A 108982-nucleotide genomic window follows, 5' to 3' on the forward strand; every position below is an offset into this window, starting at 1 on the left:
CCCCCCCCCCCCCCCCCCCCCCCCCCCCCCCCCCCCCCCCCCCCCCCCCCCCCCCCCCCCCCCCCCCCCCCCCCCCCCCCCCCCCCCCCGCGCGGGTGGTGCCTGGTGGAGGTCCCCGGTGAACGCGGCCGCGATGCCTCCCGGCGGCCGGGTGCTACCTGCCGCGGGGCTTGCCGCGCTTGGCGCCGCCCTTGCCGCCGGCGCCCTTGGCTCCGCCGGACGCGCCGCGCGGGCTCTTGCCGCCGGCCGGCTTGCCGCCGGACTTGCCCGCCGCCTTGGCGGGCGCGGGCTTGCGCTTGGTCTTCGGCTGCGGAGGGGTCGGCGTACGGCCCCGGGTGCTGTTGACGGTGCGGCCGCGGACGATCCCGATGAACTCCTCCACCAGGTCGGTGGTCTTCTCCTCCGGCCACGACAGCGCGACGCGCGACTCCGGGGCGCCCGAGACCGGCCGGTAGGTCAGGTCCTTGCGGTGGTGCAGGCGCGCGAGGGACTGCGGTACGACGAGGACGCCGATCCCCGCGGCCACCAGTTCGACGGCGTCCTCCGTCGTGGCGGGACGTTCCAGCGCGGGCCGACCCGGCAGCTGCTCCCAGTCGAGGGTGTCGTCGAGGGGGTGCAGCACGATCTCGTCGGCGAGGTCGCCGACGGAGATCTCCTCCACCGCGGCCACGAGGTGGTCCTTGGGGATCACGACGACCGTGGTCTCGGTGTAGAGGGGGATCGCGCTGAGGTCCGTACGGTCGATCGGCAGCCGAACGAATCCCGCGTCCGCACCGCCGGTCCGCAGCGCCTCGGCCGCATCCACGGCGGGCACCTGGACGAGGGTCAGCGGGACGTCGGTCAGCCGCTCGTTCCAGATCCGCACCCACTTGGTGGGCGTCACTCCCGGGACGTACGCGAGCCGGAACGAAGGAGGTACTTCCGAGCCTGTCACTCGGCCAGGTTACCGGTCGTGGTCGGCGGGATCGCACACGCTCGCTACTCTTGACACCATGACGTCGCACCAGACCACCCAGACCATGAAGCCCGCGACCGCGGCGAAGAAGCTGGGTGTGTACCTCGAAGCCACCCCCGCCGAGTTCCAGGAGGGTGTCGTTTCGCGCACCGAGCTGAACGCGCTGCAGGCCGACCCGCCCCAGTGGCTCCAGGACCTGCGGGCCAACGGCCCGCACCCGCGCCCGGTCGTCGCGGCGAAGCTCGGCATCTCCATCGCCGGCCTGGCGCGCGGCGGTGTCACCGACCCGCTCACCACCGAGCAGATCGAGGCGCTGAAGCAGGAAGGCCCCGAGTGGCTCCAGAAGGAGCGCGCCACGCAGGCCGAGGTCCGCAAGGAGACCGTGCGGATCAAGGAGCGCAACGCGGAGCGCGCCGCCCGCACCGACGGCCCGCGCGCCTGACGCACCGCTGAACGCGCCGAACACCAGGAAGCCCCGGACCGCGGTCCGGGGCTTCTTCGCGTCGGACGCGCCCGGGACCCGCCGGCCTTCTCCTCAGCGCGCCGGGACGGGCGGTGACGCGGGGGCGGGGGCGGGAGCGTCGCGGAGTTCGTCCAACCGCCGCAGGCTGAGGCGTCGTTGTACGAGGGACAGGCCGCCCACCCCGGCCCCGAGGGCCAGCCAGCCGGCCGGGCCCGCCGCCATCACCGCGCCCGTCAGCAGGAGCGGCCCGACGGTCTTCTGCACGGACTGAGCCATGCCGGCGACGCCCAGGTACGGGGCCCGCGCCTGCCGGGGCGCGAGGGAGACCGCCAGTTCCCACGAGCTCACCGAGCGCACCAGCTCCGCGCAGGTGACCAGTACCGCCGCGGCGAGCAGTGCGGCCGAGGCGCTCCAGATCCCGCCCCCGGTGGCGGTGGCGAGGAGGACGCAGCACGCGAGCATCGCCAGCCCGTACAGGGAGACCGCCTCGGCGGCCTGGCGGGGCTCGCCGACCTTGGCCGACACCCGCAGTTGCAGGACCACGACGAGCACCGTGTTGATCACGAGGAAGGCCGGGATCAAGGCGTGCGGCGCCGTCGTGTGGTTCACCAGCCACAGCGGCAGCCCGATGTCCAGGATCGAGCAGTCCAGGCTCATCACGATGTCCAGCAGGACGAACCGCAGGTAGCCGCCGTCCCGCCAGGGACTCGGCGCGGCGACCCGCTCCGCCCCGGCCGCGGCGTCCGGCGCGTCCTCGCCCGGCCGTGCGGCCACGAGCCCGCGGCCGCTCGGCTCCCGGGTGCGCCACACCAGCACCGCCGCCAGGAGGAACGACAGCGCGTTCGCCAGGATCAGCGCCTGGTAGGCGCTCCGGGTCCCGAGGGCGAGGCCGACGGCGGCGAGGCCGGCGCCGACGGCGTATCCGGCGTTCGCCGCGCTGCGTGACAGCGCCTGGTAGGTGGAGCGCCGCTCACCGGCGACCCGCGTGGCGAAGAGCATCTCCAGGGTCTTCGCGGCCCGGTCGCCGAGGTAGGTGACGGCGACCACGGGCAGCAGCACGTTGAAGCTGGTGACCACCAGCAGCGCGCAGATGGCACCGAGGCGGAGCAGGTGGCAGCCGATCAGCAGCGAGCGCACCGGGAAGCGGTCGGCGAGGTGGCCCGCCAGCGGGGATCCTGCGATGCCGGCGATTCCGGCCGCGCCGAGCAGCAGGCCCAGCTGCCCGGCGTCGAGTCCGACCACGAAGGTGAAGTACAGGACGCAGGAGGCGGCCCAGACTCCCGTGCCGGTGCGGTCGACCAGTTGGGCGAGCAGCATGGTCCGCGCATCGCGGCCGCCCGGTGGTCGGCGCAATTGCGCCAGCAGGCCGGCCTCGGCGCGCTCGCCGCCCTCCCCACGTCGTACCTTCCGGGTCCCCGTCCCCCACCGCATCCCAGGCCTCCGCATCCCACCGCAAGGTATCTCGATGTCGAGATACCTCGCGGAAGCCTGCCCCAGATAAATCTTGACGTCAAGATATTTCTGCGGGCAGGCGCCCAGGCCCGGCTGCTACACGAGCGCGGCGATCACCTCCCGCGCGGCCCGCTCCCCCTCGGTGGCCCCGCCCTCCATGAAGCCCTGGAAGTCGTAGCTGCAGTGCTCGCCCCCGATGTGGACGTTCCCCTGCGCCGTGCCCTCGTACTTGGCGTACCGGTGGAGGTATCCCACGGGCCAGTACGAGTACGCGCCGTAGGAGTACGGGTTGCGGTGCCAGGCCGACAGCTGCGCTCGCCCGTTCCAGGCCGCCTTGGTGCCCGGGAAGAACGCGTCGATGCCCGTCAGCATCCGGGCCGCGAGCATGCGTACGTACGGATCGGACTCGGTGGCGAAGGGGGTCGCGGGGGTGAGCGCCCCGGCCAGGCTGCCGCCCCCGTACTGGAGCAGGATGCCCCCGTTCCCCGGCTGGACCTTGGTGGTGTCCCAGGTCTGCTGGACCTCGGAGTCGGTGAAGCAGTCGCCGGCCGAGACACCCGGCCAGGGGCCGGCGCTGCCGCGCCAGGGCCGGCTGGTGAACTGCATGTTGAGCTTCGTGCAGTAGCCCATGCGGGCATCGCGCAGCAGGTTCCTCATCAGCGGGTCGAAGCCGGCCGCCGAGAGGTCGATGCGCTGGAGCACGGGCAGCGGCAGGCACAGGACGGTGTGGTCGGCCACGACCGTGCGGACGGCCCCCGAGTCGTTGAAGGTGAGGGTCTGCGTGCCGTCGGAGTTGGCCCTGACGGCGGTGAGTTCGCGCCCCATCAGCACGGAGCCGGCGGGCAGCGCCTGCGCGATGGCGTTCGGGAGCCGGTCGTTGCCGCCGGTGATGTGGTAGCGCTCGTTGGACAGGCCCCAGACGTTGAAGTGGCCGGGGTTGGGCTGGTAGCCCATGAGCAGGACCAGGGCGAGCGCCGACTGATCGACGGTGTCGGCCCCGTACTCGACGTTGTACGCGACGTCGATGAACTGCCCGAGCCGCGAACCGTGTCCGCCGGGGACGCGGGTCTCGATCCATTCGTACAGGGACATCTCGTCGAGAGCGGTGCCGGCGGGCGTGGCCGAGTTCCAGGAGACCTCGCCCGACTCCTGGAGATCGCGGCGCAGCGACTGGTACACGGCCTTGAAGTCCTCGTCGGCCTGGGCCCGGGGGTAGTAGGCGCCCCCGAACCACAGCACTTCCTCCGCGCCGTTGGGGCCGCCGCCCAGGAAGTCCTCGGTGTTCAGGCCGAATCGGCGGCACAGTTCCAGGATCTTCTTGTGGCTGGTGTCGATCAGCTCGGCGCCGATCTCGGAGGTCTGGCCGTACGCCCAGTGGCCGGCCTGCGTCCACATCCGGCCGCCCACCCGCGAGGGGTTGGCCTCGTACACCGTGCAGGCGATGCCGGCGTCCTTGAGGGTGAGTGCGGCGGTCAGGCCCGCGATGCCCGCCCCGACGACGGCGACCCGGGGGTTGCCCACCGGCTTCCTGCCGTCCGGTGCGGGGGCGGCGGCCCGGGCGGGGACGGCGGCGCCGGCCGCCAGGGCGCTGCCGAGGCCGAGGGCCGCGGCGCGTTCCAGCAGTGCGCGGCGGCTGAGGCCCCGCACCTCGGCCACGGGGAGGTGCAGCCGGCGTGCGGCGGCGTGTTCGGCGGCGAACTGCTTGAGTGCGTGCATGACGGACGTACGGGCCATGATGTGGGCTCCTCGGCGGTCGGACGGTCAGACGTTCGCGGCGGACGGGGAAGTCGTCTCGGCGGTGCCCTCATCGCTGTCGCTCCCGCCGCGTTCGGCGGCGTCCTCCAGAACGATCCGGCCGATGATCTCGTAGCGCTCCGGGGCCCTCAGCTTGAGGAAGAGGCCGAGGCCGAGGCCGCCGAGGAAGACCGCACCGACGATCCAGGGGATGAGCTCGAAGACGAGCGAATCGGCGGCGGGTCCGGCCGCGGTCTCCATGTTGAGCACCAGGAGGACGACGACGGCGGTCATCCCGATCCCGCCGAGCAGTGGGGCGGTGAAGGTCTTGAACCAGTGCCGGTCCTCCGAGTGGTTCTTGCGGAAGTAGCCGATCACGGCGAAGGAACAGAGCGTTTGGACGATGAGGATCGCCATCGTGCCGAGGATCGCGAGCAGCGTGTACAGGTGGGTGTACGGGTCCTGGCCGGCGAACCAGAAGCCGGCGACCAGCGCGGCCGCGATCACGGTCTGCACCACGGAGGCGACGTGCGGCGAACCGTGCTTGGCATGGGTGCGCCCGAGCCCCGGGTGCAGGAAGCCCTCGCGGCCGATCGCGTACAGGTATCGGGCGGCGCACTGGTGGAAGGCCATGCCGCAGGCGAAGGACCCGGTGAGGAGCAGCCACTGGAAGGCGTCGACCGCCCAGCCGCCGATGAACTCCCGGGTGGGGGCGAAGAACAGGTCCAGGGGGCTGGCGGAGGCGGACAGCTCGACGGACCCGGCCAGGCCGTTGCCGGAAATGGTCATCCAGGAGACGTAGATGTAGAAGAGGCCGACGCCGACGACCGAGATCAGGGTGGCCTTGGGGATCACCTTCTTGGGGTTGCGGGACTCCTCCCCGTACATGGCGGTCGACTCGAAGCCGACCCAGGACCAGAAGGCGAAGAAGAGACCGAGTCCCGCGGAGGTTCCGGTGAAGGCGTTCTTCGGGTTGACCGGCTCCAGGGGGATGCCGTCCGGGCCGCCGCCCGCGATGAGGACGGCCGTGGCGACGGCGAACAGGACCGCGATCTCACCGACCAGCATCACGCCGAGCGCCTTGGCGGTGAGGTTGATGTCGAAGTGTGCGAGGACCGCGGTCACGGCCAGCATCGCGGCCGCGTAGAGGATCCACGGCAGGTCGACGCCGAGCTGGTCGTGGACGGTGGTCTTGGCGAAGTACGAGAAGACACCGACGATCGAGGCCTCGAAGACGATGTACGCGAGGACCGCGAGCATGCCGGAGGCCATGCCGGCGATCCGCCCGAGGCCGTGGGAGATGTAACCGTAGAAGGCTCCGGCGGCCGTGATCCGCTTGGCCATGGCGACGTAGCCGACGGCGAAGACGGTGAGGACGAGGGTCGCGAAGAGGTATCCGGCCGGGGCGCCCACCCCGTTGCCGAAGCCGACCGCGATCGGCAGGTTGCCGGTCATCGCGGTGATCGGCGCGGCGGTGGCGACGGCCATGAACACCACCCCGACCAGACCTACCGAGTTCGCCTTGAGCCGCTGCACTTCACCGCTGGGGCCGCGGGAGTCGCCTGAACTGATGGAGCCGCTGGATCTGTTGGACATGGAAGTCCTCTCACGCTCGCGCCCGCACCTGATGGGAAGGCGGCCACTCTCTTACCGCGTGACGCAGACCACAATCGACATCAGGGCCGCTAATCACCCCGCGCACAGGACGAGTTGTCGGGCCATCGGGGGCCTCGGCGCCATTCGTGACCTTCCGGTGACGTACGCGAAACCCCCCGCGGGCGAGGTCAGCGCGCGGACGTGCGGCGGCGTCCCGTGACGCGCAGGAACGCGCAGGCGGCCAGGGCCAGCCAGGCGGTGGCGAAGAGCCAGCCGCCGACCACGTCGGTGAACCAGTGCACCCCGAGGTAGATACGGGTCAGGCCCACGGTCGCGGCCCAGGCGGCGATCAGCACCACCGAGGTCCGGGGCACCGGGGAGCCGCGCAGGTACAGCGCGGCGATCAGCAGCCCGGCCGTCATCGCGGCGGTGGCCGTGTGGCCGGAGGGGAAGGACCAGCGCGCGGCGTCGGCGGCCCAGTAGACGGCGTCGGGGCGCGGCCGGGCGATCAGCTTCATGGCCCCGAACCGCAGGGCCTGGCCCGCGGCGAGGCAGAGGGCGAGGCCGACGGCCGCGGTGGCGCGCCGGCGGAAGGTGCGGCCCGCGAACAGGCCCGCCATGACGACCAGGGCGTAGGGGATGACTCCGGTCCCGCTGTCGGTGACCGCGCGCGCCAGGGCCGCGGCGACGTCCGGCCGGTGTCCGACGGACCAGTGGTGGAGCGCCGCATCACCGGGCAGCAGCCGTCCCGGCGCCCGGACCACCCACAGGGCGAGCACGGCGAAGAGCACCGCGGCGACCGCTGCGACGGCGCCGAGGGTCCGGTACTGCCGGTCCTCGCGGGCGGCGGGTTTCAGCGGCAAGCGGCTCCGTTCCTGGGCGGTCCACGCACTCTAGACCCCGGCCGGCCGGAACCCGGTAATGACCGAACCTGGGCAAACGCGGCCGCCCGCGGTGGAACGGATCTTGCTCCAGGCCTCTCTACCCGGTTACGCACCCGGGCGCGGTGCCGCCGGGCCCGATGCCCGGGCCGAGACACGACAGAGAGCCTTCCCGATCCATGAGTCTGACGAGTGCCACGCTCCTTGTGTTCACCCTGACCTGCACGGCCCTGCTGTTCGCGGCCGCCGTGTGGCTGTGGCCGCGGCTGGCACGGCGCGGGTGGAGACCGGTGCTCGGCCGGGTCGCGCTGGTGCTCGCCGTGCAGGCGCTGGTGTTCTCCTCGATCGGGCTCGGGGTGAACCGGAGCATGCTGGTCTACGGCACCTGGGACGACCTGCTCGGCACGGCGAGCCCGCACGAACTCATCGCCCAGGACTCGGGCGGGGGGTCGCTGGTGAAGGTCCTCGGCCGCCGGCAGCCGGACGTCCCCGGCGGGGTGACACCACAGATCGGCGGCGAGATCCAGAAGGTCATGGTGCAGGGCAGCCAGTCCAAGGTCGCCACTCCCGCCTACGTCTACCTGCCTCCGGAGTACTTCCAGAAGGGGAACGAGCAGCGGACCTTCCCCGCCGCCGTCGTCCTCACCGGCTTTCCGGGGGCCGCGGAGAACCTGCTCAAGCCCCTGCCCTACCCCAAGACGGCCTGGTCACTGGCCAAGCAGAAGAAGATGCCGCCGATGATCCTGATCCTGATGCGGCCCACCACCGGTCCGCGCAACACCCAGTGCATCGACGTCCCGGGCGGCCCGGCCAGCGAGACCTTCTTCGGCTCCGATCTCCCGCAGGCGATATCCAGCGCCTACCGGGTCCCCTCCTCGGCGGCCGCCTGGGGCATCGTGGGCGATTCCACTGGCGGCTACTGCGCGCTCAAGGTCGCCATGCAGCATCCCGAGCACTACGCGGCCGGCGTGGGCCTGTCGGCGGACTACAAGCCGGAGATCGACGGGGACTCGGGCGATCTCTTCCACGGCAACAAGGACGAGGAGAAACGATCCGACCTGCTGTGGAGCCTGGACAACCTGCCCCAGGGCAAGACCTCCTACCTGGTGACCACCTCCCTCCAGGGCGAGAGCAACCTCGGCCCGACACGGAAGTTCATCGAGAAGGTGAAGGACCCCGCGCGCGTCTCGTCCATCACCCTCGACCGCGGCGGCCACAACTTCAACACCTGGAAGCGGGAGATCCCGCCGTCCCTGGAATGGCTCGGCGCCCGCCTCACGGTCCAGTGACCGCAGGCCGTGCGCGATCGTGGCCGGCGATCTCGCGCGGACCTGCTCGCGGTGGCGACCGGCCCCGGAACTCCCCACCGGGTCGGCGCTGACAGCGATGCGCCTTCTCCCCGGGTTCGCCAGGTGGTTCGGTCCGTGACCGTTGCACCGCCGATGCGGGTGTTGCCATGGCTCCGGATCCGGGGGGCAGGCCGCTGAAGAGCGGAAACTGGCGTTGCGCCGGTGACCCCGTGGTGCCAGATGTCCGCCAACGTTGCCGATGTCCCGGTTACCCGGGCGCAACGGTCCGTTCACGTTCCATGCTGTGACTCTCTCCTTCGGCCTCTGCCGGAAGAGCTGCGGAGCGCCCGGCCCCGGTCCGGCGCGGAGTTGATGAAGAGGGACGTGATGGACCGTTCACTGCTGTCGCTGCGGTCGACTTTGGTGCTCTTGCTCGCTGTCTTGGCGGGGGCCGTTGCCGGTGTGCTGACCGCCCTCGCCGGCGAAGGGACCGCCCGCAGCGTGCTGTACGGCTTGGCGGCCACCGGCCTCGCCGTGCCCTTCTTCAATCGGCTGATCGCTACTGACCCCGGTGGCGGCCGGCAGGGCCAGGAGAACGCCGGATCGGGCACTCGCAATGGGTGAACTGCGCCCGCTCGGCCATGGTCTGACGCAGGAGTCCAGGGCTCTCGCCCAGGCGTTACGGGAACTCTTCGACGGACTGGAGGTGTCGGTGCGGCGGTACGCGGCTCGGCGGACCCGCGATCCGGGCACGTTCTCGCGCTACCTGAGCGGGACCCGCGTGCCTCCATGGGAGGTGGTGATGGACCTGTTCACCGACCTCGCGGAGCACCGGGGGCTCACCGCGACCCCCGAGGCGATCGAGCTCGTGCGCGGCCTGCACCGCGCCGCCGTCACCACCAGCACCTCGCCGAAGCACGCCATGGAGGTACTGGAACAGCAGCTCGCCGACGCCGACAGGGTCTCGCGCCGCTCCACCGTCCGGGGCGATGTGCTGGGTGACGCCCTGCTGGACCGCCAACACCGCATCGCAGACCTGGAAGTGCGCCTGAACCACCTGGAAGCCGAATGGAGCACCGAGCGGGAGCGGGCGGACCGACTGGCGGCAGCCCACCCCGACGTCTCGGAACTCCTGCGGGAACGCGACACCCTCCAGGACGAAGTGGCCCGGCTCTGCACGGATCTGCTCGTCGCCCAGAAACAGCGCAGCGAAGCCGAAGAGCGCTGCGAGCTCCTGGAGCGCCAGCTGGAAGCCGTCGAACAAGTGCAGCAGACCGCGGTCCCGCTGCCAGGAACGGCGCCGGCGCCGCAGGGCATGCCCAAGGTCCTCGTGGTGGACGACCAGCCGAACAACCTGATCGCCATGATCGCCGTGCTCTCGACCCTCGACCAGGAACTCGTCGCCGTCTCCTCCGGGCGGGAAGCACTCAAGGCGCTCCTGGACCACGACGACTTCGCGGTCATCATCATGGACGTTCAGATGCCGGACATGGACGGCTACGAAACCGCCGCCCACATCAAGCGCCGGCCACGCACCCGTGACGTGCCGATCATCTTCCTCACCGCGATGGGCACGGACCCCGAACACTCCGCCCGCGGCTACGCGGCCGGAGCGGTCGACTACATCGCCAAGCCCTTCGACCCCTGGGTGCTGCGCGCCAAGGTGGCCGTCTTCAGCAGCATCTACCTCGAACGCCACCAGTGACTCCCGTAGCCCGAGGCTCGCACGTGGTGTGCCACGCGCGAGCCCGGGCGGTCCTGGTGGTGGCGCTGCCCGCGACGTGCGTGCCGCGGCCCTGGCAGTCCTGACCGTTCCGGCCGTCGTTGATGGCGTCGAAGCCCAACTTGGCCCGCCCTCCGAACTCTTCGTGCGCGTGGTCGATGCCGGTGTCGAGGACGTAGGCCGTCACCCCGGCTCCGTTGGAGTTGACCGTGAAGGTCTTGTCGAGCGGCAGCTCCTTGGCCGCGGCGGAGGCCGAACCGGCCGCCACCGCTGTCACGGTGAGGAGGGCGGCGGTGGCCAGACGTGCGAGCAGGCGCATGAAAAGAACTCCCTGAGGGGACGGAAGGTCGACATGGATGAGCCGCCCCCGTCACGGCTGGTGCCTGCGCGGGTGCGGCCCTCATCTCCATCGGTGCCACCCATTCGCGGCTTGAACCGGCGCCTCCTCCTGGCCGATCGTCCGGCGCCCGCCGCAACGTGCCCTGTCCCACAAGCTGCAGAAAGGGATATCCCCCCTGCGCCGTCAGGGCCTGTCCCCGGCCCGCGCGGCCCGTGGCCACCCGCCAAGATCACCTGAATGGGCCACCCCCACATCAGGGAGCGCACGGCCCGTGCGCTACCCGTGCCCCCGCCACACCCCCGGACGTCTTTGACGGTCCCCGTCGGGCGTGATGACCTCGCCCCATGCGCAACCGTCTGAGCCGAGCCCTGCCCGTGGCCGTGGCCGTCGCCATGCTCGCCGCCGTCACCGTCCTGCCCGTGGCCACGGCCACGGCCGCCGTACGCGAACCCGTTCCCCGGTCCGCCGTCGCCGCGTACCACGACGCCCCGTACATCGTCACCGTGCGGGAGGACCTCGACCCGGCCGCGGTGGCGCAGCTGGTCGGCGTCACCCCGGTCCACGTCTACGACACCACCCTGCACGGCTTCGCCGCCCGCCTGACCCCCGGCCAGGTCGCGGCCCTGCACGCGATGCCGGGCGTGGAGTCCATCGAAGAGGACGGTCGGACCACCGGCTTCGGCGCCTTCTGAGTGGCGAAGGGGCCCGGCCCGTCGGGTGACGGGCCGGGCCCCTTCGGCCTGTGGCCGGTCAGACGCGGTCGGCCGCGATGAGGACGTACTGGAAGGAGCCGTCCTTGTAGGACTCGATGAACGCCTCTTCGATGCCGGTGACCAGCGAGGACGTGGCCCGCAGCTCCCAGTAGGGCAGGGTCGCGGGGGTCAGGTCGATGACTGCCTGCGGTACGAGGCGGTTGTCGGCCATCGAGCGCAGGTACTCCCGGCGCGAGTGGATGTTGCACTCGAAGTGCGCGTTGATCTGGGAGACCCACTTGGAGGGCTGGCCGTAACGCGGGTTCCAGCAGCCGGTGATGGTCACGTAGCGGCCGCCGACCCGGAGGATGCGGGAGTGCTCGGCGAAGAGGTCGTCCAGGTCGACGTACATGCTCGACTCGTTGTTCCACGAGGCCGCGGCCTGCCCGGTTTCGAAGGGCGTGCTGAGCATGTTGCAGACGCGGGAGCGGACGTGGTCCTCGATCCCGAGCTCGCGGGCGCGCTGGTTGCCGAACTCGGCCTGCTTGGCCGACAGGGTGATGCCCTCGACCTTGCATCCGAAGCGCTGGTGGGCCATGACCATCGAGCCGCCGCGGCCGCAGCCGGCGTCCACGAGGGTGTCGCCCTGCCCGATGGGGCCGAGGTGGTCCAGGAGGAGTTCGGCCTGCGCCGACTCCAGGCGGTGGAGCTCGGCGATCAGCTTCTTCTCGTATGCGCTGTCCTCGGTGTCACCGAGCGCGGCGTGGTCGATGTCGCCGATGCCGTAGTGGTGGTGGTAAAGGCCGTCCACATCTCCGAGGCGCAGGTTCACGGGCCGGGCCTCGTCGTTCCAGTACCGGGCGATGTCCCCCTGGTACGGCGTCGCCGGGGAGGGGATGAGCACGGACGGGGACGTGGTGGTGAGATCAATGCTGGTCATCGATAGGTCCAATCCTTACCAGAAATCGGGCAGGCTGTAGCGATAGGTGTTGGTCTGGTGCCAGTAGTGGTTGCCGTCGACCCATACGGCCACTCCCCGCAGGAAGCGCAGCACGTTGGGGACGGGGCAGGCGAGCGCCAGTTCGGCGGCCGCGGCCTCGAAGTCGCGCATGAGGTCGTTGTGGACCTCCACGGCCTTCAGGTAGCCCTCCTGGTCGGAGCAGTTCTCGCGTTCGGCGATCACCACCGGCAGGTTCAAGTGCCGCCCGGGGCTGGCGAGTTCCTTGGTGTAGGAGTAGAGGTCGTTGACGATGGTGGTGGCGTTCCCGGCGAGTGCGATGACCCGTTGCATGGCGGGCTGCGCATGGAGGTCCGCCGGCAGCTCGTAGCCGCCCACGGAGTCGGTGATGGTGGGACAGGGGCGGAAGTTGTTGAACTGCCGCATGGCCAGGTACTCCCACACCTCGGGGACGTACTCCGTCTGCGCCCAGGCCGCTTCGGCGAGGTACCCCATGTGCAGCCGGGCCATGTCGTGCCGGAACCGGTCGGCCTGGGAGGGACTGGCCCCCTGGACGAAGTACTCCATGGCCGAGCGGTAGGCGCGCCGGGGTGCGTCCGCGTGGAGCGACTGCGCCCACTGCGGGTGGTACTCCGTCGTCGTGTGGACGGGATCGAGGGCTGTGTGCGCCAGCAGGAGCCGCCCGCCGAGGCCGATGGGCGACCCGCCGTGGTCCTCGCAGTAGCAGTCGTCGACCGCGTTCTCGGCGACCATCAGCCGCGTGGCGAGCATCAGGTGGTCGACGGTGGGGGCGTCCGGATGGCAGGCGACCATGTAGCGACCGACGTGGAATCCGTCGAACTCGCCCTCCCAGTCCTCCGGGTACAGCTCGACCTCGTCCAGCGCCCAGTCCTTGATCCTGCGGCTGAGCTCCTCCACCCGCACCGGGTCGGGCTCCGCCACCGGGTGGTAGTAGAGGCCCGGGATGTGCAGGGCGTCCGCCCGCGGCCCGGGGACGGCAGGCGCCTCGGGTACCGCGGGCCCGTCGCTACGGGCCCAGTGCAGGTCCGTGGTGCCCAGACCGCTCGGACCGCGCAGGATCCGGTCCAGGGCGGGGCTCGCCTCCCTCACGGCGGCGGCGCCCCCCACCTCCACGGGCAGGGTCGCGGTGGGGGCGGTGCCGAAGGGCAGGACGGGACGGGTGGGCAGGGCGGGCCGGGTGACGACGGCTTCGCCGCCGGCCTCCGGCGCCGGGGCCTGCCCGTGGGCCAGGGCGGTGGCCAGGACGTGGGCTCCGAAGCGGGCCGCGGCGCCAGGCAGGCTCGACTGCACAGGGGAGAGCCCGGGGTCGGGCATCCGTAACTCCTTGGTGGGGTGGGTGGGCTGTCCCGGGTCCCGGGCACGCTCGGCCGGCCCGGGAAGGTCCGGGCTGTCGCGGCCTTCGGGCAGGTCCGTCAGTCGCGCCGGCGGGCGATCTGTACGTTCTCCAGCACTCCGAGCGCGTCGGGCACCAGGACGGCGGCGGAGAAGTAGGTGGTGACCAGGTAGGAGATGATCGACCGCTCGTCGATGCCCATGAAGCGCACCGACAGACCCGGCTCGTACTCCTCCGGCAGGCCGGTCTGGTGGAGGCCGATGACGCCCTGGTTGTCCTCGCCGGTTCGCATGACGAGGATCGAGCTGGTGTTCTCCTTGCTGATCGGGATCTTGTTGCAGGGCAGGATCGGGACCCCGCGCCAGGCCGGGACCTGCTGTCCGCCGAGGTCGACGTGGTCCGGGTAGAGCCCGCGGGCGTTGAACTCGCGCCCGATCGCCGCGATCGCCCTGGGGTGGGCGAGGAAGAACTTGGACCCGCGGCGGCGGCAGAGCAGCTCGTCGAGGTCGTCCGGGGTGGGCGGGCCGGAGTGGGTCTGGATCCGCTGCTTGAAGGCGGCGTTGTGGAGCAGCCCGAACTCCGGGTTGTTGATGAGCTCGTGCTCCTGGCGCTCGCGCAGCGCCTCGATGGTGAGCCTGAGCTGCTCCTCGGTCTGGTTCATCGGCTCGTTGTAGAGGTCCGCGACCCTCGTGTGCACCCGCAGCACGGTCTGGGCGATGGAGAGTTCGTACTCGCGCGGCTTGAGCTCGTAGTCGACGAAGGTGCCGGGCAGCTCGGCTTCGCCGGTGTGGCCGGCCGACATCGCGATCTCGGCCTCGCCGTGACGATTCTGCCGCTGGAGGGGCAGCGCGCCGAACTCCCGTACGTGCGCCTGGAGGTTCGGCGCCGCGGACAGCACGGCGGCGAAGTCGGCGCGGGACAGGGTGAGCAGGGTGCCGGAGGTCTCGGCGGTGGCGGTGTAGTCCCAGCTGGCATCGGCGTCCAGCAGGGCGTTCTCGCCGAAGCGGTCGCCGTCGGCGAGTACGGCGACGGCGACCTCGTCGCCGTATTTGCCGACGGAGGTCTGGTTGATGCGGCCGTGGGCGATCAGGTGGATCTGCTCGGCGGCGGCGCCGCGCTCCACCAGCACCTCGCCGGCGCGGAAGTCGCGCTGGACGCACCGGTCGGCGAGCGCGATCAGGACGCCCTCGTCGTCGAAGCCCCGCAGCAGGGCCAGTTCACCGAGCTCGCGGGGGATGACCCGGACGACTCCGCCGTCCTGGACGAAGTCGATGCGCCCGTCGCCGACGGTGTAGCTCAGTCGGCGGTTCACCCGGTAGGTGCCGCCCTTGGTCTCCACCCAGGGGAGCACCTTCAGCAGCCAGCGGGAGGTGATCTCCTGCATCTGCGGGGCGGACTTGGTCGTGGTGGCAAGGTTGCGCGCAGCCGCAGTGCCGAGGCTGGACTGCTGGGGCGGATCCAGCTGCGATTCCGGGCTGGTGTCAACGGTCATCGGGGCGAGCTCTCCTTCGTAAGGGTGGTGAACGGCATGCGTGCGCGTCACCGGTGAAAGAGGAAATAAGAGGGCGAAATCATGGAATCCGTCAGATCCGGGGGAACATTAACCGCCCGTGCGCCCATTCGACCCAGGAAAACCGCTGGCAGTCCCTCGATGCAGTGATCTTGCCCCGCCGGGTGTTTGCCCGGGTACCGGCGATATTCGGCCCTGTTCCGGAGCCCGGCAGGGGCGCTGAGCGGCCCTCCGCGCGCGATCGGAGCCGGATCCGGCCACCTCGGCCACCGCGCCGCGCCGACCGGAGTTCAGAATCCACCACCGGCGTAGAGGGCCCGGCGTAGAGGGCCCGGCGTAGAGGGCCCGGAAAACAGCACAGCGCCCGCCGACCGGCACAGGAGTGCGGTCGGCGGGCGCTGCCCGGGCGGGTGTGGCGGTGCGGTCGGCTCCGCTTCGTCAGACGGCGACGGCCGCCTCGAGCGGAGCCCCGTCGAGGAGCGGCTGGAGGCGCTTGCGGCCTTCGAGGAAGCCCAGTTCCATCAGTACGCCGATGGCGACGACTTCCGCGCCGGCGTCGCGGATCAGCCGGATCGACGCCTCAAGCGTGCCGCCCGTCGCCAGGACGTCGTCGATGACGAGGACGCGGCTGCCGGGCTCGAAGGCGTCGCGCTGCACCTCGACCTCGGCGCTGCCGTATTCCAGTTCGTACGACTGCGCCAGCGTCGCGCCGGGGAGCTTGCCGGCCTTGCGTACGGGGACGAATCCCAACCCGGCTCTCAGGGCGACGGGTGCGGCCAGGATGAAGCCCCGGGCTTCCAGGCCGACGACCGTGGTGGCCCCGTGGCGTACGGCGAGGTCGGCGAGCATGTCCACGAGCTGCGAGAAGGCCTCGGCGTCGGACAGCAGCGGGGTGATGTCCTTGAAGGTGACCCCTTGGCGGGGGAAGTCGGGAACATCTCGTATGCGGCCGAGAAGGCGCTGCTGAAGGGAGAGCGTCTCATCAACTGCCATGTCAACGGGATCCACGGACGGAATACTTCCTTGGCTGGGTGGGATTGATACTCGGGTGCGAGGGGGGCGGTCCGGGGCGGTGCAGGCGGGCTCGGACACGCAGCCCGGTCACGTCAGGACGGCGCATCCCCGCTGTTCGAGGGTGGAGATCCATTCGGGCAGCGGATCGATGATGTTCCACCGCAGATCGAGCTTCTCCAGGCGGGGAAGCCCGGCCAGGGCCGGTGGGAGCTCGTCCAGACCGTTGTTGCGCAGGTCCAGGTGGGTCAGCTCGTCGAGCTGTCCGATCGACTCGGGCAGTTTGCGCAGCTCGTTGTTCCGCAGGTCGAGGATCCGCAGCCGGGAGAGCCGGCCGATCGACTCGGGCAGCGCCGTCACGTGGTTGTCCATCAGCCGCAGCTCGCGCAGGTCGCCGAGTTCGCCCGTCTCCTCCGGGAGCCCTGTCAGGGCATTGCCCATGAGGTGCGCCTCCCGCAGGTCACGGAGTCCGCCGATCGACCGGGGCAGTTCCGCGAGGCGGTTGTTGTAGAGGCGGAGCTCGCGCAGGGATACGAGATTCCCGAACTGCTCCGGGAGCGAGGTCAGGAGATTGTCGGTGATGTTCAGATAGCGGAGGCGGTCCAGTCGGCAGAGCGAATCCGGAACCGACGTGAACTTGTTGTCGCTCAGGTAGAGATATTCGGTGAGACCCGACAAGTCACCCAGGGACGGCGGGAGTTCCGTCAGCTCGTTGTGCCCGAGGTCGAGCGTGTGCAGGCGGCTCAGTTCACCGATCTCGGCGGGGACCGACGAGAGGCGGTTGTCGGCGAGATTGAGGACGCGGATCTCACGGAGCTTTCCGAGCCCTGGGGGCACGCTGGAGAGATCGTTCTTGTACAGGCTCAGCACATGGAGCCCGGGGAATTCGAAGACCACGTCCGGCAGACTGCTGAACTTGTTTCCGTCCAGGCGCAGTTCGGTGAGGCCGGAGAGCCTTCCCAGGCCCTCGGGCAGGTCTTCGAGGGAGTTGAAGGAGAGGTCGAGCTTCGACAGCGTCTCCAGATCTGCCAGGTCTTCCGGTACCGCCTCGATCCTCTGCCCGCGTGCGGAAAGGGATACGACATTGCCTGTCGTGTCATCCGTGACGGACGCCCAGGAGTACGGGGACGGAACATTATCGACCACGAGGATCACCCTTCAGAGGGCCATTCGGAATTCCGGTGCGGGACAAGAGCGCGTAAACGGCCGCGACCGCGAAAGCCGCCACACAACCAAGCAGGAGGAAACCCTTCACGAACTGCTGGTCGGGCGACGAGGAACGCAGGACGAGAACGAGAATTGCAAGGCCGACGCTGCCACCGAAGTACTGTACCATCGTGATCAACCCCGAACCCACGCCCTGTTGTTGCTCGGGAATCGACGCGGTGCCCAGTGCAAAGGTCGCGGTGTACGCGATTCCCTGGCCGATACCGCTTACCAGCAGACCCGGCAGGATCGCCCACGCGTACGGGATGTCCGCGGAAGCCGCCATCAGGACGAGCAATCCTGCCCCTCCCCCGCCGAATCCGATGGCGAAAGTGAGCCGTTCGCCCAGGCTGCCCATCAGGCGCCCGGTGACGGCGCTGCCGATGGGGGCCGCGGCGGCCAGGGGTACGAATGCCAGCCCTGCCGCAAGTGGCGTGTATCCCTTGTCCTCTTGGAGCACCAGGGTCAGCAGGTAGAACTCCGCACCGAAGCTCGCCATGAACAGCGCCGCCAGCAGGGTGGCCGTCGAGAAGCGGCGGTTCTGGAGCAGGGCCGACGGGATCAGGCGTACCGCCGCGCGCCGTTCGCGGTGCACGAGAAGCCCGATGCACGCCACCGCCAGCAGGAGCGGCAGGAGGAAGGCGCCGCTCAGCCACCCGCCCTCGGAGGCGCGGGTCATGCCGGTCGCCAGGAACAGCACGCCGAGCGTCACCAGGATCGCCCCTGCCCAGCCGACCGGCCCCCGTACCGGTATCGCGGTGCGTTCGGCCCGGAAGACGAAGTGGGTCAGCAGCACCGCGGACAGCGCCAGGGGAACGGCGGACCAGAACGCCCAGCGCCAGGAGGCGGCGTCGGTGACGACTCCCCCGCCGAGGACGCCCACGGTGAGTCCCGAGGCGCCGGTGGTGCTCCAGACCGCGAGTGCTCGTGTCCGTGCGCGCCCCAGCGGGAAGGTGCTCGTCAGCAGGGCCAGGGTGGACGGGGCGAGTGCCGCGGCCCCCAGGCCCTGCACCCCTCGGGCCACGAGGAGTTGGGCGGCGCTGTCGGCGAGGCCGGCCCCGAGGGAGGACACGGCGATCACCCACAGCGCACCGATCAGCATGCGCCGCGCTCCGAACAGGTCCGCCATACGCCCGCACACGAGCAGGAACCCCGCGAAGGGGACGGCGTAGGCACTGACGACCCATGGAAGCGCGGCGGAACCGAAGCGCAGTTCCTCGTCGATCGAGGGCAGCGCCACATATACGACGGAGTAGTCCAGGGCGATGAGCAACTGCGCGGTCGCCAGGACCACGAGAGCGCCTACCCCGGCAGGTGCGGTGGCGCCTGCCGCGGTCGACGACGCTCCCCGTTGCTCAGCGATACCCATGATCAGCCCCTTGAGATGCCCAACACGTCTGCGCCGCGCTGGTACTTGGATTCCAGGATGGACTCGATGCCGAAGCGTTCCCTGAGCGATTCGGTCAGCGCCTCGATGAGCTGGATGAGCCTCGGATCGTGTGCGACCTCGTCGTCGATGTGCGGATACACCGGCAGTTCGATCTCGCTGTACGTCTTCCTCACCCGCTGCTCCTCGGGCAGGCGCAGGTCGTAGACCGTGACCCTGTCCATCGAGCAGCGTAGGGCGTCCTTCTTGTCCAGCCACACGAAGAAGGGGTGGCGGTACTGCTCCAGGCCGATCGTCGGAGCCAGGTCCTCGCCCGTCACACCGAACTTCTCCCGCAGGTGGACGCCGGGGTGCTCGATGTCCGTGCGGGCGAGCAGCCGCTTGACGGCGGCCACGGCCTCCGGGGACGAGGGGGCGCGCTGGATGTTGGCCTTGTCCTCGCCCTCGAAGACGTACCGGTGGTCGCGCCGTACGGCGTTCTCGTCCTCGGACAGCTTGAACGCGCAGAAGGCGTGGGTCTTGATGTTGCACGTGGTGCGCAGTACGGCGCCGGCCCGCAGCAGGCGGTAGTCCTCGGTGTCGTAGTAGATACCGGTGTTGAGTCTGGGTTCGGTGCGGGCGTAGCTCTTCTCGGCGATCTCCGCCCCGGGCACCAGCTCCCCGATCCGCAGGTGCATCTCGTCGAGCCAGGCGTAGTAGTCCTCGTCCGTGATGGTGTCCGAGAAGGCGAGTTTGACGCCCAGTTGGTTGAAGACCGCGAAGTCTCCGGTCCGGCTGTAGATGGGCTCTTCCGAGGGGATCTGAGGAGTGTGCACGGGGCTCCCGTCAGCGTGGGGGTGGGTGGAGGGGGCGGTCTGCCGGCTCATGCGCGGTCGAGCACGATGCGCAGCTTCTCGGCGAGCTCCGCGGTGGAGAACATCTGGTTCTCCGTCGGGTCGTACTTCACGGAGTTGCTGAACACGCTCGCGTAGTTCTTCTGCCGGGGTCCGCGCAGCACGAGGGTGCAGGTCAGGTCCTCGTGGGGCAGGATCACCCGGTGGATCTGGTCGAAGGTGAGGTCGTAGGAGGTACCCGCCGGGACGCTGGGGCGGTCCGTGGGGAGCAGGGGTGAGTCGCCCACGTTGACGTAGAAGTTGCCCACGGTGGCAACGCTGTTGAGCTTCTCGGGGATGTACTGGAACTCGCCGAAGAGGGTTCCGGTCGCGTCCCGCACGAAGTTCTGCGAGGTGAGGGTGCCGGCCACGACGTGGGACCAGAAGCTGAAGCGGTGGTCGTGGATCTGCTCGTCCTCGGCCTCGGCGTCGGAGTAGGGCGGGTTCCACAGGTGGAGGGTCAGCCGGTAGCCGAGCTGGGTTCCCGAGTCCACCAGGACGATCTTGTCGAAGTGGTTGGTGTGCGGGTACGAGCGCTGCGCGATGGAGGCGAGCAGCTTCTCGTCGCCGAGTATCTCGGTCAGCAGGGCCGAGAGGTTCTCACCCGAGCCGAGGGTGTGTACGAGTTCGAGGTTGGACCGCACGGTGCTCTCGCTGCGGTCGATCGGCAGGTCCGCGAGCTGTCGGCAGACCTCGTCGTAGGTGGGAGGTGTTCCCGTACGTCTCGAAGCGGGCGTGCTCAGGGTGCTCATGGGTGCGGCTCCTTGACTGTTGTGTGCCGTAGGGCCGGAGGTGGCCGGCCCGCCTACCAGGTGGGTGCGGAGGAGACTCCGCCGTCCACGACGAGGTCGTGGCCACTGATCCAGGACGCGAGCGGGGAAGCCAGGAAGACGCAGGCGTCCGCCACGTCCTGCGCCCTGCCGAGCCGCCCCAGAGGCGCGGCCTTCTGCCATCGCCGGACCCCTTCGGGCCATTCCTCCGGGAGTCCCGGCCGGTCGATCAGTCCGGGCGAGACGGTGTTCACCCGGATCCCCAGACGCCCGTATTCGAGTGCGGCGGTACGGGCGTGCATGATGAGGGCGGCTTTGGAAGCGCAGTAGTGGGCATGGTCGAGGGCCGGGTGGCGTCCCTCGATGGAGGCGATGTGGGTGATGCTCCCGCCTCCGTGTTCCGCCAGGACGGGGGCCGCTGCCTGGGTGCAGGTGAAGGCGCCCGCCAGGTTGGTGTCGAGTACCTGTCGCCACTCGGCGGTGGTCATGGCGGCCAGCTCCCGCACCGGCTGGATGCCGGCGCAGTTGACGAGTCCGGTGAGCCGTCCGGACCATGCGGCGCTGTCCGCCACCAGGCGACGGCACGCGGCCTCGTCGGTGAGGTCCGCGGACAGGGCGAGGGCCCGGTGGCCTTGGGCCGTCAGCTCCGCGGCGAGCTGCTCGGCCCGGCCCTTGCCGCTGTGTCCGTGGACGACCACGGCCGCGCCGGCCTGTGCGAAGCGTCGGGCGATGGCACTGCCGATCCCGCCGCTGGCGCCGGTGACCAGGACGCTCTGCCCGGTCAGGTCGGGCAGGCCCGCGCGGTCCATGTCAGTTCTCCCGCGGGGCGGTCGCGGGGGTGCGGGCGGGCCCGCCGATCGCACCCTCGGACCCGGCCGGGTGGCGCAGCGGGACTCCGGGCCGGCACAGTGCCTCGATGAGATCGGCCGCCTCGGGGTACTGGGCGCCGAGCACCTGTGCGTCGCCGCCCTCGTAGTCCGCGGAGCTGAATCCGGGCGCCATGGTGCAGCCGAAGAGTGCCCACTCGCCTCCGGACACGACCCGGCCGCCCATCCACGTACCGGCGGTGACCGTGTACTGGACGTGCTGGCCGCCCAGTACGTCCTGGCCCAGGACGACCACGCGGCTGCCGCCGTCCGGTTCGAGCAGCACCAGTTCGACCGGGTCGCCCAGGTAGAAGTGCCAGACCTCATCGGTGGGGAGCCTGTGCATCGCCGAGAACTGGTTGTCCTCGGGCGAGAGCAGTACGGTGATCGCCGAGCCGGTGGGGCGCCCGTCGGGCTGGGGCGGGCCCGCCCACGTACGCGTGAACAGGCCCCCTTCCAGCGGCATGGGCCGCAGACCGTAGAGGGTGGTGAGGTCTTCGGCCGTGGGCCGGGGTGCTTGCATGGCTTCCTTTCCGGGGGCCGTGGGCCGGGGCCGGTGGCCTGTGGCCGGTGCGGCCGTCAGGTGGTGCGCAGTGCGGGCGGCAGGTGGTCCATGAGGTTGACGTGCACCACCCGCCACCTGCCGTTGGTCCACTCGATCGCGTTGATGCCGCAGTTGTAGAGCTTGAGACAGAAGGCGTCGGACTCCGCGATGGTGCGGAAGACCGTCTTGATCAGCCCGCCGTGCGTCACGGCGAGCACCGGCTGCCCCGTCTCCTCGGCCCGCCGGGTGAGTTCCGCCAGAGCGGTCCGCGCCTGCGCCCGGAAGTCGAGGTAGCGCTCGGAGAGCGGAACCTCGGGCCACGGTGCGAACGGCGCGGCCGCTTTGGGGAGTTCGGAGACGACGTGGAACGCGGCCTCCTTGAGGGTGGGCTGTACGTCCGCGACCAGCCCGAGGGAGTCGCCCAGGTACTCGGCCGTCTCACGGGCCCGCTTCAGCGGGCTGGCCACGAGGCTGCCGACGGCCAGCCGGGTGGTGGCGTCGAGGGCGGCGTCCCCGGCGAACCACTGCCCCAGGTGCTTGGCCTGGTCGTGCCCGAGCGGGCTGAGACTGGTGTCCCAGTCCTCACTGGGGTTGAGCTGCCACTGCGACTGGCCGTGGCGCACGAGATAGATCTTCACTGGTTGTCCTCCACGGCTGCCTGCCCTCTGCCTTCCTCGCGGTCAGCGGCCGCCCATGCCCAGGGCGGTCGCCGAGCGCTGGTACTTGATGTCGGAGGTGACCTTGGTGTCGAAGCGCGCGCACAGGTCCTCGGAGAGCACGTTGAACAGCTCCACCACACGGGGGTCCTGGGCGATCTCCGGCTCGATGCGCGGGTAGATGGCCAGTTCGACCTCGGAGACGGGACGCTCGACGCGCTCGCTCTCGGGCAGTCGCAGGTTGGACACGGTGGCCCGGTCGATGCTGCACCGCAGCGCGTCCCGCTTGTCCAGCCAGACGAAGAAGGTGTAGCGGAGGTCGTCGAGCTTGACGGTCGGGATCAGCTCGGTGCGCGGGATCCCGTACGTCTCCTCCAGGTGCAGACCCGGGTGGTCGATGTCGGTGCGGGCGAGCAGTCGCTGGACGACCGCGACGGCTTCCGGGGAGTCCGGGGCGGCCTGGATGGTGGCCTTCTCCTCGCCGTCGAAGACGTGGCGGTGGTCGCGGCGGACGTGGTTCTCGTCCTGGGCGGCCTTGAAGGCGCAGAAGGCGTGCGTGATCTTGTTGCAGGAGGTGCGCAGCAGCGCGCCGGTCTGCAGGATCCGGTAGTCCTCGGTGTCGTAGTAGATCGCGGTGTTGAGCGGGGGCGCCTGGCGGGCGTTCTCCTTCTCCACGATCTGGGCGCCGGGGACGCGGTCGCCGATGGTGGCGATCATGTCGTCGAGCCAGCGGTAGTAGTCCTCGTTGCTGACCTCGTCCATCTCGATCTTCAGGGCGAGCTGGTTGAAGACCACGGAGTCGCCGCTGCGGCTGTAGACGCTCTCGTTCTCGGGCATCTTGGGGCTGATCATGTGATTGCGCATCCTTCGGTTGGGTGGGCGGCCGGCTGTGGCCGCTCCGACAGGGGGGTGAGGCTGGGGTCGATCGGAGGCCGCTCAGCGGTCGATCGGGGGCCGGGCGTCGAGACCGGCCGTCAGGGCAGTTCGATGCCGGTGTCGACACCGTCGAGGACACGGCTGCACAGGCAGTTCCGCTCGACGGGCAGTGCCTTGAGCGCGTTGGCCAGGACGGGGCGCAGGCGGTCGATGTTCTGGCCGAAGACCTTGAGGACGTCCTCGTGGGTGACGCCCTCGCCGACCTCGACGCCCGCGTCGTGGTCGGTGACGAGCGCGACGGAGGTGTAGCAGAGGCCGAGTTCCCTCGCGAGCGGTGCCTCCGGGAAGCCGGTCATGCCGACGACCGACCAGCCCTGCTCGGAGTACCAGCGGGACTCGGCGCGGGTCGAGAACCGGGGGCCCTGGATGACGACGAGGGTTCCGCCGTCCTGGGCCTCCTCCCAGCCTTCCTCGCGGGCGGCGGTCATCACGACAGCACGGCCCGTGGGGCAGTACGGGTCGGCCGTGGGGGTGTGCACGACCTTCGGGGTCTGGCCGTCGGGGCGCTGGTAGCCGTCGAAGAAGGTCTGGTCACGGCCGTAGGTGCGGTCCACGAACTGGTCGGGCACGACGAGCGTGCCGGGGCCCAGCTCCCTGCGGAGGCTGCCGACCGCGCACGGGGCGATGATCTGGCGGGCGCCGGCCGCCCGCAGGGCCCAGAGGTTGGCCCGGTAGTTGATCCGGTGCGGCGGCACCGAGTGCTCGCGGCCGTGTCGCGGCAGGAACGCCACCTTGCGGCCGGCGAGTTCACCGATCATGAGGGAGTCGCTGGGCTTCCCGTACGGGGTGTCGACGGCCACCTCGGTGATGTCGTCGAGGAACTGGTAGAAGCCGGATCCGCCGATCACGCCGATTTCGACGTCGGACAGCTGGGTCATGTTGTGCCTCTTTCTGGCTACGTGCTCAGTGCTTGGAAACTGTTGCGTGGGGCGCTTCTCGGGAGCCGTGCTCCTGTTCGTCCGCGGGCCTTCCGGGGGCGGGCGGCAGCAGTGCCTTGCCCTGCGCCACGACCCTGCCGAGCCAGTAGCCGGCGATCTGCGAGGAGACGATCGAGAGCAGGACCAGGGCGGTGAAGAAGTTCTCGTTGATGATGTGGGCGCCGAAGGCGACGGACGCGAGGACGATGCCGGGACCGCCGCGTGCGTTCATCGCGACGGCGAGGTTGGTCGCCGCCGGGTGGGACTCCCCTGCCGCCCTGGCCCCGAGCCATACGCTGGAGAACTTGACCGCGCAGGCCAGCAGGAAGAACCAGCAGAAGAACACCGGGTCGAAGTGCCGGACCAGGTCGAGCTTCACGCCGACGATGGCGAAGTAGATCGGGACGAACAGGCCCATCGAGACGTGTCGCAGGGTCTCCTGGGACTCCTTGGCCCGGGCCCCCGTATCGCCCGCGGTGCACATGCCGGCGACCAGGGCGCCGAAGATCGGGTCGATGCCCAGTCCGGTGCAGGCGGCGCACAGCAGGAATACCACGACCAGCCGGAACGCCAGCGGGCTGCGCTGCTCCAGTACGTTGCCCCGGGACCTCGCCAGACCGCTGAAGGAGCGCGGGCCCAGCCACAGCAGCAGGCCGAGGAAGACCAGCGGGACGAGGGTGAAGTAGACGACGGCCACCGGCAGCGAGTCAACGGCGATCCAGGCCCACAGTCCGAAGCCGTCGCCGGCGTGGGCCTGGGCCACGCCGAGGACGATCGCCAGGATGACGTAGAGGAGGATGTCCTCGATCACCGCGACGGCGAGCACGATCCTCGCGAACAGCGACTGGAGGATGCCCAGGTCCATCATGATGCGGGAGATGACGGGCACGCTGGTGACGGCCACCGCCATGCCGAAGATGAGGGCGAGGGTCGTCGGCGAGCCGTTGGGGCCGATGAGGTCGTCGGTCTCCACGACGGAGGCGATGGCCACACCGAACCCGAAGGGCAGGACGAGCCCGGAGACGGTGACGAACCCGATGGTCCGCTGCCCCTTGTTGTGGCGGCTCGCCCGGAGTTCGGTGCCCGTCAGGTAGACGAGCAGCAGCAGACCGATCTGGTAGAAGGCACCCAGCACATGGCCGGTGGCCCCGTCGGTCGGCAGGAGCCAGCGCTGGGCGTCCGGGGCGATCTCGCCCAGCACGGTCGGACCGAGCAGCAGCCCGCCCAGGATCTCCCCGATGACCTGGGGCTGACGCATGCGCGCGAACAGGTAGCCGCCCAGATGCGCCGCGACGAGCAGGGCGACGAGCGCGAGGAGCACATGGGCGATCTCAACGGTCTTAAGAGACAAGGCCTTTCCGCCTTTCCGTTGCTCTGGCTGCCAACACCGCGTCCACCAGAGTCAGAGCGGCGAGTCCGTCGTCGAAGCCGGGCACCAGGCGGACGCCGCTGTCCAGATCGTCGGCGAGGCGGCGGTACGGGTTCATGGGGTGCGCTCCGAAGAGCTTCTGGGCGTCACGTGCCCCGGTGTTCAGGGTGAACAGCCCCGAACCGTCGGCGGTGTTCACCCTGACGTGGAACGTTCCGCGCTCTCCGTGGGCGGTGACGAGGAGCTGCGGCCGGGCCGCGCTCCTGCGTGACACCATGACCCGGGCCCTGGTCGGAGCGCCGATGGTGCGCAGTTCGGCCTGGGCGATGTCGCCGGGGCCCTCGGACGGGGTCCAGGCGGACGACACCTCCCAGAAGCCCGTACCCGTGAGCCACGGGACCAGGTCGAAGGCGTGCGTGCCCAGTCCGGTGAGGGCGCCGTCGCCGCCGTCCGTCCGGGTGTCGTCGTGGAGTTCGACGTCGATGGCGAGGAGTTCACCCACGGCGCCTTCGGCGATGGCCTGCCTGGCGTGTTGCAGTGCCGGGTTCTCCCGCAGCTGGAAGGCCACGAGGGCGCGGGCGCCCTGGGCATGGGCCAGTTCGGCCAGCTTCAGCGCCGACTGCCGGCTGGCGGCCAGCGGGGCTTCGCACATCACGAGGAGCCCGCGGTTGAGCGCCTCGGAAACGAGCTCGTCGCGGCTGTGCGTCGGGGTGGCGATGGCCACGGCGTCGATCCGGCCGCTGCGTATCAAGGACAGGGCGTCCGTGGTCACTTCGGCGTCGGGGTGGTGTGTCCGTACCACTTCGGCGGCGGCTTCGGTGTCCTGGGCACAGGCCACCGCGGTCACGGAGAACTCGGGGCACTGGGCGATCCACCGCGCGTGGACGCCGCCCCGTCCGGTTCCGACAATTGCTATGTCCACGGGCGTTCCTCAACTAGGCGTGCTGTTCGGTGTGATGCGGTTCCCCGCTCGGGCGGGGTGCGGCGCGGCTGCGCCAGCAGGTCCTCCAGCCAGCGGGCCACGCCGTCCTCGTCGTTCGAGAGGGTGGTTTCGTCCGCCGCGGCGAGTACGTCGGGGTGGGCGTTGGCCATGGCCACGGACCGGCCGGCCCAGCGGAGCATGGGCAGGTCGTTGGGCATGTCGCCGAAGGCGATGGCCTGTTCGGCGGACAGCTCCAGCTGGACGGCCAGCATGTCGAGGGTCGTGGCCTTGGTGACGCCGGTGCGGGTGATCTCGCAGAACGCGGGGGTCGACACCGTCACCGTGCACCGGCCGGGCAGGGCGTCGGCCACGGCCCGGTAGTAGTCGTGGGCCGATCCCCCGGTCTGGACGATGAGTTTCGACAGGCCCCGCCCGTCGAGTTCCTCCTCCAGCGACCGGACCCGCCGGGCCTCGCCCGCCAGTGCGGGTTCGAGGTCGAATCCGGGTTCCAGGAGCAGGTCGGGCCATCGCTCGCAGCCCAGCCGGACGCCGGGGAACCGGCGGCGGAGCACCGCGATCACCTCGGCGGACACGTCCTGTGGCATGGGGTGGTGGTTCACGACGGTATCGCGGGCGTAGTCGTAGGAGATGGCGCCGTTGCTGCACACCGCGATGGCCATGTGGCCGAGGGCCTCCGCGATGGGCCGTACGTCGCGGACGGGCCGTGCGCTGGCCATCACGAAGGTGTGGCCCGCCTTCTGCACCGCCTGGACCGCGGCCCGGGTGCGCTCCGAGATCCCGCCCGTGGAGTCGAGCAGCGTGCCGTCGAGATCGGACACGATCATCAGGGGCTTCACAGCGTCGTCGACTCCCTGCTGAGGGGCGCACGGCCGCCGGGCCGGCTCGCGCCGCGCCGGAACAGCTCGGCCGACGCGTAAGCGACCGCTCCGGCCACGCTGAGGACGAGGAAGGAGGCCCAGATTCCGATGTGCTGTTCGGCGGTTCCCGCCGTCGAGGTGCCCAGGGCGTTGCCGGTGAGGACGGCGGTCACCATCCAGGCGAACGCCTCGGTGGCGGTGCCCGGCGGTGCGACCTCGCCGATGATCGAGAACCCGCAGGTCAGCAGCGGGGCGAGGAAGAGGCCTGCGCAGAAGACGAGTACACCGACGATGACCGGGTGCGGGACCAGGACCAGCGGCAGGTAGCACAGGAACATGCCGAGCAGCAGGAGGGTCAACTGCTTCGAGGTGTCGGCCCGCCACTGGCGTGCCCCGTAGTAGAGGCCTCCGACGAGGGCGCCGGCCGCGTTGATGCCGAGCAGGATGCCGGAGAGTCCTTCGTTCCCGACGTGCTCCTGGTAGGCGATGGTCGCGATGTTGAGCGCGCCCAGGCTCACGCCGACGAAGGCCAGGCTGACGAGGAGTTGCCGCAGCCGGACGGAGCGCAGGGCGCCGGCCCAGTCGGGGGTCCGGGGCTCGGCCCGCCAGCGCCGTACGGGCTCGGGGACGATGTAGGCCAGGGTGCCGGCCATCATCGCGGCGGTGGTGACGACGAGCGCGACGGACGGGTCGGCGATCGAGGTCAGCAGGACGACCAGGAGCGGCCCCGTGACGAAGACGACCTCTTGGAGCGAGGCATCGAGCGCGTAGGCGGCGCCGATGGCCCGCTGGTCCTTCAGGACGCTGGGCCACAGCGTCCGCAGGCAGGGTTCCAGGGGCGGCGAGAAGAGCCCGGCGACGACGACGGCCGCCGCGGCCGTGCTCACGCTGCTGTCACCGAACCACACCAGCGCCAGGAAGCCGATGCCCGAGACGACCGCGCTGACGGACAGGACGACGACCTGTCCGAAGCGGTCCACTGCCCGGCCGAGCAGCGGTCCGCCCACGGCCATGGAGAGGCCGTAGAGCGCGGTGACGGTTCCGACCGTGCCGAATCCCAGTCCCTGGGAGCGCAGGAACAGCGCGATGGCCAGGGGGGCCATGCCGTTGGGAAGCCGGCCGAGGAGGTTGGAGGTGAGGAGGTACTTGGCGTGCGGTGGGCTGAGGCAGTCCCGGTAGGCGGTCAGCATGATCAACGACTGTCTCCGGGCGTCGGTGCGGGGGTGGGGAGCAAGGTGAGTTCGACCTCGGCGATCTCGGTGTCGCCGAAGGAGATGCGGACGTGTGCCGTCCCGCCGAGTTGTTGCGCGGGTACGCCGTCCGCGAGGTGGAGCCACAGCTGCGCGGCGTCGACGTCGAGGGCGATCCCGTTCCTGGGCGGCTTCCTGACCGATACGGCGTAGGCGGACAGGGCGTCGGCCACCCGGTCGGGCAGCGCCATGATGTCCACGTCGAGGGCGCTGCCGTTCCCGTCGAGCACGACGGTGGCGGGCAGGGCGATCTCTTCGTGGTGTACGAGGGGTGCGGTGGCTCCGTAGCCGACCAGCAGGCGGCGGCGTGCCGCGTCCCAGTCGACGTGGGGCGTGGAGGTATGGCCCGTCTTGGTCATGCTGACCGCCCGTAGGTGTCGCACCAGATCCAGGCGATCTCCTCGCACTGGTCGGGAGAGAGCTGGCGCACGCCCGACGGGTGCGGCCGGCTCGCCAGTTCCCGGATGCACAGGTACAGCTCGCAGCACAGGAGGTCGTGCAGCCGTCCCACGATCCGCTCGTCGACGTGGCTCGGGGCGAAGCCGGTCATCAGGTACAGCGGTTTGCCCTCGAACCGGCAGACGGTCGTGCCGCCTTCGTACTGTTCCACGCGGGTCAGCGCCCCGAAGGTGCCGTCCGGGTGTGGATCGGACAGGAGGAAGCCCTCGGTGAGCACCACCGTCTCCGGCCTGAGCAGGCGCAGGGCCGCCGGGTCCACCGGCAGGTCCCCGTACAGGTCGATCACCACGTCGGCGCTGCTGAGCAGTTCGGCGCGGTCCGTGACCCGGTAGCCGGCCAGGACCGCGGCGCAGGTGGAGATGGGGTCGGGGTCGCGCACGCTCACTTCGGCGCCGAGCACACGCAGTGCGGCTGCCACGGCGGTGTGCCGCTCCCCGTACCCCAGGATCACCACCGTGCAGTCGGAGAGCGAGCGGGCCAGGTCCCGGCGCAGCCGGGTCTCCAGGGTCTGCGCTATGGCGTACCCCGCGGGGGCGTTGACCAGGGAGTCCAGCGCGCTGCCTGCGGTGGTGAAGACCGGCAGGCGCAGCTGGACGGGATCCTGGGTCTGGCGGGGAATGCCGCACTGCGCGCTCCACACCGCGCCGCGTGCGCCCTGCTCGGCGAGCAGTCCGGCCCCCTCGTCGGAGAGCAGGTGGCCCGGGCCCTGAATCACGACGGGCGCGGAGGCCCGGCGCGTCAGTCTGCCCGTGTACTCGGCGGCGGTGCGCACGAGGTCCCGGGGGTGGTCGGGCGTGAGCACCAGTACGTCGCTGATGTGCGCGGCGGCGGCCATCGACTGCTCGTGGCCGGGTGTGGTGATCACGGCGCTGACGTCGAGGGCGGCGGAGAGCACCTGGAGGTAGGCCACTGTTCCGGGGCCCACTTCACCCGTGACGACCAGGCAGGCCCCGTCGGCCGGGAAGGCCTCGACGACCTTGCTCAGGGCGGGAAGTTGCGGTTGGCGCGTGCCCGTACCGAGGTCCACGGAGGAGCGGGAGCCGACCGGGGTGGCCCGGGCCATCTGCGAGGGCTTCCCCGGGGTGGTGGGGCGTCCTAAGTAGAGGGCTGTCTGGGAAGCCGGCCTTTGAATCACTGTGGTGTCCTTCGTCCTGCACCCGGCTTCCCGGGCGCGTGGTTCGCCTGCGTGGTTCTCACACGTGCTGGAGACGGGCGATTCCGGAGATCTCAGGAACGGGCAGCTGTGCGGGGCGGATCTCGATGTCGCCGATGACCAGGTCGGACGGCTGGTCCTGTACGAGGGCGCCGACGCAGCGGGCGACGGACTCGGTGGCCATCTTGTAGGGGGTTTCGTCCCCGTCCTCGTTGGCGATGGCGCCGGGGCTGACCAGGGTGGCCCGCACTCCGTTCGCCCGTTCCTCCAGCAGCAGCGTCTCGACGAGGGCCTTCAGGGCGCCCTTGGTGGCGCTGTAGGAGGCTCCGCCCTCGAAGAACCGGGTTCCGGCGTGGCTCCCGATGATCACGAAGCTGCCCTGTGCGGCACGGATCGCCGCGAGCGAGGCCCGTACGATGCGGAAGACCGAGGTGAGGTTGACCGCCACGGCCCGGTCCCAGTCCGCCGGGTCCATCTCGGCGAGGGTCGCGAAGGTGCGGTCCACCGCATTGGTGACGCAGACATCGAGCTGTCCGAAGCGGGTGAGCACCTGGCCGACCGCGCCGTCCACCGCGTCCGGGTCGGCGAGGTCGCACTGGATCTCGTAGAGCCAGTCCTCGCCGAGGAGGGTGCGGTTGAGCGCGGCCACCCGGTAGCCGCGGCGGTGCAGTTCCCGGGCGATGGCGAGCCCGGTCCCCCGGTTCGCCCCGCTGACCAGGGCGACCGGGGCACCGGCGGGTTCAGCCGATTTCATCGAGGAGCCTCTGCCATGCGGTGACCAGTTCCTTCGGCGAGGCGCCGTGGCGGAAGAGGTCCTTGTCCAGGGAGGAGCCGTCGGGGTGGCGCAGCCGCATGCAGTCGGGCGACACCTCGGAGATCAGTACCGGCTCGCCCTGCGGGTCGAGCCCGAGGATGAGGCAGAAGTCCCAGACCTCCAGGGGGGCGAGCCAGGTGACGAGGGTGTCGTTGACGGCGAGGGCGATCCGCCGGAACTCCTCGACGGGGAGGTCCAGGGCGCGCAGGTAGTCCTCTCCGATCGGCTGGTCCTCGGGGTCGATCCGGTAGTCGAACTTCACGACCGGCCTGGGCAGGACGGAGTTCGCCGTGAAGAGTCCGGGGTACTTCACCAGCGTGGAGCCGATCGCCCGGTTCTTGACGATCACCTCGAAGGGCGGCGCCTCGTGGAACTCGGACAGGTAGACGGTCGGTGCCAGCCGGCGGACGAATCCGGTCCGGATGCCGTCCTTGGCCAGTCTCGCGGCGGCGCGCTCGTAGAAGTCGAGGCGCAACGGGCCGGTGTCCTCGACGAGTTCGTCGCGGCTGTAGGTGTAGCTGCGCAGGCTCGGGATCAGCTCGACCACGCACAGGCCTCCGGGGAGCAGCCAGATGCGCTTGCTGCGGCCTTCGATGTCCGGCGTGCCCGCGGCGCGGACGGCGAGCAGCTCCGCGTCGCTCAGGGCGAGGGTCGCGGCACGGTCCGCCGCAGACGACGAGTCTTCCATGGAGAGGGCCTTTCGGGGTGATGTTCTACGGGGGCCGGCCGGAGGTCGTCCGGCCGGCCTTTCCCTTGGGATCACTGAGTGCAGAGCCCTTGGTTCTGGGCGTGCAGGAGGAGGAGCAGGGTCTTGGCATCGGCGGCCTCCTCGCGCAGGACCCGCTCCAGTGCCTCGCTCAGGGGAAGTTCGAGGACCTGGATGTCCTCGCCTTCTTCGGGTACGCCGCCGCCCGGGCCGCTGCGGGCCCCGGGGTCGTACTCACCGGTGAAGAGGTGGGTCCGCTCGGTGCTCAGCTGCGGGGACAGGTAGGTCGTGAACGCCTTGCGCAGCTCGGCGACCCGGAACCCGGTCTCCTCCTCGGCCTCGCGCCGAACCGCTTCCTCCGCGCCGGCTTCGTCGAGCAACCCGCCGGGCGCTTCGATCAGTTGGCCGTGCGGGTCGCCGTGGAGGAAGGCCGGCAGGCGGAACTGGCTGGTGAGGACCACGGTTCCGGCGGACGGCGAGTACAGGAGTACGGCTGCCCGGTCGCCTCGGCGAAGGTCGATGCGGGACAGTCGCTGCGTCGGGCCGTCGGTCCGGGTGACGTCGAGAGTGTACTGGCGGAGCGTGTACCAGCCTTCGCTCAGCGTCTCGGAGGCGTGCAACCGGGCCGACGGCCGACGGTGCGAGAGGCTGTCAGCCACCGTTGACGTTCGCCAGGATGCCGTTCAGCTTCCCGACGAGTTCGTCCCGGCTGAACATCACGTTGCCGGACGTGGTGTCGGTGCTGGGGTAATCGGTGTTGTAGACGTTGGAGAAGTTGCGCTCCCGCGGTCCGCGCAGCACCAGGGTGCAGGTCATCGACTCCAGCGGGAGTACGACGCGGTGGATGCGGTGGTACTTGAGGTGGTAGGCGTTGCCCTGGTCCTCGACAGTGTCGCCCGTCACCTCCAGCTCGGTCTCGCCGACGAACTCGTAGAAGTTCGAGGTGGTGGAGACACCCTGCTTCTCCGGGCTGTACCGGTACTGCTGGAAGCCGATGCGCGGATTGTCGGCGGCCGAGCCGTCGCCCCCGGGCAGGGCGAAGTTCTGCGACACCAGGCGTCCGGTCAGGATGGTGGACCAGAAGCTGAACCGGTGGTCGTGGATCAGCTCGTCGTTGAGCTCCTTCTCGCTGTACGGCGGGCACCAGGCGTGCAGCGTCAGCCGGTAGCCGAGCTGGGCTCCCGTGTCGACCAGGACGATCTTGTCGAAGTGGTTGACGTGACGGTACGAACGCCCGGCGATCTCGTCCAGTAAGGCCTCGTCCTCAAGGAAGCGGGTAAGGAGCCCGGAAATGCAAGGGCCTTCTCCGAGACGTCTCACCAGGTTCAGATTGTAGTCACTCTGGCGTTCGCTGACGTCATGCGGAAGGCCGTTGAGCAGGGTTATCAGGTCCTTTGGACCGAGGCCCGTCAGGCTGTCACTCGGTGTGGCAAGAGCAGTCATAGTCCCCCCATTTCTTGTTCTGTTCCATCACGCTCGGCATCTCTTCGGGCAGGTCCCGCCCCGTGTCCGGATGCCGTCTTCCTCCCTGTCTAATCGAGCGCTCGCAAGCAGAGCAAGTACCCTAAAGTGCGCCCGTTTCGAGGTAGCCGATCGAGCACCTCCATCGGCGCGCACTCATGTGCACCTGTTTCGCCGCGCCGTGCCAAGGGAGGGTTGACCAGGAAAAAACCGCCGATGGCCGCCCGTTCACACCGTTGCGATCAAGATCTTCAGCGAACGGGGACCGGGGCCGGACGCCGGCGGTCCGGACGCACTGAAGACATGGGGACGCTCGTCTTGGCTACCGAGATTGAACGAAAATTCGTCGTGGAGGACCTCGGCTCAGTTCCGCAGGCTCCTTATTTGACAGTGCGTCAGGGATACCTGGCGCGCGGCGCCGACGAGGAGGCCCGGGTCCGTCAGATCGGCGACGATTACACCCTCACCGTGAAGAAGGGGACCGGACTTCTGCGGTCCGAGTTCGAGATCCTTCTCAGCGCCCCCCAATTCGACGCGCTCTGGCCTGCGACAGTGGGAAGTCGCATCGCCAAGACCCGGCGTGAGGTGAAGGTTCTGGAGGACCGGATCGCCTATGTCGACGTCTTCGACGGGGACCTCGAAGGGCTGATCACCGTGGAGGTGGAGTTCGACGACACGGACACCGCCCTGGCCTTCACCCCGCCGGAGTGGTTCGGACGTGAGGTCACGCAGGACAGCCGGTACTCGAACAAGGTCCTCAGCACGGAAGGGGCTCCGGAATGAGCTGCGTCGCGGTACTGGGCCTCGGCAACATCGGCCGGGCCGTGGTCGCACGGCTGCTGCTCGCCGGGCACGAGGTGCTGGTGTGGAACCGCGACCCCTCGGCCGTCGACCGGCTGCCGGCCGGGAAGGCGGTAGCGGTCGGGACCCCGGCCGAGGCGGCTCGCCGCGCCGAGGCCGTGGTACTGGTGGTCACCGACGAGACCGCCGTGAAGGACGTGGTCTCGGGACCGGACGGCGTCGCAGCGGGAGCCGCGACCTCGCCCGTGACGCTGATCCAGATGTCCACGGTCGCGCCCCACACCCTGGCCTGGGTCGCCGACGCCCTGCCGGAGGGCTCCGGGGTACTGGACGCCCCCGTCATGGCGGGGCCCGGGAAGCTCGCCGCCGGCAAGGGAACCGTGTACGTCGGCGGGTCCGACGAGCTGGTGGGCCGGTGGACGCCCCTGCTCCAGGACATCGGACAGATCACGCACGTCGGGGAGCTGGGAGCGGCTTCCGCGGCGAAGCTCGTCGCCAACTCGGCGCTGTTCGGCATCGTGGCCCTGCTCGGGGAATCCGTCGCACTCGCCGAAGGCCTCGGGCTGGACCGGCGTACGGCGTTCGAGGTGCTCGCGTCCACTCCGCTCGCCGCGCAGGCCGAACGCCGGCGCCCCTCGCTGGAGGCGGACGAGTTCCCCACCCGGTTCTCGCTGCGGCTCGCCGCCAAGGATGCCGGCCTCATCCGTGAGGCGGCTTCGGACCACGGCGTCGAACTGCGCTTGGGAGCCGCCACGGATTCCTGGATCGCCGAGGCCCAGGCCTCGGGGTACGCGGAGGAGGACTACACGGTCATCCTCCGCGCGGCGACGACCAGTAAGGACACATCGCAGACGGAGGCCTGAGGGGCTGAGAGCCTGAGAGCCTGAGATGGCATCAGGCCCGGTAGGTGGGTCGCAGACCGAGCTGGGCGACTTTCAGGGCGACTTCGGTCCGGTTCGTACTGTCCAGCTTGATCAGCAGGTTCGAGACGTGCCGCTTGACTCCGTGGATGGAGATGTCGAGGGCCCGTGCTATCTGTTGGTTGCTCTGCCCCTGCGCTAACAGCGACAGCACGGCGCGCTCCCGCTGGGTCACCCTGTCCAGGCCCCGCTCCACCGCGGTCCCGGGCAGGTGCGGCGACGGCTCCCCGGTCGCCGGATCCAGGTTCCCGGCGGTCAGCTGCCCGAAGACCTGCTCGAGAACGTGGGAATCGATGCGCTGTTCCTGGAGCCAGGCGTCCGGCCCCTTCACCCCGTCGGCCGCCATCCCGAACGACGGGCGCCGGGCGTGGGGGCTGGTGATGACCAGCTGCGCTCCGGCCTGCCCCACGCTCGAGGCCACGGAGGCCGTGTACGACTGCGACGGCACCACGCATATGTCGAACTGCTCCACCTGGAGCAGTCGGTGGAACCCCTCCACGCTCCGGCAGAGCCGGTAGTGGCGCGCGAGGGAGAGGCGGTCCAAGAGGACCGGAAGTCCGTGGAAGGACACCTCGTCGTGTGCGAGCCACAGGACGCTCGCCCCCGCGCGCCCCTGCCCTTCTGCGTCCTCTGCGCCCTCGGCCTCTCGGACACCCTCTGCTACGAGACCTCCTGATGCACCATCAAATTCCAGAACGGCTGCGGCCCTGTCGCCCACAGTCTTCTCCCCGTCAGGTCACCCCGCTGATGTGCGGGAATTTGTCACCGGTGTAATCAACCTACGCTCAAGTAGGAGGAATTACCCGGGGCGTTCAAGCCAAGATCCCAACCGAACCAGGAGTCCCACGTGCCCCAGATTCCGACCGAAGAGGCAGTCGCCCAGGTGGAGCGCACCCTCGTACTGATCAAGCCGGACGCCCTCCTGCGCGGTCTGGCGGGCCGCGTGCTGACGCGCTTCGAGGAGGCCGCGCTCAAGATCGTGGGAACGAAGATGCGGACGATGGACGACGCGTTCATCCGGAAGCACTACTTCGATTTGGAGGAACGGCTCGGTTCGGTCGTATACGACCGGTCTGCCGCTTTCATGAAGCAGAGTCCGATAGTTGCCTTCGTGTTGGAGGGCTACGACGCGGTGGCCACTGTCCGGAAACTCATCGGTTCGTCCTGCCCGAACGAGGCGGCGCCGGGCACGATACGCGGTGATCTCTCCCATTTCAGCAGCGCGGCGAGCAGTGCCACTGGCAAGGGCATGGCGAACATCGTGCACGCGTCGGCGAACCGGCAGGAGGCCGAGTACGAGGTCCAGCTGTGGTTCACGCCGGAGGAACTCCACACGTACCGCAGCCTCGCCGAGGTGCTGACCCACTGACGGCACCGACCGCATGAGCGCCGGGCTCCGCGGCTGCTGGATCCCCGACACGCCCGCCCGGATGCGGCGGATCGCAGGCCCGGTCGAGGAGGTTCACACTCCGCTCCCAGCGCCGGGCCGGACGGGCCCGTTGCCCTTCCCACCCCGAACACGGTCGGATCCGCAGCCGCCGACCGGGTGGACGTGGGGGCCACCGTCCAGCGCGTCGACGCCGCCGGCAGGGAGCTGGTACTGCGGGTCCGGGTCACCCCGCGCGGGGCCCTCGGCGACCACCTAGTGCAGCGGCCGTCCAGCCCTCTCGCCTGTTACCCGGCGGTAAGGAATGATGGCGGCACCATCACACAGCGGGGGGCTGAGCAGCGGTGACGACTTTCGAGGAACGGGCCATGGTGCACGCCTTCCGGGACGACGCCCTGGGAGAGCACGACGCCGTCGGCCTCGCCGCGACGATCCGGTGCGGCGAGGTCTCCGCCGCCGAGGCCGCCCGGGACGCGCGGGAGCGGGTACGGGCGGTCGAGGAGCGGCTGGGCGCGGTCCAGGCGTACGTCGAGGCCCCCGCGCCCGCTGCCGGGGCGGGCGGCGCCTTCGCCGGGGTGCCGACCTTCGTCAAGGACAACACCGACTACCAGGGGCTGCCCACGGGCCACGGCAGCGCGGCCTTCCGGCCCCGGGCGGCCCGGCGCCACGCACCCTTCGCCCGGCAGTTCCTCAGCAGCGGCGTCACCGTACTGGGCAAGACCCGGCTGCCCGAGTTCGGGTTCAGTCCGACCACCGAGTACGAGGGCGCCGAACCGGTTCGCAACCCGTGGCACACGGGCTACTCCGCCGGCGGTTCCTCGGGCGGCAGCGCGGCGCTCGTCGCCGCCGGGGCGGTGCCGATCGCGCACGCCAACGACGGCGGCGGCTCGATCCGGATACCGGCCGCCTGCTGCGGACTCGTAGGCCTCAAGCCGACCCGCGGCCGGGTCGTGGCGAACGCCCAGAGCCGTCAACTGCCGCTTGACATCGTCTCCGACGGAATCGTGAGCCGGTCCGTGCGGGACGCCGCCGCGTTCCTCGCCTCCGCCGAAACGTATTGGCAGAGCCCCAAGCTGCCGCCACTGGGCCTGGTCGAAGGCCCCTCGGGGCGACGGCTGCGCATCGGGTTCCTGCTGGACTCGCCGAACGGCGTCCGCTCCGACACCGCCACCCGGGCTGCGGTCATGCAGACCGTGGCAACTCTGGAACGCCTCGGCCACACCGTGGAGCCGGTGGAGTTGGCCATGGATCCGAGTTTCACCGACGACTTCCTCACGTACTGGGGGATGCTGTCCTTCCTCATCGGCGCCACCGGCCGGACCCTCGGTCCGGATTTCGACCGGCGCCGCATGGACGGCCTCAGCCGGGGGCTGCGCGAGGAGTACCTGCGGAACTGGCGTCGTACTCCCGGCGTGCTGCGCAGGCTGAGGCGTACGAGGGAGGCGTACGCGGCGGGGTTCCGCGGGCTCGATCTCGTACTGACGCCCGTGCTCGCCCACACCACGCCGCGGATCGGCCACCTCAGCCCGACGGTTCCCTATGCGGCGCTGATCGAGCGGATCCTCGCGTACGTGGCGTTCACGCCGGTCGACAACGTCGTCGGCACCCCGTCGATCTCGGTGCCCACGGCGAGCGCGGCGCCGGACGGGCTGCCCGTCGGCGTGATGTTCTCCGGCCGCCCCGGCGCCGAACGCAAGCTGCTGGAGATCGCGTTCGAGCTGGAGGCGGACCGCCCGTTCCGGCGTATCCAGGACCCGAACCTCTGACAGCCCGGCCGTCCGCCATGTGATTGCGTCCTACACCCAGTCGCCGACTGGCGGAGTGCGGGCGCCCGCACCCGGGGTTACGGTCGAAGTGCGTGCGTTCCGCCCACACCGCTGCGGCTTGGCCCGGCGGCTCCGGCACGGTTCGTGCCCGGGCCCTGCCCCAAGACTCCCGAGCCGATCGAAGCGCTGGGCGCGGCACGATGCGGATTCCTGGAGGTCCCCGAGAACCGCGCCGCCCCCAACGGCCGGACCATCAAGCTGGCCCTGGCCGTCATCAAGTCGGCTACGGCGAAACCCGCCGCGGATCCCCTCGTGTTCATGGCGGGCGGCCCGGGGGCCGACACCTTCGACGACATCCCCTTCCCGGTCGGTTCCGGTCTGAACAAGGACCGCGGACTGATCAGTTCTTCACCCCGCTGGGGCTGAACATGATCCTGTCCCCGGCGGTGGCGACTGGGAGCAGTTCCACAGCACCTTCAAGGTGAGCCCGGACCGGAACACCGCGGTCACGGTGGTGTGCAACGCGGACGCCCCCGACCATTTCCGCGCGGCGAACGAACTGCTGGACATCTGGACCAAGTGACAACCCGGCCGGGGCCGTTCCAGAATGCCGCCATGACCGAAGAAGAGCACGACCGGGCAGACGGCCGCTCGTTCCTGTCGGCCGCCGTCGAGGTGGCCCGGCTGGCGGGCATCGAGGACGCGGCCGACGCACCGGAGGCCGACCGCGCACGGCGCCTGGCCTTTGCCGTGCGCCGGCCCCTGCTGGAACGCCCCCACCTGCCCGAAGAGCTCTTCGCCCCGTTGATGGCCGCCTCCGTCTACGACCCGGACGCGAGCTTCTGCTGCTGGTTCGTCCAACCCGCGCTGTACGCCTTCGGCCGCCGCCGGGTCATGGCGGCGCTGCTCGACTATCTGCGGACGGGCACGGCGGCGGAGCAGGCGGGCGCGGAGCGGGCCTGGTACGGCGCCACCATGCGGCTGACCGCGGACCGGTCTCCTGCCTACGCGCCCGACGGGACTCGCGATCCCGCCCTGGACGAGTGCCGCGATGTGGTGGAGGAGTGGCTGGAGGAGACCCGTCGCCGATCAGCTGCCTGACCGGACCGCATCGCCGCGAGACACCTCCTGGGGAGTGTCGTCAAAGTGGCCGCTCCCCGTGGAGGCGCGCGTTTCGAGCAGCCAGTCGTGGCGGCGAGCCGTGCCGGACGGGGCGCGGCCGGCGAGCACGTCGCCCAGGAGGCCGGCGCAGGCCCTGCCGTACTCTGCCGGGCGGAGGTCGATCGCGGTGATCGGCGGGGCGCTGCTCCGGGCGGCGACGCCGCCCGCGCACGAGGCGAGCAGGAAATCGCGGCCGACGCTCCGGCCGAGCGCGGTAGCGGCCCGCAGCACGCCGGGGGCCGCCCCGTCGGGGGCGCAGATCACCGCGTCCACGGCCGGGTCGGCGGCCAGCAGGGTGCGGGTGCGCTCGCCGGCCTCGGCGGGGGTCGCGGCGAAGGGGACGGTGCGTTCGGCTCCGAGCCCGGCCACCCCGGCTTCGACACCGAGCCGATCTGGCAGCGCGTGATCACCGGCAACGCCGCCGCCAACGCCACCTTCATGGTCGTCCCGAACCGCATCGGCTCCGAGAACGGCCTCACCTTCTACGGCAGTTCCTTCATCGCCGACCCCTACGGCCGGGTCCTGGCCCGAGCCCCGCGCGACGAGGCCGCCGTACTGGTGGCCGACCTCGACCTGGACGCGCGCCGGGACTGACGGAACTGTTCCCGTTCCTCGGCACCCGGCACCCGGCGCCCCGACGCGTACGCACCGCTGACCGCGCCCCGTTGAGGCCCGACGCGGCGCGCACCGCATGTGATCAGGGACTCATCCGCTTGGTCCAGCAGTGCGCGGGCTGTAGCGTCACGGCGACATCGACATATAGCGACGACGGCGAGACGGAAGTCCGGTGTGAATCCGGCATGGTCGCGCCACTGTGTGCTGCGACGGCGCTCCTCCCGGGAGCGCCGGCCGCGGCGAGTCAGACCCGAGGACCGTCGTCCTGTACCACCGTATGGGACGCGTTGTTCCCCGAGGAGGTTCCACCCATGGCCGAGGCCGTCGTTTCCGCTGCCATACCCGCATCCGCCGTCTCGCCCTCAGCTCCGCTGCCCGTCCGGGCGGTCCTGCCCTGGGCGGTCTTCGTCGGCCTGCTGATGCTGGTGGCCCTGTACTTCGTCGGCGCGGAGCAGGGCGCCACCGCCGTGTTCTCCGGCGAGGGCGTGCACGAGTGGGTGCACGACGGACGTCATCTGCTCGGCTTCCCCTGCCACTGAGAGGCTCACGCACCATGTACGCCTCCACTGTCAGAGGTCTCCTGGTCCGCGGCATGCTCGCGGGCCTGATCGCCGGACTGTTCGCCTTCGCCGTCGCCTACGTGGTCGGTGAGCCCCCGGTACGGGGGTCCATCGCCGTCGAAGAGGCCGCGGCCGCCAAGGAAGCCGCTCCCGCGGCCGGCCACGCCGGTCACGGCGGCGAGGCCGCCCCCGCCGCCGAGGAAGAGGAGGAACTCGTCAGCCGGCCCGTGCAGTCCACGGCCGGCCTCGCCACCGGCGTCCTCGTCTACGGGGTCGCGCTGGGCGGCATCGCCTCCCTCGCGTTCTCCTTCGCGCTGGGCCGCGTCGGGCGCTTCAGCCCCCGGGCCACGGCGGCGCTCACCGCGGCGGCCGCCTTCGCCACCGCCTATCTGGTGCCGTTCCTGAAGTACCCGGCCACCCCGCCGGCGGTCGGCAACCCGGACACCATCGGGCAGCGCACCACGCTGTTCTTCCTGATGATCCTGCTCAGCGTCCTGCTCGGCGTCGGCGCGATCATCCTGGGTCGGCGGCTCGCCCCGCGACTGGGCAACTGGAACGCGACGTTGGCCGCCGGGGCGGGCTTCGTCCTCGCCACCGCGCTGGCCTTCCTCGTCCTTCCGGACAACAGCGATGCCGTGAAGCCCGAGTTCCCCGCAGCCCTGCTGTGGGAGTTCCGGGTCGCGTCCATCTCCGTCCAGATGGTGCTGTGGGTCGTGTTCGGGGTCGTCTTCGGCCTCCTCGCGCAGCGACTGCTGGCCCACCGCACCGATGCTGCCGGGACGCAGGCGCCCGAGCCGCGCACGGTGTCGGCCGTCGGCTGACTCCGCGCGACAGCGCAGCCGGTCCGGGGGGGGGGGGGGGGGGGGGGGGGTGGGGCGGGGCAAGCGGCCGTGTGGTGGCGGGGGGGGCGGGGGGGAGGGGCGAAACCCCCCCCCCCCCCCCCCCCCCCCCCCCTCCCCCCCCCCCCCCCCCCCCCCCCCCCCCCCCCCCCCCCCCCCGTCCGCGGGTCAGACGCCGTCGGCCGTGAGGGCGGAGCGGACCTCGCGGGCGGCGGCGACGAGGTTCTCCAGGGAAGCGCGGGTCTCTGCCCAACCACGGGTCTTCAGTCCGCAGTCGGGGTTGACCCACAGCCGCTCGGCCGGAATGGCTTCCAGGCCGGTGCGCAGCAGAGCGGCCGCCTCCTCGGTGCTGGGGACGCGCGGGGAGTGGATGTCCCAGACGCCGGGGCCCGCCTCGCGCGGGTAGCCGTGGGCGGCGAGTTCTCGGGCGACCTGCATGTGCGAGCGGGCGGCTTCCAGGCTGATGACGTCGGCGTCGAGGTCGTCGATGGCCTGGACGATGTCGCCGAACTCGGCGTAGCACATGTGCGTGTGGATCTGGGTGTCCGGCCGGACCCCGCTGGTGGTGAGCCTGAAGGACTCGGTGGCCCATGCCAGGTACTGCGCGTGGTCGGCGCCGCGCAGCGGCAGCGTCTCGCGCAGGGCCGGCTCGTCGACCTGGATCACCCGGGTCCCGGCCGCCTCCAGGTCGCCCACCTCGTCGCGCAGGGCGAGCGCCACCTGGCGGGCGGTCTCGCCGAGCGGCTGGTCGTCGCGTACGAAGGACCAGGCCAGCATGGTGACGGGGCCGGTCAGCATGCCCTTGACCGGCTTGGCCGTCAGGGACTGGGCGTAGGAGGTCCAGCGGACGGTCATCGGCTGGGGGCGGGAGATGTCCCCCGCCAGGACCGGCGGGCGGACGTAGCGGGTGCCGTAGGACTGGACCCAGCCGTGCTGGGTGGCCAGGTAGCCGGTCAGCTGCTCGGCGAAGTACTGCACCATGTCGTTGCGTTCGGGCTCGCCGTGGACGAGGACGTCGATGCCGGTCTTCTCCTGGAAGGAGACCACTTCCTCGATCTCGCCCTTGATGCGTGCCTCGTAGCCCGCCGTGCCGATGCGCCCGGCGCGCAGGTCGGCGCGGGCCGCGCGCAGTTCGTCGGTCTGCGGGAAGGAGCCGATGGTCGTGGTCGGCAGCAGCGGCAGGCCCAGGTGCGCCCGCTGGGCGGCGGCCCGGTCGGCGTACGGCTGGGAGCGGCGGCCGTCGGCGTCGGTGACGGCCGCGGTGCGGGCCCGGACGGCCCGGTCGTGGGTGAGGGCGGATGCGGCGCGGGAGGCCAGGTCGGCCCGGTTCGCGGCGAGTTCGGGCGCGATGGAGTCCGTGCCCCCGGTCAGTCCTCGGGCCAGGACGGAGATCTCCCGGGTCTTCTGCCGGGCGAAGGAGAGCCAGCGGCGGACCTGCGGATCGATGTCCCGCTCGGCGCCGGCGTCGAGCGGAACGTGCAGGAGGGAGCAGGACGCGGCGACGTCCACCCGGTCGGCGAGGCCCAGGAGAGTGCCGAGGGTGGCCAGCGACTTCTCGAAGTCGTTGATCCAGATGTTGCGGCCGTTGACGACACCGGCCACCAGCCGCTTGCCCGGCAGCCCGCCGACCGCTGCGAGGTCCTCCGGGTTGGCGCCGCCCGCCTCGGTGAAGTCGAGCGCCAGGCCCTCGACGGGGGAGGCGGCGAGCACCTGGAGGGCCTGGCCGAGCCGGCCGAAGTACGAGGCGACGAGCAGCTTGGGGCGGTCGGTCAGGGCGCCGAGGTCGCGGTAGGCGCGGGCGGCGGCCTTCAGCTCGGCCGGGGTGCGGTCCTGCACCAGGGCGGGCTCGTCGAGCTGCACCCACTGCGCCCCGGCGGCCCGCAGGGCCGCGAGGACCTCGGCGTAGACGGGGAGCAGCCGGTCCAGCAGCGCCAGCGGTTCGAAGTCCGCCGCCACGCCGGGAGCCGGCTTGGCCAGCAGCAGGTAGGTGATCGGGCCGACGAGCACGGGGCGGGCGGTGTGGCCGAGCGCGAGGGCCTCCTCCAGCTCGGCGACCTGCTTGGCCGGGTCGGCGGTGAAGACGGTGTCGGGGCCGAGCTCGGGGACCAGGTAGTGGTAGTTGGTGTCGAACCACTTGGTCATCTCCAGCGGGGCGGCGTCCCGGGTGCCGCGCGCCATCGCGAAGTAGCCGTCGAGCGCGTCGGCGGCGACGGCCGCGCGGTGCCGCTCGGGGACGGCGCCGACCATGGCACTGGTGTCCAGGACGTGGTCGTAGTACGAGAAGTCGCCGGTCGGGACTTCGGTGATGCCGGCCTCGGCCAGCTGCTGCCAGTTGGAACGGCGCAGTGCGGCCGCGGTCTCCCGGAGGGCGTCGGCGGTGACCCGGCCCTTCCAGTAGCCCTCGACGGCCTTCTTCAGTTCGCGGTTCTGGCCCTGGCGGGGGTAGCCGTACACGGTGGCTCGTGCTGCCGCGGCTGCGGGCTTGGCTGTCACGGAACTCTCCTTCGCGAGATGTGTCCAGGAACGCCCCGGCGACGGGACGTGGACGCGAAGGAACGACGCGGCGGGCGGCCCGTGGCGCGGAGCCGAAGCCCGCGTCTGCCGCTCGCTGTGTACGCCGACCCGCCCACGAGGTCACCGGGATGTCCGCACGCGAACGGTCGCGTGCGGGCAACGGGCAGGTCTTCGGACTCGCGGGCACGCCTGCCGGTCTCCCGGCGGGCACCTACTGGCCGTCGCTTCCCAGGACCGTTGTCCGGTCCCAGTGCGTATGACGGCGGTCGTTCCCGCTCACCGCTGCGGGGCAGTCCCGGATTCCCACCGGGTTCCCTCTTACGACGCATCCCGCCTGGCGGACGGGGCGAACCAGCTGCACCGGCCACCTTAGGGGATGTCCCGCGCTCCCCGCCGGGAGGGGTGTCAACGCGGCCCGCACGCACGCTCGGTGGGGCACGGCGACACCACTCGCCGTACCCCACCGTTCCCGCGCACCTCCGGGCACCCTCGGCCCGGAGACCTGCCGGGGCCCCTCAGCCCCGGCCGTAGGTGTGGAACCCGCGGCCGCTCTTGCGGCCCAGCAGCCCGGCCTGCACCATCCGCTGGAGCAGCGGGGGCGGGGCGTAGAGCGGTTCCTTGAACTCCTCGTAGAGGGATTCCGCGATGGCCGCGACCGTGTCCAGGCCGATGAGGTCGGCTAGCTTGAGCGGACCCATCGGGTGGGCGCAGCCCAGTTCCATGCCGGCGTCGACGTCTTCAGCACGTGCGAACCCGGATTCGGCCATCCGGATGGCCGACAGCAGGTAGGGGATGAGCAGGGCGTTGACGACGAATCCGGCCCGGTCCTGGGAACGGATCGTGGTCTTGCCCAGGGTGTCCCCGGCGAAGGCCTCCACGGCGGCGAGGGTGTCCGCCGACGTGTGGAGGGAGGACACGACCTCGACGAGCGGCAGTACGGGCACGGGGTTGAAGAAGTGCAGGCCCACCACCCTGTCGGCGCGTCCGGTCGCCATGCCCAGGCGCATGATCGGGATCGCGGAGGTGTTCGTGGCGAGGACGGCACCGGGGTCCGCGACGATCTTGTCGAGAGCGGTGAAGATCTCGGTCTTGACGTCGGGGTTCTCGGTGACCGCCTCGATGACCAGCTGGCGGTCGGCGAGGTCCTCCAGGTCCCCGGTGAACAGCAGTCGGGCCAGCGCGTCCTCCGCGGAGATCCGGTCCAGCCTGCCCCGCTGGACGGCGCGCTCCAGGGAGACGGCGATCCGCTCCCGGGCGGCGCGAGCGGCGGCGGCGTCCGACTCGGCGACGACGGTGTCCAGGCCGGCCCGGGCGCACACCTCGGCGATGCCGGCGCCCATCTGTCCCCCGCCGACGATGCCGACGCGCCGGATGGGGCTCGGCCGTACCGCGGCGTTCACGCGTTCACCTGCGCGGTGAGGGTGGCGGTGCGGACGAGGTGGCGGGTGTAGGCCTCGGGCGTGAAGAAGGCGGGGAGCTGGACCGACAGTGCCGTGTCCACGAAGACCTCGCGCGCTTCGAGGACGAGGGCCTGCGGGTCCTCGGCTTGCAGGGCGGCGCATTCGGCGTCGAGGAGGTCGATGACGGTGCCCCGGTCCACCCGGTCGTGTCGGAGCCACTGCCAGATCTGGACGCGGGCGATCTCCGCGGTCGCGGCATCCTCCATGAGGCCGTTCAGCGCTACGGCGCCGCTGCCGCGCAGCCAGGCGTCGAAGTAGCGCAGGGCGACGGCCACGTTGGAGCGGATGCCCTCGGAGCTCGGCGGGGCGGCGATCCGGCGGACGGACAGCAGATCGGCGGCGGTCACCTCGACGTCCTCACGCGTCCGCTCCAGCTGGTGGGGCCGGTCCCCCAGGACGTTGCCGAAGACCTCCCGGCAGACGGGGACGAGCCCGGGGTGCGCGACCCAGGAGCCGTCGAAGCCGTCCTCGGCCTCCCGCTCCTTGTCGAGCCGCACCTTCGCCAGGGCCGCGGTGTTGGCCTCCGCGTCCCGGCTCGGGACGTGGGCGGCCATCCCGCCGATGGCGTGGGCCCCGCGCCGGTGGCAGGTCCGTACGAGGAGCTCCGTGTAGGCCCGCATGAAGGGGGCGGTCATGGTGACCGCGGCCCGGTCCGGGAGCTGGAAGTCGGTGCGGTGGCCGAAGTTCTTGATCAGGCTGAAGAGGTAGTCCCAGCGGCCCGCGTTCAGGCCCGCGCTGTGCTCGCGCAGCTCGTAGAGGATCTCCTCCATCTCGAAGGCCGCCGTGATCGTCTCGATGAGCACGGTCGCGCGGACCGTGCCGCGGGCAATGCCGAGGAGGTCCTGGGCGTACAGGAAGATGTCGTTCCACAGGCGGGCCTCGTACCGGTTCTCCAGCTTGGGGAGGTAGAAGTACGGGCCGTGGCCGGCGTCGATCTGGCGCTGGGCGCAGTGGAAGAAGTACAGCCCGAAGTCGACCAGCGATGCTGGGACGGGGCGGCCGTCGATCTCCAGGTGCTCTTCGAGGAGGTGCCATCCCCGCGGGCGCACCATGATCGTGGCGAGGTCCGGGCCGAGTCGGTACTCCTTGCCCTCGGGGGTGGTGAAGTCGATGCGGCGCTCGATGGCATCGAGCAGGTTCAGCTGGCCGTCGATGACGTTGCCCCAGGTGGGGGCCGTCGCGTCCTCGAAGTCCGCCATCCACACCCGGGCGCCGGAGTTGAGGGCGTTGACCGCCATGCGGCGCTCCGGCGGGCCGGTGATCTCGACCCTGCGGTCGGTGAGCCCGGGGGCGGGCTCCGCGACCCGCCAGCCGGTGTCGTTACGGACGGCCGCGGTGGCGCGGGAGAAGTCGAGGGGCGATCCGGAGGCCAGGTGGGCGCAGCGGCGGCGGCGCTCCTTGAGGATCTCCAGGCGGCGGCCGGCGAACGCGCCGTCGAGTCGGCCGAGGAACTCCAGGGCCTCGGGGGTCAGGATCTCCTCGTGGCGCTCACCCGGCGCGCCGAGGACCCGGACACTGCTGGTCGGGGGCGTGAATGACATGCGGTTCTTCTCCTCGGCACGGGGCGGCGGGCGCCCGGGGGCGGGGCGCCCGGGTCGGGAAGGAACCCCGGGCGCCGTTGGACGGCAAGCGGCAGGACCTGGGCGGGACTTCTGGGGAGTGTCGTCAAAGTGGCGTCGGCCGCCCGAAGGGCGGGGCCGGCGGAGCGTGCGTGCCGGGCCCCGCCGGCCAGACGGGACTTTGACGACACGACCTAGTGGAACTGCTCTTCCTCGGTGGAGCCGGAGAGCGCGGTGGTGGAGGAGGCGGGGTTGACGGCGGTGGAGACCAGGTCGAAGTACCCGGTGCCGACCTCGCGTTGGTGCTTGACGGCGGTGAAGCCCTGCGCCTGCGCGGCGAACTCCCGCTCCTGGAGGTCGACGTAGGCGGTCATGCCGTGCTCGGCGTAGCCGCGGGCGAGGTCGAACATGCCGTGGTTGAGGGAGTGGAACCCGGCGAGCGTGATGAACTGGAAGCGGTAGCCCATCGCGCCCAGCTCGCGCTGGAACTTGGCGATCTGGTCGTCGTCCAGGGCGGCCTTCCAGTTGAAGGACGGCGAGCAGTTGTAGGCCAGCATCTGGTCCGGGTACTGCGCGTGGATCGCCTCGGCGAACTCGCGGGCCTGCTCCAGGTCCGGGGTGCCGGTCTCGACCCAGATGAGGTCGGCGTACGGGGCGTAGGCGAGGCCGCGGGCGATGACCGGGGCCATGCCGTTCTGTACGCGGTAGAAGCCCTCCGCGGTGCGCTCGCCCGTCGTGAACCGGGCGTCGCGCTCGTCGACGTCGCTGGTCAGGAGGTTGGCGGCGAGGGCGTCCGTACGCGCGATGATCACGGTCGGGGTGTCGGCGATGTCGGCGGCGAGGCGGGCCGCGTTCAGGGTGCGGATGTGCTGGGAGGTGGGGACGAGGACCTTGCCGCCGAGGTGGCCGCACTTCTTCTCGGAGGCGAGCTGGTCCTCGTAGTGGATGCCGGCGGCGCCGGCCGCGATCATCGCCTTGGTCAGCTCGAAGGCGTTCAGCGGGCCGCCGAAGCCGGCCTCCGCGTCGGCGACGATCGGAGCGAGCCAGTCGGTCGTGTCGCTGCCGCCCTCGGCCGTGGCGATCTGGTCGGCGCGCAGCAGCGCGTTGTTGATCCGGCGGACCACCTGCGGGACCGAGTTGACCGGGTAGAGGGACTGGTCGGGGTAGGTGTGCCCGGCCTGGTTGGCGTCGGCGGCGACCTGCCAGCCCGAGAGGTAGATCGCCTGGAGGCCGGCGCGCACCTGCTGGACGGCCTGGCCGCCGGTGAGCGCGCCGAGCGCGTGGATGTAATCCTGTTCGTGGAGCTGGCGCCACAGCCGCTCGGCGCCGCGCCGGGCCAGGGTGTGCTCCTCGCGGATGCTGCCGGACAGCCGGACCACGTCCTCGGCCGTGTAGGTGCGCTCGATGCCCGACCACCGCGGGTCGTCCGCCCACCGCTGCGCCAGCTTCTCGGCCGCTGCCGTCGTGTTCGCCTGTGCCATGACCGTCACCGTTTCCATCCGTCGTTCGTCGCTTGTTGCTGGTCCTGCCAATGCCCGGCCATCAGCCGTCTGGGCATTGGCACGCCGTGCCTCAGTAACCTGCACAACCTGCGCAGAAAGTGCGGCCCGCCGAACTCGCCCGCGGGCCGGAGCTGAGCAATGCTGCCGGTTCCGGCTGGCCACAGGACTGACTCTGGCACTGGCACTTGGTGCCATCAAGGAGGTGTATGTGCCAAGCTTTGCGAATCTTCGAGGCCGGATTTGCCAAGCTTGCGAAGGTCTCAAGGCGGCGCGGGGGCCCTATGCTGGCCGGGCCCGTCCAACGGTGGAGGAGTCCGGTGAGCAAGACGTACGCGGGGGCGCGGCTGCGCAGGCTGCGTGAGGAACGCCGCATGACCCAGGCCGATCTGGCGAGGGTTCTTGGCATCTCCCCCAGCTACCTGAACCAGATGGAGCACGACTCGCGCCCGCTCACCGTGCCGGTGCTGCTGCGGCTCACCGAGGCCTTCGGGGTGGACCCGGGCTTCTTCGCGGAGCGCGACACCAGCCGCATGGTCGCGGACCTGCGCGAGGCACTCGCCCAGCAGGTGGCCGAGAACCGCGTCTCCCCCTCCGATCTGGCGGAGCTGGCCACCCGGATGCCGGCGGTCGCATCCGTACTGCTGGACCTCGGCCGGCGGAGCCAACTGCTGGCCGAGCGGCTCACCGACGCCGCCGACGGGCGAGACGCGGTGGCCGACGCTCCGCGCTCACCGCACGAGGAGATCCGCGAGTTCTTCTACCGCCGCCAGAACTACCTCCACGACACGGACCTCGCCGCGGAGGCACTGGCCCGGGAGATCGGCATCCGTCCCGGGGACGTGGTCCGCGCCCTGACCCGCCGCCTCACCGACCGGCACGGCATCCGCATCACCACCGAGTCCGACCGGCTGCACCACTACGACGCCGGCACTCGGACCCTCCACCTGTCGAACCGCCTCCGCCCGGGACAGCAGGCCTTCCGGATGGCCACCCAGCTCGCCCTGACCGAGTACGGGCAGGAGCTCGACCGGCTCGCCGCGGAGGACTTCCCGCCCGACTCCCCCGCCCGCGCTCTGGCCCGCATCGGCATCGCCAACTACTTCGCGGCCGCGCTGATCCTCCCGTACCCGGCCTTCCACACGGCATCGGAGGAGTTCCGCTACGACATCGAGCGGCTCACGGACCACTTCGGCCTCGGCTACGAGACGGTCTGCCACCGCCTCAGCACGCTCCAACGCCCCAGGCTGCGCGGGGTGCCCTTCTCCTTCGTCCGTGTGGACCGGGCAGGGAACATGTCGAAGCGGCAGTCCGCCACCGGATTCCACTTCTCCCGCGCGGGCGGCACCTGCCCGCTGTGGAACGTGTACGAGGCCTTCGCCGCGCCCGGCCGTATCCACGTCCAGGTCGCCGCGATGCCCGACGGGCAGCGGTACTTGTGGACGGCCCGCGCCGTCACCCGCCACCGCGGCGGCTGGGGCGAGCCCGGCAAGACCTTCGCGATCGGCCTGGGCTGCGAGATCCGCCACGCGTCCCGGCTCGTGTACGCCGACGGCCTCGACCTGGACAACACCGCCGCGGCCACGCCCATCGGCATGGGCTGCCGGCTCTGCGAACGCCTCGACTGCCCCCAGCGGGCCGTCCCGCCGCTCGGCCGCGCCCTGGCCGTCGACGAGAACAGCAGCACCTTCATCCCCTACCCCGTCACCGCCCCTCCGCGGGCCCGCCCGGTCTGAACCGGCCCCGCAGGGAGCGGCGCCGGTTCCGCGCCGCCTCCGCGATCCGCGGATGCGCCGGGAACGATTGTTCGGCGCGGCCCGGGCGGCCGTGCCGGAGGCCACCGATTCGGCGGCGCCGACAGCCCCGAGAACGACCGTCGTCACAGGTCACGAGGCATACCGCCATCGCAGGGGCACCCGCGGGCCGGCACCCGCCGACGGATCCGCCTTCGCAACTTGAGCGCAAATTGCACACATCCCCTCACCGGACGGGCCCCGATGCTCTAGATTGACCCATGCCTCAGATGCTTGGACACAAGGCGACAAATAATGATCTATAGGTTTGGCGCTACGTACATCAAGCGGTCGCATCCTCTGCACCGAACGTTCAAGTGAGCAAGCAATTCCTGAGCCCGGGGGGGCGAGTGGAACATCCGCATTTCCGACGGGCTCCTGCGTGCCTCGGCGCTCCGACAGCACGTCCGGGACCGCTGCCGCCTGGGTCGGTGTTCAAGTAGCGCTGCAGTAGCCGGTATGTGCCATGCGGGGGGTGGGGCCTCCCGATGGAGAAACAGTGTGAGGCGAACACTCCGAACCACTGGTGGCCTGGGGGGGTCCTGTGCAGCAGAGGGAATTAGTCAACCCGTTTCCGGCGGCGCGCGGGCGGCCTGCGAACGGGACGATGAGCCGGCCCGCGATCGACTGGGAACAGCGGTACCGCCGGACCGTCATCACCAGTGACACCGTGGCCACCGCCTTCGTGGTGGCGGCGATCGGCGTCTTCTTCGGGTCCAGGGACGCGGCCAACTGGCACGAGAAGTGGGGAATCCTCGCATTCGGCACCGAGTTACTGGTGCTGGGGGCGCTTGCGGTGAGCCGGTCGTGGGCTCCGGCGGTACTCGGCCAGGGCGGCGCCGAGGAATTCCGCAGGCTCGGACGCTCACTGTTCGCGGCGACCGTCGTCCTCGCACTCGGCGGGATAGCCCTCACCTCGCGCAACATCAGGCTCTGGATCTTCGTCGCGATCCCCGCGATCGCACTCATCACCATGACGGCGCGGTATCTGCTGCGCCTCTGGCTGCACAAACAGCGCAAGGCAGGACGGTGCCTGCGACCGGTGCTCGCCGCCGGGAGCCTGACCACCCTGCACGACCTGATCACCCGGACCCGCAAGTTCCCCCAGCTCGGCTGGCGGGTGGACGCGGTGTGCACGACGGACGGTCTCGGGCCCGACGGCGACCAACTGGACGGCGTACCGGTCGTCGGCCGGCTGACGGAGGTAGCGGGCCACGTCCACCGCGACGGCTACCGCGTCGTCGCGGTCACACCGGACCCGCACTGGTCGCCGAACCGGCTGCAACGGCTGGCTTGGAACCTCGAAGGCAGCGACGCCGAAATGGTCGTGGCCCCGGTGCTGATGGAGGTGGCCGGCCCGCGGCTGCACATCGACGCCGTACTCGGGATCCCGCTGCTGCGGGTCAGCATGCCGACCTTCACCGGGGGCCGCCGAGCCGTCAAAAGGGTCGTCGACCGGCTGGGCGCGGCGGTCCTGCTGCTGCTGTTCGCGCCGCTGATGGTGTTCGTCGGACTGCTCGTACTGGCGGACAGCCGCGGCGGAGCCTTCTACCGCCAGCGCAGGGTAGGCAAGGACGGCCACGAGTTCACCCTGCTCAAGTTCCGCACCATGGTCCCGGGGGCCGACGGGGCACGTGCCGAACTGGCCGAGCTCAACGAGGGCGCCGGCCTGCTGTTCAAGCTCCGCCGGGATCCGCGGGTGACCCGGGTGGGAGCCGTACTGCGCCGGTACTCGATCGACGAACTCCCTCAGCTCTTCAACGTACTCACGGGATCGATGTCGCTCGTCGGCCCGCGGCCTCCGCTGCCGGAGGAGTCCGCCGCGTACGGCCCCGACATCCGGCGGCGCCTGCTGGTCAAGCCGGGGCTCACCGGCCTGTGGCAGGTCAGCGGCCGCAGTGACCTGCCGTGGGAGGAGGCGGTCCGGCTCGATCTGAAGTACGTGGAGGACTGGTCGCTCGCCCTGGACATGGTGATTTTGTGGAAGACCTTCCGTGCGGTGCTCCAAGGGCAGGGTGCCTACTGATGCGCGCAGGGTGCAGTCCGGTCAGCTCGCGGACAGCAGGCCAACAGGGCCTGTCTGGGGGGAGGAACGGTTCATGAGGGTCAGTGTCTTAGGGCTCGGCTACGTGGGCTGCGTGTCGGCCGCGTGCCTGGCCAGCTTGGGCCATGAGGTCATCGGGGTGGACGTGAACCAGGTGAAGGTCGACCTGGTCAACGAAGGCAAGGCCCCGGTGGTCGAGGAGCGGATCGGCGAGCTCATCGCCGAGGTCGTGCGGACCGGGGCGTTGCGCGCCACCGCCGACGTCCGCGAAGCGATCATGAACAGCGAGGTGTCGCTGGTCTGCGTGGGCACGCCCTCGGAGCCCAACGGCAGCCTGTGCACGACGTACTTGGAACGGGTCACCGAGCAGATCGGCGCCGCGGTCGCCGAGCGGGGTGGGCGCCAGACCGTCGTGTTCCGCAGCACCATGCTCCCGGGCACCTGCCTGAACCTGCTGGTACCGATCCTGGAGAAGTACATCGGCGGCACGGCCGGGGTGGACTTCGGCGTCGCGGTCAACCCGGAGTTCCTCCGGGAGGGCACCAGCGTGCGGGACTTCTTCGACCCGCCCAAGACGGTCATCGGCCAGCTCGCCGCGGCCGACGGCGACGTGGTGGCGGCGCTGTACGAGGGACTGCCCGGCGAGGTGTTCCGGGTGCCGGTCCCGACGGCCGAGGCGATCAAGTACGCGGACAACGCGTTCCACGGCCTCAAGATCGGCTTCGCGAACGAGCTGGGCGCCGTGTGCCAGGCGCTCGGTGTGGACTCGCACCAGGTGATGGACGTGTTCCTGGCCGACCGCAAACTCAACATCAGCCCCGCCTACCTGCGGCCCGGCTTCGCCTTCGGCGGCTCCTGCCTGCCCAAGGACCTGCGCAGCCTGGTGCACGCCGCGCGGCAGGCCGACGTATCGGTGCCGATCCTCGCCCACGTACTGCCCTCCAACTCCGAACACCTGCAACGCGCCGTGGAGTTGGTCGAGCGCACCGGCAAGCGCCGGGTGGGCCTGTTCGGGCTGTCCTTCAAACCCGGCACCGACGACCTGCGCGAGAGCCCGCTCGTCGAGCTGGCCGAGCGGCTCTTCGGCAAGGGCTACGACCTGCGGATCTACGACCCCAACGTCAACCTCTCCCGACTGCTCGGCGCGAACCGCGAGTACGTCGAAACGCGGCTGCCGCACCTCGCGAAGCTCCTCGCGGAGTCCGTGGACGAGGTGCTCGCGCATGCCGAGGTGTGCCTCGTCGGGACCGGGGATCCGGACGTGCTCTCCGCGCTGCCCCTGCCCCACGGCGACGGTCCGCTGATCGTCGACCTCATCCGCCTTCCCGACGCCGAGGCGCGCCGGGCCGAACCGGGATACATGGGCCTTGCTTGGTAACGCGAACAGCGGCGACGGCCTCGGCCGCCGCGCGCTGATCCTGGTGGAGAACCTGTCGGTGCCCTTCGACCGGCGGGTGTGGCAGGAGTGCACGACCCTGCGCGACGCTGGCTGGACGGTGCACGTCATCTGCCCCCAGGGGGAGAAGCGGGACACGGAACCGGAGGCGGTGATCGACGGGGTGCGGATCCACCGCTACCCGCTGCGCGCGGCCACCGGAGGGCCGGCCGGGTTCCTGCAGGAGTACGGGACGGCGTTGTGGCACACGTTCCGGCTGGCCCGCAAGGTGGGACCGGTCGACGTGGTCCACGCCTGCAACCCTCCGGACCTGCTATTCCTGCCCTCGCTGTGGCTGAAGCGGCGCGGGGCGCGGTTCGTCTTCGACCAGCACGACCTGGTGCCCGAGCTGTACCTCTCCCGGTTCGACCGCGGCAAGGACCTGCTCTACCGCGCCGTGTGCGCGCTGGAGCGGCTGACCTACCGCACCGCGGACGTCGTGCTCGCCACGAACGAGAGCTACCGGGACGTCGCGATGAGCCGTGGCGGCCGGCGGCCGGAGGACGTCTTCGTGGTGCGCAGTGCGCCCGACACCGACCGGTTCCAGCCGGTGGAGCCCGAGCAGGAGCTGAAGCGCGGCAAGCCCCATCTGCTGTGCTACCTCGGTGTCATGGGTCCGCAGGACGGCGTCGACTACGCCTTGCGGGCCCTGGCGAAGCTGCGTGACGAGCTCGGGCGGACCGACTGGCACGCGGTGTTCGTCGGCGGCGGCGACACCTTCGACGCGATGGTGGAGCTGTCCCGGCAGCTCGGGCTCTCGGAGCAGGTTCAGTTCACCGGGCGCATCCCGGACGCCGACCTGGTGCGCTACCTGTCCACCGCGGACGTGTGCCTCTCCCCCGACCCGCGCAATCCGCTCAACGACGTGTCGACCATGAACAAGGTCCTGGAGTACATGGTGATGGGGCGGCCCATCGTCTCCTTCGACCTCCGGGAGGCGCGGGTCTCCGCCGGTGACGCCGCCGTCTACGCACCCGCCAACGACGAGTCCGAGTTCGCCCGGCTCATCGCGCTGCTGCTCGACGATCCGGAGAAGCGGGCCCAGATGGGCAAGATCGGCCAGGAGCGCATCAGCGGGCCGCTGTCCTGGCGGAACTCGCAGGCGTCGCTGCTCGCCGCCTACGCCGCTGCCTGCCGTGACCGGGCTCCGGTGGCGGCGGGCGACCCGGACCGGGCAAGGCGGAGGCCGCGTCGTTGAGCGATGACACGATACGCCTGGTCACGATCGGGCGGATTATCCGCCGGCGCTGGCGGCTCCTGACCATCCTCACCCTGGTGGGTGCGCTCGTCGGCTACGGCACCTCCCTGCTGTTCCCGCCGCGCTACACGACGTCGGCTTCGGTACTGCTGCCGGGGGCGTGGGAGGAGCGCGAGCTGCTGACGCAGGCGGAGATCGCGACCAGTTCGGTGGTGGTCGACCGGGTGGCCGCCACCATCGGCTGGCCCGGAGTCCGCGGCAGCGAACTGCGGGACCAGGTGAGCGCCAAGGCTTCCGACGGGAACATCATCAAGATCTCGGGCACGGCCGACACCCCGGAGCGCGCACAGCAGCTCTCCGACCAGGTGGCCCGGCAGTTCGTCACGTTCGCCGCACGGATCGCGGGCGACAACAACGACCCCGACACGGCGGCGGGGCCCGAGGCACTGCGGCAGCTGGTGGTGCAGACCAGCCGCCGCATCACCGAGCTGGCCGATGCGGCCGGTGCGGGGCAGACCGTGGAGAGCGTGCAGACCCGCACCGAGCTCACGAAGCTGCGTACCGCGCTGCAGGAGGCCGTCAACAAGCTGGAGCAGGTCGACCCGGCCACCGAGAAGGCCAACATGGTCGTCATGGGGCCGGCGGCCCGGCCGGCCGGCGAGGCACCGCCGACAGCCGTCCAGCTCATCGTCGCCGGGGCACTGTTGTCCTTCCTGCTCGCGGTCATCGGCCATCTCACCGCCGCGCGGATGAGCCGCCGGCTGCGCACCGACCGGGAGATCGCCGCGGCGCTGGGCGCACCGCTGCTGGGTACCGTCGACGTACCCGGTGAACGGCTGGCGCACCGGCCGGAGGGCCGCGGCCTGCGGGCCCGGATCCGCCGGCTGCTGGGCACCGACGTCCGCTGGGACGTGCCGGCCCCGCGGACCTCGGGCGACGAGGCCAGCAGGCAGCTCCGCTACCGGCGGGTCTGCGCCCGGCTGCGGGACCGGCTGCCTGCGCCCCGGCGGCTGCTGGTCCTCGTCCCGGACGGCGACGAGACCGCCCGCCGGGCCGCCGGGCAGCTCGTCACCGAGGCGGGGGGAGATCCTTCCGTGCTGCGGGTGGTGGAGGTTTCGGTGTCCCGGCCGATGGTGCCGGACCGCGAGGACGAGTCCGGTGCCCTGCTGGTGCTCAGCGCGGGGAGCTGGACCGCCGGGGAGCTCGCCGGCATCGCCGAGGCCTGTGCGGACGCCGAGTACGAGATGGTCGGCGCCGTCCTCGCCGGCACGGTCCGGGCCCGTCCGACGCGGTCCGCCGGCCGTCCCCTGGATGCCGTCACGCCGGCGCTCGCGGTTGGCGACGACTCGAGGCGGGGTTCGGTGTGACGACGCGTACGACTTCGGAGCCCACGGCAGCGGCTCCGCTGCTGGACCTCCAGGCGCTGGTGGTCGCGGTGCGCAGGCGCCGCCGGCTCTGGTCCTCCATGGCGCTGTTGGGGCTCCTCCTCGGCGCGGCCGTGGCGGTCCTGCTGCCACCGCCGCCGACCGCGGTGACCAAGGTGCTGGTGGCGCATCAGGCGGACCAGCCGAACGACCCCGGAACGCTGATCCGCACCGATGTCGCGCTGTTGCAGACGACGCGGATCGCCGGCAACGCCCTGCAGTCCCTCAAGTCCTCGGAAAAACCCGAGGACTTCATGAAGGACTACGCGGGCATCGGCCTGACCAACAACCTGTTGCAGATCACGGTGAGCGGTGACAGCGACACCGAGGCGGTGGCCCGCGGCAAGGCGCTGGCCGATGCGTTCGTCGCGGACCATGTGAAGCGGATACAGGAAGCCGCGGACGCCCAGGCCAAGACCCTGCTCGAGCAGCGTGACCGCATGCAGGACGAGCTCGCCCAGGTCAACAAGGCGATCGGGGACGGAGCGCGGGAGACCGGGCCGAAGGCGTCGGCGAACACGGAGTCGCTCTTCGCCCGCCGCGCCGAACTCACCGCGCGGATCGCCGATTTCGGCCAGCGTGCCGCGGAGGCCCGCGTCGGCACGCCCCAGCTCATCGCCGGCACGCAGATCGTGGACGCACCGCGCGCGCTGCGGCACTCCCTGCCCAGGACCGCTGCCACCAACGCCGCGATCGGGCTGGTCCTCGGGCTCGTCCTCGGGCTCGCGGTGGCCGCGATCGGCACGGTGGTGGCGGACCGCCCCGTGCTGCGTCGCGACATCGCGGCGAACCTCGGCGTCTCGGTCATCGCGGAGCTGCCCCTCCGGGCACCACGGCTGTGGCAGCGCCGACGGGTCCGGGCGGAACGCGAACGGCTCACCGCGTCCCTGACCCGGACCGTGCGCGGCTCCTCGGAACCGGTGTCGCTGCTGGAACTGGGCTGTGCGCGCAGTACGGGCGCGATCGCCCTGGACCTCGCCGGGGCGCTGGGGGCGGAGGGGCCGGTGGTCATCGTCGACGCGCTGCCCGGCATGCAGCTCGCCAACCGCCGCCGCCCGAAGCCGGGAGACCCGGCCGTGGTCAGCGGCGAGGATGCCTCGGCCGCGTCGGACCAGGGGCGCCGGCTCGGCGTCGGCTCGGTGGCGCCCGGCGCCGCGTGGACCGACCTCCAGTACCTCGGCACCCGCACCGTGCTCGTCGTACGCGCAGGGCACGGCAGCGCCGCATGGCTGCACACCGTGGCGCGGCAACTCGCGGACCAGCGCATCGCGGTGATCGGTGCGGTGCTGATCGACCCCGATCCGCGTGACCGGACCGACGGCACGCTGTGGGACGGGCCGCACGGCGCGACGCGCGGCCAGAACGAGCCGTCGGCCCGGCAGAACGGGACGGGCCGGCGGCGGGCGGAGCGACTGCCGACATGGGCGGCGCGGGTACCGGACAGCGACCAGGAGGCGCAGTAGCACATGTGTGGCATCGCAGGTACCTACCGATGGCCGGACGGGAAGGTCGTCACCGACCGGCTCACCGACACCCTCGCCCATCGCGGTCCGGACGGGGCGGGCCGGTACGGCCATCCCGTCGGTGACGGTGAAGTGCAGCTCGGGCACCGCCGGCTGGCCATCATCGACCTGTCCGAGACCGGCGCCCAGCCGATGGTCTCGGACGGCCTCGTCCTGACGTACAACGGCGAGCTGTACAACGCTCCCGAGCTGCGCGCCGAGCTGGCCGCCTCCGGGGTGCGCTTCCGCGGCACCTCCGACACGGAGGTGCTGCTGGAGGCCTGGCGGCGCTGGGGCACGGACTGCCTGCCCCGGCTGCGCGGCATGTTCGCGTTCGGGATCTTCGACGAGCGGACCGGTGAGCTGGTGCTCGCCCGCGACCAGCTCGGCATCAAGCCGCTGTTCCTGCTGCGGCGCGGCGAAGGCCTGGTGTTCGCCTCCGAGCTCAAGGCGCTCGCCGCCGCCACCGGCGGGTCGCTGGAGGTGGACCACGCGGCGCTGGTGGCCTCGCTGCTGTACTACTGGGTGCCGGACTCGCGGTGCGCGTTCCGCGAGGCCGAGAAGCTGCCGCCGGGGAGCTGGCTGCGGTGCCGCCCCGACGGCCGGGTGGAGCGCGGCCGGTTCTGGAACCTCCGGGACGTCGCCGCCGAGGGCCGGGACCGGGCCCGCAGCGGCGAGCGGCCGGACCTGGCCGCCATCGTCGAGGAGTCGACCCGCCGGCACCTGCTCTCGGACGTACCCGTGGCGACCTTCCTCTCGGGCGGGCTCGACTCCAGCTACCTGACCGCGCTGGCGGCCCGCGACCATCCCGGGATCTCCGCCTACACGATCGGGTTCCGCGCCGAGGACGCCAAGTTCGAGGCGATGCCGGACGACCTGCGCTATGCCCGGCAGGTGGCCGAGCGGTTCGGCGTCGACCTGCACGAGATCGAGATCGCTCCGAACGTGCTCGACCTGTTGCCGCAGATGACCTACCACCTGGACGAGCCGATCGGCGACCCCGCCGCGATCAACACGTTCCTGATCTGCTCGGCCGCCCGGGAGGCCGGGGTCAAGGTGATGCTCTCGGGGATGGGCGCCGACGAGCTGTTCGCCGGGTACCGCAAGCACCTGGCCAACCTGCTCGCGCTGCGCTACCAGCGCGTCCCGCGGCCCCTGCGGCGCGGCCTGTCCAGGGCCGTGGACCGGCTGCCGGTCGCCACGGCCCGCCGGGGGTACCGTTCGGTACGGTTCGCGAAGCGGTTCCTGTCCTTCGCCGACCTGCCGGAGGAGACCGCGTTCCGGCGCAGCTACACCATGTACGACCAGGACGAGCTGCTCGCCCTGGTCGATCCGGACCTGGCCGGGACGGTCGAGGACGTACTGACCGAGCACGCGGACATCTACCAGGACAACGACCTCGACGACTTCGTCAACCGCATGTGCCTGGGCGACGCCCGGATGTTCCTGCCGGGCCTGAACCTCGCGTACACCGACCGCTCCAGCATGGCCGCGTCGACCGAGGTGCGGGTGCCGTACGTGGACGTCGAGGTGGTCAAGGCGGCGTTCGCCGTGCCCGGCGATCGCAAGATCGTCGGACGGCAGGGCAAGGCGGTCCTCAAGGAGGCGGCCACCTCGATCCTGCCCCGGGAGATCGTCTACCGGCCGAAGGGCCTGTTCAGCGCCCCGCTGCGCGCCTGGATGAGCCGGGACCTGGCTCCGCTGGTGCGCGAGGTGGTGCACGACGGCGTACTCGTCCGGTCCGGGCTCCTGCGCCGCGACGCGCTGGCGCGCATGGTCGCCGAGGACGCCGCCGGACAGCGGGACTTCTCCAAGCATCTGTGGCATGTGCTGACCCTCGAGTACTGGTATCGCAACGCGACCTCCGGGTCCGGCCAGAGCACTCGGTTAACGGCTTAGGAAATTCGGAGGAGTTCGGGTGAAGCAGGTTGTGCAGAACTACAAGAGCGGCGAGCTGGCGGTGCTCGACGTGCCGGTGCCGGGGTGCAAGCCGGGCGGGGTGCTGGTCCGCACCGCCTACTCGCTGATATCCACCGGGACCGAGCTCATGAAGGTGTCCGAGGCCGGCATGTCGATGCTCGGCAAGGCCCGCTCCCGGCCGGACCAGGTGGCCAAGGTCATGCAGAGCGTGGCCACCAACGGGGTGCCCGCCACCTACCGCAAGGTCATGGGCAAGCTGGACTCCTACACGCCGCTGGGCTACTCGCTGTGCGGGGTGGTCGAGCAGGTCGGCGCCGGGGTGGACGACGTGGCGGTCGGCGACCTGGTGGCCTGCGCCGGCAACGAGCACGCCCTGCACGCGGAGCTCAACTGGGTGCCGAAGAACCTCTACGCCCGGCTGCCGGACGGCCTCGCGCCGCGGCACGCGGCCTTCGGCACCGTGGGGTCGATCGCGTTGCAGGGGGTGCGCCGCGGCGAACCCCAGCTCGGCGAGGTGGCGCTGGTCATCGGCCTCGGGCTGATCGGTCAGCTGGTGGTGCAGCTCCTGGCCGCCTCGGGGGTCCGCGTCGTCGGGGCCGACCCCGACCCGGCGCGCTGCGAGCTCGCCGCGGGCCTGGGCGCCGTGGCCTGCGGCGATCCCGCGTCCGCGGCCGTGGAATCCGCCGTCGCCGAGCTCACCGGCGGTCACGGCGTGGACCAGGTGTACCTGGCGGCCGGCGGCGGCAGCAACCAGCCCGTCGAGCTGGCCGCCCGGCTGAGCCGGGACCGCGGCCGGGTCGTCGACATCGGCAAGTGCCGTCTGGACCTGCCGTGGAACGCGTACTACGAGAAGGAGCTCGACGTCCGGTTCTCCCGCAGTTACGGGCCCGGGCGCTACGACCCGGAGTACGAGCTGGAGGGCCGGGACTACCCGATCGGCTACGTGCGGTGGACCGAGCGCCGCAACCTGGCGTGCTTCCTCGACCTCCTCGCCCGCGGCAGCGTCGACGTGGAGCCCCTGATCTCCCACATCGCCGACTTCGACGACGCCGTCAAGACGTACCAGCGGCTGAAGGAGGGCGAGCTGAAGGCCGTGGCCGTGCTGTTCCAGTACCCCGAACACGCGGGGGAAGGGGAGGCGCAGGCCCCGTCGGTCACGGTGCCCGCGGTGCGGCGCGGCGGCGGGGCGCCCGCCCCGGCCCGCTCCGGGAAGGCGCCGGTGCGCCTCGCGTTCGTCGGCGCGGGGAACTACGCGACGTCGATGCTGCTGCCGCACCTCGCGGAGCGCGACGGCGTCACGTTGTCGACGGTCGTCACCACGACGGCCCTGTCCGCGGCCAACGCGCAGCGGAAGTTCGGCTTCGCCGAGGCGACCACCGATCTCGACGCCGTGCTCGGCGACCCGTCGATCGACGCGGTGTTCGTGGTCACCCGGCACAGCTCGCACGCCGAACTGACCCGCAAGGCGCTGCTCGCAGGCAAGGCCGTGTTCGTAGAGAAGCCGCTGGCCCTCACCGAGGACGAGCTGGCCGGTGTGCTCGCGACGGTGGAGGAATCCGGCAACGACCGGTTGCAGGTGGGCTTCAACCGCCGGTTCGCGCCGCTGCTGCGGGAGGCCGGGGACCGGTTCGGCGCCCGTACGGGTCCGGCGAGCCTGCGCTACCTGGTCAACGCTGGCCGGCTCGGGCACGGCAGCTGGTACCTCCAGCAGGGCACCGAGGGCTCGCGGTTCGCCGGCGAGGGCGGACACTTCATCGATACGGCGAGCTGGCTGCTGGGGGCCGACCCGGTCTCGGTGTACGCCGTCACCACACCCGGCAACGAGGACCTCCAGGTCGTGCTGCGCTACCCGGACGGGTCCACCGCCAACATCAGCTACGTCACCACCGGCGCGTCGGGCTTCCCCAAGGAGACTCTGGACCTCGTGGCGGACGGCAAGGTGCTGCGGTTCGACGACTTCGTCCGTGCATCGGTGTACAGCCGCAAGCGGTGGGTCAGTTCGCGGCTGCCCAAGGCCCGCGACAAGGGCCAGTCGGCCGAACTGGCCGCGTTCATCAGGGCCGTGCGGACCGGCGGGCCGATGCCGGTGCCGCTGGAGTCGCTGGTCGCCACCACGTCGGCCACCCTCGCCGTGCAGGCCAGCCTGGCCGCCTCGGCACCGGTGGCGTTGGCGGGCGCCCGATGACTGTGATCTCGGGGAGTCCGGGCTGGTACCTGCGTCGGCTGTCGCGGATGGGACCGCGGGAGGTCGGCGGCCGGGTGGGCGACGCGGTGCGCAGGCGGCGGTGGCGGTCGGCGCGGCCGGACTGCCCGAGCGTGACCGGCGCCCGGTTCACCGCCGTACTGCCGGCCGGGACGATCGCCGCGGTGCCGCCGGACGCCGCGAAGCGTCTCGTCGCCGAGGCGGACCGGCTGATGGCCGGGCACACCGAGTTCTTCGGGGTGGAGCGCGACGACCTGGTCGACCCGGACTGGTGGTACGACCCGAAGACCGGGCGCCGGGCCCCGTTCGGCTACGCCTTCGACGTGCCGTACCGGGACGAGGAGGCGGTCGGGGACATCAAGCAGATCTGGGAGCCGTCCCGGCACCAGTACCTCACCGTGCTCTCCGCCGCCTACGCGATCACCGGGGACGAGCGGTACGCCGAGCGGGTCGCGGAGCACCTGCGGTCGTGGTGGGCGGCCAACCCGCCGCTGCGCGGCGTGCACTGGATCAGTGGCATCGAGCTGGGGATCCGGCTGCTGTCCTGGGTGTGGATCCGCCGGCTGCTCGACGGCTGGCCGGGCGCGGCCGGGCTGTTCGAGGGCAACCCGGTGGCGGTGGAGCAGATCTGGCACCACCAGCGCTGGCTGGCCGCCTTCCCCAGCCGGGGGTCTTCGGCGAACAACCACGTCATCGCCGAGTCCGCCGGGCAGTTCGCCGCGGCCTGCGCGTTCGGGTGGTTCCCCTCCTCGGCGCGCTGGCGGGCCGACGCGCTGCGTTCCCTGGAGCGGCATCTGCGGAGCAACACCTTCCACTCCGGCCTCAACCGCGAGTTGGCCACCGAGTACCACGGGCTCGTGCTGGAGCTCGGCCTGGCCGCCGTGGCCGAGGCGGATGCCGCCGACGTGGCGCTCCCCGCGACGGTCCGGCTGGTGCTGCTGCGGATGACCGACGCGCTCGCGGCCGTCGTGGACGGCCGGCTGCGGCCGCCGCGCCAGGGGGACGCGGACGACGGGCACGGTCTGGTCGTGGACGGCGAGGGCACCGACCGCTGGGCCTCGCTGCTGGCCACCGGGGACGCCGTGTTCGGCAGGCTCGCGTGGTGGCCGGCAGTGACCGCTGCCGATGTGCGCACCCCGCTGCTGGCCGCGCTCATCCGGCCCTCCTCACCGGCCGTGTCCCGCCCGGCGAGCCGGCCCGCCCATTTCGCCGATGCGGGCATGACCATCCTGCGCGGTCCGGAGGAGATCTGGTGCCGCTGCGACGGGGGCCCGCACGGGTTCCTGTCGATCGCCGCGCATGCGCATGCGGACGCGCTGTCCGTGGAGGTCCGGCACGACGGGGTCGACGTACTCGCCGACCCGGGGACGTTCTGCTACCACGGGCAGCCCGAGTGGCGGCAGTACTTCCGGTCGACCCTCGGCCACAACACGCTGCAATTGGGCGGCGCCGACCAGTCCGTCTCCGGCGGCCCGTTCCTGTGGACCCGGCAGGCCCGCAGCCGCGTCCTGGTCGCGGACACCTCCGGCGCCGCCTCCGGGGGCACGGTCCGCTGGTGCGCCGAGCACGACGGCTACGAGCGCTCCGTGCACCGGCGCCGGGTGGAGCTCACGGCCGCGAGCCGGGAACTGCGGGTGGTCGACGAGGTACGGGGCGAGGGCGGGGCCGTGCGCCTGGCGTTCCACCTCGGCCCGGCGATCACCGCTGACCTGGTGGGCAACCGGGCGGTGCTCACCTGGACCCGGGACGGGGAGGACCGTTCCGCGGTGCTCGACCTGCCCGGACAGCTGTCCTGGCGGGCGCATCGCGGCGAGAGCGCCCCGCCGCTGGGCTGGTTCTCCGCGGGCTTCGGGCGCAAGGAACCCGCGACGGCGCTGGTCGGCACGGGCGTCGCCGACGGCGCCGCGCCGTCCGGGGAGTTCGTGACCGTACTCAGGTTCCGCGGCTAGGGAGGAGGCGTGGTGATCAAGTGGCGGCACTGGGCGTTGCCGGCGGCACCGCTGGCGCTGGCCCTGCTGACGGCGACCGGCTGTACGGGCGATCCGGACGGCCGGGCGGAGCCGTCCGGGACCTCGTCCGCGTCCGGGGCGCCCTCCGCGTCCGGGACGTCCTCGACGTCCGTGGCCCAGGTGTGCGCCAAGCCTGCGGCCGGGCCGGCGCAGGCGCCGGCGGGCGCGGTGACGGTCGACCCGGCGGTGGCGGGTGACCTGGCCGCGAAGACCAAGAGCAGTCCGCCGAACACCACGTTCTGGCTCGCACCGGGCGAGCACGGGCTCGATCCTGACCGCTACGCCCAGGTGATCCCCAAGGAGGGGAACACCTACCTCGGCGCGCCGGGCGCCGTGCTCGACGGCCGGAGCACCAACCAGTACGCGTTCGGTGGCGGAGCCCCCGGCGTCACCATCCGCTACCTGACCGTGCGGGGGTTCGTCGCGCCGCAGAACGAGGGCGTGGTCAACCACGATTCGGCCGACGGGTGGGTGATCGAGCACGCGACGATCCAGAACAACTCCGGCGCCGGGCTGATGGCCGGGGCCCGCCAGCGGGTCACCGCCAGCTGTCTGCGCGGCAACGGCCAGTACGGACTGAACGCGTACAAGTCCGGCGGCCCCGTCACCGGCCTGGTGGTCGAGGGCAACGAGATCACGGCCAACAACACCGACGACTGGGAGCGCAAGCAGCCTGGCTGCGGCTGCACCGGGGGCGTCAAGTTCTGGGCCGTCAACGGCGCCGACATACGCGGCAACTGGGTGCACGACAACCGCGGACCCGGGTTGTGGGCGGACACCAACAACAACGACTTCCGCATCGAGGACAACGTGCTGGAAGCCAACGACGGCGCCGCGCTCATCTACGAGACCAGCTACAACGCGGCCATCCGGAAGAACACGATCCGGGGGAACAACGTGGTCGAGGGCCGCAAGAAGGCCGACCGCGGCGACACCTTCCCCTTCGCCACCGTCTACTTGTCCGAGTCCGGGGGCGAGCCGCGGATCCCGGCGCGTACGGACAAGATCGAGGTCGACCAGAACCTGCTGGAGAACAACTGGTCCGGGATCACCCTGTGGGAGAACGCCGACCGGTTCTGCAACAGCCCGGCCAACACCTCGTCCGGCGACTGCACGTTGCTGGTGAAGGGCACCGACCGCTGCGCACGGCCGGCGATCGCCACCGCACCGCTCTACGCCGACTGCCGGTGGAAGACCCAGCGGGTGGACATCCACCACAACCGCTTCGTGCTGGACACGTCCGTCGTCGGGTGCATGGTCGAGTGCGGCCGGATGGCGGTGCTGGCCAACTACGGCACGTACCCGGACTGGTCGCCGTACAAGGGCGAACCGGTGGCCGAGGCGATCACCCACGAGCAGCAGAACCGCTGGCACGAGAACGTCTACCTCGGGCCGTGGAGCTTCATCGCCCACGATCCGAGCCGGGAGCTGGACTTCGGGCAGTGGCAGGGTGCGCCGTACCAGCAGGACGCGGGCAGCACCTTCCAACCACAGGCCGGTGGTTGAGATGGACCGGGACGTCGAACCGCGCCCCGACGCCACCCCGAGGGCCGTCGGGGTCGTCTGGGGGCTGCTGATCCTCAACACGCTCGGCTCCGCCGGGGCGAAGACCATCGTCCCGCTGCCCCGCTCCCTCATCCAGATGATCACCATGGGCTCGCTGGTGGCCGCGTTCGCGCTGGCGCTCGCCCTCAATCTGCGGCTGCGCGTCCGGGCCAGCGCGTACCTGTTCCTGCTCACGCTGCTGCTGGTGCCGAGCGTGCTCTCCAGCGCGAACCTGGAGTCCGGGTTCGGCGCGCTGTTCCGCTGCACCAGGCTGGGGCTCTTCGTCGGCACGCTGTGGCTGCTCAGCCGCTGGTGGGACGGCAGCCCGAACTTCGTCCGGCACCACATCCGGCTGTACTTCGCGGTGCTCGCGTCGGTGGCCGCCGGCCTGCTCATCTCCCCGGGCGCGGCCATGCCCGAGCTCTACGGCGGGCGGCTGGTCGGCGCGCTGTGGCCGCTCACCCCGCCGCAGATCGGCCAGTACGCCGCGGTGATCATCGGGCTCACCGTGCTGCTGCTCCTGGGCCGCCGGGCCGACAGGGGCAGCGCGGCGCTGGTCATCGTGCCGGCGCTCGTCCTGCTCGCGCTGACCCATACCCGCACGGCCACGCTCGGCCTGCTCGTCGGGCTGACGTTGGCGATCGGCTCGCTCGTCCTGACCAGCGCCGCCGCCCGCCGGTTCTTCGCCTGGGCGGTGCTGTGCGCCACGGTGGCCGCGGTGGCGTTCAACTCCGCGCTGCAGGCGTGGTTCCTGCGCGGACAGAGCAAGGAGAACTTCTCCAACCTCACCGGCCGGGCCAAGGTGTGGGACGCCCTGCTGGCCGCCCCCCGGACCGTCTCGGAGCAGTTGTTCGGCTCGGGTCTGGGCGACAAGTCCTTCGGCGGGCTGCCGATCGACAACAGTTGGCTGGCCGTCTACCACGAGCAGGGTCTGACCGGCACCGCCATCGTGGCGGCGGTCATCATCGTGCTGGGCGGTGTCGCGCTGCTGCGCCCGCCCTCGCTCCAGCGGGCCTGCGCGCTCTTCCTGATCAGCTACTGCGCCATCGCGTCGTACACCGAGGCCGGGCTGGGCGACGCCTCGCCCTACCTGCTGCATCTGGCCGTGGCCGCCTCGCTGCTGGCGGCGCCCGCCGCTGCCGCTCCCCCGTCGACGCCCGGACTCCCCCGGCGACGCGTACCGCAATGGGCCCGGAAATCGGAGGTGAACTGAGCATGCACGTCCTCGTGGTGCACAACCGCTACGCCTCGGCGCAGCCGAGCGGGGAGAACAAGGTCGTCGACCAGGAGGTGGCGCTGCTGCGCGGGGCCGGCCACCGGGTCGAGGTGTTCGAGCGGCGCAGCGACGACATCGCCGCCCGGTCCCTGGTCTCCAAGGCGGCGCTGCCGCTGCTGGTGCCGTGGAACCCGGCGGTACGCAAGGAGCTCGCCGCCCGGCTCCGCAGCGAGCGGCCGGACGTGGTGCACGTCCACAACGTCTTCCCGCTGTTGTCGCCCGCGGTGCTGGCCGCCTGCGCCGATGCCGGCGTGCCCGCCGTCGCCACGCTGCACAACTACACCCAGGTCTGCCCGCCCGGCACGCTGCAGCGCGACGGCCGGCCGTGCGCCGAGTGCGTCGGGGCCTCGGCGCTGCCCGCCGTCCGGCACGGCTGCTACCGCAGCTCCCGGCTGGCGACCGTGCCGCTCGCGGTCAGCCTGTCGGTCAACCGGCGCCGGTGGTGGTCCGGCGTGGAGCGGTTCCTCTGCATCTCCGCGGCGCAGCGCGACGTCCTGGAACGGGCCGGCATGCCACCCGAGCGGCTGGCGGTGAAGCACAACTTCGTGCCGGAGCCGGACGTCCGCCGATCGGGCGCCGGGGAGCACCTGCTCTACCTGGGCCGGCTCGCGGAGGCCAAGGGCGTGCGGCTGCTCATGTCCGCGTGGGACGAGCTCGCCGCGGACGGCGGTGCGGGCGTGCCGCTCGTGATCGCCGGCACCGGGCCGCTGGAGCGCGAGGTGACCGCCTGGGCGGCAGGCCGTGACGACGTACGGTACGTCGGCCTGTACGACCCGGCCCAGTGCCGGCAGGCCATCGCGCGGTCGGTCGCCGTGGTGGCTCCGTCCACGTGGCTGGAGGCGTTCGGCCTGGTGGTCGTGGAGGCGATGGCGGCGGGGGTCCCGACCGTCGCCGCCGGTCACGGCGCGTTCGTCGAACTCGTCGAGGAGGGGGTGACCGGGCTGCTCCACCAGCCGGGTGAGCCCGCCTCGCTCGCGGCCTGCTTGCGCCGCATCGCGGCCGAGCCGGCCCGCAACCGGGAGATGGGACGGGCGGCCCGGCGCCGTTACGAGGAGGGGTTCAGCCCGGCGGTCGGGCTGGAGCGCCTGGTGGAGGAGTACCGCACCGCGATCGCGGGCCGGTACGGCGGCGGGGACGGTGCGCCGCCGGTAGGAGACGGAACACGCTGGCTCGCGACGGGGCACCCGCGCGAGCAGGGATGGGGGCAGTAGATGACACGATGCCGACTCTGCGGCTCGGCGGCGCTGGCGAGCGTCGTCGACCTGGGGGCGACCCCGCCGTGCGAGAGCTTTCTCGCCGCGGACCAACTGGACCGGCCGGAGCCGGCGTACCCGCTGCACCTGCGGGTCTGCACCGACTGCTGGCTCGCGCAGATCCCTCCGCTGATCACGCCGGAGGAGACCTTCACTCAGTACGCGTACTTCTCCTCCTACTCGACCTCCTGGGTGGAGCACGCGCGCACGTTCGTCGCGGACGCCGTGGAGCGGGTGGGCCTCGGCGACGACGCCTTCGTGGTGGAGGTCGCGAGCAACGACGGGTACCTGCTCAAGCACGTGGTGGAGCGCGGGATCCGCTGCCTCGGCGTCGAGCCCTCGGTGAACGTCGGCGCGGCGGCGCGGGAGGCGGGCGTGCCGACGCTCACGGCGTTCCTGGAGCCGGCCACGGGCGCCGCCGTCCGCGGCGAGCACGGTCCGGCCGATCTGGTCGTGGCCAACAACGTGTACGCGCACATCCCCGACGTGGTCGGGTTCACCCAGGGGCTGCGCGCCCTGGTCGCCGACGACGGCTGGGTCTCCATCGAGGTGCAGCACCTGCTGACCCTGATCGAGGAGAACCAGTACGACACGATCTACCACGAGCACTTCCAGTACTACACGGTCGCGTCCGCGGCCCGGGCGCTGGCCAGCGGCGGACTCACCCTCGTGGACGTTGAGTTGCTGCCCACCCACGGTGGCTCCATCCGACTGTGGGCCCGTCCGGCCGAGGTGGCCGGCGAGCCGAGCCGGCAGGTGGCCGACGTCCTGGACCGCGAGAAGGCCGCCGGGCTCCAGGAGCTGTCCGGGTACACCGAGTTCTCCGCCCGGGTGGCCAAGGTGCGCCGGGACCTCCTGCGGTTCCTCATCGAGGCGGCCGAGCGCGGCGAGACGGTCGTCGGCTACGGCGCTCCGGGCAAGGGCAACACCCTGCTCAACCACTGCGGCATCCGGCCCGACCTGCTCGCGTACACGGTGGACCGCAACCCCTACAAGCACGGCAGGTTCACGCCCGGGACCCGCATCCCGATCCTGCCGCCCGAGCAGATAGCGGCCGACAAGCCGGACTACGTGCTCGTCCTCCCGTGGAACCTGCGGGAGGAGCTGGTCGAGCAGCTGTCCTTCGTGCACGACTGGGGCGGCCGGCTGGTCTTCCCCATCCCGGAACTGAGCATTGTCGAGGTGAAGTCATGAAGGTCGTACTGTTCTGCGGCGGTTACGGGCTGCGCATGCGCAGCGGAGCCTCCGACGACTTACCGAAGCCGATGGCGATGGTCGGTCCGCGGCCGCTGATCTGGCACGTCATGCGCTACTACGCGTACTTCGGGCACAAGGAGTTCATCCTGTGCCTCGGGTACGGGGCCCACCACATCAAGAACTTCTTCCTCAACTACGAGGAGACGACGTCCAACGACTTCGTGCTGCGGGGCGGGCAGGCCGAGTTGCTGTCCACCGACATAGCCGACTGGACGATCACCTTCGCGCAGACCGGCATCGAGTCGCCGATCGGTGAGCGGCTGCGCCGGGTGCGGCACCACCTCGACGGCGACGAGATGTTCCTCGCCAACTACGCCGACGTGCTCACCGACGCCCCGCTGCCGGAGATGATCGACCGGTTCTCCCAGCGCGACGCCGGGGCGTCGATGATGGTGGTGCCTCCGCAGTCCTCGTTCCACTGCGTGGACCTGGGCGAGGACGGCCTGGTGGGGGGCATCACCCCGGTGAGCGAACTGCCGCTGTGGGAGAACGGCGGCTACTTCGTGCTCCGCCAGGAGGTCTTCGACCACATACCGGAGAACGGCGACCTGGTAGCCGACGGATGTGCCCAACTGGCCAAGCGCGGCAGGCTGGTGGCGCACCAGCACCGCGGCTTCTGGAAGCCGACCGACACCGTGAAGGAGCGGGCCTCGCTCGACGCCGCCTACGCCGTGGGCGACCGCCCGTGGGCCGTGTGGGAGAGAGACGGCGCGGTTGCGGGCACGGCCGGCGGCGGGCACGGCGCCGGGGCGAGGCCCTCGTGATACGGCTCGGGGCCGGGCCCCTGGACCGGATCGTCGCGGTGGGCGCGCACTGCGACGACATCGCCATCGGTGCCGGCGGCACGCTGCTGGCGCTGTGCCTCGCGCGGCCGGGTGTCCGTATCGACGTACTGGTGCTCTCCGGCGGCGGCAGCGAGCGGGAGGCGGAGGAGCGGGCCGCGCTCGCCGCCTTCTGCCCGGGCGCCGATCTGCGGCTGACCGTGCTCAAGCTGCCGGACGGCCGGATGCCCGCGCACTGGGACGAGGCCAAGGGCGCGGTCGAGGAGCTGCGCGTACGGACCGATCCGGATCTGGTGCTGGCACCGCGCACCGACGACGCGCACCAGGATCACCGCTGCCTGGCGAAGCTGGTGACCACCGCGTTCCGCGACCACCTCGTGCTCGGCTACGAGATCGTCAAGTGGGACGGGGATCTCGGCCGTCCAACGGCGTACCAGCCGCTGTCGCCGGAGATCGCCGAGCGGAAGGTGGCGCTGCTGCAGGAGCACTACCCCTCGCAGCGGCACCGCCCCTGGTACGACCGGGAGGCCTTCCTCGGTCTCGCACGGATTCGCGGCATCGAATGCAACGCGCGCTACGCCGAGGCGTTCGCCGTCACCAAACTCGCTCTCGACCTGGGGGAATGAACCTTGCGCGTACTACTGACCGGGCATCAGGGCTACTTGGGCACCGTGATGGCCCCCGTCCTGGCGGCGGCCGGGCACGAGGTCATCGGTCTTGACTCCGGCCTGTTCGCCGACTGCGTCCTGGGCCCGGTGCCCGCCGACCCGCCGGGGCGGCGGGTGGACCTGCGCGACGTCACGGCCGACGACGTGGCCGGGGTGGACGCCGTGATCCACCTGGCCGCGCTGTCCAACGACCCGCTGGGAGCGCTGGCGCCGGACCTCACCTACGACATCAACCACCACGCGTCCGTGCGGCTGGCCGAGCTGGCCCGCGAGGCCGGAGTGCGGCGCTTCCTGTACGCGTCGACCTGCTCGGTGTACGGCGCCGCCGGCGGAGGCGACCTGGTGGCCGAGGACGCCCCGCTGCGCCCGGTGACTCCGTACGCGGAGTCCAAGGTGCGGGTGGAGGACGACCTGCACGCGCTGGCCGACGGCGACTTCAGCCCGGTGTACATGCGCAACGCCACCGCCTTCGGCTACTCGCCCCGGCTGCGCGCCGACATCGTGCTGAACAACCTGGTGGGCCACGCGCTGCTGTCCGGAGAGGTGCTGGTGCTCTCCGACGGCACCCCCTGGCGGCCGCTGGTGCACGCCGCCGACATCGCACGGGCCTTCGCGGCCGCGCTGAGCGCGCCGCGGGAAGCGGTGCACGACCGGGCGTTCAACATCGGCAGCGAGACCAACAACGTCACGGTCGCCGAGATCGCCGAGCAGGTCGCCGAGGCGGTGTCCGGCGCGAAGGTGCGGATCACCGGGGAGAACGGGGCCGATCCGCGGTCGTACCGGGTGGACTTCTCCCGGTTCCGCGCCGCGGTGCCCGGCTTCGACTGCGAGTGGACGGTGAAGCAGGGCGCGCTCGAACTCGCCGAGGCCTACCGGAAACACGGGCTGACCCGGGAGGACTTCGAGCGGCGCTTCACCCGGCTGGCCGTGCTGCGCGCGGCGTCCGAGGCCGGCGCGGTCGACGACACCCTGCGGTGGCGCCGATGACCCTGGCCGGCGAGGAGATGCACGCCCTGGTGGAGCGGTTGTACCCGCTGTGCCGGAGCATCACCGGCGATGGTGTGCGCGCGACCCTGGAGATCGTCGGCGAGTACGTCCCGTTGCAGGTGCACGAGGTACCGACCGGGACCCAGGTGCTCGACTGGACGGTGCCGCAGGAGTGGAACATCCGGGACGCGTACGTCGCCGACACCGCGGGCAACCGGGTCGTCGACTTCGCCGCGTCCAGCCTGCACGTGCTCGGCTACAGCGTGCCGGTGTCGGCGACCATGCCGCTGGCCGAACTGCGCGAACACCTGCACACCCTGCCGGACCACCCGGCGTGGGTCCCGTACCGCACCAGCTACTACAAGCCGACCTGGGGGTTCTGCCTGGCTCAGGAGACCTTGGACGCGCTGCCGGACGGCGACTACGAGGTGCGCATCGACTCCACGCTCGCGGACGGCCACCTCACCTACGCCGAGCACGTGGTGCCCGGGCAGGTCCCCGACGAGGTGATCGTCTCCTGCCACGTCTGCCACCCGTCGCTGGCCAACGACAACCTGGCCGGCATCGCGGTGGCGGTGTTCCTGGCCCGGGCGCTGGCGGAGACGACGCCGTACTACACCTACCGGTTCCTGTTCGCACCCGGCACCATCGGGGCGATCACCTGGCTGGCCCGCAACGCGGAGCGGGTGGAGCGGGTCAAGCACGGGCTGGTGCTGGCCTGCGCCGGCGACCGGGGCCAACTGACCTACAAACAGAGCAGGCGCGGTGACGCGGAGATCGACCGGGTGCTGCGGCACGTCCTCACCGCCTCCGAACGCCCGCATCGCGTCACGGAGTTCACTCCGTACGGCTATGACGAGCGGCAGTTCTGCTCGCCGGGGTTCGATCTCGGCGTGGGCTCGCTCAGCCGGACCCCGTACGCCGGCTACCCCGAATACCACACCTCCGCGGACAACCCGGATTTCGTCTCCCCGGAGGCGATGGCGGACACGCTCGCCGTCTGCCGCGAGGCGTTCGCCGTCCTGGACCGCAACCGGCGCTACGTCAACCTCAGCCCGTACGGCGAACCGCAACTGGGGCGGCGCGGGTTGTACGACTCGCTCGGCGGCCGCAGCGACGCGAAGCAGGCCGAGATGGCCATGCTCTGGGTGCTCAGCCTCTCCGACGGCGAGCACGGTCTGCTGGACGTCGCCGAGCGGTCCGGGCTGCCGTTCGACACCGTCGCCGCCGCGGCTGACGCCCTGCACGGCGCCGGGCTGATCAAGGCATGACACCCATGACCACCGACGGGGAGAACGCGACGACACCGGCGCAGCGGCGGACCGCCACGCGGGCCATGGCCGGGCGGCTGTCCTGGGGGCTGGCCGACCAGGCGGCCTCCAGCATGACCAACTTCGCGGTGGGGATCTACGTGGCCCGCTCGCTGGGGCTGGCCGCGTTCGGTGTGTTCAGCCTGGCCTGGGTGACCTACGGCGTGGTGCTCAACGTCTCCCGCGGGCTGGCCACCGATCCCCTGGTGGTCCGCTTCAGCGGCGCGCCGGAGGCGTCCTGGCGCGGGGCGGTGGCCCGGTCGTCGGGCGCCGCCCTCGGCGTCGGCGGCGCCATCGGCGCGGCGTGCCTGGCGGTCGGCCTCGCGCTCGGCGGCCCCGTGGGGCCCGCGTTCGCCTGCCTCGGCGCCGTGCTGCCGGGGCTGCTGCTCCAGGACGCCTGGCGGTTCTCGTTCTTCGCCGCGGGCGCCGGGCGCAAGGCGTTCGTCAACGACCTCCTGATGGGCGTCGCGCTCGTCCCGGCCATGGTGGTGGCGGCCCGCGTGGGCAGCGTGGCCGCCTTCGTGCTCGCCTGGGGCGCGTCCGCCGCGGTGGCCGCGGGGTACGGCTGCTTCCAGTGCGGCATCCTGCCCCGGCTGGCCGGAGCGCGCGAGTGGCTTCGCGAGCACCGCGACCTGGGCTCCCGGTACCTGGTCGAGAACGTCAGCCTCAGCGGCGCGGCCCAACTGCGGGCGTACGGGCTCGGCGCGATCGTCGGGGTCGGCTCGGTGGGCGCGGTCCGGGGCGCCGAGCTCCTGCTCGGCCCGTTCCTCGCCGTGCTGATGGGGCTGTCCCTGGTCACCGTCGCGGAGGCGGCGCGGGTGCTGCGGCGGGCCCCGCACCGGCTGGGCAGGTTCTGCCTCCTGTTGGGCGGTGGGCAGGCCACCGCCGCGCTGCTCTGGGGCGCGGCACTGCTGCTGGTGCCGGACCGGGGCGGCGAGCTCGTACTCGGCGACGTCTGGAGCTCCGCGTCGGAGCTCATCGTGCCGGCCACGCTCGGCGTCGTGGGCGCGAGCCTCGGCACGGGCGCGGCGGCCGGGCTGCGGGCGCTCGCCGCGGCCCGGCGCAGCCTGCGCTGCCAGTTGATCGCCTCCACCTTCTACGTCAGCGGCGGCCTCGGCGGGGCGGCCGTGGCCGGCACGGTCGGCTCGGCCTGGGGCGTCGCGGCCGCGACGTTGAGCGGCTCGGCCGTGTGGTGGCTACAGCTGCGGTCCGCCCTGCGCGAGCACCATCCCAACCCGATCCCCGAAGTGAGGACGCAATGACCGCCCGACCCAGGCTGAGCATCGGCCTGCCCGTGTACAACGGCGAGGAGTACCTGGCCGAGTCGCTCGACGCCCTGCTCGGCCAGACCTACGAGGACTTCGAACTGGTCATCTCCGACAACGCCTCGACCGACGGGACCCAAGGCATCTGCCGCAAGTACGCCGCGCAGGACTCGCGCATCCGGTACCTGCGGCTGCCCCGGAACATCGGCGCCGCACCGAACCACAACCACGTGTTCACCGAGTGCCGCGGCGAGCTGTTCAAGTGGGCCTCGCACGACGACCTGTACGCCCGGGACCTGCTGAAGCGCTGCGTGGAGGCGCTCGACGAGCGGCCGGAGATCGTCCTGGCGCACTCCGGGCAGGCCGTGATCGACGGCGACGGCCGGGTGAAGGTCCCGTACGAGTACGGGATCGCCACCGACTCGCCGCACGCGCCGGAGCGCTTCCGCAGCTTCCTGTTCGCGCCCGGCGGCGACGACTTCTACGGGGTGATGCGGGCCGACGTACTGCGCCGGGTGAAGCCGCACGACAGCTACCACCACGCGGACCGTACGTTCGTCGCCGAGATCGTCCTGCACGGGCCCTTCCACCAGGTGCCGGAGCTGCTGTACTTCCGCCGCGACCACCCCACCCGCGCCGAGCGGGCGAACCCCGGCAAGCGCTCCCGGTGCGTCAATCTGGACCCGCGCCGGGCAGGCGCGCTGCACCCGACGCCCCGGCTGCTGGCCGAGTACGTCTGGGGCTTCGTCGCGGCGATCCGGCGGGCGCCGCTGTCCGCGGCGGACCGGCGCGCCTGCTACGGCCACCTGGCCGCCTGGATGACCAGCCGGGTCCGGCCGGGCGCCGGCGAGCGGGTCGAGGACCGGGCCCCGGTCGACCCGGCCCTGCTGACCGTCTCCGTCGACGCCGTCGTCGCGGGCCGCGAAGGGAGGCGGACGTGACTCCCCCGCGCGTCGGGGTGTTCGGCCTGCTCGGCTCGGGCAACCTCGGCAACGACGGGTCGCTGGAGGCCGTGCTCGGGTACCTCCGCGCCGAACACCCGCAGGCCGTCGTGGACGCGCTGTGCGGCGGGCCCGAGATCGTCGCGAGCCGGTACGGGATCTCCGCGACGCGGCTGCACTGGTTCCGCGGGGAGTACCGGACCGCGTCGCGGGCGGGCGCCGTCGCCGGGAAGGGCGTGGGCAAACTCGTCGACGTCTTCCGCACCGCCGCCTGGGTGCGCCGGCACGACGTGGTGATCGTGCCGGGCATGGGCGTGCTGGAGGCCACGCTGCCCCTGCGGCCGTGGGGCTTCCCGTACTCGCTGTTCCTGCTGTGCGCGAGCGGCCGGCTGCTCGGCACCCGGGTCGCGCTGGTCGGCGTCGGCGCCGCCGAGATCGGCAACCGGCCCACGCGCACCCTGGTGCGGTGGTCGGCGCGGCTCGCCGCCTACCGGTCGTACCGGGACGCCCCGTCCCGTGACGCGATGCGGGCGATGGGCGTGGACACCGCGCGCGACGAGGTGTACCCGGACCTCGCCTTCGCCCTGCCGACACCGGGGGCGGGCGCGCACCCGGGAGCGCCGGGCCCCGTCTGCGTCGGCGTCATGGACTTCCACGGCGGCGACGACGACCGCGCCCGGGCCGGGGAGATCCACCGGCGCTACCTGGACGGGACGATCCGCTTCGTGCGCGCACTGGTCGAGGACGGCAGGCCTGTCCGGCTGGTCACCGGCGACGAGTGCGACGCGCCGGTGGTCGACGCGATCATCGACGCGGTGGACTCGCCGCTGGTCACCTCCGCCGAGACGGCCTCGCTGGCCGACCTGATGAAGGAGATGGCGGCCGCCGACTCCGTGGTGGCGACCCGGTACCACAACCTGGTCTGCGCGCTGAAGGTCGGCACGCCGACGCTCGCACTCAGCTACGCGGCGAAGAGTGACGCGCTGATGGCTCAGATGGGCCTGGCCGCATACTGCCACCCCGCCCGGGAGGTCGACGCCGACCGGCTGCTCGAACAGTTCCGGGCACTGGAGGGGCGGGCGGCGGAGCTGCGCAGCACCCTCACCGAGCGCAACCAGGACGCCGCGCGGCGCCTGGAGCACCAGTTCACCGCCCTGACCACGGCCTTGTTCACGGCAACCGACCACACCCACACCGCGCGGAAGGCTCCATGACCGCAATGAAAGCGACCGAAGTCCCGGCGATCTCCGGTGCGTACCTGTTCGAACCGACGCCGTACGCCGACGAACGCGGCTTCTTCTGCCGCACCTTCGACGCCGACGTGGTCCGCTCGGTGGGCATCGACCCGGACGCCTTCGTCCAGGACAGTCTGTCCCGCTCGGTCCGGGGCGTGCTGCGCGGGCTGCACCTGCGCTCCGGTGCGGGCGAGGCCAAGCTGGTGCGGTGTTCGTACGGGATGGTCTTCGACGTCGTCGTTGACCTGCGGACGGACTCGCCGACCTACCGCAACGTGGCCACCTTCGAGCTGTCCGGCGAGACGCAGACGACCCTGTACATCCCGGCGGGGTGCGCGCACGGCTTCCAGGCGCTGACCGAGACCGCCGACACCTCGTACCGGATCGACCGCCCGCACGATCCGGCCGAGGACGTGACGATCGCCTTCGACGACCCGGAGCTCGCCATCCCCTGGCCGCTGCCGGCCACGTCGATGTCCCAGCGGGACCGTGAGGCACCGGGCCTCGCCGAGGTCCTCAAGCACAAGGAGAGTTGAGGCAGTCGTGGCCACCGAACACACCGAAGAGCTCGACCTGCCGCGGTCGAGGCAGGCGAACGAGCGGCTGCACGAGTTGATCCCCGGGGGCGCGCACACCTACGCCAAGGGCGACGACCAGTTCCCCGCGGACCTGGCCCCGGTCGTCAGCCACGGCCGCGGCGCCCACGTGTGGGACGTAGACGGCAACCGCTACGTCGAATACGGCTCCGGCCTGCGGTCGGTGAGCCTCGGCCACGCCCACCCGCGGGTGGTCGAGGCGGTACGGCGGGAACTCGACCGCGGCAGCAACTTCGTCCGTCCGTCCATCGTGGAGGTGGAGGCGGCGGAGCGGTTCCTGGCCACGGTGCCGACCGCCGAGATGGTGAAGTTCGCGAAGAACGGCTCCGACGTCACCACCGCCGCGGTACGCCTCGCCCGCGCCGTCACCGGGCGCCCGCGGGTGGCCATCTGCGGCGACCACCCGTTCTTCTCCGTCGACGACTGGTTCATCGGCACCACGCCGATGTCCGCCGGGATTCCGGCGGCGACCACCGAACTCACCGTGGCGTTCCCCTACGGGGACCTGGCCGCCACGGAGGAACTGCTCACCCGGTACGCGGGCGAGGTCGCCTGCCTGATCCTCGAACCCGCCGGCCACACCGAGCCACCGCCCGGGTATCTCGCGGGCCTGCGCGAACTGGCCGACCGGCACGGCTGCGTACTGGTCTTCGATGAGATGATCACCGGCCTGCGCTGGTCCGAGGCGGGCGCCCAGGGCCTGTACGGCGTCGTCCCCGACCTCTCCACCTTCGGCAAGGCGCTGGGCAACGGGTTCGCCGTCTCCGCGCTGGCCGGGCGCCGCGAGCTGATGGAACGGGGCGGGTTGCGCCACCCCGGCGACCGGGTGTTCCTGCTGTCCACCACGCACGGCGCGGAGACGCACTCCCTGGCCGCCGCGATGGCCGTGCAGAGCACCTATGCCGAGGAGGGCATCACCGCGCAACTGCACGCCCTCGGCGAGCGGTTGGCCGCCGGTGTCCGCGAGGCCGCGGCCGGCATGGGCGTCGGCGACCACCTCGTCGTACGGGGCCGGGCCAGCAACCTGGTCTTCGCCACCCTCGACGGGAACGGGCGGCCGTCGCAGGAGTACCGCACGCTGTTCCTGCGCCGGCTCCTCATGGGCGGGGTGCTGGCCCCGTCGTTCGTGGTGAGCAGCGCGCTCGGCGACGCCGACATCGAGCACACGGTCGAGGTGGTGGCCCAGGCGTGCGCGGTGTACCGCAAGGCGCTGGACGCCGGTGACCCCACCCCCTGGCTGGCCGGGCGGGCGGTGAAGCCCGTCTTCCGGCGCCTGGCATGACGTAGCGTCAGTGGCACTACCGGCGACCGGCGTCGGCCACCCGATCGACCAGCCACGCGGTCGTCGGCGCCACCGCCAGCGCGGTGCACCAGCCGCCGAGGACGTCGGTCGGGTAGTGCGCGCCCAGGGCGACCTGAGCCCAGCCCATGGCCGCGCCCGCGACCAGGGCCGAGGCCAGGACGAACAGCGCGCCGGCCGTCCTGCCGAGGCCGAGACGGCCGGTCGCGAGCAGCGCCGCCAGGAGGGCGAGCGCGGTGAGGAAGGCGGTGTGCCCGCTCGGGTAGGACAGGTAGCCGCCGTTGATGGTGCGTCCCACCACGTGCTTGAGCAGCGTCGCCGTCACCACGGCCGCGCCGGCGCCGCCGACCACGACCGCCGCCGCGCGAAGCCGCCGGAGCAGCAGACAGCCCGCCACGATGGCGGCGACCAGCGCCGCCGCTCCCAGGGGCTCCCCCAAGTAGTCCACGGCCAGGGCGACTTGCCGCCACGGCGACGGCCGCACAGCGTCCACCGCCGCCCCGATCCGCGCGTCCACCGCGCCGGGCTCGCCGGCGTCGGCGTACCGCACCCCGAGCGCGACGACCATCAGCGCGGCGAGCGCCGCGACCAGCCCGAGCCACATCCCGTCCGCCGCGCGCAGCGCCGGGCGCCGCGGTGTCAGGTCGCCCAACGCGAGTCCCCCGTCGTATCCGACATCCTCCGGCGACCATAACAGCGGGCCGTGCCCCCACGTCGGCCGTCGGCACTGACGGGGCCCCGGGGTGTTCGAGGAGTCAGGACGTCGGCACCGGAACCTCCGGCGCCAGGGAGTTGCCCGCGGGGATCCGGCCGCAGTCGGACGGGGCGTTCCTCCCCGCGAAGCGGTCGCTCAGCCAGTTCATCGCGACGGGCGCCCAGATGACGGGCACGCCGACGTGGCTGAGCAGGTCGAACTGCTGGTACTTGATCGCGCCGTTGCCGGTTCCGCAGTACTGCCGGGCGAGCGTCCGCACGTCTCCGGCGACCATGACCCCGTCACCGGTGCCGATGCCCGGGCGGTTGCTGAAGGTGCCTTCCAGGACTCCCCCGTTGCCCTGCGCGATGAACCCGGGGATGGTCGGGGTGGGCGCGGAGCCGAGGTTGATCCTGTTCACCACCTGGACGAAGGCGGGCACCGAATTCGGGTCGGAGTACTGCGACTTCGCCATCTTCTTCCAGGTCAGCCCGGGGTAGTGGCCCAGCGCGTCGACGATCGACCCGCGCTCCAGCTTCCGGTACACCTCCAGGCCGTAGCTGTTGAGGTAGGGCTTGAGGTCGATGTCGTACGACCGGGAGACGCCGATGATCGCCATGGGGATGACACCCGACCACACGAGGGAGCCGTCCACGTACTTGAGGTTGTGCGCCGGGTCCACGAGCAGACCGCCCTCGGCGAATCCCACCAGCTTGCTGTTGACCTCGGGCGCGTAGGACGGGGCGAGCGCGGCCGCCCAGTTGGTCGCGATGGCGCCGCCGGAGTACCCCATCAGGCCGAACCTGGTGTCCGCGTTCATACCGGTCTCCGCGGCCCGGGTCGCGGCGCGGATCGAGTCCAGCGTGTTGGTCGCGTACTCGGGGCCCGCCGCGAAATTGGCGGTCTGGCCCTCGGTGTCCGGGATGACGAGGTTGTAGCCCTGGAGCAGCAGCGGCGCCATGAAGACGGCCTCCACGTTCGCGATGGCGCCGCCCAGGCTGAGGTTGCCGGCGATGGCCCGGGAGGGGCCGTCCTCGGGGTCCAGCGAGTCGTAGAACGACTGGTAGGACACCGCCTTGCTGCTGTCGCCCGTCAGGCTGCGCACCACCGTGGTCACGTTGGCGGACGGGCGACCCTGGGCGTCGGTGGTGCGGTAGAGCAGTTGGATCGCCTTGACCGGGGTGGGAAGGCCCACGAGGTGGTACTGGAGCGTCCGCGTCTTCAGCACGGTGCCCGGCGCGAACGAGGACAGGGGTTCGCTGCCGGTGTAGGCGTAGAAGGGGTCGCTCGCGGTAGCACTCGCCGGCGCGGGCGCGGCGGCCTCGGCGGCCGTCGCCGCCGGAGCGGCGGCCAGGGCCATCGCGGTGACAAGGGCGGTGGCCAGTAGGCGGACGGCGTTCTTGGGCATGACTCCCCCGAATCGTGGAATGGGATCGCTGGATCTGTCGCAGCTGGATCTGTCGGAGCTGGCAGGTGTCAGCGGTCGGCGCTGATGAACGGATCAACGGGCGCAGGCGGCGCGGGCAACACCGGCAGGACGGCGGCGTCATCAGACGGGTGCGCGGCGGCCTGCGGCGCGGGCACGGCGGTCCTCCGGTGCGGGTGGGGGGCGTGGGGATCCGGTGGAGGATGCGCTCTGGGTCTGAACGCGTGTGGCGGTCCACCGGGCTGGCGTGTTACCAACTAGTCAGTAACGTCCTGGAAACAGCATGGGGGCGGGACGGGGCCATGTCTCCGGGTCGCACAACAGAGATTCGTGGAGTGAATTGTGACCATGTCCAAACCCGCGGAGCGTGCGGTGGGGCCGCAGTTCGGCGGCGTCCCGGTCCACGAGCGGCTCCTGGCCGCCGCGCCGACCCTGGCGCCGGCCGTGACGGCCCGGCTCGTCGAGCAGTTGCCCGCCTACGGAGCCCTGCCCTCGGAGCAGCTCCGCGGTGAGATCACCAAGGAGGTGGACCGCGGGATCCGGGCCTTCATCCGGGTGCTGCGCCACGGCGAGCTGCCGGAGGAGGCCGAGTTGGAGAGGATCAGCGAGTCGTCGGCCCGACGCGCCGACGAGGGCGTGCCATTGGAAGCCGTCGTCGGCGCCTACCACTTCGGTGCGGAGGAGTGCGCGGCCCAGGTCCTCGCGACGGCCGAGCCGGGCGACCTGCCGGACGTACTCCTCGTCCAGCACCGGCTGCTCGGCTATCTCCGGCAGGTGAGCTGCGCGGTCGCGGCAGGGTACGTACAGGAGCGGCAGGCGGCCCTCGGGGACGAGCAGGTCGCCCGGCAGTCCCTGCTGTCGCGGCTGCTGGAGGGCGGCGACCCGCAGGCCGCGGCCGACCGTGCCGGGATCCGGCTGCCTCCCGCGTACCTGGTCCTGAGCCTCGCCATGGGACCGCACCCCGATGAACTGCGGCCCGGCGTGAACCACTCCGTCGCCACCCGCCGCAAACTCCGGCGGCTGCGCAACGAATTGCAGCGCCAGACCCCGGGTGTCCCGCTGTCCGTGCTGTCCGGCGACGGGGGGCTGGTGCTGGTCCCGTACGAAACTCCGGCCGCCGACTTCGGCGCCGCGGACCGGGAGCGGCTCACCCGGCTCGTCGAGCAGCTGGGTCGGATGTGCGGCGCCGAGTTGCAGGTCGCGGCGGCCGCCGCCGCGCCGGACGGGGTCGCGGACGCCGCCCGGATGGTCGCTGAGGTACGGAGGGTGGCGGAGGCGTCCGGCCGGGGCCCCGGGCTCTACCTGCTCGACGATGTGCTGCTGGAGTACCAGCTGAGCCGCCCGAGCCCCGCCAGGGACGGGCTCGCCGCGCTGCTCGGCCCCCTGGCCGGGCGCCAGGAGCTGCTCGACACGCTGCGCACCTTCCTCGCCTGCGGGATGGACCGGCGCCGGGCCGCCGCCCGGCTCCAGGTCCACCCCAACACGGTGGACTACCGCCTGCGCAGAGCGACGGAGCTCACCGGCCTGGACGCGGCTCGCGGCGCCGACCTGCTGACTCTGCACGCCGCGCTGGCCGCCCACGACCCCGTACGACGGGTCGAGCCCGACACCGGCTGACCGGCGCGAGCGCGGCGGGCCCGCGCGGGCCCGACCCGTGAGGTCAGTCGACGCCCAGCAGACGCCGCCGGTCCTCGGGACTGGCTCGGAACTCCGCGCAGGCCGCCTCGTGGACGATGCGGCCCTTCTGCATGACCGCCACGTTCTGGGCGACGGAGAAGGCGAGCCCCAGGTTCTGTTCGACGAGGACCACCGACATGCCCTGCGCGCTCACCTCCCGGATGACCTCGCCCACTTGGGCGACGATGGCGGGGGCGAGGCCGTCGGACGGCTCGTCGAGGAGCAGCAGACGCGGGTTCCCCAGCAGGGCCCGGGCTATCGCGACCATCTGCTGTTCCCCGCCGGAGAGCTGGTCTCCGCGGTGCCCGAGCCGCTCCCCCAGCCGCGGGAGCAGTTCGAGGACGCGGGCCCTGGTCCACGGGCCCCGGGTCGTATGCCTCGACGCGATCGCCAGGTGCTCCGCCACGGTCAGCGGGGCGAAGACCCGGCGCCCCTGCGGTACGACACCCACCCCGGCCCGGGCGATCACATCGACCCGGGATCCGGCGATCTCCCGTCCGCCGAGGGTGACGCTGCCTGCGTACGGCGGGACGAGACCCATGACGGTGGAGACGAGGGTGGTCTTCCCGACCCCGTTGCGGCCGAGGACGGCGACGATCCCGCCCTCGTCGAGGTCGAGGTCGACACCGTCCAGGACCACTCCCCCGGCGTAGCCGGAGCTCAGGCCGCGCATGCTGAAGAACGGCTTCACGAGGCGGCCTCCATCGTGCCGAGGTAGGCGCTCTGGACCTCGCTGGAGGCCCGCACCTCGTCCGGCGAGCCTGTTTTCAGGTGTCTGCCGAGGTGCATGACGGTCACCGTGTCGGCGAGCTCGAAGACCATGTCGAGGTCGTGTTCTATCAGGAGGACCGTCACGTCGGCCGGCAGGGCGGCGACGAGTTCGGTGAGTCGCGCCGTCTCCGCCGGGGACATCCCGGCGGCCGGCTCGTCCAGCAGCAACAGCCGCGGTTCGGTGGCCAGGGCGACGGCGACCTCCAGTTGCCGCCGTTCGCCGTGCGAGAGGGCGGCCGCCAGGACGTCGTGCCGGCCGGGCAGCCCCACCCGCGCGAGGAGCGTCCGCGCCTGCTCGATGGCCTCCGTCCGGGCGCTCACCCTCCGCCAGCCGCCGAACCCGAAACCGGCACGGGCAGCGGCACCGGCACCGGCACCGGCACGGCGCAGGACGGCGAGCAGGACGTTCTCCAGCACGGTCTCGCGCATGAAGAGACTGGAGTGCTGGAACGTCGCGGCGACACCGAGTCCGACCCGGCGGTCCACGGGCAGCCGGGTCACGTCCTGCCCGTCGACGAGGATGGTTCCGCCGGTCGTCGCGAGCGTGCCCGAGATCAGGCCGAACAGCGTCGACTTGCCGGCGCCGTTCGGTCCGATGACCGCGTGCCTGGCGCCCCGGCGCACGGTGAGGTCGACCTCGTCCAGGGCTCGGAAGGATCCGAAGTGCCGGGAGACCCGGCGTAGTTGCAGTGGTTCGCGTTCTGTCACGCCGTCCTCTTCCGGGTCAGTCTGGGTGGGAGCCGTACGCCGGCCAGCCCTCGGGGCAGCGCGTAGACGGCGATGACGAAGAACAGTCCGAGCAGCAGCGGCCCGCGCCCCGCGACGGCTTCGAGGTTCCCGAGGTAGTCGCGGGTGAGCCAGACGAGCGCGGCTCCGGCGCAAGCCCCCCGCATCGAGCCGGAGCCGCCGATGACGACGGCGAGCAGGGCCAGGGCGGCGATCTCGAATCCCGCGTCGCCGGGCGAGACGAACCGCTGCACCGACACCCACAGGGCCCCTGCGACACCGGCCAGCGCGCCGGCGCCGCAGTAGACGGCCAGGGCGTAGCGTCGGGTGGGATATCCGATCGCGCTCATGCGGCGTTCGTTGTCGCGGATTGCGCGCAAGGCGAGGGCGAACGGTGTGGAGCCCAGGCGGGAGACGGCCGCGAAGAGCACCAGGAACACGGCGAGGACGTAGAAGTACACCAGCCCGTCGAGCTCCAGCGCGGACATGCCCGGCAGCGGGACGACGGGCGGGATGCCGGACACCCCGTCGGTGCCGTTGGTCAGCGACTTCCAGTTGACGGCGGCGCTGTAGGCGATCTCGCCGATGGCCAGGGTCAGCATCAGGAACACCACGCCCCGGGCCCGCACCGCCAGCCATCCGGTGGGCAGGGCAACCAGTGCCGAGACCCCGGCGGCGATGAGCAGTTGGAGCACCCCGACGTCGGTGAGCCGCGTCGCGACGATGGCCGCCGTATACGCACCGACGCCGAAGTAGGCCGACTGGCCGAGGGTCGGCAGTCCGGTCAGGCCGGTGAGCAGGTTCACGCTGATCGCCAGAAGGGCGAACACCAGGATCCGCGACAGGGTGCCGATGGCGTACGGACCGAGGAGGAAGGGGGCCGCCGCGAGCCCGAGGGCAATGGCGGCCATGGACAGCCGCCGCGCCGCGGACGCTTCGAAGCCGGACCGGCTCATGCGCGCACCCCCGACGGGACCAGGCCGTGCGGGCGGACGACGAGCACGACCAGCATGGTGCCGAAGAGCAGGAACGGGGCGTACTCCGGGAGCAGCGCCACCCCGAGCGTCTGCACCTGGCCGATGAGGAGCGCGCCGGTGAGCGCACCGCGCACGGATCCGAGACCGCCCACGACCACGACGACGAGGGAGAGGACGAGGACGGTCTCGTCGACGCCCGGGCCGGGACCCAGGATCGGCGCCCCGAGGACGCCGCCGACCACGGCCAGCGCCGCGCCGAGCGCGAAGACCCCGTAGAGCACCTTGCGGATGTCCACGCCCAGCGCGCGGACCATGTCCCGGTCCGCGACGGTGGCCCGTACCAGCGCTCCGAGCGAGCTGCGCTCGAACAGGAGGTACACGGCGGCGGCGAGGCCGGTCGCGACGCCGATGAACACGAGCCGGTAGACCGGGTAGGCGTGGCCGAGCAGGTCCACCGTCCCGCGCAGCGGGGCCGGCGGGTCGGTGGGCAGCACCTCGCCGCCGAAGGCCGCGGCGAGGAGATCGGCGACGATGAAGGTGATGCCGAGCGTCAGCACGGCCTGGTCGAGGTGCCCGCGCCCGGCCAGTGGCTGGGTGAGGAACGTCAGCGCCGCCCCGCCCAGGGCGCCCAGGAGGGCGCCGGCCGCCAGCGCGAGGAGCAGGCCCCACAGGCTCCCGTCGGACAGGGCGTACGCGACGTAGGCCCCGGCGAGGTAGAGCGTGCCGTGAGCCAGGTTGAGCACGTCCATCATGCCGAAGACCAGGGAGAGGCCGACGGCGATCGTGAACAGCAGCAGACCGAAGGCGACCCCGTCGATGACGCTGACGAAGTTGCCGTCCAACCATCCGTACATGTCAGCCGCCCAGCCGGACGAGCTCGGAACTGACGGTGTTGGCGCCCTGCTTGACCTCGCGCAGGTACCAGGGCTGTACGGGCGTGCCGCCGCTGTTGAACCGCCAGGTGCCGCGCGGGCTTTCGACGTCGCCCACCCCGGCGATGGCGGCGTTGACCGTCTCCGGGGTCACCGTGTCACCGGCGGCCTCGATCGCCCGGTCGAGCACCTGCGCCGCGTCCCATGACGCCATCGCGTACGTGGTCGGGGCGGCTCCGTAAGCGGAGGTGTATGCCGGGGCGAACCGCTTGTTGGCCGCGTTGTCCAGGTCCGCGCCGTAGTTGAGCGCGGTGAGGATGCCCTCGGCCGCCTGTCCCTGCCCCTTGAGCACTCCGCCCTCGGTGAGGAAGCCGGGCGCGTAGAGCGGGATCCTGCCCGCCAGGCCGAAGTCCCGGTACTGCTTGACGAAGTCGACGGCCGCGCCACCGGCGTAGAAGCAGAAGACGGCCTTGGCACCGGACCGCTCGATCTGCGCGAGGTACGGCTGGAAGTTCTTGGTCCCGGGGAACGGCGTGTAGACCTCCTCGCCCGCGATCTTGCCGCCCGCCGGGAGGAAGGTGGACTTGAAGCCGTCCACCTCGTCCTTGCCCGCCTGGTAGCCCGCGGCGATCAGGAAGACCGGGCCGCCGGCCTTCTCGGCCACGTGCTTGCCGAGCGCCTTGCCGGGTTCGTCGTTGACGTACGAGGTGCGCCAGACGTACTTGGTCCCGGTCAGGGTCGTGGGTGAGGCGTTCGAGCCGACGAGCGGGACCTTGCTGCTCTCGAAGAGGTCCTTGACCCCGTTGATGGTGGCCGAGCTGACGACGCCGCTCACCGCCAGCACCCTGTCCTGCTTGACCAGCTTCTCGGCCGCCGCCTTGCCGGAGTCCGCCGTCTCCCCTTCGTCCGCGACCACGATCTCCACCTCGCGCCCGCCGAGCTTGCCGCCGTGCTGTGCGACGTAGAGCTCGAAGCCCTGCTTCATGTCGTCGCCCAGCGCCTTGTAGGTGCCCGACTGCGGGACGAGGAGCCCGATCTTCAAGGGGCCGTTCTGCTTGTCGCCGCCCGTACCCAGGCTGGCGCCACCGCACGCCGTGGCCAGGAAGAGGGCTGCCGTCGTCACGGCGATCAGACCAACGGGACGAAATCGACCTGCCATGGAAACTCCGAACGTTGTCAACCGGCGCTGGATGGCCGGATGTTGCTGATGGGGCTCACTGAGGGCTTCGGAAGTGACACGTGTCTATCGCGCATTGTCGACGTACGTCAAGAGTGCGCGATATTACTGCTCTCCCGCAGCCGCGCCCCTTGACCCCGCTCGGGGACATGGCGCAATACTGACGCTCGTCACAATGACGCTATGCCAATCGGCGACGGCTCTTGATCAGTCAGGGAGTGAAGCAACATGACCGACGATCCATCGCGACGCAACATCCTCAGGAACAGCGGGATGTTGGCCGGTGCCGCACTGCTCTCCGGCGTGCCGGGCGCGGGCACGGCGCAGGCCGCCCCGCACGCAGACGCGTCCTCGCCCGTGGTGGTGGAGGCGCCCGCGGGCCGGCTGCGCGGAAGCACGGAAGGGGGCCTGGGCATCTTCAAGGGCGTGCCCTACGCGGCGCCGCCCGTCGGCGCCCTTCGATGGCGGCCGGCCCGGCCCCACCCCGGCTGGCAGGGGACGCGCGATGCGACCGCCTTCGGGCCGAGCGCACCGCAGCCCTACCGGGAGGGGGGCGACCAGGTGCTCGGAACGCACGGCTCGCCGCCCTTCGACGAGGACTGCCTCACGCTCAACGTCTGGGCCCCCCAGACCGGCGGCGCCAAACGGCCGGTGCTGGTGTGGATCCACGGCGGCGGCTTCATCTCCGGATCCGGCTCGATGCCCAACTACTCCGGCGAGACCTTCGCACGCAATGGCGACCTCGTCGTCGTGACCATCAACTACCGCCTGGGTCCGCTGGGTTACCTCTACTTCGGGGAGGACGGCGCCGACGGGAACTTCTGGCTCACCGACCAACTCGCCGCGCTCAACTGGGTACGGGAGAACATCGCCGCGTTCGGCGGGGACCCGGACAACATCACCGTCGCCGGACAGTCCGGCGGCGCGCTGTCGGTCGCGGCGCTGGCCGGCGCCCGGAGCAAGGGCCGCCCGCTGTTCCGGCGCGCGATCCTGCAGAGCCCGCCGCTCGGGCTGAAGATCCCCACCCGCGCCGAGTCCCTGCAACGCACCGCGGCCTTCCTGGACATCGTAGGAGCCAAGGACGTGGCGGAGCTCCGGGCCGTGCCCTGGCCGCGCCTGATCGCCGCCACCTTCGAGATGTTCGGGCGCACCGGACAGTGGGGGTACTGGTCGACCCCGTTCCTGCCGGTGCTCGACGGGGTCACGCTGGACCGCAACCCGGCCGACCTGCTGCTCAGCGACGCCGGGGCGGACATCGAGGTCCTGGTCGGCTGGACCCGGGAGGAGGCGAACTTCGCCTTCGCCCTCAGCGAGCCGTACGCCTCGGCAACCAAGGACCAGGTGCTCGCCAGAGCCCGGAACACCTTCGGAAGCCGGGCGGCCCAGGCCTACACCGCGTACGAGGAGGCCCGCCCGGGTGCCCGCCCGCTGGATGTGCTGATGGATCTGATCACCGACGAGCTGTTCCGCATGCCGTGCGTGGCACTGGCCGAACGGCGCGCGGCCCGCGGACGTCCGGTCTGGGCGTACCAGTTCAACCTCCCGACGCCCGCGCACAACGGCCAACTCGCCGCCGCCCACTGCCTGGAGCTGCCGTTCGTGTTCAACAACTTCGACAAGTGGTCGCAGGCGCCCTTCCTGGCCGGGCTGGGCCCCAGGGTCCGGGACGGTCTCGCCGCGACCATGCACGCGTCCTGGATCTCCTTCATCCGCACCGGCGACCCGAACCACCACCCCATGCCGCAGTGGGATCGATACGGCCGGGGCTCCCGCACGACGATGACCCTCGACTCGGTCACCACCGCCGCGGAGGACGTCGCCGGCTACTGGCGCCGCCTGCACCATCCTGCGGCGCCGTAGCGGCCGGGCCCCCGCGTCCCGTCAGAGGTGCTGAAGGACCACGGAGGTGAATTCGGCGGTGGAGGCGCGGCCGCCGAGGTCGCGCGTGCGTACCGGGGTGGTGGCCAGGACGCGGGCGATGGCGTCGTTGACGTCGGCCGCGGCCCCGGTGTGGCCGAGGTGGTCGAGCATCATGGCGGCGGACCAGATCGCGCCGATCGGATTGGCGATGCCCTGCCCCGCGATGTCGGGGGCGGATCCGTGGACCGGCTCGAACATGGAGGGGTGTTCGCCCGTCGGGTCGAGGTTGGCGGACGGAGCGATGCCGATGCCGCCGGCCACCGCCGCCGCCAGGTCGCTGAGGATGTCCCCGAAGAGGTTGGACGCGACGACGACGTCGAAGCGTGCGGGGTCGAGGACGAGCTTGGCGGCCAGTGCGTCGATGTGCTCCTGGTTCCACTCGACCGCGGGGTGCTCGGCGGAGCGTTCGGCGACGAGCTCGTCCCAGAACGGCATGGTGTGCACGATGCCGTTGGACTTCGTCGCCGACGTGAGGGTGCCGCCGCGCCGTTCGGCGAGGCGGAAGGCGAAGTCGAGGACCCGGGTCACCCCCGTCCGCGTGAACACGGCTTGCTGCACGGCCATTTCGTCGGGGCCGCCGCGGTTCATCCGACCGCCGATCTCGCTGTACTCGCCCTCGGTGTTCTCCCGGACGACCACGAAGTCCACTTCGCCGGGGCCGGCCGCCCGTACGGGGCTGGGCAGACCGTCGAAGACTCGGATCGGGCGGAGGTTGACGTACTGGGCGAAGGCCCGGCGGATGGGGATGAGCAGCCCCCACAGGGAGACGTGGTCCGGCACGCCCGGGTGGCCGACGGCGCCGAGCAGGATCGCGTCATGCCGGCGGAGCTGCTCCAGTCCGTCCTCGGGCATCATCGAGCCGTGGCGGAGGTAGCGCTCGCAGGACCAGTCGAATCGCTCGTAGGTGAAGGTGATGCCGTGGCGCTTCCCGACGGTGTCGAGGACCTCGCATGCCGCCGGGAGGACTTCGGTGCCGATGCCGTCACCGGGGATGAGGGCGATGCTGTGGTTCGTCATGCCTCGAATTCCAGCAATCGGGACGGTCCGGGTCCAACACGTATCCCCGATGCGACTCATAGGCCGTCCCTATGAGTCGGTGGGACGGCGAGCTCCAGGAAGGCACGGGCGGCCGGCGTCAGGCGCGCCTTGCGGCTCACCAGGACGTTGTGCTGGATGCAGGCCGGCTCCAGATCGAGGACGAGGGCTCCCGCCCGCTGTGACAGGTCGGCCCAGGACTCCGTCACCACCGCCAGTCCGACGCCCCCGAGCACCAGGGGGAGGAAGGCCATGCGGTGTTCGGTCTCCACCGCGATGCGGACGTCGATCCCCTGTGCCTTCAGGTCGTCGACGTAGGCGCGGATCCCGGTCCCGCGCTGCCCGACGATCAGCCGGTGCCCTTCGAGCTGTTCGCGTCGAACCGGCCGGCCGGCCGGGAAGGGGCCGTCAGGCGGGCTGACCAGGACGAGCCGGTGGTCTCCGACACGGTGCGGGACGACGTCCGCGTTCGGCAGCGGCCACGAGGTGGTGGCCAGCAGTCCGAGTTCACAGCCTCCCGTGCGCACCATCTCGACCACATCCTCGCGGGTGAGGGCCACGCGCAGGCTGAGCGACACCGCCGGATGGCGTTCGGCGAAGCGCTGGACCATGCTGCTGAGGGGTTCGATCGTGGGCGAGGGCATGGAGGCGATCTCCAGGCGCCCGGCGCGTAGTTCGCGCACGGCGCCGACCCCGGCCCTGGCCAGCTCCAGGGCGCGCAGGGCTTCGCGGGCCGATGGAACCAGTGCGGCGCCGGCCTCGGTGAGGACCACCTTCCTGCCCACCCGGTGGAACAGGCTGCTGTCCAGTTCGCGCTCCAGGACCTGGATGGCCTGCGACAGGGACGGCTGGGATACGTAGAGTGCCGCGGCCGCGCGGTTGAAGCCGCCGTGGTCCACGATGGCGAGGAAGTACGTCAGCTGCCGGAAGTCCACGGTTTCGAACCTCCGCCCAACGGTGGATCGAATAATATTGACGGTCGCCATGAATGCGCAATACCCCGAGGCGGCACAGCACCGCACGGACGGGCCGTCGGCCGAGCTCACCCCCGTGAAGCTCGACCCCGACGACCCGGCCGGCGCCGCCGCCACCCTCCCCCTCGACACTTCAGTGGCGGCGAAGCATTGGTAACGTACACCAGAGTGACTGTCCGGCGTCAACCAGAGTGTTGCCGGTGCCGGCCCGAGGGGCTTCGAGAAACACTGTGGTGGGCAAAGGCTCGGCATCACGCCAAGGAGGCCATGTACATGGAGGATGACCAGTCGCCCACCTTCGCCCAACTCCTGGACCACCTCTTCCGTGAGGTGCACCCCCCTTCCCGGGGGCCCTACACCTACGCGGAGGTCGCCGAGGGGATCCGCAGGGCCGCGACCGGCGAGGGGCGCGGGGTGACGGCGAGCGCCATCCAGCAGCTGCGCACCGGCGCCAAACGGAACCCGACGCGGCACACCATCAAGGCCCTGGCCGACTTCTTCGGCGTACCGGCGGGCTACTTCGTCGACAGCGCGGCGGCCGAACGCACCAGGGCCGAGATCGACCTCCTCGCCGCCATGCGCGACCAGGACGTCCGCAAGGTGGCCCTGCGCGCCAACGGCCTGAGCGTCGACAGCCTGAAGATGCTGTCCACCGTGATCGAACAGGCCCGGAAACTCGAAGGACTCACCACCGACGACGCCGCCCAGGACCTGAACCTGGACGACTGAGGCTACTGAGACGACCATCCACACGACACCCCCCTGTAGTCGCTCGTCGACAGGGGGGCATCAGGCGTTTCCCGGCACAAGCCCGGCATTCCCAGGCCGCAGGGCCCGACGGCGGCGGCCGGCGCGGCACCCCGCCCTCGGAACGAAGTCGTGATCATGTCAGCATTGGGGCGCGCCGGGCGCGTACCGGGCTTCCCAGGGACAGCTGCGCACCGGCCGACCACCCCCGACCGGCGTCACCAGAGTGAGGACATGGACCTTGAGCAGCTTCGCGCCAGGTGTGAGGCGCGCGTCGAGGCACTTCGGCTCCCCCACCGCTTCAGCACCCGCGACCTGCGCGACGCCGTGGCCGAACAACGCGGACGCCCCATCATCCTGCGCCCGCTGAGCACCCTGGGCGCTACGGACGCCCCGTGCGGCATTCGTCTGGAGACCCCGGACGCCGACCTGTTGTTCTACGAGGAGGCCACCTCCGCCCTCCACCAGAACCACATCCTGGCCCACGAGATCAGCCACATCATCTGCGACCACCCCGGCAGCCTGGAACTGGACCAGGACACCCTGCACGCGATCGGGTTCAGCCCCACCCTCGTCCAGCGCATGTCCGGCCGGACCAGCTACACCAGCGAGGACGAACGCGAGGCCGAGGTGATGGCCAGCGTGATCCGGCAACTCATGTACCGGGGACGCGAAAGCCCACCGAGCCGGCCCGCCAGCGGCGCCGAGAGCTGGGACGCCCTGTTCGCCGAGCCACACAGGAAGAAGCGCCACCGGAAATGATCAACATCCTCTTCACGGGCACCGCCCTCGTGCTGCTGTGCTTCGCCGCCTACTGGGTGCGAGGACGTGGCGGGCACCGCCCCACGGGCACCTGGGCGATGGCGGCGCTGCTGACCTCGTTCGCCCTCGCCTTCGCCTCCTACGCCCCCGCTGTTGAGCGCGCGGTCGAATCGGTCGTCCCCCACGTCGCCCGGCTGCTCAGCAACACCTTCACCCTGACGGCGGCCACCTCGGTCCTCGCCTTCCTCTTCCAGCTCAACCTCGACCGCGAACAGGCCCAACGGCAGATCCGGCTGCGCGTCATCGCCCTCGCGGTCTCCGTCGCGGGCATGGCCGCCTTCTTCGCCGCCGAACAACTCACCGGACGAAACCCGGCGTTGTACGCGTGCTACGTGCTCATCTACATCTCCTACCTGGGGTACACGGCCAAGGACTTCCTGCTGCAGACCTGGGCGCAGTCCAAGCGCTCGACCCGCCGCAGTCAGCGCTGGGGCCTGCGCACGACCTCGGTCGGCTGCGGCTTCGCCCTCGTCTACGCCGCGTACAAGCTCTTCGCCCTGGTCTCCATCGGCCTCGGTCTGGGCCTCGTGCCCGACCACGCCCGCTGCTCGACGCCGCTGACCCCCTTCCGCTGCACGTTCAGCGTGACCGCGCCCGCCGTCGCCGTACTCCTCATCACCGTCGGGCTCACCCTCCCCGCCCTGCTGTGGCCGCTCAGCCAACTGCGCCGCCGCCGCTGGGAACGTAACTCGTTCGCCGCGCTGGAACCCCTGTGGCGGGAGGTCACCTCGGCGGTCCCCGAGGTCGTACTCGACCCGGACACCGCCGAAGCCGACGCCCACGACCTCGACTTCCACCTCCACCGCCGGGTCATCGAGATCAACGACTGCGTGCTGGCCCTGCGCCGGTACCGCCAGGCGTCGGTACGGGACGCCGCGGCCGCCGAGGTCGCCCGCCGGGGTGCGGCCGACACCCCCGAGGGCGACGCGGAGGTGGAGGCGGCGGTCATCTCCGCAGCCGTCGAGGCGAAGCGCACCGGGCTCCTCCCCGACGGCGAGGAGGCCCCGCCCGCCGCGGGCACCCGCTCCCGCAAGGGCGACCTCCCGGCGGAGACCGCGTGGCTGCTGCTCGTGGCGCAGGCCCACGCACGCCGCCCGGCCCCCGAGACCGCGGGCGCGGCCTCGTGAGCGCCCCGCGGCAGGACCCCCTGCGCGACCCGCGCTTCTTCGCTGACCCCTACCCCACCTACGACCGGCTGCGCGAAGGCTGCCCCGTCCGACGGATCCCGACCGGCTCCGGCGGCCACCACGCGTACCTGATCACCGGCCACCCCGAGGCCCGGGAGGCGTTCACCGACCCCCGCCTGTCCAAGGACACGGCCCGGTTCTTCGCCGACCGGCCCTCGAACCGCGACCTGCACCCGGCGATCTCCCGCAACATGCTGGCGAGCGATCCTCCCGAGCACACCCGCCACCGGCGGGTGGCGACGCCCCTGTTCACCACCGGGCGCGTCCGCGCGCTGCGCCCGTACATCACCGAGGTGGTGGACGGCCTCATGGCCGCGTGGCGACCGGGCACGGACATCGATCTGGTGGCGGATCTGGCGGTACCCCTGCCGGTCACCGTCGTCTGCGAGCTGCTGGGTGTGCCGAAGGCCGACCGCGCCGCGCTCGCCGGCTGGTCCCGCGACCTCTTCGACGCGACCGACTCCGACCGCATCGACGCCGCGTCGCACCGCATCGGCGACTACCTCACCCACCTCGTCGACACGGCCCGCGCCACCCCCGGTGACGGCCCGCTGCACTCCCTCGTGCGCGACTGTGAGGAGGGCGGCCTCGACCGGGACGAGACGGTCTCCCTGGCCGCGCTCCTCCTGGTCGCGGGGCACGAGACCACCACCCACTTCATCGGCAACGCCGTCTTGGCCCTGCTTCGGAACCCGGAGGCGTTCGACCGCCTGCGCCGGGACCCGGACCTGATCCCCGGCGCCCTCGACGAACTGCTCCGCTTCGACTCCCCGGTGAGCGTGGCCACCTTCCGCCACAGCACGCAGGATCTGAGCATCGGCGGGATCGACATCCCGGCGGGCTACCCGGTACTCATCGCCCCCGGCGCCGCGAACCGCGACCCGGCGGCCTTCCCCGACCCGAACCACCTGGACCTCGACCGCGACGCCGGCGGCCATCTCTCCTTCGGCCACGGCATCCACCGCTGCCCCGGCGCCCCCCTGGCCCGGGCTGAGGCGGAAATCGCCCTCCGCGCCCTGGTGACCCGCTTCCCGAACACGCGCCTGGCCGCCCCCGCGGAGTCCCTGACCTGGCGCCGAACCCGCCTCACCCGCGGCCTGGCCACCCTCCCCCTCACCCTCGCCTGACACGCGGACTCATCGGGGCGGGGTCGTCACCGGCACAGCAGCGCCGCGCGGAGGTCGAGGCGGTGGTCGAGGCGGGAGAGGTCGCGCCCGGTGAAGGCCTCGATGCGCTGGATGCGGTAGTGCACCGTGTTGACGTGGAGATGGAGGGCCTCGGCCGTGCGCGCCCATGAGCCGTTGTGGGCGAGGAACATCTCCAGCGTTTCCAGCAGCGTGGAGGCCGACGCGTCGTCCGGCGCTGCGAGGCGTCCCAGGACGCGGGCGGCGAAGGCACCGCGGACCTCGGGCGGAACGCCCGTCAGGAGGTCGGCGAGCGTGGTGAACCTCCCGGCATCGGCCACCCCCGAGCGGTCGGGTGACACGCTACGGGCCGAGTCCAGGCCGTAGCGGGCTTCCCGCAGGGCGCCTTCGAGGCCGTCCGGCGCGAGGACGGCGGAACTGATGCCGGCGTGGAGGAGCGTCGTCGTGTCGCCCGCGTGCAGCAGCGGCCAGACCGACTCCAGGGTGGCGCGGGGAGACGGACCGGAGACGACGGCCACGGCGCTGCCGTGCAGAGCCGTGACGGCGTACGCGGACCGTGGTGGGCGAGGCCGTGGCTCCGGGGGTGCGGACGGTGACGCCGACGGAACTGGCGTACGCGGCGAGGGGCACGGCCACGGCCAGGGCAGCACCGCCACGAGGGCGAGAGCCCGGCCCCGTCGGCTGGAGTGTTGGCGCAGGACAAGGTTCATGGGATCCATCTCCTCGGATCTCCGCAGGATGGCGCCCAGTACGGTGGGGGGCAGCTGCGTACCGTAGCAGTGGATTGAACCCGCATCTATGAGCTGTTTGCGCAGTGAGACCTTGCATATGCGGACTCACCACAGGGCGACCGAGGCGCTCCGGCTCGGAGCACGGTCCCTGCGGCGAAGTCCCGCACCGATGTAGCCTGACGGGCCGTGAGTGATTCCGTCGCCGCATTGAGCGTCAGCGAGGCGCAGCCCCGCCTCCACGGGCTGACCGTCGTCGATGTCCGTACCCCCGCCGAGTTCACGTCCGGCCATCTCCCGGACTCCGTCAACGTCCCGCTCGACCGCATCGGACGGGCCCTGCCGGAGCTCCGGCAGGCCGCCGGACGCAAGCCGCTCCTCCTGGTGTGCGCCTCGGGCGCCCGCTCGGACAACGCCGCCGGGACCCTGGCCTCCCACGGCATCCCTGCCGCGATTCTGACCGGCGGCACTACGGCCTGGATCGCCGGTGGTCACGGGCTTCAGCGCCCGGACAGTCGGCCGCGAGCCGTCTGGGCCATGGAGCGCCAGGTCCGCTTCACCGCGGGCAGCATCGTGCTGCTGGGCCTGGGCCTGGGCCGGTTCGTCCATCCGGCGTTCCAGCTGCTGTCCGCCGGGATCGCGGCAGGTCTGGTGTTCTCGGCCCTCACCGACACCTGCGGCATGGCGGTCGTACTCGGCAAACTGCCGTTCAACCAGCGGGGGAAGAAGCCTTTGGACACCGCCCTGGAGAGACTGCGCGACTGACGGCTGCGACCCGGCCCACAAGCCGGGTCGCTGACCTGCATCGTCTTTCATCCCGAGATCCGCTTGTCCATCATCCGGTCACGCTCTTGCCGGGAAGGTCGCTTCGAGCGAGTATTCCTATCAATCCGATGGGAAAGGTGGGGATTTGGTGAAGTGCGGCCAGCGGAACGGCCCGTGTACCGCACCGCCCGGGCGCGACCGGCCCGCGCCCCCCACCCCCGACCCCTCGCGCGCCTCCCAGCAACCGGCCGACGCCGCCCAACAACCTTCCGGAGCAGCCGACATGACCACCGCCACCCCCCATGGCACCGCTGACCGCCCGGCCCCCGCACCGGGCAGCGACACACGGGCCTGCCGGTGACGCCCATACGGACGACACCGAGCCCCACCGCCCACCGATCCGCCGACGAGCAGCGCCGCACGCTCCTGCGTACGGCCCGCGATGTGGCGGACGACCTCGCCGCGGACGCCATCGCCCGCGACCAGGCGGGCAAGCCGCCCACCGACGAGACGGCCCGGCTGCGCGAGGCCGGCCTGCCTGCGGCCCTCACCCCGCCCGGCCCCGGCCGAGGGACGGACTGGCGTACCGGATGCGCCGTCATACGGGAGATCGCCGCGGCGGACAGCTCCATCGGCGACATGCTCGCCCGCCACTACGTCCACGCGTGGAGCGGACGCTTCTACGCGACTCACCACCAGGCGACCGCCCTCGAAGAGGAGTCGGTGCGCGAGCAGTGGCTGTGGACCGGCGCCGTCCGCCCTCCCGCACCCCAAGACGACACCGATGGACCGGACCTCACACTGAGGCCGCGCAACACCGACTACGTGCTGAGCGGGTACCGGTCCGTGGATACGGCGGTGGCCGTCGCCGACCAGATCGTGGTGGACGCCGTCTGCGCCGTGACGGGTGACGTCCTGGTCGTACGGATCCCACCCGGTGCGCGGGGCCTGACCATCGAGCCAGCCCACGACCGCCTCGGCCAACGCGTCGCCGGCGCGGGCGAGGTGCTCCTCGACCGGGTCACCGTCACGCCCGGGCAGGTGCTGGGCCGCCGGCCGCACGACGAGGAGTCGACCGCGCCCTTCACCGCCCTCGCCGAGCCGGCGCTCCGGCTCGCCCTGTGCCACGTCGGCCTCGGCATCGCCGAAGCCGCCCTCATCGAAGCGCGCGACCTCAGCAGGGGCGGCCGCGCGCACCGGCCGCCCGGTGCGGACCCGGACCTCTTCCTCACGTACGGGGAACTCGCCTCTGCCGCTCAGGCGGCCACCGCCGTGGTCGAGGGGGCGACGGAGGTGATGGCGCAGGCCCTCGACACCGGCGCGCAGCTCGACGCCGAGGTGCCGGCGGGCGTCGCCGCCCTGGTGGCCACGGCCGAGACCGTGACCTCGCAGGCCGCCCTTCACATCACCGCCCGGGTGCTGGAACTCGCCGACGCCCCCGGCCTGGACCGGTTCTGGCGCAACGCCCGCGTCCTGACGGCCCACCGCCCGGTCGCGCACCGCCTGCGCTCCATCGGCGAGCACTACCTCAACGGCTCCCACCGCGCGGTGGCGGAGGCCTTCCACTGACGCGAGGCGCCGCATGGATGCGGATCCGCGACCTGGGCCCCTCGGCTGCCGGGCACGAGCACCTGTCCGGCAGCCGGCGGCCCACCCGCGGCGGACGCAGGGCGAATGCGTACGGGATAATGTCCGTATGCGGATCTCAGCCAGGGCGGACTACGCGGTACGTGCCGCACTGCAGCTTGCCGCGTCACAGGATGGCGGGCCACTGAAGGCCGAAGCCATCGCCGACGCCCAGGACATCCCGCACAAGTTCCTTGAGGGCATCCTCAACGACATGCGCCGAGGCGGTCTCGTGCTCAGCCAGCGCGGCGGCAACGGCGGCTACCGGCTGGCCAAGCCCGCCCAGTCCATCAGCATCGCGGATGTCATCCGCGTCGTGGACGGACCGCTCGTCTCGGTGCGCGGGGTCCGCCCACCGGACCTCTCCTACACCGGCCCCGCCGAGTCGCTGCTCCCCCTGTGGATCGCGCTGCGGGCCAATGTGCGCGAGATCCTCGACGGCGTGTCACTCGCCGACGTCGCATCGTCCGACCTGCCCGCTGACGTGTCCGCGTTGGCCCACGCCCCTGACGCCTGGACCAATCCCTGACCTGCAATGTCTCGCATCACGAGACATAGGCGTCCACCATATGGTCAGCCTCTTGGGGCGAGTGCCCCCGTCTGCCAATATGCCTACCAACCAGGTGGGAAAACTAGGAATCCGTGAGGTGGCCATGCGAACACTGCATCGTGCAGGCCGGATGCTGCCCCTGACCTCCCGCCGACACATCGACCTGGTCCGTACGTCCAGCGCCATCTGTCAGCCTGCCTGACCCCATTCGCAGGGCCTGACGCTGACTCCACGCGCACAGCATCGTGGAGCGCGCTGCGCCGCCCCGCTCGCCGCCGGCCGGGGCAGGCCCCTCGGCCGACCTCACCATCCGTGTGCCTTCAAGCGCGGGTGCGCCATCCGACACCCATCCGTTCCCCAGCCTGCGACCGCGATCCCGCGACGACGGCCGGGAGTGGTTTCCGTGTGTGTCGATGGTTTTGCGTCACCCATCTCCGTACCTCCGTGAACACCATCCCGTGAAAGGACACTTCCGTGTCTGCCGCAAGATCGCTCACCGTCCTGCGCGCCATCGCCGTCACAGCGACGCTGCCCCTGCTGCTCACCGCCTGCGGCTACGGCTCCGAGGCGAAGAAGGAAGACGACAAGGCCAAGGTCGCGGCCACCGGAGACAAGCCGCTGTCGGCCTCGGAGGTGCGCATCGGGTACTTCCCGAACCTGACGCACGCGACCGCTCTGGTCGGTCTCCAGGAGGGCCTGATCGAGAAGGAGCTGGGCGGCACCAAGGTCAAGCCGCAGTCCTTCAACGCCGGTCCGTCCGAGATCGAGGCCCTCAACGGGGGCTCTCTCGATATCGGTTTCATCGGCCCCTCCCCCTCGATCAACGGCTACGTGAAGTCCAAGGGTCAGAATCTGCGGATCATCTCCGGCTCGGCCTCCGGCGGCGTGAAGCTGGTCGTGAACCCGGACAAGATCAAGACCCTGGACGACCTCAAGGGCAAGAAGATCGCCACCCCGCAGAAGGGGAACACGCAGGACGTCGCGTTCCTCAACTGGATCTCCGAGAAGGGCTGGAAGGTCGACCCGGAGTCCGGGAAGGGTGACGTCTCCGTCGTCCGCACCGACAACAAGGTGACCCCGGACGCCTTCAAGCAGGGCTCGATCGACGGCGCCTGGGTGCCCGAGCCCACCGCCTCCAAGCTCGTCTCCGACGGCGGCTCCGTCCTCCTCGACGAGGGCAGCCTGTGGCCCGAGAACAAGTTCGTGATCACGAACATCATCGTGTCGCAGAAGTTCCTCAAGGAGCACCCCGACGTCGTCGAGGCCGTGCTCCGCGGCACGGTGAAGACCAACGAGTGGATCCACGCCAACCAGGACAAGGCCAAGGCCTCCGCGAACGCGAGGCTCGCGGCCGAGGGCGGCAAGCCGCTGGACGCGAAGGTCATCGACCCGGCGTGGCCGAGCATTTCGGTCACCGACGACCCGCTGGCCGCGACGCTGAAGAAGCAGTCCGACTGGGCGGTGAAGGCCAAGCTCATCGAGCAGCCCGACCTGAACGGCATCTACGACCTGACGCTCCTGAACAAGGTCCTCAAGGCCGCCGGGAAGCCCACCGTCTCCGACGCCGGCCTCGGCGCCAAGTAACCCGTAAGCCAGCAATCCAGCAATCCCAGGAGGTGACGACCATGGCCACGACACTCGCCAAGGCTGCCGAGACCGCCGTAGCGCAGCATGCGCACGCCGCCCGGATCGAGCACGTCTCGAAGTCCTTCACGGGCCCGGCCGGATCGCAGCTCGTCCTGGACGACATCAGCCTCGATGTCGCTCCCGGAGAGTTCGTCACCATCCTGGGAGCCTCCGGCTGCGGCAAGTCCACCCTGCTCAACCTGGTCGCCGGCCTCGACAAGCCGACCGCGGGATCCATCGAGACCCCCGGCGGCCGCCCCGCGCTCATGTTCCAGGAACACGCCCTCTTCTCCTGGCTCACCGCCGGCAAGAACATCGAACTCGCCCTGCGCCTGCGCGGAGTACCCAAAGCCGACCGCAAGGCGGAAGCCGAACGGCTCCTGGACCTCGTCCGCCTCGGCGGCGCCCACGGCAAGCGCGTCCACGAACTGTCCGGCGGCATGCGCCAACGCGTCGCCCTCGCCCGGGCGCTGGCCCAGGACAGCCAACTGCTATTGATGGACGAACCGTTCGCAGCGCTCGACGCCATCACCCGCGACGTCCTCCACGGCGAACTCACCCGCATCTGGGACGAGACGAACCTCTCCGTCCTCTTCGTCACCCACAACGTCCGCGAAGCCGTGCGCCTCGCCCAGCGCGTGGTCCTGCTCTCCTCACGCCCCGGACGCATCGCAAAAGAGTGGACCGTGGACATCCCCCAGCCCCGCCGCATCGAGGACGCCGACGTCGCCGAGCTGTCCCTTGAGATCACCGAACACCTGCGTGGGGAGATCCGCCGCCATGGCCAGCACTGACACAAAGGCGAAAACCGACGACCTCGCGGGACTGGAGGCCGGCCTCGACGCCCTCGACGCCGTCCAGACCCACCGCACCCCCCTGCGCGAGGTCCTCACCCAGAAGGTCCTCCCCCCGGTCCTGGCCGGCGGCCTCGTACTCCTGGTCTGGCAGATCCTCGTCGCCACGAAGGTCACCCAGGAGACCAAACTGCCCCCGCTGTCCGCGGTGTGGGACAGCCTGACCGACATGTGGCTGAAGGGGACCCTCCTCGACGTCATCTGGACCTCCGTCTCCCGCGGCCTGCTCGGCTTCCTGCTGGCCCTGGCCATCGGCACCCCGCTCGGACTGCTCGTCGCCCGGGTGAAGTTCGTGCGCGCAGCCATCGGCCCGATCCTCCAAGGCCTGCAGTCCCTGCCCTCCGTCGCCTGGGTACCCCCGGCCGTCCTCTGGTTCGGTCTCAACGACGCCATGATGTTCACCGTCATCCTGCTCGGCGCCGTCCCCTCCATCGCCAACGGCCTCGTCTCCGGCATCGACCAGATCCCCCCGCTCTACCTCCGCGCCGGACGCACCCTCGGCGCCACCGGCCTGCAAGGCGCCCGACACATCGTCATGCCCGCCGCACTCCCCGGCTACCTCGCCGGCCTCAAACAGGGCTGGGCCTTCTCCTGGCGCTCCCTGATGGCCGCCGAAATCATCGCCTCCTCCCCCGACCTCGGACTCGGACTCGGCCAACTCCTGGAAAACGGCCGCAACAACATCGACCTCCCCGGCGTGTTCCTCGCCATCATCCTCATCCTCGTCGTCGGCATCGCCATCGACCTCCTCATCTTCAGCCCCATCGAACGACGGGTCCTGCGCACCCGCGGCCTCCTGGTCAAGAGCTGACCGAACGGATCGCGCTCGACACGGGACACCCCGCCCGACACGGCAGCACCGTCTCCGCGGAGACATCGTTCACCGCGGAGTCGGTGCTGCTGCGTACGGAAGGGGGACAGCCCCGCGCGCCTGCGACCTCCCCGGTCAACCCAGGGCCTCGCAGGCGGAGTTCCACATTTCACAAGCCGTACATGGACCAGCCCCACCCGCGCCCTTAACCTCATCGGCATGGCAGCAGGAAGCCTTCTCACTGCTCGCCGCCACCTCGATCCGGGCAGGCTGGCGAGCGCCCTGTGTCCGATCTCCAGGGCACGACGGTAATCACGTCCCTTCGCACGGGATCCCCACCTGGCACATCACACCGGCCCGCCCCGAAGGGCCCGGCCGGTCGATGCCCGACTCGAGTCTCTCTTCCACCCCGTCACGGCAGTCGGTCTGCCGTGCCCGTACGCGCTGCGGAACCAGGAGAAGACATCCCATGAGCGACAACAGCAGACCGCGAGTGAGCCGCCGCGGATTCCTCGCCGGTACGGCGGCCGCCGCGGCCGCCGCGACGGTTCCCGCGACCGCCCAGGCGGCGGCAGCCAGTCCCGCCACCGCCGCAACCCGGCCCAACATCCTGCTCATCGTCACGGACGACCAGCCCAAGCACACCGAATGGGCACTGCCGAAGACCACGGCCTGGCTGGCCGACCAGGGCGTGAAGTTCACCGACGGGCACGTCACCACCCTCGACCAGAACACCACCCTGCCCCGGTACCTGAAGCAGGCCGGCTACCGCACCGGGCTGTTCGGCAAGTGGCCCAACTCCTGGACCCTGTCGGACAACCCCCCGCACTTCGAGGACTTCGCCCTGCTCCAGCCGGGCTACGTCAACGCACAGTGGAACGTCAACGGCACGGTCCAGACCATCAACGGATACACCACCAACATCATCAAGAACCGCACCCTGGGCTTCCTCGACGAGGCGACCGCCGATACCCGGCCCTGGTTCGCGTACGTCACCCCTTACGCCTCCCACGGCCCGCGCACACCCGAGGCGAAGTACGCCGACACGGCCGTCCCCGACTGGAACGGCCGACCGTCCGTACCGGAGAACGACCGTAGCGACAAACCGGCCTACATCCGGAACGCGACCGGAACCCTCGCCGACGGGCAGCAGATCCGTGAGGAGCAGCTGCGCACCCTGCTCACCGTCGACGACACGGTCCAGGCGTTCAAGGACAAGCTCCAGGCGCTCGGACAGCTCGACAACACCCTGGTCATCTACATCGCCGACAACGGCTTCGGCTGGGCCGACCACGGCTGGACCAAGAAGTCGGTGCCCTACCGCCCGGCGCACGAGGTGCCGTTCTACCTCTCCTGGCCGGCCGGCGGCCTGAGTTCGGGGACCACCGACAACCGCATCACCGCCAACGTCGACATCGCCCCCACGGTCCTGGACGCGGCCGGGATCACCCCCTCGCACTCGGTGGACGGCCGGTCCCTGCTCTCCTCGTACAGCCGTGACCACCTGCTCGTCGAGTGGTGGGCGCAGGGCGCGAACGCGGGCGGTCCGCCCACCTGGTCGTCGTACGTCGCCAAGAACGAGCAGTACACGCAGTACTACGACCTCACCACCGACGGCAACGGCAACGTGTCCGGCACCGGACAGGTGAAGTTCCGCGAGTACTACGACCTCACCAACGACCCCCACCAGCTGACGAACAAGCTGTACCAGGCCACCCCGGCGGACGAACAGAACCTGGGCATCCCCGCCCTGGCGGCACAGCTCGCCGCCGACCGCACCTCCTAGCACGACCCGCCCCGGGTGCCCCGCGGCGTCGCCCGCGGGGCACCCGCCCCCGCCCGCCCACACCGACGGAGCCGCCAGGCGTTCCTGCTGCACCCCCGGACACGGTGACGCCCCCGCCGTCGCGCTCTCCCTGGCACCGCGGCCGCCCGTCGCCGCCGACGCCCAGCGGGCCGCCCGGCGGCTGATCGACCTGCCGGGCGGGCTCTTCCTCATGGGCACCGACGACCCGGACGGCTTCCCGGCCGACGGCGAGGGGCCGGTGCGCGAGGTCGCCGTCGACCCGTTCCGCATCGCCCCCACGACGGTGACCAACGCCCAGTTCGCCACCTTCGTCAAAGCCACCGGCCACGTCACCGAAGCCGAACACTTCGGCTTCTCCTTCGTCTTCGGCCCCTTCCTTCCGGACGAGGTCGCCGCCGTGTCACAGTCCGTGGCGGCCGTCCCCTGGTGGCGGGCCGTCCCCGGCGCGAGCTGGCGACACCCCGAGGGCGCCGGCTCGTCCGTCACCGCACGACAGGACCACCCCGTCATCCACGTCTCCTGGAACGACGCCCAGGCCTACTGCGCCTGGTCCGGCACCCGCCTGCCCACCGAGGCCGAATGGGAGTACGCGGCCCGCGGCGGCCTCGAACAGCGGCGCTACCCGTGGGGCGACGACCTCGCCCCGGACGGCCGCCACATGTGCAACATCTGGCGGGGCGACTTCCCCACCTTCAACACCGCGGAGGACTGCCACGAGGGCACGGCACCGGCGAAGTCCTTCCGTCCCAACGGCTTCGGCCTCTACAACGCCGTCGGCAACGTATGGGAATGGTGCGCCGACCGGTTCGCCCCCGGAGGCAGCCGCGTGATGCGCGGCGGCTCCTACCTCTGCCACGACTCGTACTGCAACCGCTACCGCGTCGCGGCCCGCAGCTCCAACACACCCGACAGCTCCACCGGCAACATCGGCTTCCGCGTGGCTGCGGACGGTCAACGGGAAGCCATGAGCTTGTGACTTGGTTGCGGCTGATTCGCGATACCTCGCTGATCTGCGAGGTCTCCGACGCGAGCAACACCGCTCCGCACCTGCGCCGGGCCCGCGACTACGACGAGGGCGGCCGGGGCCTGTTGCTCGTCGCCCGGCTCACCCGGGGATGGGGCACCCGGCACACCGTCAACGGCAAGACGATCTGGTGCGCGCAGGCCCTTCCCTAGTGCCGTGACCGGCAACGCGAGCCGTCACCAGCCTGTCGGCAGACCGGCGATGAACGAGGTGAGCCGGTCGGCGATGAGTCGGTCGTCATGGGCCGAGTAGTGAAAGTTGCAGCCGAGGAAGTCCAGGCCCGAGTGGTCGAGGAACCAGTAGCGGACCCCGTCGTCACCGGCGTCGTTGCGTGCCTTGACCACCTGCTGGACATGGCTGGCGTACGGGCCGGCGCCGACCGCCACGATGGTCGTCCCGGCCTCGTAGCGCGTGCGCAGCTTCTGGAGGAAGTCGCCGTAGGCGCTGCGGTAGCCGGCCGCGAGGCTGTCGGGCGTCCACGGCTCCCCGGGGTTGACGGGGGTCGAGAAGTCGTTGGTGCCGAGGTTGACCACCACGAGCTGAGGGCGCCAGGTGCCCGGGTTCTGCCAGACGTCGCCGGACACGTTCAACAGGGCGCGGTCGTAGAAGGTCCGGTACGTGACGTCCGGCGAGCCTCCGTTGTTGTTGCGCACCATGCCGAGGCCCGAATAGCCGTTGAGCTGGTAGTCGGCGTTCAGTTGCCGGGCGATGAGGGCGCCGTAGCTCACATCGGAGTTGGTGGTCCGCTGGACTTGGTCCGAGGTGCAGGTGCGGGAGGTGGAGAGGTTGCCGTAGCCCAGCGTGAGGGAGTCGCCGATGAACTCGATCTGACGGCTGCGGGCCGTCGGTCTGCCCAGTACGGCGCCGCCGGGCGCGGCCAGGAAGCCCCCGAAGGTACTGGTGTCCCCCGGGCTGTCGTTGCGCTTGACGAGCCTGACGGTGTGCTCGCGGTCCCGCAGCCCGTTGATCCAGTGCGTGGTGTCGCCGGGGGTGACCAGCGTGGCGACGGTGGCTCCGTCGACCTGGACGTCGTAGTCGGCGGTCGAGTCGTTCAGTACGATGCCCACGCCGGTGCCCCTGACGCGGCCCTCGAAGTACACGCCGGGCCAGCTGAACTGCACCGTGTCCCCGGCGTCCTTGACCCGCCCCGCGGTGTGCACCTGCTCCAACACTCCCGATACGCGGACCAGTTGCCACTGCTGGTTGGCTCCGCCCCGGTCGGTGTACTGCACGACCTTGGCACCGTCCGCGGTGGAGGCGTTCTGGACCTCGACGGCCTTGCCGCTGTTGCGGTTGATCAGCCGGACATGACCGTCCGGCGAGGCCGCCAGCCGGAACTGCTGGTTGACACCACCCCCATCACCCCACTGCACGACGTCCGCACGGTCAGCGGTGGAAGAGTTGGAGACGTCCAGCACCTTGCCCGAGTGCTGCGCCTTCAACCGGTAGAAACCACCACCCGACTCCACGAACCGGAACCGCTGATTGGCCCCGTCATGACGCGCCCACTGCGACAGCGCCGCCCCGTCGGCCGCACTCGCTCCCGACACATCCAGCGCCTTGCCACTGCCACGGTTGACCAGCACGTACCACGCACCCGTGTCCACGGAGGCCGCCCGCTCCGCCGCACAGGCGCCGAGCCCGCTCAAGAGCCCCGCCATCAACGCGGCCACCACGACGAGCACCATAGGCCTGCCATGTCTCTGCATTCGTGTCCCTTTCACTGACGGGGGCATCGCGCCGGCTGCACCGGCTACAGCGCGGTCAACGTCAACAGTAGGTCGGTGCTGCTGCCGTAGGTCCACTGCTTGTGGGCACCGCCGTCGACCGTCGCGGCCCGGGAGTCATCGAGTACGAGCCCGGCACACCAGCACCGCTCGACCGCCGACGGTGAACCTTCAAGAGCGTCGGGCACGGCCGGTAGTGGCCGCCCACCACTCTGCGAGGAGACTCCGTGCTCGAAGGCTTCGGCGAAGCGCTCGCGGACCGGGAGTACTACCTGCCGCTGCCCAGCGTGGCCGACCCCGGGCCGCGCTACGCCCCCGGCGAGGTGCCTCCGGGCCTGCGCAGCGCCGCCCAGGGCATCTGGACGGCCTGGGGCAGTCCGGGGACCGGGCTCGCCGAGCAGGGCTGGAAGATCCACGTGTCGGCGCGGCTGGACCGGGCACAGCACGTGCTCGACACGGTCGCCGGGATCTGCTTCTGCGAAGGCGTGCCCTTCAAACACCTGAGCGCCCGGCTCTTCTTCCTGTTCCTCCACCACAAGCACGCCGGCCGGGCCCAGGCGGGCAAGTTCTGCGCCATCTACCCGCCGGACACGGCGACCGCCGGCCGACTGCTGGAACGCCTGCGCGACGCGCTCGACGGGGAGGAGGGGCCGTACGTCCTGACCGACCGGCGCTTTCGCGACTCGCAGACGGTCCACTACCGCTACGGCTCCTTCGGCGCCCGCAGCCGGCTGCGGTCCGACGGCACCCGGGAGGGGCTGGTCCGCGACGGCTCCGGCCACGAGGTCGTGGACCTGCGGCTGCCCGCCTTCCACCTGCCTGCGGGGATCACGGACCCCTTCGCCGAGCAGGAGGAGCAGCCGCACGCGGGCCCGATCCTGATCCGCGACTACGAGGTGACCCGCGCGGTGCGCCTGAGCAACGCCGGTGGCACGTACCAGGCTCGAGACCAGCGGACCGGCCGAACCGTCTTCATCAAGGAGGCCCGCGCCCACAACGGCCTGGTCTTCGACGGGACCGACGCGCAGCAGCGGCTTCGGCACGAGTACCGCGTGCTGCGCGACCTGCACGCGGCCGCCCCCGGGGTGGGCCCGGAGCCGCTGGACCACTTCACGGAGTGGGAGCACGACTTCCTCGTCACCGAGTACGTCGCCGGGCAGCCGCTGGTGGGCTGGCTGAGCCGGTCCTCCCCGCTGGCCCGCGCCGACCGCACGGCCGAGTCCGTCGCCGCGTACTACGAGGCCTGCCGGCGCCTGCTGGCCGGGGTGGACGCCTCGCTGGAGCGGCTGCACGCCGCCGGCTACCGGTTCGGTGACCTCAGCCTAGGAAATGTCATGGTCACGCCATCAGGCGGGGTCCGGCTGGTGGACTTCGAGGCGGCCTCGGCGCTGTCCGCGGCGCCCTCCGGAATCGGCACCCCGGGGTTCACGCCGCCGCCCGGACTGCTCCGGGCCGACACCGACCCGCTGCTGCAGGACCGGTACGGCCTGTCGGCGGTCGCGCTCGCCTTCCTGGCACCGTTCAACGAAATCGCCGAACACGCGCCCGCCAACCTCGCACTGCTGCGCCGCGACCTGGCGGACGTGGCTCCGCCGCAGGACCTGTGGCAGCGGGCCACCGCCTTCCACCTCGCGGAAGACAAGGCGCAGGACCAGGACGGACCCGACCACCTGCCCTCCCCCGCCGAGCTGGACGCCGACCCGCGCGGCTGCCTCACCCGGCTGGCCGGGGAGGTGACCGCGGGGCTGCTGGAGATGGCCGACGCCGACCGGCCGGACTGGGCCTTCCCGCCCTCGCCCGAGGCGTTCCGGACCAACAACGTGTGCCTGGCCTACGGCACGGCCGGGGTGGTGCACGCCCTGCACCGCGCCGGGGCCGCGGTGCCGGAGGCGATCCGCGAACGACTGCGCCGCGACACGCTGGCACAGCGCGACGCGCTGCCCCCCGGTCTGCTCGTCGGCTCGGCCGGCATCGCCCGGGTACTGGCCGGCCTCGGCCTGCTGGACGAGGCCCTCGACCTGCTCCGGGACGCCGACGGCCACCCCCTCACCGTCTCCTGCGGAACGCTGGCCGGCGGGCGGGCCGGGATCGGCCTGGCCTGGCTCGCCCTGCACCGGCTGACCGGGGAGAGCAGCCACCTGGAGCGGGCCGCCGCGGCAGCGGAGGGCCTGCTGCGCACCTCCGACCTGTCGGCCACCCTCGGCGAGCACGACGCCCGCGGCCTGCTGCACGGCCGCTCGGGGCTCGCCCTCTTCCTCCACCGCCTGGCCCGCGACACCGGCGAGGCCCGCTACCTGGAGGCCGGCCGCCTGCTGCTCCACCAGGAGCTGGACCGGACCTTCCCGCTGGACGACGGAGCCCTGTCCATCTCCGACAACGCGCGGCTCACCCGTGCCATGCCGTACCTGGCCACGGGCGCGGCCGGAGTCGCGACGGTGCTCACCCGCTACGTGGCCACCGCGCCGGACGAACGCTGCGCCGCGGCGCTGCCGAGGCTGGTCGCCGGCATCCGGGTCTCCTGCGCCACGAAGGAGGCGGGCCTCTACCGGGGGCTGGCCGGACTGACCTGGTTCCTGACCGCGCACGCCGAGCTCACCGGCACGGAGGCCGCCCGCCACGACGCCGTGCGCGCCGCGACCGGCCTGCTGAAGTACGCCGTCCCCCACCGGCGCGGTGTCCGCTTCCTCGGAGCGGGTTCGCAGCGGTTCACCGCCGACCTGTCCAGTGGAGGGGCCGGTGTCCTGCTGGCCCTGCACCACCTGCTGGCCGGCCCGCTCCTCGCGGAGCCCCACCACGCGCGTCCCCGTATCCCGGCAGCCGACAGGCGGCACCGGGCGGGCGTCGCATGAGCCCCTGGGCACGGCGGCGAGCCACTCCGTGCCCAGGTATGCAGTTACCGACCGACCCGACCCCGAGAACAAGGGAGAGCACCCATGAGCCAGATCCTCGCGCTCCAGGCACTGGACACCGAGCCGGAGGCCGATTCCTACTTCCCCTGCTTCAGCGTCGCCTGGAGCATCAGCGACGTCTTCCCCGACCCGATGTAACCGGCCGGGACCCGGGAGAGGGGGGGGGGGGGGGGGGGTGCGGGGGGGGGGGGGGGGGGGGGGGGGGGTGGGGGGGGGGGGGGGGGGGGGGGGATCCCATTCCCTCTTTAGCTGGCGGA

Annotated in this window: 100 protein-coding genes, 2 pseudogenes and 1 riboswitch; of the genes and pseudogenes, 55 read left to right on the top strand and 47 right to left on the bottom strand. The window is 71.4% G+C overall.

Going from position 1 to position 108982, the window contains the following annotated elements; translation table 11 throughout:
- Nucleotides 1-154: 154 nt before the first annotated feature.
- Nucleotides 155-934 (bottom strand): LysR family substrate-binding domain-containing protein, encoded by a 780-nt coding sequence (locus tag ACZ7GJ_RS18210; protein ID WP_470752834.1) that lies wholly within the window; start codon nucleotides 932-934, stop codon nucleotides 155-157.
- A 58-nt stretch (nucleotides 935-992) separates the two neighbouring features.
- Here ACZ7GJ_RS18210 and ACZ7GJ_RS18215 point away from each other — a divergent pair, with 58 nt between their 5' ends.
- Nucleotides 993-1397, top strand: coding sequence for a DUF5997 family protein (locus ACZ7GJ_RS18215; RefSeq protein WP_470752835.1), 405 nt, complete (start codon nucleotides 993-995; stop codon nucleotides 1395-1397).
- A gap of 93 nt (nucleotides 1398-1490) precedes the next feature.
- Here the strand turns inward: ACZ7GJ_RS18215 and ACZ7GJ_RS18220 are convergent, their stop codons facing one another.
- The 4 genes from ACZ7GJ_RS18220 to ACZ7GJ_RS18235 form a co-directional block, all read right to left on the bottom strand.
- Entirely contained in the window at nucleotides 1491-2735 is a 1245-nt protein-coding gene (locus tag ACZ7GJ_RS18220; RefSeq protein WP_470752837.1) for an MFS transporter, read from the bottom strand.
- Between the two features lie 231 nt (nucleotides 2736-2966).
- The gene (locus ACZ7GJ_RS18225; RefSeq protein WP_470752840.1) at nucleotides 2967-4604 is read right to left on the bottom strand and encodes a flavin monoamine oxidase family protein; all 1638 of its coding nucleotides are present in this window, start codon (nucleotides 4602-4604) and stop codon (nucleotides 2967-2969) included.
- A gap of 27 nt (nucleotides 4605-4631) precedes the next feature.
- A complete protein-coding gene (locus ACZ7GJ_RS18230) occupies nucleotides 4632-6200 on the bottom strand; it encodes an APC family permease (protein WP_470752842.1) in 1569 nt (522 codons plus the stop codon).
- Between the two features lie 188 nt (nucleotides 6201-6388).
- Nucleotides 6389-7063 (bottom strand): phosphatase PAP2 family protein, encoded by a 675-nt coding sequence (locus tag ACZ7GJ_RS18235; protein ID WP_470752844.1) that lies wholly within the window; start codon nucleotides 7061-7063, stop codon nucleotides 6389-6391.
- A 197-nt stretch (nucleotides 7064-7260) separates the two neighbouring features.
- Here ACZ7GJ_RS18235 and ACZ7GJ_RS18240 point away from each other — a divergent pair, with 197 nt between their 5' ends.
- The 3 genes from ACZ7GJ_RS18240 to ACZ7GJ_RS18250 all read left to right on the top strand — a co-directional run bounded on the left by ACZ7GJ_RS18240 (nucleotide 7261) and on the right by ACZ7GJ_RS18250 (nucleotide 10075).
- Nucleotides 7261-8370 (top strand): alpha/beta hydrolase, encoded by a 1110-nt coding sequence (locus tag ACZ7GJ_RS18240; RefSeq protein ID WP_470752846.1) that lies wholly within the window; start codon nucleotides 7261-7263, stop codon nucleotides 8368-8370.
- A 387-nt stretch (nucleotides 8371-8757) separates the two neighbouring features.
- On the top strand, nucleotides 8758-8994 hold the full coding sequence (locus ACZ7GJ_RS18245; protein WP_470752848.1) for a hypothetical protein: 237 nt from the start codon (nucleotides 8758-8760) through the stop codon (nucleotides 8992-8994).
- Nucleotides 8987-10075 (top strand): response regulator, encoded by a 1089-nt coding sequence (locus ACZ7GJ_RS18250; RefSeq protein ID WP_470752849.1) that lies wholly within the window; start codon nucleotides 8987-8989, stop codon nucleotides 10073-10075. The genes ACZ7GJ_RS18245 and ACZ7GJ_RS18250 overlap by 8 nt, the downstream gene beginning before the upstream one ends.
- On the opposite strand, the gene ACZ7GJ_RS18255 is transcribed toward ACZ7GJ_RS18250, so the two are convergent.
- Entirely contained in the window at nucleotides 10044-10412 is a 369-nt protein-coding gene (locus ACZ7GJ_RS18255) for a hypothetical protein (protein ID WP_470752851.1), read from the bottom strand. The genes ACZ7GJ_RS18250 and ACZ7GJ_RS18255 overlap by 32 nt on opposite strands.
- A gap of 365 nt (nucleotides 10413-10777) precedes the next feature.
- Here ACZ7GJ_RS18255 and ACZ7GJ_RS18260 point away from each other — a divergent pair, with 365 nt between their 5' ends.
- Nucleotides 10778-11125 carry a protease inhibitor I9 family protein gene (locus tag ACZ7GJ_RS18260; RefSeq protein ID WP_470752853.1) on the top strand — a complete coding sequence of 116 codons (348 nt, stop codon included), beginning with the start codon at nucleotides 10778-10780 and terminating at the stop codon, nucleotides 11123-11125.
- Between the two features lie 58 nt (nucleotides 11126-11183).
- Here the strand turns inward: ACZ7GJ_RS18260 and ACZ7GJ_RS18265 are convergent, their stop codons facing one another.
- The 23 genes from ACZ7GJ_RS18265 to ACZ7GJ_RS18375 form a co-directional block, all read right to left on the bottom strand.
- Complete coding sequence (locus ACZ7GJ_RS18265; protein WP_470752854.1) at nucleotides 11184-12065, bottom strand: geranyl diphosphate 2-C-methyltransferase; 882 nt, start codon at nucleotides 12063-12065, stop codon at nucleotides 11184-11186.
- Between the two features lie 15 nt (nucleotides 12066-12080).
- Nucleotides 12081-13418 carry a family 2 encapsulin nanocompartment cargo protein terpene cyclase gene (locus tag ACZ7GJ_RS18270; protein WP_470752856.1) on the bottom strand — a complete coding sequence of 446 codons (1338 nt, stop codon included), beginning with the start codon at nucleotides 13416-13418 and terminating at the stop codon, nucleotides 12081-12083.
- A gap of 98 nt (nucleotides 13419-13516) precedes the next feature.
- The gene (locus ACZ7GJ_RS18275) at nucleotides 13517-14929 is read right to left on the bottom strand and encodes a family 2B encapsulin nanocompartment shell protein (RefSeq protein WP_470752858.1); all 1413 of its coding nucleotides are present in this window, start codon (nucleotides 14927-14929) and stop codon (nucleotides 13517-13519) included.
- A 456-nt stretch (nucleotides 14930-15385) separates the two neighbouring features.
- Nucleotides 15386-15940, bottom strand: a complete 555-nt coding sequence (locus ACZ7GJ_RS18280) for an adenine phosphoribosyltransferase (RefSeq protein ID WP_470752859.1) — start codon at nucleotides 15938-15940, stop codon at nucleotides 15386-15388.
- Nucleotides 15941-16048: 108 nt separating this feature from the next.
- On the bottom strand, nucleotides 16049-17104 hold the full coding sequence (locus ACZ7GJ_RS18285; RefSeq protein ID WP_470752861.1) for a leucine-rich repeat domain-containing protein: 1056 nt from the start codon (nucleotides 17102-17104) through the stop codon (nucleotides 16049-16051).
- The gene (locus tag ACZ7GJ_RS18290) at nucleotides 17094-18533 is read right to left on the bottom strand and encodes an MFS transporter (RefSeq protein WP_470752862.1); all 1440 of its coding nucleotides are present in this window, start codon (nucleotides 18531-18533) and stop codon (nucleotides 17094-17096) included. Before ACZ7GJ_RS18290 ends, ACZ7GJ_RS18285 begins: the two co-directional genes overlap by 11 nt.
- Nucleotides 18534-18535: 2 nt before the next feature.
- Nucleotides 18536-19366, bottom strand: a complete 831-nt coding sequence (locus ACZ7GJ_RS18295) for a hypothetical protein (protein WP_470752864.1) — start codon at nucleotides 19364-19366, stop codon at nucleotides 18536-18538.
- Nucleotides 19367-19413: 47 nt separating this feature from the next.
- Complete coding sequence (locus ACZ7GJ_RS18300) at nucleotides 19414-20175, bottom strand: hypothetical protein (RefSeq protein WP_470752865.1); 762 nt, start codon at nucleotides 20173-20175, stop codon at nucleotides 19414-19416.
- Between the two features lie 53 nt (nucleotides 20176-20228).
- Complete coding sequence (locus ACZ7GJ_RS18305) at nucleotides 20229-21002, bottom strand: SDR family NAD(P)-dependent oxidoreductase (protein ID WP_470752866.1); 774 nt, start codon at nucleotides 21000-21002, stop codon at nucleotides 20229-20231.
- Nucleotide 21003: 1 nt separating this feature from the next.
- Nucleotides 21004-21582 (bottom strand): cupin domain-containing protein, encoded by a 579-nt coding sequence (locus ACZ7GJ_RS18310; RefSeq protein WP_470752868.1) that lies wholly within the window; start codon nucleotides 21580-21582, stop codon nucleotides 21004-21006.
- A 56-nt stretch (nucleotides 21583-21638) separates the two neighbouring features.
- The gene (locus ACZ7GJ_RS18315) at nucleotides 21639-22241 is read right to left on the bottom strand and encodes a histidine phosphatase family protein (protein WP_470752870.1); all 603 of its coding nucleotides are present in this window, start codon (nucleotides 22239-22241) and stop codon (nucleotides 21639-21641) included.
- Nucleotides 22242-22283: 42 nt separating this feature from the next.
- Complete coding sequence (locus ACZ7GJ_RS18320; protein ID WP_365921250.1) at nucleotides 22284-23111, bottom strand: hypothetical protein; 828 nt, start codon at nucleotides 23109-23111, stop codon at nucleotides 22284-22286.
- Nucleotides 23112-23233: 122 nt separating this feature from the next.
- Complete coding sequence (locus ACZ7GJ_RS18325) at nucleotides 23234-24073, bottom strand: S-methyl-5'-thioadenosine phosphorylase (RefSeq protein ID WP_470752872.1); 840 nt, start codon at nucleotides 24071-24073, stop codon at nucleotides 23234-23236.
- A gap of 25 nt (nucleotides 24074-24098) precedes the next feature.
- Nucleotides 24099-25463, bottom strand: coding sequence for a cation:proton antiporter (locus ACZ7GJ_RS18330; protein ID WP_470752873.1), 1365 nt, complete (start codon nucleotides 25461-25463; stop codon nucleotides 24099-24101).
- Entirely contained in the window at nucleotides 25453-26403 is a 951-nt protein-coding gene (locus ACZ7GJ_RS18335) for a Gfo/Idh/MocA family protein (protein ID WP_470752874.1), read from the bottom strand. The genes ACZ7GJ_RS18330 and ACZ7GJ_RS18335 overlap by 11 nt, the downstream gene beginning before the upstream one ends.
- Nucleotides 26394-27248 carry an HAD family hydrolase gene (locus tag ACZ7GJ_RS18340; protein WP_470752876.1) on the bottom strand — a complete coding sequence of 285 codons (855 nt, stop codon included), beginning with the start codon at nucleotides 27246-27248 and terminating at the stop codon, nucleotides 26394-26396. Before ACZ7GJ_RS18340 ends, ACZ7GJ_RS18335 begins: the two co-directional genes overlap by 10 nt.
- Nucleotides 27249-27256: 8 nt before the next feature.
- The gene (locus tag ACZ7GJ_RS18345; RefSeq protein ID WP_470752877.1) at nucleotides 27257-28471 is read right to left on the bottom strand and encodes an MFS transporter; all 1215 of its coding nucleotides are present in this window, start codon (nucleotides 28469-28471) and stop codon (nucleotides 27257-27259) included.
- Between the two features lie 2 nt (nucleotides 28472-28473).
- Entirely contained in the window at nucleotides 28474-28890 is a 417-nt protein-coding gene (locus ACZ7GJ_RS18350; RefSeq protein WP_470752879.1) for a hypothetical protein, read from the bottom strand.
- Nucleotides 28887-30053 carry a Rossmann-fold NAD(P)-binding domain-containing protein gene (locus ACZ7GJ_RS18355; protein WP_470752881.1) on the bottom strand — a complete coding sequence of 389 codons (1167 nt, stop codon included), beginning with the start codon at nucleotides 30051-30053 and terminating at the stop codon, nucleotides 28887-28889. Before ACZ7GJ_RS18355 ends, ACZ7GJ_RS18350 begins: the two co-directional genes overlap by 4 nt.
- Nucleotides 30054-30183: 130 nt before the next feature.
- Nucleotides 30184-30897 carry an SDR family oxidoreductase gene (locus tag ACZ7GJ_RS18360; protein WP_470752883.1) on the bottom strand — a complete coding sequence of 238 codons (714 nt, stop codon included), beginning with the start codon at nucleotides 30895-30897 and terminating at the stop codon, nucleotides 30184-30186.
- Nucleotides 30884-31645 (bottom strand): phosphoribosylaminoimidazolesuccinocarboxamide synthase, encoded by a 762-nt coding sequence (locus ACZ7GJ_RS18365; protein ID WP_470752884.1) that lies wholly within the window; start codon nucleotides 31643-31645, stop codon nucleotides 30884-30886. The genes ACZ7GJ_RS18360 and ACZ7GJ_RS18365 overlap by 14 nt, the downstream gene beginning before the upstream one ends.
- 71 nt (nucleotides 31646-31716) lie before the next feature.
- On the bottom strand, nucleotides 31717-32322 hold the full coding sequence (locus ACZ7GJ_RS18370) for an NUDIX domain-containing protein (RefSeq protein ID WP_470752886.1): 606 nt from the start codon (nucleotides 32320-32322) through the stop codon (nucleotides 31717-31719).
- Nucleotides 32315-32983, bottom strand: coding sequence for a hypothetical protein (locus ACZ7GJ_RS18375; RefSeq protein WP_470752887.1), 669 nt, complete (start codon nucleotides 32981-32983; stop codon nucleotides 32315-32317). Before ACZ7GJ_RS18375 ends, ACZ7GJ_RS18370 begins: the two co-directional genes overlap by 8 nt.
- Nucleotides 32984-33427: 444 nt before the next feature.
- Here ACZ7GJ_RS18375 and ACZ7GJ_RS18380 point away from each other — a divergent pair, with 444 nt between their 5' ends.
- On the top strand, nucleotides 33428-33907 hold the full coding sequence (locus tag ACZ7GJ_RS18380; protein WP_470752889.1) for a CYTH domain-containing protein: 480 nt from the start codon (nucleotides 33428-33430) through the stop codon (nucleotides 33905-33907).
- A complete protein-coding gene (locus tag ACZ7GJ_RS18385) occupies nucleotides 33904-34788 on the top strand; it encodes an NAD(P)-dependent oxidoreductase (protein ID WP_470752891.1) in 885 nt (294 codons plus the stop codon). The genes ACZ7GJ_RS18380 and ACZ7GJ_RS18385 overlap by 4 nt, the downstream gene beginning before the upstream one ends.
- A gap of 31 nt (nucleotides 34789-34819) precedes the next feature.
- Here ACZ7GJ_RS18385 and ACZ7GJ_RS18390 read toward each other — a convergent pair whose 3' ends face one another.
- A complete protein-coding gene (locus ACZ7GJ_RS18390) occupies nucleotides 34820-35389 on the bottom strand; it encodes a helix-turn-helix transcriptional regulator (RefSeq protein WP_470752892.1) in 570 nt (189 codons plus the stop codon).
- 303 nt (nucleotides 35390-35692) lie between these two features.
- Between ACZ7GJ_RS18390 and ACZ7GJ_RS18395 the strand changes: the two genes are divergently transcribed.
- From ACZ7GJ_RS18395 to ACZ7GJ_RS18415, 5 genes are all read left to right on the top strand, one after another.
- Nucleotides 35693-36214, top strand: a complete 522-nt coding sequence (locus tag ACZ7GJ_RS18395; protein ID WP_470752893.1) for a nucleoside-diphosphate kinase — start codon at nucleotides 35693-35695, stop codon at nucleotides 36212-36214.
- 183 nt (nucleotides 36215-36397) lie between these two features.
- On the top strand, nucleotides 36398-36580 hold the full coding sequence (locus tag ACZ7GJ_RS18400) for a hypothetical protein (RefSeq protein WP_470752895.1): 183 nt from the start codon (nucleotides 36398-36400) through the stop codon (nucleotides 36578-36580).
- The gene (locus tag ACZ7GJ_RS18405) at nucleotides 36577-37998 is read left to right on the top strand and encodes an amidase (RefSeq protein ID WP_470752896.1); all 1422 of its coding nucleotides are present in this window, start codon (nucleotides 36577-36579) and stop codon (nucleotides 37996-37998) included. Before ACZ7GJ_RS18400 ends, ACZ7GJ_RS18405 begins: the two co-directional genes overlap by 4 nt.
- Before the next feature lie 144 nt (nucleotides 37999-38142).
- The gene (locus tag ACZ7GJ_RS18410) at nucleotides 38143-38424 is read left to right on the top strand and encodes a hypothetical protein (protein ID WP_470752898.1); all 282 of its coding nucleotides are present in this window, start codon (nucleotides 38143-38145) and stop codon (nucleotides 38422-38424) included.
- A 189-nt stretch (nucleotides 38425-38613) separates the two neighbouring features.
- A complete protein-coding gene (locus ACZ7GJ_RS18415; protein ID WP_470752899.1) occupies nucleotides 38614-39099 on the top strand; it encodes a hypothetical protein in 486 nt (161 codons plus the stop codon).
- Here the strand turns inward: ACZ7GJ_RS18415 and ACZ7GJ_RS18420 are convergent.
- The gene (locus ACZ7GJ_RS18420) at nucleotides 39088-39528 is read right to left on the bottom strand and encodes a substrate-binding domain-containing protein (RefSeq protein WP_470753116.1); all 441 of its coding nucleotides are present in this window, start codon (nucleotides 39526-39528) and stop codon (nucleotides 39088-39090) included. The two genes, ACZ7GJ_RS18415 and ACZ7GJ_RS18420, sit on opposite strands and share 12 nt — an antisense overlap.
- On the opposite strand from ACZ7GJ_RS18420, the pseudogene ACZ7GJ_RS18425 reads away from it, so the two are divergent.
- The 3 genes and pseudogenes from ACZ7GJ_RS18425 to ACZ7GJ_RS18435 form a co-directional block, all read left to right on the top strand.
- Nucleotides 39505-39828: pseudogene (locus ACZ7GJ_RS18425) on the top strand (nitrilase-related carbon-nitrogen hydrolase); the annotation flags it as partial. The gene ACZ7GJ_RS18420 and the pseudogene ACZ7GJ_RS18425 overlap by 24 nt on opposite strands.
- Nucleotides 39829-40085: 257 nt before the next feature.
- A complete protein-coding gene (locus ACZ7GJ_RS18430) occupies nucleotides 40086-40313 on the top strand; it encodes a CbtB domain-containing protein (protein WP_470752900.1) in 228 nt (75 codons plus the stop codon).
- Between the two features lie 14 nt (nucleotides 40314-40327).
- Entirely contained in the window at nucleotides 40328-41155 is an 828-nt protein-coding gene (locus ACZ7GJ_RS18435) for a CbtA family protein (RefSeq protein WP_470752902.1), read from the top strand.
- 186 nt (nucleotides 41156-41341) lie between these two features.
- Here the strand turns inward: ACZ7GJ_RS18435 and metE are convergent, their stop codons facing one another.
- From metE to aceA, 4 genes are all read right to left on the bottom strand, one after another.
- Complete coding sequence (gene metE, locus ACZ7GJ_RS18440; protein WP_470752903.1) at nucleotides 41342-43666, bottom strand: 5-methyltetrahydropteroyltriglutamate--homocysteine S-methyltransferase; 2325 nt, start codon at nucleotides 43664-43666, stop codon at nucleotides 41342-41344.
- A gap of 166 nt (nucleotides 43667-43832) precedes the next feature.
- A riboswitch (cobalamin riboswitch) is annotated at nucleotides 43833-44058 on the bottom strand.
- A 144-nt stretch (nucleotides 44059-44202) separates the two neighbouring features.
- Complete coding sequence (locus tag ACZ7GJ_RS18445) at nucleotides 44203-45087, bottom strand: 3-hydroxybutyryl-CoA dehydrogenase (RefSeq protein WP_470752905.1); 885 nt, start codon at nucleotides 45085-45087, stop codon at nucleotides 44203-44205.
- Nucleotides 45084-46688 carry a malate synthase A gene (gene aceB, locus ACZ7GJ_RS18450; protein ID WP_470752906.1) on the bottom strand — a complete coding sequence of 535 codons (1605 nt, stop codon included), beginning with the start codon at nucleotides 46686-46688 and terminating at the stop codon, nucleotides 45084-45086. Before aceB ends, ACZ7GJ_RS18445 begins: the two co-directional genes overlap by 4 nt.
- Before the next feature lie 212 nt (nucleotides 46689-46900).
- Nucleotides 46901-48187, bottom strand: a complete 1287-nt coding sequence (gene aceA, locus ACZ7GJ_RS18455; protein WP_470752907.1) for an isocitrate lyase — start codon at nucleotides 48185-48187, stop codon at nucleotides 46901-46903.
- 338 nt (nucleotides 48188-48525) lie between these two features.
- On the opposite strand from aceA, the gene ACZ7GJ_RS18460 reads away from it, so the two are divergent.
- The 22 genes from ACZ7GJ_RS18460 to ACZ7GJ_RS18565 all read left to right on the top strand — a co-directional run bounded on the left by ACZ7GJ_RS18460 (nucleotide 48526) and on the right by ACZ7GJ_RS18565 (nucleotide 78130).
- Nucleotides 48526-49941: a short-chain fatty acyl-CoA regulator family protein gene (locus ACZ7GJ_RS18460; protein WP_470752909.1), complete on the top strand. Its 1416-nt coding sequence runs from the start codon at nucleotides 48526-48528 to the stop codon at nucleotides 49939-49941.
- A gap of 601 nt (nucleotides 49942-50542) precedes the next feature.
- Nucleotides 50543-52024 (top strand): sugar transferase, encoded by a 1482-nt coding sequence (locus ACZ7GJ_RS18465; protein WP_470752911.1) that lies wholly within the window; start codon nucleotides 50543-50545, stop codon nucleotides 52022-52024.
- Between the two features lie 73 nt (nucleotides 52025-52097).
- On the top strand, nucleotides 52098-53420 hold the full coding sequence (locus tag ACZ7GJ_RS18470) for a nucleotide sugar dehydrogenase (protein WP_470752913.1): 1323 nt from the start codon (nucleotides 52098-52100) through the stop codon (nucleotides 53418-53420).
- Entirely contained in the window at nucleotides 53410-54675 is a 1266-nt protein-coding gene (locus ACZ7GJ_RS18475) for a glycosyltransferase family 4 protein (protein ID WP_470752915.1), read from the top strand. The genes ACZ7GJ_RS18470 and ACZ7GJ_RS18475 overlap by 11 nt, the downstream gene beginning before the upstream one ends.
- On the top strand, nucleotides 54672-56042 hold the full coding sequence (locus tag ACZ7GJ_RS18480) for a Wzz/FepE/Etk N-terminal domain-containing protein (protein WP_470752918.1): 1371 nt from the start codon (nucleotides 54672-54674) through the stop codon (nucleotides 56040-56042). Before ACZ7GJ_RS18475 ends, ACZ7GJ_RS18480 begins: the two co-directional genes overlap by 4 nt.
- Nucleotides 56039-57562: a Wzz/FepE/Etk N-terminal domain-containing protein gene (locus ACZ7GJ_RS18485; protein ID WP_470752919.1), complete on the top strand. Its 1524-nt coding sequence runs from the start codon at nucleotides 56039-56041 to the stop codon at nucleotides 57560-57562. Before ACZ7GJ_RS18480 ends, ACZ7GJ_RS18485 begins: the two co-directional genes overlap by 4 nt.
- 3 nt (nucleotides 57563-57565) lie before the next feature.
- Nucleotides 57566-59500 carry an asparagine synthase (glutamine-hydrolyzing) gene (asnB, locus tag ACZ7GJ_RS18490; protein WP_470752923.1) on the top strand — a complete coding sequence of 645 codons (1935 nt, stop codon included), beginning with the start codon at nucleotides 57566-57568 and terminating at the stop codon, nucleotides 59498-59500.
- Between the two features lie 19 nt (nucleotides 59501-59519).
- Complete coding sequence (locus ACZ7GJ_RS18495; RefSeq protein WP_470752927.1) at nucleotides 59520-61706, top strand: bi-domain-containing oxidoreductase; 2187 nt, start codon at nucleotides 59520-59522, stop codon at nucleotides 61704-61706.
- The gene (locus ACZ7GJ_RS18500; protein ID WP_470752930.1) at nucleotides 61703-63673 is read left to right on the top strand and encodes a heparinase II/III family protein; all 1971 of its coding nucleotides are present in this window, start codon (nucleotides 61703-61705) and stop codon (nucleotides 63671-63673) included. Before ACZ7GJ_RS18495 ends, ACZ7GJ_RS18500 begins: the two co-directional genes overlap by 4 nt.
- A 9-nt stretch (nucleotides 63674-63682) precedes the next feature.
- Nucleotides 63683-65239 carry a right-handed parallel beta-helix repeat-containing protein gene (locus tag ACZ7GJ_RS18505; RefSeq protein WP_470752933.1) on the top strand — a complete coding sequence of 519 codons (1557 nt, stop codon included), beginning with the start codon at nucleotides 63683-63685 and terminating at the stop codon, nucleotides 65237-65239.
- A 1-nt stretch (nucleotide 65240) separates the two neighbouring features.
- Nucleotides 65241-66491: an O-antigen ligase domain-containing protein gene (locus ACZ7GJ_RS18510; protein ID WP_470753117.1), complete on the top strand. Its 1251-nt coding sequence runs from the start codon at nucleotides 65241-65243 to the stop codon at nucleotides 66489-66491.
- Between the two features lie 2 nt (nucleotides 66492-66493).
- The gene (locus ACZ7GJ_RS18515) at nucleotides 66494-67765 is read left to right on the top strand and encodes a glycosyltransferase (RefSeq protein WP_470752935.1); all 1272 of its coding nucleotides are present in this window, start codon (nucleotides 66494-66496) and stop codon (nucleotides 67763-67765) included.
- The gene (locus ACZ7GJ_RS18520; protein ID WP_470752936.1) at nucleotides 67766-69001 is read left to right on the top strand and encodes a class I SAM-dependent methyltransferase; all 1236 of its coding nucleotides are present in this window, start codon (nucleotides 67766-67768) and stop codon (nucleotides 68999-69001) included.
- A complete protein-coding gene (locus tag ACZ7GJ_RS18525; protein ID WP_470752939.1) occupies nucleotides 68998-69828 on the top strand; it encodes a glycosyltransferase family protein in 831 nt (276 codons plus the stop codon). The genes ACZ7GJ_RS18520 and ACZ7GJ_RS18525 overlap by 4 nt, the downstream gene beginning before the upstream one ends.
- Nucleotides 69825-70472 (top strand): PIG-L deacetylase family protein, encoded by a 648-nt coding sequence (locus tag ACZ7GJ_RS18530; protein ID WP_470752942.1) that lies wholly within the window; start codon nucleotides 69825-69827, stop codon nucleotides 70470-70472. The genes ACZ7GJ_RS18525 and ACZ7GJ_RS18530 overlap by 4 nt, the downstream gene beginning before the upstream one ends.
- A gap of 3 nt (nucleotides 70473-70475) precedes the next feature.
- On the top strand, nucleotides 70476-71501 hold the full coding sequence (locus ACZ7GJ_RS18535) for an NAD-dependent epimerase/dehydratase family protein (protein ID WP_470752945.1): 1026 nt from the start codon (nucleotides 70476-70478) through the stop codon (nucleotides 71499-71501).
- Complete coding sequence (locus tag ACZ7GJ_RS18540; RefSeq protein ID WP_470752947.1) at nucleotides 71498-72772, top strand: DUF4910 domain-containing protein; 1275 nt, start codon at nucleotides 71498-71500, stop codon at nucleotides 72770-72772. The genes ACZ7GJ_RS18535 and ACZ7GJ_RS18540 overlap by 4 nt, the downstream gene beginning before the upstream one ends.
- A gap of 5 nt (nucleotides 72773-72777) precedes the next feature.
- Entirely contained in the window at nucleotides 72778-74073 is a 1296-nt protein-coding gene (locus tag ACZ7GJ_RS18545) for a hypothetical protein (RefSeq protein ID WP_470753118.1), read from the top strand.
- Entirely contained in the window at nucleotides 74070-75017 is a 948-nt protein-coding gene (locus ACZ7GJ_RS18550; protein ID WP_470752948.1) for a glycosyltransferase family 2 protein, read from the top strand. Before ACZ7GJ_RS18545 ends, ACZ7GJ_RS18550 begins: the two co-directional genes overlap by 4 nt.
- Nucleotides 75014-76231 carry a polysaccharide pyruvyl transferase family protein gene (locus ACZ7GJ_RS18555; protein WP_470752950.1) on the top strand — a complete coding sequence of 406 codons (1218 nt, stop codon included), beginning with the start codon at nucleotides 75014-75016 and terminating at the stop codon, nucleotides 76229-76231. The genes ACZ7GJ_RS18550 and ACZ7GJ_RS18555 overlap by 4 nt, the downstream gene beginning before the upstream one ends.
- Before the next feature lie 5 nt (nucleotides 76232-76236).
- Nucleotides 76237-76788 carry a dTDP-4-dehydrorhamnose 3,5-epimerase gene (rfbC, locus tag ACZ7GJ_RS18560; RefSeq protein WP_470753120.1) on the top strand — a complete coding sequence of 184 codons (552 nt, stop codon included), beginning with the start codon at nucleotides 76237-76239 and terminating at the stop codon, nucleotides 76786-76788.
- Between the two features lie 7 nt (nucleotides 76789-76795).
- Complete coding sequence (locus ACZ7GJ_RS18565; RefSeq protein WP_470752952.1) at nucleotides 76796-78130, top strand: glutamate-1-semialdehyde 2,1-aminomutase; 1335 nt, start codon at nucleotides 76796-76798, stop codon at nucleotides 78128-78130.
- 16 nt (nucleotides 78131-78146) lie between these two features.
- Here ACZ7GJ_RS18565 and ACZ7GJ_RS18570 read toward each other — a convergent pair whose 3' ends face one another.
- A complete protein-coding gene (locus ACZ7GJ_RS18570) occupies nucleotides 78147-78752 on the bottom strand; it encodes a phosphatase PAP2 family protein (RefSeq protein ID WP_470753121.1) in 606 nt (201 codons plus the stop codon).
- Between the two features lie 151 nt (nucleotides 78753-78903).
- Nucleotides 78904-80250: a lipase family protein gene (locus tag ACZ7GJ_RS18575; protein ID WP_470752954.1), complete on the bottom strand. Its 1347-nt coding sequence runs from the start codon at nucleotides 80248-80250 to the stop codon at nucleotides 78904-78906.
- 366 nt (nucleotides 80251-80616) lie between these two features.
- On the opposite strand from ACZ7GJ_RS18575, the gene ACZ7GJ_RS18580 reads away from it, so the two are divergent.
- Nucleotides 80617-81885 carry a PucR family transcriptional regulator gene (locus ACZ7GJ_RS18580; protein WP_470752956.1) on the top strand — a complete coding sequence of 423 codons (1269 nt, stop codon included), beginning with the start codon at nucleotides 80617-80619 and terminating at the stop codon, nucleotides 81883-81885.
- A 43-nt stretch (nucleotides 81886-81928) separates the two neighbouring features.
- Here ACZ7GJ_RS18580 and ACZ7GJ_RS18585 read toward each other — a convergent pair whose 3' ends face one another.
- From ACZ7GJ_RS18585 to ACZ7GJ_RS18605, 5 genes are read right to left on the bottom strand one after another with little or no spacing between them, the layout of a single operon-like run.
- On the bottom strand, nucleotides 81929-82618 hold the full coding sequence (locus ACZ7GJ_RS18585) for an ABC transporter ATP-binding protein (protein WP_470753122.1): 690 nt from the start codon (nucleotides 82616-82618) through the stop codon (nucleotides 81929-81931).
- A 14-nt stretch (nucleotides 82619-82632) separates the two neighbouring features.
- Nucleotides 82633-83424, bottom strand: a complete 792-nt coding sequence (locus ACZ7GJ_RS18590; RefSeq protein WP_470752957.1) for an ABC transporter ATP-binding protein — start codon at nucleotides 83422-83424, stop codon at nucleotides 82633-82635.
- Nucleotides 83421-84398 (bottom strand): branched-chain amino acid ABC transporter permease, encoded by a 978-nt coding sequence (locus ACZ7GJ_RS18595; RefSeq protein WP_470752959.1) that lies wholly within the window; start codon nucleotides 84396-84398, stop codon nucleotides 83421-83423. Before ACZ7GJ_RS18595 ends, ACZ7GJ_RS18590 begins: the two co-directional genes overlap by 4 nt.
- Nucleotides 84395-85273, bottom strand: coding sequence for a branched-chain amino acid ABC transporter permease (locus ACZ7GJ_RS18600; RefSeq protein ID WP_470752961.1), 879 nt, complete (start codon nucleotides 85271-85273; stop codon nucleotides 84395-84397). The genes ACZ7GJ_RS18595 and ACZ7GJ_RS18600 overlap by 4 nt, the downstream gene beginning before the upstream one ends.
- Before the next feature lies 1 nt (nucleotide 85274).
- The gene (locus ACZ7GJ_RS18605) at nucleotides 85275-86414 is read right to left on the bottom strand and encodes an ABC transporter substrate-binding protein (RefSeq protein WP_470752964.1); all 1140 of its coding nucleotides are present in this window, start codon (nucleotides 86412-86414) and stop codon (nucleotides 85275-85277) included.
- A 282-nt stretch (nucleotides 86415-86696) separates the two neighbouring features.
- Here ACZ7GJ_RS18605 and ACZ7GJ_RS18610 point away from each other — a divergent pair, with 282 nt between their 5' ends.
- Nucleotides 86697-88328, top strand: a complete 1632-nt coding sequence (locus ACZ7GJ_RS18610; protein ID WP_470752965.1) for a carboxylesterase/lipase family protein — start codon at nucleotides 86697-86699, stop codon at nucleotides 88326-88328.
- 21 nt (nucleotides 88329-88349) lie between these two features.
- On the opposite strand, the gene ACZ7GJ_RS18615 is transcribed toward ACZ7GJ_RS18610, so the two are convergent.
- Together ACZ7GJ_RS18615 and ACZ7GJ_RS18620 are read right to left on the bottom strand one after the other, a co-directional pair.
- The gene (locus ACZ7GJ_RS18615) at nucleotides 88350-89405 is read right to left on the bottom strand and encodes a tartrate dehydrogenase (RefSeq protein ID WP_470752966.1); all 1056 of its coding nucleotides are present in this window, start codon (nucleotides 89403-89405) and stop codon (nucleotides 88350-88352) included.
- Nucleotides 89406-89461: 56 nt separating this feature from the next.
- Nucleotides 89462-90358 carry a LysR family transcriptional regulator gene (locus ACZ7GJ_RS18620; protein ID WP_470752969.1) on the bottom strand — a complete coding sequence of 299 codons (897 nt, stop codon included), beginning with the start codon at nucleotides 90356-90358 and terminating at the stop codon, nucleotides 89462-89464.
- Between the two features lie 49 nt (nucleotides 90359-90407).
- Between ACZ7GJ_RS18620 and ACZ7GJ_RS18625 the strand changes: the two genes are divergently transcribed.
- From ACZ7GJ_RS18625 to ACZ7GJ_RS18645, 5 genes are all read left to right on the top strand, one after another.
- Nucleotides 90408-90554, top strand: coding sequence for a hypothetical protein (locus ACZ7GJ_RS18625; RefSeq protein ID WP_470752970.1), 147 nt, complete (start codon nucleotides 90408-90410; stop codon nucleotides 90552-90554).
- 116 nt (nucleotides 90555-90670) lie between these two features.
- On the top strand, nucleotides 90671-91126 hold the full coding sequence (locus tag ACZ7GJ_RS18630; protein ID WP_470752971.1) for a helix-turn-helix domain-containing protein: 456 nt from the start codon (nucleotides 90671-90673) through the stop codon (nucleotides 91124-91126).
- A 252-nt stretch (nucleotides 91127-91378) separates the two neighbouring features.
- Nucleotides 91379-91906, top strand: coding sequence for a regulator component (locus ACZ7GJ_RS18635; RefSeq protein WP_470752972.1), 528 nt, complete (start codon nucleotides 91379-91381; stop codon nucleotides 91904-91906).
- A complete protein-coding gene (locus tag ACZ7GJ_RS18640; RefSeq protein WP_470752974.1) occupies nucleotides 91903-93093 on the top strand; it encodes an MAB_1171c family putative transporter in 1191 nt (396 codons plus the stop codon). Before ACZ7GJ_RS18635 ends, ACZ7GJ_RS18640 begins: the two co-directional genes overlap by 4 nt.
- Nucleotides 93090-94280, top strand: a complete 1191-nt coding sequence (locus tag ACZ7GJ_RS18645; protein ID WP_470752975.1) for a cytochrome P450 family protein — start codon at nucleotides 93090-93092, stop codon at nucleotides 94278-94280. Before ACZ7GJ_RS18640 ends, ACZ7GJ_RS18645 begins: the two co-directional genes overlap by 4 nt.
- A gap of 26 nt (nucleotides 94281-94306) precedes the next feature.
- Here the strand turns inward: ACZ7GJ_RS18645 and ACZ7GJ_RS18650 are convergent, their stop codons facing one another.
- Nucleotides 94307-94816: a PucR family transcriptional regulator gene (locus ACZ7GJ_RS18650; protein ID WP_470752977.1), complete on the bottom strand. Its 510-nt coding sequence runs from the start codon at nucleotides 94814-94816 to the stop codon at nucleotides 94307-94309.
- Between the two features lie 399 nt (nucleotides 94817-95215).
- Here ACZ7GJ_RS18650 and ACZ7GJ_RS18655 point away from each other — a divergent pair, with 399 nt between their 5' ends.
- The 10 genes and pseudogenes from ACZ7GJ_RS18655 to ACZ7GJ_RS18700 all read left to right on the top strand — a co-directional run.
- Complete coding sequence (locus tag ACZ7GJ_RS18655; RefSeq protein ID WP_470752979.1) at nucleotides 95216-95791, top strand: rhodanese-like domain-containing protein; 576 nt, start codon at nucleotides 95216-95218, stop codon at nucleotides 95789-95791.
- A gap of 357 nt (nucleotides 95792-96148) precedes the next feature.
- Nucleotides 96149-97360: an acyl-CoA dehydrogenase family protein gene (locus ACZ7GJ_RS18660; protein WP_470752981.1), complete on the top strand. Its 1212-nt coding sequence runs from the start codon at nucleotides 96149-96151 to the stop codon at nucleotides 97358-97360.
- Between the two features lie 127 nt (nucleotides 97361-97487).
- On the top strand, nucleotides 97488-97946 hold the full coding sequence (locus ACZ7GJ_RS18665; RefSeq protein ID WP_470752983.1) for an RrF2 family transcriptional regulator: 459 nt from the start codon (nucleotides 97488-97490) through the stop codon (nucleotides 97944-97946).
- A 151-nt stretch (nucleotides 97947-98097) separates the two neighbouring features.
- Nucleotides 98098-98169: a putative leader peptide gene (locus ACZ7GJ_RS18670; protein WP_362306379.1), complete on the top strand. Its 72-nt coding sequence runs from the start codon at nucleotides 98098-98100 to the stop codon at nucleotides 98167-98169.
- A gap of 272 nt (nucleotides 98170-98441) precedes the next feature.
- A complete protein-coding gene (locus ACZ7GJ_RS18675; RefSeq protein ID WP_470752984.1) occupies nucleotides 98442-99551 on the top strand; it encodes an ABC transporter substrate-binding protein in 1110 nt (369 codons plus the stop codon).
- 41 nt (nucleotides 99552-99592) lie between these two features.
- Nucleotides 99593-100387, top strand: a complete 795-nt coding sequence (locus ACZ7GJ_RS18680) for an ABC transporter ATP-binding protein (protein WP_470752985.1) — start codon at nucleotides 99593-99595, stop codon at nucleotides 100385-100387.
- Nucleotides 100374-101258, top strand: coding sequence for an ABC transporter permease (locus ACZ7GJ_RS18685; protein ID WP_470752986.1), 885 nt, complete (start codon nucleotides 100374-100376; stop codon nucleotides 101256-101258). Before ACZ7GJ_RS18680 ends, ACZ7GJ_RS18685 begins: the two co-directional genes overlap by 14 nt.
- Before the next feature lie 469 nt (nucleotides 101259-101727).
- Nucleotides 101728-103044, top strand: a complete 1317-nt coding sequence (locus ACZ7GJ_RS18690; protein ID WP_470752988.1) for a sulfatase-like hydrolase/transferase — start codon at nucleotides 101728-101730, stop codon at nucleotides 103042-103044.
- Between the two features lie 130 nt (nucleotides 103045-103174).
- Nucleotides 103175-104041, top strand: coding sequence for a formylglycine-generating enzyme family protein (locus ACZ7GJ_RS18695; protein WP_470753124.1), 867 nt, complete (start codon nucleotides 103175-103177; stop codon nucleotides 104039-104041).
- Nucleotides 104042-104046: 5 nt separating this feature from the next.
- Nucleotides 104047-104241: pseudogene (locus ACZ7GJ_RS18700) on the top strand (ATP-binding protein); the annotation flags it as partial.
- 24 nt (nucleotides 104242-104265) lie between these two features.
- Here ACZ7GJ_RS18700 and ACZ7GJ_RS18705 read toward each other — a convergent pair.
- Together ACZ7GJ_RS18705 and ACZ7GJ_RS18710 are read right to left on the bottom strand one after the other, a co-directional pair.
- The gene (locus tag ACZ7GJ_RS18705) at nucleotides 104266-105798 is read right to left on the bottom strand and encodes an RICIN domain-containing protein (RefSeq protein ID WP_470752990.1); all 1533 of its coding nucleotides are present in this window, start codon (nucleotides 105796-105798) and stop codon (nucleotides 104266-104268) included.
- Between the two features lie 44 nt (nucleotides 105799-105842).
- Nucleotides 105843-106004 (bottom strand): hypothetical protein, encoded by a 162-nt coding sequence (locus tag ACZ7GJ_RS18710; RefSeq protein ID WP_470752991.1) that lies wholly within the window; start codon nucleotides 106002-106004, stop codon nucleotides 105843-105845.
- 39 nt (nucleotides 106005-106043) lie between these two features.
- Between ACZ7GJ_RS18710 and lanKC the strand changes: the two genes are divergently transcribed.
- Nucleotides 106044-108665 carry a class III lanthionine synthetase LanKC gene (lanKC, locus tag ACZ7GJ_RS18715; RefSeq protein WP_470752993.1) on the top strand — a complete coding sequence of 874 codons (2622 nt, stop codon included), beginning with the start codon at nucleotides 106044-106046 and terminating at the stop codon, nucleotides 108663-108665.
- Nucleotides 108666-108982 lie beyond the last annotated feature (317 nt).

The sequence above is a fragment of the Streptomyces sp. NPDC037242 genome (assembly GCF_055604165.1).

What these genes read in the sequence shown, in the direction of transcription:
- ACZ7GJ_RS18350 (WP_470752879.1), bottom strand. Translation starts at nt 28,890, where the DNA reads ATGACCAAGACGGGCCATACCTCCACGCCCCACGTCGACTGGGACGCG.
- ACZ7GJ_RS18540 (WP_470752947.1), top strand. Translation starts at nt 71,498, where the DNA reads ATGACCCTGGCCGGCGAGGAGATGCACGCCCTGGTGGAGCGGTTGTAC.
- ACZ7GJ_RS18225 (WP_470752840.1), bottom strand. Translation starts at nt 4,604, where the DNA reads ATGGCCCGTACGTCCGTCATGCACGCACTCAAGCAGTTCGCCGCCGAA.
- ACZ7GJ_RS18685 (WP_470752986.1), top strand. Translation starts at nt 100,374, where the DNA reads ATGGCCAGCACTGACACAAAGGCGAAAACCGACGACCTCGCGGGACTG.
- ACZ7GJ_RS18525 (WP_470752939.1), top strand. Translation starts at nt 68,998, where the DNA reads ATGAAGGTCGTACTGTTCTGCGGCGGTTACGGGCTGCGCATGCGCAGC.
- ACZ7GJ_RS18215 (WP_470752835.1), top strand. Translation starts at nt 993, where the DNA reads ATGACGTCGCACCAGACCACCCAGACCATGAAGCCCGCGACCGCGGCG.
- ACZ7GJ_RS18550 (WP_470752948.1), top strand. Translation starts at nt 74,070, where the DNA reads ATGACCGCCCGACCCAGGCTGAGCATCGGCCTGCCCGTGTACAACGGC.
- ACZ7GJ_RS18260 (WP_470752853.1), top strand. Translation starts at nt 10,778, where the DNA reads ATGCGCAACCGTCTGAGCCGAGCCCTGCCCGTGGCCGTGGCCGTCGCC.
- ACZ7GJ_RS18365 (WP_470752884.1), bottom strand. Translation starts at nt 31,645, where the DNA reads ATGGAAGACTCGTCGTCTGCGGCGGACCGTGCCGCGACCCTCGCCCTG.
- ACZ7GJ_RS18595 (WP_470752959.1), bottom strand. Translation starts at nt 84,398, where the DNA reads ATGAGCCGGTCCGGCTTCGAAGCGTCCGCGGCGCGGCGGCTGTCCATG.
- ACZ7GJ_RS18345 (WP_470752877.1), bottom strand. Translation starts at nt 28,471, where the DNA reads ATGCTGACCGCCTACCGGGACTGCCTCAGCCCACCGCACGCCAAGTAC.
- ACZ7GJ_RS18310 (WP_470752868.1), bottom strand. Translation starts at nt 21,582, where the DNA reads ATGCAAGCACCCCGGCCCACGGCCGAAGACCTCACCACCCTCTACGGT.
- ACZ7GJ_RS18635 (WP_470752972.1), top strand. Translation starts at nt 91,379, where the DNA reads ATGGACCTTGAGCAGCTTCGCGCCAGGTGTGAGGCGCGCGTCGAGGCA.
- ACZ7GJ_RS18280 (WP_470752859.1), bottom strand. Translation starts at nt 15,940, where the DNA reads ATGGCAGTTGATGAGACGCTCTCCCTTCAGCAGCGCCTTCTCGGCCGC.
- ACZ7GJ_RS18510 (WP_470753117.1), top strand. Translation starts at nt 65,241, where the DNA reads ATGGACCGGGACGTCGAACCGCGCCCCGACGCCACCCCGAGGGCCGTC.
- ACZ7GJ_RS18585 (WP_470753122.1), bottom strand. Translation starts at nt 82,618, where the DNA reads ATGCGCGGCCTGAGCTCCGGCTACGCCGGGGGAGTGGTCCTGGACGGT.
- ACZ7GJ_RS18690 (WP_470752988.1), top strand. Translation starts at nt 101,728, where the DNA reads ATGAGCGACAACAGCAGACCGCGAGTGAGCCGCCGCGGATTCCTCGCC.
- ACZ7GJ_RS18570 (WP_470753121.1), bottom strand. Translation starts at nt 78,752, where the DNA reads ATGTGGCTCGGGCTGGTCGCGGCGCTCGCCGCGCTGATGGTCGTCGCG.
- ACZ7GJ_RS18220 (WP_470752837.1), bottom strand. Translation starts at nt 2,735, where the DNA reads ATGCTGCTCGCCCAACTGGTCGACCGCACCGGCACGGGAGTCTGGGCC.
- ACZ7GJ_RS18575 (WP_470752954.1), bottom strand. Translation starts at nt 80,250, where the DNA reads ATGCCCAAGAACGCCGTCCGCCTACTGGCCACCGCCCTTGTCACCGCG.
- ACZ7GJ_RS18360 (WP_470752883.1), bottom strand. Translation starts at nt 30,897, where the DNA reads ATGAAATCGGCTGAACCCGCCGGTGCCCCGGTCGCCCTGGTCAGCGGG.
- ACZ7GJ_RS18630 (WP_470752971.1), top strand. Translation starts at nt 90,671, where the DNA reads ATGGAGGATGACCAGTCGCCCACCTTCGCCCAACTCCTGGACCACCTC.
- ACZ7GJ_RS18545 (WP_470753118.1), top strand. Translation starts at nt 72,778, where the DNA reads ATGACCACCGACGGGGAGAACGCGACGACACCGGCGCAGCGGCGGACC.
- ACZ7GJ_RS18265 (WP_470752854.1), bottom strand. Translation starts at nt 12,065, where the DNA reads ATGACCAGCATTGATCTCACCACCACGTCCCCGTCCGTGCTCATCCCC.
- ACZ7GJ_RS18610 (WP_470752965.1), top strand. Translation starts at nt 86,697, where the DNA reads ATGACCGACGATCCATCGCGACGCAACATCCTCAGGAACAGCGGGATG.
- ACZ7GJ_RS18705 (WP_470752990.1), bottom strand. Translation starts at nt 105,798, where the DNA reads ATGCAGAGACATGGCAGGCCTATGGTGCTCGTCGTGGTGGCCGCGTTG.
- ACZ7GJ_RS18640 (WP_470752974.1), top strand. Translation starts at nt 91,903, where the DNA reads ATGATCAACATCCTCTTCACGGGCACCGCCCTCGTGCTGCTGTGCTTC.
- ACZ7GJ_RS18340 (WP_470752876.1), bottom strand. Translation starts at nt 27,248, where the DNA reads ATGATCGTGTCCGATCTCGACGGCACGCTGCTCGACTCCACGGGCGGG.
- ACZ7GJ_RS18305 (WP_470752866.1), bottom strand. Translation starts at nt 21,002, where the DNA reads ATGGACCGCGCGGGCCTGCCCGACCTGACCGGGCAGAGCGTCCTGGTC.
- ACZ7GJ_RS18250 (WP_470752849.1), top strand. Translation starts at nt 8,987, where the DNA reads ATGGGTGAACTGCGCCCGCTCGGCCATGGTCTGACGCAGGAGTCCAGG.
- ACZ7GJ_RS18270 (WP_470752856.1), bottom strand. Translation starts at nt 13,418, where the DNA reads ATGCCCGACCCCGGGCTCTCCCCTGTGCAGTCGAGCCTGCCTGGCGCC.
- ACZ7GJ_RS18435 (WP_470752902.1), top strand. Translation starts at nt 40,328, where the DNA reads ATGTACGCCTCCACTGTCAGAGGTCTCCTGGTCCGCGGCATGCTCGCG.
- ACZ7GJ_RS18430 (WP_470752900.1), top strand. Translation starts at nt 40,086, where the DNA reads ATGGCCGAGGCCGTCGTTTCCGCTGCCATACCCGCATCCGCCGTCTCG.
- ACZ7GJ_RS18320 (WP_365921250.1), bottom strand. Translation starts at nt 23,111, where the DNA reads ATGATCAGCCCCAAGATGCCCGAGAACGAGAGCGTCTACAGCCGCAGC.
- ACZ7GJ_RS18385 (WP_470752891.1), top strand. Translation starts at nt 33,904, where the DNA reads ATGAGCTGCGTCGCGGTACTGGGCCTCGGCAACATCGGCCGGGCCGTG.
- ACZ7GJ_RS18245 (WP_470752848.1), top strand. Translation starts at nt 8,758, where the DNA reads ATGGACCGTTCACTGCTGTCGCTGCGGTCGACTTTGGTGCTCTTGCTC.
- rfbC (WP_470753120.1), top strand. Translation starts at nt 76,237, where the DNA reads ATGAAAGCGACCGAAGTCCCGGCGATCTCCGGTGCGTACCTGTTCGAA.
- ACZ7GJ_RS18415 (WP_470752899.1), top strand. Translation starts at nt 38,614, where the DNA reads ATGACCGAAGAAGAGCACGACCGGGCAGACGGCCGCTCGTTCCTGTCG.
- ACZ7GJ_RS18500 (WP_470752930.1), top strand. Translation starts at nt 61,703, where the DNA reads ATGACTGTGATCTCGGGGAGTCCGGGCTGGTACCTGCGTCGGCTGTCG.
- ACZ7GJ_RS18325 (WP_470752872.1), bottom strand. Translation starts at nt 24,073, where the DNA reads ATGACCCAGCTGTCCGACGTCGAAATCGGCGTGATCGGCGGATCCGGC.
- ACZ7GJ_RS18240 (WP_470752846.1), top strand. Translation starts at nt 7,261, where the DNA reads ATGAGTCTGACGAGTGCCACGCTCCTTGTGTTCACCCTGACCTGCACG.
- ACZ7GJ_RS18625 (WP_470752970.1), top strand. Translation starts at nt 90,408, where the DNA reads ATGAATGCGCAATACCCCGAGGCGGCACAGCACCGCACGGACGGGCCG.
- ACZ7GJ_RS18275 (WP_470752858.1), bottom strand. Translation starts at nt 14,929, where the DNA reads ATGACCGTTGACACCAGCCCGGAATCGCAGCTGGATCCGCCCCAGCAG.
- ACZ7GJ_RS18680 (WP_470752985.1), top strand. Translation starts at nt 99,593, where the DNA reads ATGGCCACGACACTCGCCAAGGCTGCCGAGACCGCCGTAGCGCAGCAT.
- ACZ7GJ_RS18255 (WP_470752851.1), bottom strand. Translation starts at nt 10,412, where the DNA reads ATGCGCCTGCTCGCACGTCTGGCCACCGCCGCCCTCCTCACCGTGACA.
- ACZ7GJ_RS18580 (WP_470752956.1), top strand. Translation starts at nt 80,617, where the DNA reads ATGTCCAAACCCGCGGAGCGTGCGGTGGGGCCGCAGTTCGGCGGCGTC.
- ACZ7GJ_RS18600 (WP_470752961.1), bottom strand. Translation starts at nt 85,273, where the DNA reads ATGTACGGATGGTTGGACGGCAACTTCGTCAGCGTCATCGACGGGGTC.
- ACZ7GJ_RS18300 (WP_470752865.1), bottom strand. Translation starts at nt 20,175, where the DNA reads ATGAGCACCCTGAGCACGCCCGCTTCGAGACGTACGGGAACACCTCCC.
- ACZ7GJ_RS18615 (WP_470752966.1), bottom strand. Translation starts at nt 89,405, where the DNA reads ATGACGAACCACAGCATCGCCCTCATCCCCGGTGACGGCATCGGCACC.
- asnB (WP_470752923.1), top strand. Translation starts at nt 57,566, where the DNA reads ATGTGTGGCATCGCAGGTACCTACCGATGGCCGGACGGGAAGGTCGTC.
- ACZ7GJ_RS18380 (WP_470752889.1), top strand. Translation starts at nt 33,428, where the DNA reads ATGGGGACGCTCGTCTTGGCTACCGAGATTGAACGAAAATTCGTCGTG.
- ACZ7GJ_RS18355 (WP_470752881.1), bottom strand. Translation starts at nt 30,053, where the DNA reads ATGGCCCGGGCCACCCCGGTCGGCTCCCGCTCCTCCGTGGACCTCGGT.
- ACZ7GJ_RS18230 (WP_470752842.1), bottom strand. Translation starts at nt 6,200, where the DNA reads ATGTCCAACAGATCCAGCGGCTCCATCAGTTCAGGCGACTCCCGCGGC.
- ACZ7GJ_RS18290 (WP_470752862.1), bottom strand. Translation starts at nt 18,533, where the DNA reads ATGGGTATCGCTGAGCAACGGGGAGCGTCGTCGACCGCGGCAGGCGCC.
- ACZ7GJ_RS18515 (WP_470752935.1), top strand. Translation starts at nt 66,494, where the DNA reads ATGCACGTCCTCGTGGTGCACAACCGCTACGCCTCGGCGCAGCCGAGC.
- ACZ7GJ_RS18665 (WP_470752983.1), top strand. Translation starts at nt 97,488, where the DNA reads ATGCGGATCTCAGCCAGGGCGGACTACGCGGTACGTGCCGCACTGCAG.
- ACZ7GJ_RS18520 (WP_470752936.1), top strand. Translation starts at nt 67,766, where the DNA reads ATGACACGATGCCGACTCTGCGGCTCGGCGGCGCTGGCGAGCGTCGTC.
- ACZ7GJ_RS18470 (WP_470752913.1), top strand. Translation starts at nt 52,098, where the DNA reads ATGAGGGTCAGTGTCTTAGGGCTCGGCTACGTGGGCTGCGTGTCGGCC.
- aceA (WP_470752907.1), bottom strand. Translation starts at nt 48,187, where the DNA reads ATGGCACAGGCGAACACGACGGCAGCGGCCGAGAAGCTGGCGCAGCGG.
- aceB (WP_470752906.1), bottom strand. Translation starts at nt 46,688, where the DNA reads ATGTCATTCACGCCCCCGACCAGCAGTGTCCGGGTCCTCGGCGCGCCG.